The sequence below is a fragment of the Pseudoalteromonas sp. H103 genome, from assembly GCF_001469205.1.
GTDB lineage: Bacteria > Pseudomonadota > Gammaproteobacteria > Enterobacterales > Alteromonadaceae > Pseudoalteromonas > Pseudoalteromonas carrageenovora.
The window spans coordinates 1-115343 of sequence record NZ_LOFG01000001.1 but is presented as its reverse complement, the minus strand read 5'-3'; the positions used below and the strand labels follow the sequence as shown (position 1 = coordinate 115343).

Sequence of the window (115343 nt, the reverse complement as noted above, 5' to 3'; positions counted from 1 at the left end):
ACTTTTCTTCGCCATAGGTTTTAATTACGTGAGTAATGTCTTCAAGCTCAGCTTCAGCCAGCCACTGCGCTGCACTTCGACCACTTGTTGGGTCCATGCGCATATCCAGCGGACCATCTTTCATAAAGCTAAAACCGCGTTCTGCATCATCAAGCTGTGGCGACGACACACCAATATCAAGCAAAATGCCATCTACTTTACCTAACAGATCGTTTTGCTCTGCTACGTCGTATAGATTTGAAAAACGGGTGTGTGCAATTGCAAAACGAGAGTCGTCTGCAAATTTTTCAGCTGATTTAATAGCTTGTGGATCTTGATCTATCGCTTGTAAGCGACCTTCATCACCAAGGCGTGCTAAAATTTGTCCAGAGTGGCCGCCACGTCCAAAAGTACCATCCATGTATATACCGTCTGGCTTAATTGCAAGGGCATCGATGGTTTCGTCCATAAGTACGGATACGTGTTCAAATTGCGCTGTCATTAGCTATTGTTTGCCTTTTTTTGTGCCGTTAGAGTGTGAAATTATCTAAATCTTGGTTAGGTTCAAAATCACCAAGCCTCTCAAGCTCAGTGTCTTGCTGCATTTGCTCGTGCCAACGCGCCTCGTCCCAAATTTCAAATTTATTCATCAAACCAACCAGCATTATTTTTTTGCCAAGTGATGCATGCGACCGCAATGACGGCGCTAGCAAAATTCGACCATTTTTATCAAGTTGATACTCTGTGGCGTTACCAAGCAACATACGCTGCATGCGACGAGCGCGAGGATTCATATTAGAGATTTTGGCTAAACGGCTTTCTATTTCAAGCCACTCAGCAAGCGGATACAACCATAAGCACGGCTCATTTAATGCGACGGTACATATAACCGTTCCCTGATCTTCAGATAGCAGAGTGTCTCGGTACTTGGTAGGTACCGCAAAACGTCCTTTATCGTCCAAACTCAGTGAACTCGCGCCACGAAACATGAAAAGCCTACTTTTAAATTGTTTAATCGACTTTCGATTAATTTGATCCAGTTAGATCCACTAAAAACCACTTTTTACCACAGTGCTCCAGTTTAGGGCTTGACAAGCTCATTTGTCAAGTAAGCTGACCAGCTTTAACGACTCTCAAGGCTAATAAAAATAAGGGTTCAAGCAAAGCGGTTGAATTAAGTGGGAAAAAGTGGAATTAAAGGATAAAAATTATTTTCCATGTATCTGATAACTTTTTGTTTACACTCTTTGCTTACTGAATAACCAATGAATAATTACAAAAAATTAATCCTTTATTATTAGTATGTAAAATTTACTCAATAGAGCAGAAATTGTTACTTCATTCTATTAAACAGCTGATTCAATCCATAGATGAAAATAAAAATAAAAACATATAATTCAGTCAGTTAAAATAATTTAAAGGGTTGGTTTAATCGTTGCATTAGTAAAACTACCAGTTAAATTTTTTTATTTTATTTATTAAGGATTGATTATGGCTACTGCAACAAATACTAAAGCGAACACTGAGACAAATATTAAACCTGAAATTAAGCAAACTGAGAGCGAAGCACCATTTACAGATAAAGCAACCTCTGTAGCACATGATGCGGTAGACGCACTTTCTAGCAAAGCATCAGTAGCTGAATCAAGCGTACGAAAAGGCGCTTCAAGCTCAGCGGAAGCACTAAGTGAAAAACAACTTATTGCTCGAGAAAAACTTTCTGAATGTACTACCAAAACACGTGCATTTGCTTCAGAAAACCCATTAGCAACTGCCGGGATCGCATTTGCAGCCGGTATGCTACTTACTTCATTATTACGTCGTAAGTAATTGACAATGAACAGCTCACAAACAGCAGCAGCCCGCAAGGATGAGGCTGCTCAAAACCAAACCACTGACGAGCAAAGCCAAAAGGACGATTGGCAGGATCATATAGCAAAAATCATTGAATACTCTAAGCAACTCAAGGAGGATTATCACACTCAAGGAAAGATCACCCACCAACTTGCAAAAGCTGAGTGGAGATTATCGCTTAGATCAATGGCTTTGATCACTATATTTCTAGGTTGTTTTGCCAGTGGTTTGATTTTGTTATGGGCTGGTTTGTTAGGGGCACTTGGCTATGGTATGTACGACTTGTTTGGCTCAGTGTGGTTAAGTATTGCAACAGCTGCCTTGGCGCAGGTTATTTGCCTAGTCTGGCTTTGGAAAAACACAGTATATTTAAGTAATAAAATTGGCTTTAGTAAAACAATTAAAAGCTTAAAGCAACTGTTTAACTTATAAGGAAATTACAATGCTAGTTAACTATTTAATTAAAGCACCCAATGATAACGTTGATGCTCTTTCAAAGCAGATGGATATGCGCGATGAACTAAAACGTCAGCATCACGCAGCCTTCAAGTATCGTATTAAACGGTTTGCCGCCACTAAGGTAGGACTAACATCAGCCTTTATGGCGGGAGTTACCGTACAAGCGGGCAAGAGCGATACAAGTTTCGTAAGGAAATATGGTTGGCTTGCAAAGCTATTAGCATAAAGTAATTATTTGACCCCTTCCCTGTTATGGGCCCTTTTATAGTTGATTTGTGGCCCTTTGGGCACTACTTGCGTTGGGTTTATCATAGCGTGGCTAAAATAGTAGTGGCGTTTAATATGATAAAAATCAGTTGTTTTATCGATGCCTTCAAATTGATAAAGCTCTCGCAGGTACTCTCGTATTAAGGGATAACTTTCAATTGTGCGCAAGTTACATTTAAAGTGCCCTACATAAACACTGTCAAAACGTATTAAAGTGGTAAATAAACGCCAATCTGCTTCGGTCAATTTACGACCCGTTAAATAACGATTAGTACTTAAAATCTCCTCAACTTTATCCAGCGCAATAAATAGCGCATCAAATGATTCTTCATAGGCTGCTTGAGTTGTTGCAAACCCCGTTTTATACACGCCATTATTTATATTTGGATATACGAGTGCATTTATTTCATCTATTGAAGTACGTAGTTCCTTTGGATAATAATCATCAAAATTACCTGTAATCTCATTAAAGGCGCTATTGAACATACGGATAATATCAGCCGACTCGTTACTCACTATTTTATTTTGCTGTTTATCCCAAAGAACCGGAACTGTTACCCGCCCTGTATAACTGGAATTATTTTTTGTATAAATTTGATGTAAGTATTCACTGTCAAATAAATCATCACCTGTGCTGTGATTGTTTTTATCAAAACTCCAACCATTATTTAACATATCGGGACTAACAACCGATACAGAAATAATATCTTCAAGCTGTTTTAGTACTCTAAAAATTAGCGCTCTGTGAGCCCATGGACATGCGAGTGATACATATAAATGGTAACGATTTGACTGTGCTTTAAAGCCGCCTTCACCTGTTGCGCCTGCATTACCATCGCTCGTTACCCAGTTACGAAGTTGCGCATCTTCACGTTTAAACTTTCCGTTACTTGAATCGGTGTCGTACCACTTATCTTGCCACTGGCCATCTACTAATAAACCCATAGGTTTCTCCTTAAATTTTGCCAAATTCGCCATTTTGAAAATCACTAACAGCTTGTTTAATTTCATCTTGCGTGGTCATTACAAACGGCCCCATATGCGCTATTGGCTGATTTAATGGCTGCCCAGCAAGTATTAATACACCAGCGCCCTCTTTTGATTTTAGGCTTATATCGCTATTGGGCTCTAAAGTAATCAGCTTTCCTGTAGTAAAACTTTGCCCATCACTCGTGCTTATTGAACCACTATGCACATAAATCATCACTTTTTGTTGTGCTAATGGCGCTAACTGAATACTTTTTTCAGTGGGTATATGTACATCAGCTAACGCAGCACTGGCCGCTAAGCTTTGTAAACCGGCCTTTAATAATTGATCTGCAAATTGCCAATTTCCTGCAAGCGCTTTTAGCGTAACACCTTGATCATTTGTAAAGCTTGGCACAGGGTTTTTAGTGGTGTCTTGATAGCGTGGTTCACGCATTTTTTCATCGCTTGGCATGTTGATCCATATTTGAAATCCATGTAAGCCATCTATCTCATCGGCTAAAGGCATTTCACTGTGCATTACACCTTTACCTGTACTCATCCATTGAACATCACCGGCTCTTATGGCTTCTTTATTTCCCATTTGATCTTGGTGTTCAAACCCACCTTTTAAAATATAGGTAAATGTTTCAATACCTCTATGCGGGTGCGCTGGAAACCCGCCCATGTAATCGCTTTTATCATCAGATTTAAGTTCATCAATCATTAAAAAAGGATCTAAATATTTGCCATCAAATCCTGGTATTCGACGAATATTTACACCGTCCCCATCTTGAGTTGCGTAAGCGGTCAATACTTTAGATATTTTCATTTTAAGTCCACGATAAACACTATTAGGATGGGTTTATTAAAGCATTCAATAAACAAAACAACTATGTCTTTAAATAGAGTAAAACATTCTATTTTTTAGAATTAAAACCTAGTAACTTGCTGATATATATATTCGGTACAAATAATTACCCGCTTTAAAAATACCTACTTAGTTATTAAGCACTTATATTTTAACGATTATTTAATACAACCCTATATTTTATATGGTTATTTTTAGCTTTTGTGTCTACAATCATTTTTTAGGAAATTGAGTTTAAGGAAAACCTATTTTTACTTCATCGCTTAAAAGTCAGCTTTACAGGTTACTAATCTTACTTAGCATCCCCGGGGCAGCTGTCACTGTGTTTACGCTTTGGTTTGAGCGTGATGCTGCCATTGAAAAAAGTGAAGAAAGAATAGTTAGCATAGCTAAGCAATTAACCCTGCATCAAAAAAATATGGTAGATGATGTTAAACGTCTAACTGTATTTTTAGCAAACAAAGCCGCAACTACCGAAAAGTTACCAACAACCTGCCCCGATTACTTTTTTGAAATTAAAGCCCTTTACAGCAATATTGCAAATATAGGCATTGTTAACGCCGAAGGTGAGCTGCAATGTGTAACAAATGGCCGCAGTAATAACATTAATATTAGTGATAGGGCTTACTTTCAAAATACGATTAGTAATAGAGACTTTTCTGTTGGGTATTTTCAATACGATAGAAGTATTCAAGCTCAAAGTGTTAACTTTGCATATCCGATAATTGATACTAATAATAAATTGAAAGGGACTTTAGTTACTGTAATTGCATTGAACTGGTGGAATATTGCATTAAATGAAGCTGAGTTACCTGATAACGCTAAAGCCGTTATTGCCGACCCTAATGGGTTAATCCTTGCTAATTATCCAAGCCGCCCTAACAAATTAGGTAAAAAAATAACAGACACAGACTTACTCCATGATAAGAGCTCTTTTACTGTGTTTAAAAATACTGATGGAGAAAACCAAGTTTTTCATCGCTCTGTTATTTATAAAGACGCGCATAATAATAATTTAGATATATATATAGCGGTATCTGTAGAAGATTTTATAAACGAAGTTAATGCTAGCTTTTTAAAAACTATATTTGTTTTTTTAGCAGCGATTGCATTGCTTGTACTACTTGCTAGGCGCCTTATTAAAGCCAGTATATTTAACCCCATTGACAATTTATCAAATGCAACCGATGAACTAGCAAATGGCACAATGCCAAAATACATCAAAAAGCCAAATAGCCCTGAACTGCGCGCTCTTTATAATCGTTTTGAAGTAATGGCCCAAACTCGCCTCTCAGCAGAAGCTAAATTAGAAAATAAACACAACGAATTAATGAGTTTATTAAACGCTCTACCCGATACCTATATGCGTATAAATGCATTTGGAGATGTTCTTTATATTGGAGGGCACATTAGCTCACTGCTTACGGTAAATTCTGAAACGGCGTTAAATTTGGTTAATGTATTACCAAAAGAAAATGCGCAATTGTTGTTATCACACTTAGATAATGCAGATAGCTCACAAGCAATTGAGTTTAAATTAAGGGTGAGTACCACCGAGCACTTTTTTGAAGCTCGTATAAATGCTCTTGAAAATAATAATGAGTTTATAGTCGTTTTAAGAGATATTAGTCAAAAAAGAATTAACGAAAAAGCACTTCATTTAGCCTCTCTTGTGTATAGCAATAGTAGCGAAGGCATGGCTATCACCGACCCTAACGGCATTATTTATGATGTTAACCCTGCATTTTGTAAAACCACTCAATACAGTAAAGAAGAAGTAATAGGCAAAACTAGCCATATTTTATCATCGGGTAAGCACCCAAAAGAGTTTTATCAACTAATGTGGGCAGAGCTTAGAAGTACAGGTCGTTGGCAAGGCGAAATAATAAACCGTAAAAAGAACGGCGATATTTATACTGAGTGGCTAAAAATAGATACCGTTTACGACGATAAAAAAATACCCACTCGTCGCGTTGCTATTTTTACTGATCTAACAGATAAGAAACAAGCAGATGAAACTATTTGGCGACGAACTCATTTTGATCATCTAACCGACCTGCCTAATCGATTAGAGCTAAAAGAGCGTTTAAACCAGCGCTTTAACGCTATTCAAAATGAAGATAATAACCTCGTTGTTATGCTGCTAGATATAGATCGCTTTAAAGATATTAACGACACGCTAGGCCATCACTATGGTGATAACCTGCTTAAATTGGTTTCTCAACGTATTGTGCACTCAGCCAAAAATGCCGAGTTTGTAGCTCGCATTGGTGGTGATGAATTTGTAATTGTTTTTAATCATATAAAAAGCACTCGCCATATAAACCAAATAGCGAGCAATATATTACAAAGCCTTTCATCAGGCCTTATGCTTGAAAACGAAGAAATATTTATAAGTGCAAGCATGGGAATAGCGTGTGCCCCTAGTGACGGGCAAAGCACCGAACAGCTTTTAAAAGCCGCTGACCAAGCTATGTATAAAGCTAAAAGCAATGGCCGTAATGGGTTTGAATTTTTCTCTGCCGATATGCGTATTCGTGCACAAGCCCGTATGCAATTATTAAAAGATTTACGAAGTGCAATAGAGCTTCATCAGTTTGAGTTATTTTATCAGCCTATCGTTGCCCTAAATGATTTACATATACACAAAGCCGAAGGATTAATACGCTGGCATCATCCTGTAAATGGTTTGGTATCTCCTGATTCTTTTATTCCATTAGCTGAAGAAACAAGGCAAATAAATGTATTAGGCCAATTTGTATTTGCTCAGGCTATACAAACACTAACAGAGATAAAAGCAGCAAGCGGTCAGCAATTTCAAATTAGCGTTAACGTATCTCCAGTACAACTATCTACTGCCGATAGTGGAATAGATGATTGGTGCGATATGTTGGCTGCTGCACAACTACCCGCATCGTCTATTGTTGCAGAAATTACAGAAGGCTTAATGGTCAACCCTGAAGCGCTTACACAGAGTCGTTTAAAAAGGTTGGTTCAATCGGGTATGGAACTCGCTCTTGATGACTTCGGCACAGGCTATTCATCGCTTGCATACCTTCAAGAAATGGATACGGATTACCTAAAAATAGATAAACGTTTTGTAGATAACATTAAAGCAGATAGCCAAGAGCTGGCTTTATGCGAAGCAATTATCGTAATGGCGCATCAGCTTGGCCTTAAAGTAATTGCAGAAGGAATTGAAACACCTCTACAAATGGAGCTTTTATTAAAAGCGGGTTGTGACTATGGACAAGGTTATTTATTTGCTAAACCTATGCCTAAAAAAGAGTTTATGACACTGCTGAGCAGCAATAAAGTTGTTATTTCTAATAATAAATGAGCTATTACGCAATAAATATGTGCGGTGTGCGGTCAAGTTATTCAATCGATAAAAGTAGTAACAGGATTTGAATATGGCAAAAGCAACACTAGAACAATGGAGAATGTTTAAAGCCGTTGTTGAACACGGTGGATTTGCAGGAGCAAGTGCAGCCGTGCATAAAAGCCAATCGACGGTGCATCATGCAGTACAAAAGCTAGAGGCTGCACTGCAAATAAAGCTACTTGAAGTGAAAGGCCGAAAAGCATTTTTAACCGACAGCGGTAAACTTATTTTACGCCGTGCAGAATTTTTAATAGAAGAAGCCGGTAAAATAGAGTCGGTTGCCAGCACGTTAAGCGAAGGCGTAGAAAGCACATTAAAAATAGCGGTTGACGAAGTATTCCCTAATTCCACTTTATACCAAGCATTGGTTAAAATAAGCGAGCTTTATCCTCTTTTAAAAATAGAGCTAGTACAAAGTGTATTAACGGGGGCTAATGAGCTTTTAAGCAACGGTATTGTTGATTTAGCTATTTCGTCGATTCCTATATATGGCATTAGCTGTAGTATGCTGTGTGATGTGGAGTTTATTGCTGTTGCCCATAAAGATCATCCATTGCATCAGCAAACAGAGCAGCTCAATTTTCGCGATTTAAAACTCCACCGGCAAATAGTAGTGCGCGACTCTGCAACACAAACCAGCCATAACGAAGGCTGGCTAGGTGCAGATATGCGATGGACTGTGAGTCACTTACAAAACTCTATTGATATGGTAAGCCAAAATTTAGGCTATGCGTGGCTGCCAAAATCTAAAATAAGCGCTTTAATCGAAAACCAGACCTTAATAGCACTTAACTTAGAGCAAGGTACTACCCGCGCTTTAAACCTATATTTAATGTGCAACGATACAGATAGACTCGGGCCAGCAGCGCAAGAGTTTAAAGAACAGATCATTGCACTTACTACCTAAACTATTAACCTAAGCTTTGGTTAATTAACTAGTTTTATTAAGCCGTTACTCGTTTTCTACATCGAGGTGATCTGCTACGTAGGCACCTCTTTTACCACGTTTTTTAGGCGGACCTATTGTACTGTCTTTACCAGTTTGTTGCTCTGTTGCAGCATTAATTACAGCGCCTAAAGTAATTATGTACGCACTGATATACAACCACATTAGCATGATAACCACACCACCGAGCGATCCATACGTTTCGTTATAACTAGAAAAACGTGATACGTAAAACGAAAAACCAATAGAGGCTAATATCCATAATATAGTAGCAATAGACGATCCTAGCGTGATCCATCGCCATTTAGCGGGTTTACGGTGCGGCGCATAACGGTACAAAAGAACTAACGCAAAGTTAAAAGTAAACGCAAGTAGTGGCCACGATATAAGCTTAATAAGTAAATCTATACTTTCTTTTAATCCCACTAAATTAAGTACTATAGGTAAAATACCAATAATAAGTAGCGCAAAAATGGCGACTACAATAGCGCCAACAGAAAATAAAAAACGCACTATTTGCGCCTGAAAAAATGATCGCTTCTCGTATTCTCTATAACTAATATTACACGCTGTAATAAGCGCCTGACTGCCCTTTGAGCTACTCCAAATAGTGAGAATTAAAGTACCTATTGCACTTAAGCTGAGGCTTGCATTAGATGTTTGGGCAAGGCTTGATACCTGCGATAAAATAAGGTCACTAGTACTTTGTGGAAGTAAGGTAACAATTTTACTTAAGTGATCACTAATATCTGTGGGCGATGAAAAATAAGCATACACCGACACTGTTGCCGCAATAGCCGGAAAAATAGCAAGTAAGGCATAAAACGCCACACCAGCGGCCACTATTGATAAGTTATCTTCACTCATTTGCTTAAAAATACGCTTCGTTATATCCCACCATCCTCGCATTGGAATATGAACTGGTTGCTCTGCTTGCTGCCCACGTGTTGATTTATTCATACTAAAATCCTTAATTTTTATAACCTATACACAGCAATATGTTTGCCAATACTTAAACATCAGCAGATACATGGTTTGATAATTAATTTGGTACTAAACTTGCTCTGTTAATAGTAATCAATATTCAAGGAAGGTACGCATGCTCAGTCAGTTAAACCTGCTAACAAGCCTAAATAACGAAGCTGCAAATACATTAGTCACTAAATCAAATATATTTAGTTGGCAGTATTTTTACGATCAAAGCGTGCAATTACTACATACTACAGCGCAAATATTGCCCACTCTTTTATTAGGATTCATATTACTCGCAATAAGTTATTTTATTGCCTCACCACTTTCTAAAATACTCATAAAACCCATTGATTACATGACCGATAGCAAATTAGTTCACTTAGTTGTTAGGCGCGGCATAAGTATTTTAATTTTATTATTAGGCGTGTATTTATTTTTACGACTTGCAGGGCTAACTGAGTTTGCGGTTGCCATAATGAGTGGCACCGGACTTATTGGTTTAATATTGGGTTTTGCTTTTAGAGATATAGCTGAAAATTTTATAGCGAGTTTATTATTAAGTGTACAACGCCCTTTTAAAATAGACGACGTAATTGAAGTTGATGGACGTTTAGGGGTTGTTAAAAAAGTAACGGCAAGAGCTACAACGCTTGTTGATTACGATGGAAACCATATACAAATCCCTAATGCGACAGTTTACAAAAATATTATTAAAAACCTGACGGCTAACCCAAAAATGCGTGGTAAAGTCGAAATAGGTATTGGTTATGATAACGATATTCGCAGCGCCCAAACTCTCGCACTTAAAATTATCACTCAGCAAGGTGCTGTACTTAGCGACCCACCAGCTCAGGTACTTATTAAAAACTTAGGGGCTTCTACTATTAATTTCAACCTGTTTTTTTGGGTTAATAGTGAGCAACATAGCCCATTGAAAGTGGCCTCTCAGATAATGCGTGAGCTAGTAAATGAGTTCACAAAACAAAATATCGGCATGCCTGATGATGCACGAGAAAGAATTTTATTAAATGGCGCTTCACAAAGTAACGACGTTGATAAAAACCTTACCCAGCCGCTACCCGCGCATAAAAATAACAGTGAAACCTTAGAACAAAATGAAACACTTGACGATGTAAGTAGCGATACAGATGAAATACGTGAGCAAGCAGAACACTCCAGAGATCCAGAGCAAGGTAAAAACATTATTTAAGCCAGACTATGTATACTTTTAAGGTTTAAAAACCTCGACCCTAAAGGCTATTTAATCGCGGCGCTGCCATTACTGCCTAACGGTACTGGTAGAGGCGAATGTTCAACCCCAAACGCTCCCTCTTATAACAAACGTCATTTGTATATAAATAGTAAACAAAAGCACAAAAACACCACGCGTTAGATTTTTAATGCATTTATTCTAATTTACACCTTCAATTTAAATAATATAGCCAAACATCTAATAACTTTTGTTATATCCATAGTAAAAGTTATAACAACATATAACCTCTTGATAATATTTAATAAAACTCTCCCACACACTTCAAAAACGTGCTTAGTACAAACATGACCCATAGAGAGTTATGCATAAAGTTATATTAATAAAAAACATCTAAAACCCTAATAAAACCAACAGCATCAATAACTTATTAACACTATATTGCTTGGCATTATTAATGCAATAACAATAATCTAACAACATTAGAGCTTAACCATGCACTTACATAATAAAACTCGCCAAGAAAAAGATTTACTCGGTAATACCGACGCCCCTACTGATGCTTTAGATGGGATGCAAATACAACAAGCTATCAATAAACCCGAAATGCAATTTGCTGCCCTCGAACCGTGCTCAAAATAGCCCATAAAGAAGAGCTATTGAGCGAAATTACCGATTGAAAATCAACAATATTAAAAACTTAAACAACCCAAAAATTAAATAACTCCCATTCATAATTGGAAATAAAAATGACTAATACAACAAGTATGAAAAATAATGAGCCTAAAAAAATATCGCTCTGGCTAAAAATACTTATAGGTATGATAGCGGGTATTTTTGCTGGCATGCTTTTAGGCAGTAATGCTGAATATATAAAACCCATTGGCCAGCTATTTATTAGTGCGATTAAAATGTTAATTGTACCGCTTATATTTTGCTCACTAATTGTGGGCGTTACCTCAATGAAAGACACCACAAAAATGGGCCGTATTGGTATTAAATCAATCGTATTTTATTTAGCAACAACCGCTGTTGCTATTTCAATTGGCCTAGGCCTCGGTATCTTTTTTGAGCCAGGTGCAGGCTTAAATATGGTTGCCACAACAGTTGCCGATGCTAAACCAAGTACTAGCTTAATGAATACTATTGTAGGTCTAGTGCCAAAAAATCCAGTGGGATCGTTAGCATCAGGTAATATTTTACAAATTATTGTATTTGCACTGAGCTTAGGTATTGCTTTGAACCTCATTGGTGAAAAAGGCGAACCAGCAGCTAAAGTATTTGAAAGCCTAGCAGACGCTATGTACAAACTAACAGAGCTGGTAATGCGACTTGCGCCATATGGTGTATTTGCATTAATGGCATGGGTATCAGGTAAGTATGGATTAGACGTACTATTACCACTTATTAAAGTGATTGGTTTAGTTTACCTAGGCTGCATAATTCACATTTTAGTCTTGGGTGGTGGCTTTGTTGGCTTGCTAGGCAAACTTAACCCACAGCGTTTTTATAAAGGGATTATTGAAGCGCAAGTTATTGCTTTTACAACCACAAGTAGCTCAGGAACCTTACCTGCAAGTATAAAATGCGCTACCCAAAACCTAGGTGTATCTCGCACTGTTTCAAGCTTTGTTTTACCCGTAGGCGCAACAATCAACATGGATGGCACCGCGCTATATCAAGGTGTATTAGCATTATTTATTGCTCAAGCCTTTGGTGTTGACCTTTCTACTACCGATTACCTCACAATTATTGCTACAGCCACACTTGCTTCTGTAGGTACAGCCGGTGTACCTGGCGCAGGCTTAATTATGTTGTCATTGGTATTAACCACTGTTGGTTTACCCCTTGAAGGTATTGCAATTGTTGCAGGTATTGACCGTATTTTAGATATGGCACGCACCACAATTAATGTAACGGGTGATTTAATGGTGACTTTATTAATTGGTAAAAGCGAAGGTGAGCTTGATATCGCTGTTTACAACAAAGAAAGCACTGCTCCACAAACAGCTAAACAATAAACCCTGTTTAATTACCAATTTTATAGAGAATAAAAATGACGGCTAAATTTATATATTTACCAATTGCATTAAGCGTAATGGCGCTAGTTAAACCAGCTCATGCAGATGTAACTATTGAAGGTTTAAATGGCTTAGAAGCAGTTAAATTATTTGGTGATATGCGTATGCGCTTTGAACGCACTGATGGCGATACAATTGATACAACTAGCCGCGCCAGATTACGTGCACGTTTTGGTATTAAATATGCGGCAACAGAAAACTGGTCTGCGCAAATGCGATTTAGAACCACCTCTAGCCAGCACGATTCAACTCATCAAACATTTGGCATAACAAATACAACCGACAACGACGACTTTGGCTTAGACAGAGCCTTTATGAAGTACACGGGCATTAATAATACTCGTGTATATATTGGTAAAGCCGCCGCAGTTTATATGCATTCATCTGAATTACTATTTCGTGATGATATTGCCCTTGAAGGTGTGCAAGCTAATTGGACAAACAATACATTTAGCGTAAACGCAGGGCATATAATTCTTGAAGAAAACGTAGATAATGGCGAAGGTAAACGCGATGCTAGCTGGCAGCAACTGCAAGGTGTTTATGCAGCGCAGTTTAATGATATAAAATTTAAAGCGGGTATTGGTGGTATTTTTGTAAGTGCCTCAGACACCGCTTACGCAAGTGCTGAGTCAGGGCTTGATGACGACCAAGCTGGTAATGTGATGACTTACAATGCCGATTTAAGAATGGGGCCATTTCGCTTAGCTGCCGACTACTATACAAGTGAAGCACAAAGTGACAATACCGCTTACACTGTACACGCCCGCTATCAAATCAATAAAGAGTTTGGTGTGCGCTTTTATATATTACACACAGAAGCTTATGCATTACCTATGAATGGTGCGTTTACACAAACTAATACACCGGGTTCGTATACTAATATTAAAGGCACGCGTGTTCAGCTCGATTATAAAATAGCTGATAACTTAAATGCCGATTTAAGATGGTACAGCGTAGATAACCTTAATAAAGATATTGCGACCAACAACGAAGACCGCGACAGGCTACAAGTAAATTTGAATATGAAATTTTAATATATTTTTAACAAAGCGATTTAATTTTTTAATTTAAATCGCTTTTATTTCAATAAAAATTAATCTATTAATTTTTTAAAACCATTAAAAAATCACTATAAACATGTCCAGTTAATCACTCAGCTAGCTATTTTATCTACTAATAAATATCCACTTCATAAATTTATTTAATAACAGCAAAAAAATATCTATAAGTACCTAATTTCTATAAAATGAAAATAGGGATTATAGTCCACCTGCATAAATATTTAGTCTATTAAAACTAGGGAAGGGGTTTAACTAATTGGTTTCACTTTTTAAAACACATTACTTTGCATTTACCATACTACTTATTACTTTTTTAGGTTGTAGTGTATCGATATGCCACGCTGAAGATTACCTACAACCCGCTGCAGAGCCGCAAACTAAGCAAATAGTTATTGGTGGCGACTACAACTACCCGCCCTATGAGTTTATTGATAGCAAAGGGAAGTATACAGGTTACAATGTTGAGTTGAGCCGTGAAATTGCTGCCGTAATGGGCTTAAATATCAAAATAAAATTAGATACGTGGGAAAATACCCGCGCTTTATTTGATCAAGGTGAAATAGATATTTTACAAGGAATGGCTGCCACACCAGAGCGCACCGATCTTTATAACTTTAGCCCTCACACCTATGTAAATCACTCTATATTTGCACGAGACGATAGTCCTAAAATAACTAACTACACAGAGCTTGAAGGCTATCGCGTTATTGTACAAGCCAACGGCTCAGCGTTTGATATGCTAAACGAAGCTAAATTAAATATTGTATTAATTCCGGTTGAAACCCATGCCGATGCACTGCGTTTGCTCGCTTCAGGTAGATACGACTTTGCAGTGGTATCTAACTTACCGGGTTTATATTTAAGCCAAAAGTTAGGGCTTTCTAACATTAAAGCGATCTCTAGCCTAGAACGAAACCGCTTATATGGCTATGCAACCAAAACAGCCGATAAAGCCCTGCTCTCGCAATTTACCCAAGGCTTAGCTATTTTAAAAAATACCGGCCGACAGCAAGAAATATATGATAAATGGTTTGGCCCGTTAGAGGTCTCTATTTGGTCAAAAGCTGGCATAGCGGCGGGTTTATTTGTAGTCGTGCTGTTATTTATAAGTACCGTTGTACTTATTTGGAATAAAGCACTGCGTAAAAAAGTAGAAAGCCGTACTAAAGAGCTTCAAGCACAACAACTACAACTGCTTCATGCAGATAAAATGGCATCTTTAGGTGTACTTGTTTCTGGCGTTGCGCATGAAATAAATAACCCGTGCAGTATATTAACGCTTAACTTTCCGTTTGTTAAAGAAGCCTTTGAACAAGCTATAGAGATCCTCGATGAGCATCAAGTAGAACACGGCGACTTTTTAATCGCAGGTGTTAGCTATAACCGCCTTAAACATATGCTCCCAGAAACACTCGACGACATGCACGTTGCAAGCAATAAAGTTAAAGGCATTGTTGAGGATTTAAAGAGTTTTGCTGTAAAAGGCGAAACTGCCCATCAAAAAAATGAACGCCTTGATTTAAACGAATTAACAAAGCGCTCTTTACGTCTTGTTAATAATCAACTTAAAAACTCAACCAGCAACGTAGAAGTTAATCTTGCTAATAAACTACCTACATTTTATGGCTCGGGTAGTAGAATAGAGCAAGTGATAGTTAACCTAATTTTAAATGCCTGCCAAGCACTTGAAAATAAAAGCCAAAAAATCACCATTACCACTTATTTTCATTCCAAATACGACAGTGTAGTGCTTACAGTAGAAGATCAGGGTATTGGGATCAACGCCAAAGACTTAAGAAAGTTAACCGACCCATTTTATACAACTAAACGCCAATCAGGTGGAACAGGCTTAGGGCTATCTGTATCTGCTGGGATCGTACGTGATCATCAGGGGCAAATAACCTTTAAATCAACCCTTGGCGAAGGCACAAAAGCAAAACTCTCACTACCACTAATACAAAAAGAGAATGAGTTATGAACACAAACTTATATCCCGGGTTTCAAGTTTTAATTTGTGACGATGACACAAGTTTTTTGCGCAGCATTTCTTTTGCTATTGAGCGTTATTGTGGCATTAATAATGTTGTTCAATGTAGCGATAGCACAGATGTAATGAGCCATTTAGCATCGGGCAATATACGTGTTGTATTGCTTGATTTAAACATGCCACATATAAGCGGCGATGAACTACTTCCAAAAATAATAGAGCTATACCCGTATATTTCTGTAGTAATTATTAGCGGTATTAACCAGGTTGAGTCGGCGGTGCAATGCATTAAGCTTGGCGCATACGACTACCACGTGAAAACCGAAGAGCCAGAAAGACTTAGCAACAGCATAATGCAGGTTATTCGTTACCAAGAGCTAAATTTAGAAAACCAAGCTATGCGCGGTTATATGCTTGAGAATCAAAGCGCCTTGCACCCTGCTTTTGCTAAAATTATTAGTGTTAATCATCAGATGCATTCGGCATTTAATTACATAGAATCTATTTCAAATAGCCAACAGCCTATTTTAATTACAGGCGAAAGCGGAGTCGGCAAAGAACTCATAGCCAGAGCCATACATGAAACGAGCAGTTGTAGTGGCGAACTCGTGTGTGTAAATGTAGCAGGCCTTGATGACAACTTATTTTCAGATACATTATTTGGACATAAAAAAGGCGCTTTTACTGGCGCCGATCAAGCCCGCAAAGGCATGATTGAGAAAGCCTCTGGCGGTATATTATTTTTAGATGAAATTGGCGATTTGAGCCTTGCCTCGCAAGTAAAACTTTTACGCTTATTACAAGAAGGTGAGTACTATCCGGTTGGCAGCGATACCCCAAAAAGAATAAATGCCCGTATTATTGCTGCAACCCATCAAGACTTACACAGCAAAAAAGAAGATGGCCAATTTAGAAACGACTTGTACTATCGTTTAAAAATTCATCATGTAAATATTCCACCGCTTAGAGAACGAAAAGAAGACATCGCACTGCTACTTGAGCACTTTTTAACACTCGCCGCTGATGAGTTTGATAAAGAGCTAGCATCAATTCCTGCAGGTTTACTTGTTTTGCTAGAAAACTACAGCTTTCCCGGAAATATTAGAGAACTGCGCGCAATGGCGTTTGATGCAATGAGCACGCATCAATCAGGGGAGCTTTCAATGAAGGCATTTAAAGGCATTATCGACTCAATGCCTGATGTAAACATACATGCTCAACCAGAAAAGCCTTTATTTGAAGCCTCGAGCACCTTGCCCACTCTAAAAAAAGCGGCAGATCTACTCGTTAAAGAAGCCATGAAGCGAGCAAACTCAAACCAGTCGTTAGCAGCGCAATTACTAGGGATATCTCAACCTGCATTAAGTAAACGTTTGAAAAACATGCAGTAATACCAATATGCTTATATATGAGGTCTATTTAACGTTAAGAAAATTACGCTAGAACTAGGCAGAAATTTTTGTATCTAGTTATTCTAAATAAAAAATTTTTAACGACGTTATAGTGCAATTTAATTCGTTAAATTGATCAAAGATTTATGCAGGTTGGTATAACTTCAATGCAAAATTTAAACACAAAAAAGCCCGCAGCGTTAACTGCGGGCTTTTTATTGAATGAGTGAGTCAGCCTATAAGCCGGGTTTTGTCCTTTCCGAAGAAAGTGATAATCATTCGTCTAGGCCATAAATCGCTCTATGGCTCAAGCAACCTACCCGGTTCCAACGTGGGCCACGCCATAAGGAACCCTATTTGGTCTTGCTCCGAGTGGAGTTTACCTTGCAACCGACTATTACTAGCGGCCCGGTGCGCTCTTACCGCACCCTTTCACCCTTACCAACCGAGGTTGGCGGTCTTCTCTCTGCTGCACTTGTCGTGGGCTCACGCCCCCCAGCCGTTAGCTGGCACTCTGCCCTGTGGAGCCCGGACTTTCCTCCCCCTGATCATTTTCGTCACAGGCAGCGATCATCTTGGCTGACTCGGCGCGCAGTATACATGACGCTCAAGCCAAGCGCAGTAATATTTACTCTTTTTCTTCAATAATTGTTTTGTATAGTGCATTTTTTTTCATCCCAAAGAACTCAGCCACTACACCACAGGCTTTTTTCATTGGCATTTCGCTCTCAAGAAGTGCCAGCATTTTGCGCGCTTCAGGCGGTATATCGTCTACTAACTTTGGTTTACCCGGCAACATTAATACAATTTCGCCGCGTTGCTTAGTAGGATCATCTGTTAAAAACTGCTTTAACTCGCTTACACTACCATTAAAAAAGGTTTCAAAGGTTTTGGTAAGCTCTTTAGCAAACACCACTTGTTGCTCATCGCCAAGTGCTTGCGCCAAATCATCTAGGCTTGCCATAATACGGTGCGTACTTTCGTACATTATGCTGGTTATGCCCGAATTAACTGCTTCGATAAAAAAATCTTGCCTTGCTTTACTTTTAGCAGGTGTAAAACCAATAAATTGAAAGCGATCTGTGGGTAATCCAGAGCAACATACCGCAGTAATTGCTGCACACGCACCGGGAACAGGTGTTACATGTGCACCTTGTTCGCGACATAAATTTACAACCGCATAACCTGGATCGCTAATAAGCGGTGTACCAGCGTCTGATACTAACGCAATATTTAAACCTTGATTAAGCTGATCAATAATTTGCTGGGCTTTTTGTTTCTCATTGTGGTCATGTAATGCGAACGTTTTAGCCTTAATACCAAAGTGGCTAAGTAGCTTGCCTGTGTGGCGAGTGTCTTCAGCAGCTATTAAGTCAACCTGCGATAATGTCGCGATGGCACGGTGACTTAAGTCGTCATAATTGCCAATTGGGGTGGCAACAATGTAAAGAGTGCCAATTTTCTGTGAATTCTCCTCATTTAACATTGAGGTCTCCTGCGTCAGTCAGTAATATAAGCAAATCGCGTTAACGTATTGGGAAATCATTTGTGCGACTTAAACTAGTTAGTCTATTAATTATATTGTCAGGGTTATCGGCGTGTAGCACAACCGAAAAACCAACTAAAAACAGCGATAACGTAAGTAACCGCGCTAATGCACTGCAAAATCAAGCAACCAGTGCGCAATCTATCTATCAATTAGCACAAAACCGCCAAGGTGCCGATAAAATACAATTACTTTACAGTGCCCGTGATGCGGCCATTAGTGAACAAAATTGGCCTTTATTAGAGCAAATTGGTAGTGACCTTGAATTAACAGCAAGCGTTGATCAAATTCAAAATCGCCTTTATATTGCTTTTGCACAAAAACAACAAAACAAAAATGATAAAGCACTCGTTATTTTGCAATCGTTAGACGGGCAACTTACACAGCCTGAGCATTTTGCGTGGCATCAGTTTTTAACTGCCAGTATTTATACATCACAAAACTTTCCAAAACGAGCTGCCCCATACTTTTTTAGAGCCTCTGAAACGGCAACAAAAAACAACATCGAAATTCCTCAACTCAATCAAGACCTGTGGGATAACTTAATAAAGCTTTCTTCTTATGCGCTTGAGCGCTTTAATCGTGGCTCTGTTATTCAACAAGGCTGGATTAACTTAGCTTTATATCATCAGGTTTATGCTAACAGTACCGTAGAACTTGATCAGGCAATTAATAATTGGCGAAGGCGCTATGTTGGGCACCCAGCATTTACTATTTTGCCAGAGCAAGATGAATCTCTTGCACAGCTTGCACCTATTAATATTGAGCGCTTAGTAGTTTTATTTCCGCAATCAGGCCCTAACGAAAGATTAGGAGATGCATTAAAAGCAGGCGCGTTAGCTGCACTTGATACACAAAACATTAATGAAACGATTTTTATCGATGAAAATTTAAGTACACAAGAAATTGCCGCACAGCTTGAGCAAATAAAACCAGACTTTGTCGTTGGCCCACTGCTAAAAGCCAACATAGACAAGCTTGCTAATGCAAAAACGCTAATAGATACACCCACTTTGCATTTAAATACATTTGATGGTGAACGAATTTCGCTACAACATTATTACTTTGCTTTAAACCCTGAACATGAAGTGCAGCAAGCTTTAGAACACTTTTTAGCTAAGGGCTATCAAAAACCAATGCTACTTGCGCCAAATAATGCAAATGGCCAACGCTTAGTCGATTACTTTAACTTGCAGTGGCAACGCTATAGCGAGACAAAGCCGCAAATTGGCTTTTATAACGACAAAAAAGATATGCCAAATACAATTACAAGCCTATTGGAAGTCGATAAGTCTAAACAGCGTATTACAGCGATTAAAGCATTATTTAAGCAAGAAGTAGAAAACGAAACGCGTTCTCGTAGTGACATTGACGTTATTTACATTTTGGGCGATGCAATAGAAACACGCCTAATTAAGCCTTACCTAGATGTGAATGTAAGCACCTTTGCAGAGCGTATTCCATTATACGCCAGCTCAAAAAGCCACAGTAAGCAAATTGATCGTACAGATAAAGGCGATTTAGATGGCCTATACTTTACGGAGTTACCGTGGATGCTCGACTCACAAATTAAGCAGCATAACCTTCGCGAGCAATACAATGCTCTTTGGCCTGAGCAAGTAGATATCAGCCAACGCTTGTTTGCAATGGCTTACGATGCAGTATCTATATTGCACGACATTAGACAACTAAGTGTTATGCCTGGTAATCAATATAGCGGCTTAAGCGGTAAGTTATCGGTAAATACCAGCGGCCATATTGAACGCACTCTTGACTGGGCGCAGTACATTAATCGACGTATCAAAACTGTGCAGTTAAAAACGCAGCGTCCTGTGCCATTATTTATGCAATCGGCAAGTGGAATACAAACTATCAATTAACGTTATTAAGGGGGCGGCATGTCGTGGTTTAAAGAGCTGTGGCAAAATAGTCGCGAAAAAGGCCAGTATTACGAGCTGCTAGCGCAAAAATATTTAGTTACTCAGGGGTTAACCCCTATTGAGCGTAATTATTACTGCCCCTTTGGTGAACTAGATGTCATTATGAAAGAAGGTGATACGCTTGTATTTATTGAAGTTAAATTTAGGAAAAATAATGCTCGCGGTGGTGCTAATTACGCACTAAGCCCTCAAAAACAAGCACGATTAAAACGCAGTATTTATCATTACTTAGCCGCTAAAAATTTAACTAATCAAGCGCTAAGAATTGATTATGTAGCCATAACCGGTGAGTCATCCCCGAATATAAATTGGCTTAAAAACGTATTTTAAAGCTGGCTCAAAGCAAGCTTAGATTGAATATAAAGATTAGGTATAAATTGTTGGTATTCTATGCAAGATACAATTAAAGAAATTTTTACAGAAAGTATCCAAGTACAAATAGCCGCAGGTGAAGTTTTACCTAGCGCACTCGAATCAGCTGCATTCACAATTGCACAAAGCCTGATCAACGGTAATAAACTCATTTGTTGTGGCACTGCAAATTGCCACATGCTTGCCCAACACATGGCCGGCGTATTAGTAAATCATTATGAAACAGAGCGTCCTTGCCTACCCGCTATTGCCTTATCGCAAGAGAACATTAACTTAGGGCAAAGTACGCAAGTAGACGACCATGATACGTTTGCACGTCAAGTACGTGCTTTTGCTCAGCAAGGTGATTTACTACTCGCTTTGGCTATTAACGGCAACGAAAAACATGTTATTTCTGCTGTTGAAGCCGCACTAACTAAAGATATGAAGGTCATAGTTATGGTTGGCGACGATGGCGGCGAACTCGTGGGTTTACTTGGTCCTAACGACGTAGAAATTAGAACACCTTCTAAGCGCCCAAGTCGCATTATTGAATCTCACCTAGTTAACTTACACTGTTTAAGCGAACTGGTTGATTTAACGCTTTTCCCTCAGGATGAAAATTATGTTTAAACGCTCTCTTATTGTCTTAGGTACTGTGGTATTACTGCAAGGTTGCGCAGCCGCTGTTGTTGCAGGTACAGCCAGTGCAGTAACTGCAGCGAATGATCGCCGTACCATAGGCTCTCAAATTGATGACAATAATATTGAAATAAAAGCCAGCATTGCACTTAGTGAAGTAGAAAGAATCGAAAAATTTGCGAATGTAGACGCTGTAAGCGTCAATGGCATTGTTTTACTTGTAGGCCAAGTAGCAAACGAAGAAATGAAAAACGAAGCTCAGCGCACCATAGAGAGCGTTGCAGGCATTCGTAAAATACACAATCAAATTCGTATTGGTTCAAATATTGGTATTACTACGCAAACACATGACTCTTGGCTTACTTCTAAAGTAAAAGCCCAGTTACTAACAGCAAAAGACATCAGCAGCAATAACATTAAAGTAGTGACTGAAAACGCTGAAGTATTTTTAATGGGTTTAGTGTCTGACTCTGAATCTACCCAGGCTGTAAATATTGCCCGTAATGTATCAGGTGTAGAGCGTGTAATTAAAGTGTTTGAATACTTGTAAACATAAAATACAGATATAAAAAAACCGCTTAAAAGCGGTTTTTTTGTATTTACGTATTATTTTACAACACGTAAATGTGAGCCTTTTTTCTTCTGAGGCTTTTCTGCCGGAGTTTCATCGATTACTTCATCTGATGAATCAACACTTTCAAGCTCTGGTACAAATTCGTCTTCGTCCTCTAAAAACTCATCTGTAGTAAAGACTGTTCCTTCGCCATTTTCACGCGCATATATTGCAAGTACAGCACCTATTGGTACGTAAACTTGCATTGGTTGGCCACCAAAGCGCGCATCGAAGCTAAGTTGGTTTTTGTCTAACGAAAACTGAGTAACTGCAGAAGGACTTATGTTTAAAACAATTTGTCCATCTTGTACAAATTGCGTTGGCACTTGTACAGCAGGGTAATCAGCGTCTACCACTAAATGTGGCGTACAGTCGTTATCAACAATCCAATCAAAAAAAGCACGTAATAAATAAGGACGATTAGGCGTCATTATAAACGGATCTCACGCTCAGCTTCAGTTAAAGAGGCTTGGAATGACTCACGTTCAAATAAACGGATCATATATTCTTTAAGCTCTTTAGAACCTGCACCATTAAGTTCAATACCAAACTCAGGTAAACGCCATAATAGTGGTGCTAAGTAACAATCTACTAAGCTAAACTCTTCACTCATAAAATAAGGTGCTTCGCTAAAAATAGGTGCTATTGCAAGCAATGCTTCTGTTAACTCTTTACGAGCTTGCGCAGCATCTGATGCATTATTGCTGATTTTGTCAGCTAGGCTGTACCAATCAGTATCAATACGGTGCATCATTAAACGGCTACGACCACGCATTACCGGGTAAACAGGCATTAGTGGAGGATGAGGAAAACGTTCATCAAGGTATTCCATGATGATGTTTGCCTGGTATAAACCAAGCTCACGGTCAATCAGTGTTGGCACTGTACCGTAAGGGTTAATTTCGTGAAGTGCCTCTGGCAGGTTATCCTTTTCAGCCAAATGAATATCTACACTTACACCCTTTTCCGCAAGTACAATACGTACTTGGTGGCTATACATACAGTTAGCACCAGAAAAAAGGGTCATTACAGGGCGCTTATTGGCAGCTACGGCCATGCCTATACCTCCATTAAATAACTAAAACAGCAATAGGGGCTTAAGCCCCTATTGCAAAATTACCTTGTAAAATGCTCAAATTAATGAACATCTCTCCAGTATTCTTTCTTAAGCATAAATGCCAAGATAAATAGGATAATTAAAAATCCAATTACCTTAATACCTAACGCTTCTGATTCAAGGCGTGTAGGCTCACCTACATACTCAAGGAAGTTCGTTAAATCACGAACTGCATCATCATATTCGCCTTCACTCATTTCACCCGTACCGTCTGTTTCAGTACCTGTGATGTGAACAGTTGTTACACCATCTACAGTTACTTCTTCAGTGATAGCTGTAGGTAAACCTTGAAGTTCTTGTAGAACATGTGGCATACCTACTGATGGAAATAACGTATTATTTACGCCAAATGGGCGAGATTCATCTTTGTAAAATGATTTTAAATAGGTGTAAATCCAATCACTGCCACGCACACGCGCAACATTTGTTAGATCCGGCGGAGCCGCACCAAACCATTTCGCAGCATCTTCTTTGCCAATCGCGTTTTTGATATGGCTACCTACTTTAGAACCATCAAAAATCAATTGCTCTTGACCAACTTCAGTTGGAATACCAATATCACGGAAAGTACGTTCATAACGTTGGTACTGCATTTGGTGACAACCAAGACAGTAGTTCATGAACAACTTTGCACCGCGCTGCAAAGAAGGCTGATCAGATATATCGTTATTCGCTTCCATTAAAGGAACCGACCCACTTGCCGCCATAACCATGTTAGGCAACAAGTTAACTGATAAAGCAAATAAACCGATAATTAGCTTTTTCATCATTTCGTTAACCTCTCAGGCAATGGCTTAGTTTTTTCATTCTTACTGTATACAAATAACAGTACGAAGAACATAAAGTAAGTCACAGTACAGATTTGAGAAATTATCGTTTTCATATCAGTTTGTGGAGTTGCACCCACCCAGCCTAAAAGAACGAAAGTTACAACAAAACCTGCAATGTTCCATTTGTGGAAACCACAACGGTAACGAACCGATTTAACACGACCACGGTCAATCCATGGTAATAATGCTAATACCACAATTGATGCACCCATTGCTGCAACACCGATAAGCTTATCAGGGATTGCACGTAAGATTGCATAGAATGGCGTAAAGTACCAAACCGGGAAAATATGCTCTGGTGTTTTAAGTGGATTCGCCGCTTCGAAGTTTGGCGCTTCTAGGAAGAAACCATTCATCGCAGGCATAAAGAATACAACCCAACAGAACAAGATTAAGAAACCAACCACACCCACAATATCTTTTACTGTGTAGTACGGGTGGAACGGTATCGCATCAACAATGTCTTTTTTGTCAGTGTAATACTCATGGAATTTAAATTTAGGCTTATCTTCTTCTGCAACAGAGCCTTTCTTACGTTTAATTTCAATGCCTTCAGGGTTGTTTGAACCCACTTCGTGCAGAGCAACAATGTGTAAAAATACTAAGATTACAATAACCAATGGTAGTGCAATAACGTGTAATGCAAAGAAGCGGTTAAGCGTTGCACCCGATATTACGTAGTCACCACGGATCCAAAGTGTTAAGTCATCACCAATAACCGGAATAGCCCCGAATAATGAAATGATTACCTGTGCACCCCAAAATGACATTTGACCCCATGGTAATAAGTAACCCATGAATGCTTCAGCCATTAGCGCTAAGAAAATAAACATACCAAACAACCACAATAGCTCACGTGGTTTTTGATAAGAACCGTAGATCATGCCACGGAACATATGCATATATACAACGATGAAGAACGCTGAGGCACCTGTTGAGTGCAAGTAACGTAATAACCAGCCGTATTCTACATCACGCATGATGTACTCTACTGAAGCAAATGCGCCTTCAGAAGACGGAACAAAGTTCATCGTTAACCAAATACCCGTTAGGATTTGGTTTACTAGTACTAACATGGCTAAAGAGCCAAAAAAGTACCAGAAGTTAAAGTTTTTAGGTGCTGGATACTGTGCAATATGCATGTTCCAAACACGTGTCATTGGGATACGATCGTCGATCCAACTAACAATTTTACCAAACATTAGGCTACCCCTTTTTCTTCGCCCACTAAAATAGTGGTCTCATCAAGAAAAGTATAAGGTGGTATTTCTAAGTTCAATGGTGCAGGAACCGATTGAAATACTCGGCCAGCCATATCAAATTTAGAACCGTGACATGGACAGTAAAAACCATCATCAGTCCCTTCAACTTTTTCACCAAAGTTACCTTTGAAAAAGCCTGGAGAACAACCTAAATGCGTACAAATACCAACAGCGACAAAAATCTCTGGGCGTAATGAACGGTAATCATTTGTTGATGATTCTAATTGTTGTGGCTCTTGCGATTGCGGATCACGAAGTTGACCTTCATGTTCTTTCATCTGCTCAAGCATTTTAGGGGTCCGTGATACAACCCATACAGGTTTACCACGCCACTCGACACGTATTAATTGTCCTGGCTCAAGTTTGCTGATATCTACTTCTACAGGCGCACCCGCAGATTTAGCTCGCTCACTTGGATTCCAAGACGCAATAAAAGGAACAGCAGCCCCAGCCGCACCAACACCACCTACAACAGAGGTAGCTATGGTTAAAAAGCGACGTCGGCCATTGTCTACAGGCGCATTGCTCATCCACTTATCTCCACTATGATTCTCAACACTTGCTATATTGAGAACATCAGTTACAGCAGGTTAATTATTCGAAATTTTTAAAATAGAAGCGATCATAATTAAAACCCTTGATTAAAACAAGGTTATTCACAGCCCCATGCTCGAATAAACCTGACTTGATCAAACATTTGATTAAGTTAGCTCGAGAATAAAGCCGAACGACTATAATAGCGCTTCTGTAAAAACAATATACTGACCAAGATCAACACCACTAAGAGGAAACAGTAAAAACTGCACATAGTGTGGTTAAACTCACTCATTTTACTTGCCAGCCAATTGTAGCAAAAAATTCCACCAATTAACTGATGGATTTAAACTAATTACGATAATTATTTAACTTTTTTGCAGCTATCTGGGTATTTTTTAACTTTCGTACATTTAATACGCGTGTTTATATAAATATGATCAGTGCTTAGGTCGCGAAGAAGCGGGGTTTGAGAGGTAAGTATTTAAAATTTAGTTGTTAATTTGTAAGTAATAATCACTAATTTTTGATAACAAAAAACCCAGCATAAGCTGGGTTTTTGAATTCTTGATAACGTATAGATTAACGTTTTGAGAACTGTGGACGCTTACGCGCTTTCTTAAGACCCACTTTCTTACGTTCAACTTTACGTGCATCACGTGTAACAAAACCTGCTTTACGAAGTTGTGGACGTAATGACTCGTCAAACTCCATAAGTGCACGAGTGATACCGTGACGGATAGCACCAGCTTGACCAGTTGTACCACCACCGGCAACGGTGATGTGAAGGTCAAATTTTTCAGTCATGTCTACAAGCTCAAGAGCTTGACGAACAACCATGCGTGCTGTTTCGCGACCAAAGTACTCTTCTAAAGAGCGCTTGTTGATTACGATGTTACCAGTGCCTGGGCGTAAGAATACGCGAGCACTTGAACTTTTACGACGACCTGTACCGTAGTATTGATTTGCCATGATAGTGCTCCTTAAATGTCTAGAACCTGAGGCTGTTGTGCAGCATGATTGTGCTCAGTACCTGCGTAAACTTTAAGTTTACGGTACATAGCGCGGCCTAAAGGACCACGTGGCAACATGCCTTTTACAGCTTTCTCGATGATCATTTCAGGCTTTGCAGCTTGAAGTTTATCAAAAGTAGTAGACTTAAGACCACCTGGGAAACCAGAGTGAGCGTAGTACACTTTATCTTTGAATTTGTTACCAGTTACAGTAACTTTTTCAGCGTTGATAACGATGATGTAATCACCAGTATCTACGTGTGGAGTGTATTCAGCTTTGTGCTTACCGCGTAGGCGATGAGCGATTTCAGTAGCGATGCGACCTAAAGTTTTACCTTCAGCGTCAACTACGTACCAGTCACGTTTTACTGTTTCTGGTTTAGCAACAAACGTTTTCATTTATAAAAATCCAATGTTTTTCAATTAAAACCACAGGCAGTTAATATTAACTACCGCTCTAAGTATGCTATAACCCCTTCGAGTTTTAGACTTTTGCGCCGCTCACAAGTGGCTAAACTATATGAGGACATAGAACGCAACGTGGCAGACGCGGGAGTATACCAGCACTTAAATCACATTGCTACCGAGCGCTTGTTTTTTCCGCAAGAAATTTAATAAAATTAGAAAACTTATATAAAGGTATAAACCTTAGGCTAAATGCTCTTTTGCTAAATACTCTAAAGATTGCATTTCTTGCAGGCGGCTTATACAACGTTTAAATTCAAAATTTAAATTACCTTGGGTATAAAGCTCCGTGATAGGTTTTTCAGCAGATATAATTAATGTGACATGGCGCTCATAAAATTCATCAACTAACGCAATAAAACGTCTCGCTGCATCGTCATTAGTTTGACCAAGCTGTTTAACATTAGAAATTATTACAGTGTTAAACAAGCGACTAATTTCCATATAGTCTACTTGGCTACGTGCAGTTTCGCATAACTCGCTAAATTCAAACATAGCTACACATTTAGCCACTTTACGAGTGTTAATTAAACGCCCTTCAATTTCGATTGGCTCATCATGCTTTCCGGCTTCTGGCGATAACTTGTCGAAATATTCAAATAAGTTTTTATCAGCTTGTTCATCTAATGGGCTATGGAATATTTCAGCCTGCTCAAGGGTACGTAATCTATAATCAATCCCAGAATCTACATTGACTATTTCTGTGTTTGCTTTTACCAGCTCAATAGCCGGTACAAAACGTGCGCGCTGTAAGCCATTTCGGTATAAGTCATCAGGGATAATGTTTGAAGTAGCCACAAGTACAATGTTGCGAGCAAACAATGCCTGCATTAAGCCACCAAGTAACATGGCGTCGGTAATATCTTGAACAAAAAACTCATCAAAACAAATTATGTCGGTCTCGGCTTTAAAAATATCAGCAACTTTTTCAAGCGGATTGGCTGTGTTATTTAATTTTTTAAGCTCATCGTGAACACGATGCATAAAACGATGAAAATGCACTCGCATTTTACGGGTGCCAGGCAATGCCTCATAAAATGTATCAACTAAATAGGTTTTACCACGACCTACACCACCCCAAAAATACAAACCTTTAATAGGCTCTGGTTCGTGACTATTAAATAACTTAGCAAAAAAGCCCGATTTTTTAGGTTTTGCTTGGGTTAGGTCATCGTATAAACGCTGTAAATGACGTACTGCATTTTCTTGTGCTGAGTCATGTACAAAGTCATCACGCTTGAGGTCTTGCTGGTATGTTTGCCAAGGAGTCATATCTATTTACATTTAAAACGCAGTTTAATTTGTAAAGCATATTAACACGCATCATCAGTCGGGGTATATTACACTTAGTATGATTTGTAATTGAATCAGGCATTCATTAGTTATTTTCCCAAAGGGGTAGAATTATGGGCACAGTTATGTGGGTAGGTTTAGTTGTTATTACTGCTGTAGTAGCGTTTTTTATTGGTGCATTTGTTACTAAAAAGCAATTTAAGCAAGATGAATTAAAAGAGCAGGCTGAACAAGCAGAGAACGCACTTGAGCAATATCGCCAAGATGTAGCCGATCATTTAGCGAACACAGGCAAGCTCGTCAATAAAATGAAAGAAAACTACGATCAGCTTCTTAGTCACGTGGAAGAAACCAACCAACTATTATTAGAAGATAGAAATAAAGCCCCTGCGGAACCGTTTTTCTCTAAAGAAACAACAGAACAATTGCAGGCTTCTTTAAAAGAACGCCAGTGCGATCGCTCAAATGCACAAGCACAACCAGCCGATTATGTATCTGGAGAGTCAGGTTTATTTGCTGGACAGAATAAAGTTTCAGAACATTCTAAAGCATCTTGATGAACTTTTTTTTGACCCCATAGTCTTTAGATATAACAGCTTTGTTGTTTTATTACTGACAAACTAAAAAAGGCTGCTTGTGCAGCCTTTTTTAATTTTTGCTTTTCCTAAGTGGAGTAAACCCTGACTATGAAAATGAAATTATCACTTATCAGCGCAGCTATTCTTTCTACTAGCCTGTTATTAAGCCCGGTCGCCTCATATGCAAAATTACCGGTAGCAGTAAATGGTCAACAATTACCAACACTCGCACCAATGCTTGAGCAAATTACCCCAGGTGTAGTTAGTATCCAAGTTTCTGGTTCGAAAGAAGTACGCCGCCGCGCCGATCCACTTGAGTACTTTTTTGGCAACCCTCAACCTCGTAGCCAAAAACGCCAATTTAGTGGTTTAGGCTCAGGTGTTATTATTGATGCTGATGAAGGTTATGTAGTAACCAATAATCATGTTATTCAAGACGCTGAAAAAATGGTTGTTACACTCGAAGATGGACGCGAATACGAAGCTACAAAAATTGGTAGCGATACTGAGTCTGACATTGCGTTACTACAAATTGAGGCTGACGACCTAGTTGAAGTTAAGCTGGCTAATTCAGATAGCTTGCGCGTTGGCGATTTTGCTGTGGCAATTGGTAATCCATTTGGTTTGAGCCATACAGTAACATCAGGAATTGTAAGTGCACTGGGCCGCAGTGGTTTAAATATAGAAGGTTATGAAGACTTTATCCAAACGGATGCGGCTATTAACCAGGGTAATTCTGGTGGCGCATTAGTTAATTTAAATGGTGAGTTGATTGGTATTAATACCGCAATTTTAGGTGCATCAGGCGGTAATGTAGGTATTGGCTTTGCTATACCATCAAACATGATGAAAAACTTAGTTGATCAAATTATTGAACATGGCGAAGTACGCCGAGGTTCACTGGGTATTTCTGGCCGCCCATTAGATGCAGGACTAGCAAAAGCCCAGCAACTTGATGTGAAGCAAGGTGCTTATGTAATGCAAGTAATGGATGATACCGCAGCAAGTAAAGCAGGCATTAAAGCTGGTGACGTAATTACTAGTATTAATGGCAGCGACATAAGTGGTTTTCATGAGCTACGTAGTAAAATTGCAACCTTAGGTGAAGGCCGTGAAGTTAAACTAGGCATTTACCGCGACGGTAAAGTTAAAACAGTAGAAGTGACACTTGATGGTGCATCAGGCGTTACCGCTACAGGCGAAGAGCTTCATCCTGCTTTTCAAGGTGCAGAGCTTGAAAACGTGCAAAAAAATAGTAATAAGGGTGTTGAAGTAACCTCTGTTGATCCGCGCTCACCTTCGGCTCGTGTAGGCCTAGAAGAAGGAGATGTGATCATGCAGGTGAACCGTCAACGCGTAGAAACGATTCGCGATATGAATAAAATCATCGAGAGTACGCAAGGCAATATTGTCCTGGGCGTAAAACGCGGCCGAGAGTCGATATTTATACTCATTCAATAATTAATCGCAGTATAAATGTAATAAAAGTAACAGTGGCACTTGCCGCTGTTATTTTTTTTATGCCATCATAAAGAGATTGCTCACAAATAATAAGAAACTCGTGCTGAAACTACTAAAATTTGTTCTTCCCCCGTTGTTTGCAGGCTTAGGTATTGCTTTTCTAGTGGTTTTCTTTAGCCCAAATATGAGAGCAGCCCTATTACCTAATGTACCAATCCCAAGTGCGATGAGCTCAAGCCATTTAAGCTTTTCGGATGCAGTAAAACGAGCTGCGCCATCTGTAGTGACTATTTTCTCAGAAAGCATTTCTAAAGAGCCACGCTATAAACGACAAAATACCGTACAAGAGTTGGGATCTGGCGTTATTATGGCGCAAGACGGCTATATATTAACTAACTATCACGTTATTAATAATGCAGACCAGATCATGGTTATTCTTACCGACGGTAGGCGATTTTTTGACGTGCAGTTAATCGGTTTTGATACTATTACTGATTTAGCGCTATTGAAAATAAATGCAGATCACTTACCTGTAATCCCTGTTAACGACGACTACTCATCAAGTGTTGGAGATGTCGTGCTTGCAATTGGTAACCCTCTTAACTTAGGGCAAACCATCACACAAGGTATTATTAGTGCAACGGGTAAACAAAAAATTACCGACAGCCCTTATAACAACTTACTGCAAATGGATGCAGCTATAAATGTTGGTAACTCAGGTGGGGCGTTGGTGAACTCAAATGGTGACTTAGTGGGTATCACTTCGGCGCAGTTTAAAACCCGTGAAAACCTTAATATTCAAGGAATATTTTTTGCAGTTCCCTACTCGCTCGCAAAAGAAGTGATGGGAAAACTAATACGCCATGGCCGCGTTGTACGTGGCTATTTAGGCTTTGAGGGCACCGCAGTTGATAGTACAGGCAAAGAAGTAAACGACAGCCTTACCGAGGTTGCAGGAATGCGTATTACTAACTTAGACCCATTAGGTCCGGCGTGGCAAGCTGGCATTGAAGAGCAAGATATTGTTATTAAAATTGCAGGGCTGTCTGTGGCTAATCCACAAAAAGTACTCGAAAGAATAGGTAATACAGAGCCAGGTAAAGAAATTGAATTTGAACTTTATCGTAACGGTAAAATAGAAAAGATTATGGTAACGGTTGCCGAGCTTGAAACTAAACTTTAAAAAAAGGCCGGATAGCTTTATGGCTTATCCGGCCTTTTTTATATTTGGTTAATACCAACCTGCAAATTTAACCTTGGACGGCCAACTGACCCTAATAGTTAATTAAGCAAATTAGTATTACTTAACTACTTCTACGTTTAATATTTGCACCTAGCGCACTTAGCTTATCTTCAATACGTTGATAACCTCTATCAACGTGGTAAATACGATCTACAACCGTTTCACCTTGAGCAACTATACCCGTTAAAATTAGGCTCGCTGAGGCGCGTAAATCAGTCGCCATTACTTGCGCACCCGTTAAACTTTCGGTATCACCACAAATAGCAGTATGACCTTCTAAACGAATATTAGCGCCCATACGTTGTAGCTCAGGTACATGCATAAAACGGTTTTCAAAAATGGTTTCAGTAATAGTTGCACTACCATTAGCCACTACGTTTAAAGCAGTAAACTGTGCTTGCATATCAGTAGGAAAACCCGGATGCGGCATCGTTTTAATATTTACAGCTTTAAGCTCACGCTTACGCATATCTAAATATATGCTACCTTCTTTTACTTCAACGAGTGCATTAGCAGCACGCAGTTTTTCAATAACTGGCTCAAGTGAATGAAAGTCTGTATTTTTACAAAGCACTTCACCGCCAGCCATTGCTGCAGCAACTAAAAACGTTCCAGTTTCAATACGATCAGGTAAAATACTGTGCTCACAACCAGCTAATCGCTCAACACCTTCAACTTCAATGCGGCTAGTACCAGCACCACTAATTTTAGCTCCCATTGCGATTAAGCAATTTGCTAAGTCAGTAATTTCAGGCTCACGAGCAGCATTGTCTAAAATTGTTTTACCATCAGCTAAGGCGGCCGCCATTAATAGGTTCTCGGTAGCGCCTACACTCACCATTTCCATAAAAATTTCGGCGCCTTTTAAGCGGCCATCAACCTTGGCATTAATGTAACCATTTTCAACGTTGATTATAGCGCCCATGCGCTCTAAACCCTGAATATGTATATCTACTGGGCGAGCACCAATAGCACAGCCGCCAGGTAAAGACACTTGTGCCTCACCAAAACGAGCGACTAAAGGGCCGAGCGTTAAAACAGATGCACGCATTTGTTTTACTAACTCATACGGAGCAAGGGTTTTATTAACGCTAGAACCGTCGATTATTAGCGTATCGCCCTGCCAATTAACCTCTGCACCCAATGTTTGTAATAATGCTTCTGTTGTTACTATGTCACGAAGGCGAGGCACATTAGTAAATGTACTTACACCGTCAGCAAGTAGTGAAGCAAATAAAATAGGCAATGCAGCGTTTTTAGCGCCAGAAATAGTAACTTCACCCGCAAGTGAAGTGCCACCTTGAATTACAAATTGATCCATTAGGAGGCCTTAACTATTGAGGTAAAATAAATTTTTGTTCACGTTTCCACTCGGTAGGAGTAAAAGCACGAATTGATACAGCGTGAATTGTGCCATCAGAAATAGTATTCATTAATGGGCCATAAACTAGCTGTTGCTTTTTAACTCGGCTTAAACCGTCAAAGCATTCACCTACGGCAATCACTTCATAATGGCTACCATTGGCTTTTACATGTACTTCAGATAATTGAAGTTCGTCGCGTAATAATGTTTCGACTTGGCTAGTTTCCATAACTCTCACTCAAATAGGGTTGTAACTTGACCCAATTGCATTAAATTTTGCAATTGCTCAGGTGGATTTTGCAATTCAAGGCGGATACCTTGTTGCTTAAATTCTGCAAAAGAGTGAATTAACCAAGCTAAGCCCGCTGTGTCAACCCTAGATACCTCACTAAGGTCAAAATAGGTGGTTTTATGCTTAGTTAATAACTTATCGTTCAGAAGCTGTTCATTGCCAATTGAATTTCGAGTAAGTTCTCCACTTACCCGAAAGTGCTGTTCATCAACTTGGCTTATTGCCAATTTAGTCATTTGAATTGTTGCCTCTAAACTGAACTGGCAGTTGGCTCTTTTGCTCTAAAAGGTTACTTACGTTATCAATACCTTGCTGGCGTAAAATACCTTGTAATTCGCTTTGTTTAGCATCTAGTAAGCTTATACCTTCAGCAATCATGTCATATGCACGCCACTCACCGCTGCGATCTTCGCGTACTTTAAAATCAATTTTAATATCCGGTTTACCGTCTTCGGTGATTTTGGTTTTTACAACAACCACGTCTTTGCCTTTAAACGGCTGCTCTGCACCAAATTCTACATGCTGATCGGTATATTGAGTAAATACACCCGCGTAAGTTGCAACTAAGTACTCTCTGAATACGCTAATAAAGCGTTGAATTTCTTTAATTGCTTTAGCTTTTTCTGCTTCGTCTGTAATTGCACGTACTTTAGATACTTCACTACCTAATACACGAAGCGCTGCGTACTTGTAATCAATGTAAGGCATAAGCTCTTCTTCAACAATAACGCGAAGATGCTCTTTGTCTTTACTAATAAGCGGCTGATCTTTTTTGATACGCTCAAATGTATACTCAGATACTTGGCGTACCATTTTATTAGGATCATTTAATTTAACTTCTGCTGCACTAACGCTCTGCGTTAATGTTATTGCGCCTATGGCTACAATCGCTAAAAACTTTTTCAACATAATAATTACTCACTACCTTGGTTGAATAAAAACTGCCCAATTAACTCTTCAAGTACTATGGCAGACTTGGTATCAGTCATTGAGTCACCATCACCTAACGCTTTGCTTTCTACGCCAAATAAATCATCTATGGCTTCGTCTTGTTTATTCTCTGTGACTGTTTCGCCTAAACAGCGCTGCTCTGCCGAGCTTGGAGCTATAACAGGGTGAATACCTAAGTACTGCTCACCTAAAATACCCGATGTTAAAATTGAGATAGAGCTCGTATCTGAAAAACGGCATAAGTACTGCGCATCTATTGTCATATTCACTACAGGTAAAAATTCTTGCGGGTGAACATAAATAGACTCAACGCGACCAATCACTACACCACCCACTTTTACTGGGGCGCGCGCTTTAAGTGAGCCTATGTTTTCAAATTTAGCATTTAGCGTATATGTTTCGCCTGAGCCACTAATGCCGGAGTTGGCTACTTTCAATGCCAGCATCGCAAACGCTAAAATGCCTAACGCTACAAAAAAACCAACTAAAATTTCTAATTTCCGTGAATTCATTATCTATACCCTATTAGCTGGTAAACATTACCGCTGTCAAAATAAAGTCAAAACCTAAAACTGCCAATGAAGAATGAACAACCGTTTCGGTGGTTGCCTTACTAATACCTTCAGAGGTTGGCACACAGTCATACCCTTTATAAAGGGCAATCCAAGTTACTACAATTGCAAACACAAAGCTTTTAATTAAGCCATTTAGTATGTCTTGCTGAAACGATACTTGCGACTGCATGATTGACCAAAAACTACCTGTATCAACACCTAACCAATCAACCCCCACTAAATGAGCACCGATGATTGCTACAGCTGAAAATATTAATGCAAGTAAAGGCATACTAATAAAGCCAGCCCAAAAGCGCGGCGCTATTATGCGTTTTAGCGGATCGATTGCCATCATTTCAAGTGATGACAGTTGCTCTGTGGCTTTCATTAAGCCGATTTCGGCAGTGAGCGCACTCCCTGCTCGCCCTGCAAATAATAGCGCAGTAACAACAGGCCCTAGCTCTCGTAATAAGCTCAATGCCACTAAGGGACCAAGGCTATCTTCCGCGCCATAGCCAACTAAAACTGTATACCCTTGTAGCGCTAAAACCATGCCTATAAATAAGCCAGATACCATTATGATAAGCAATGATTGCGAGCCCACCATGTATAGTTGGCGTACAAGTAAAGGGGTACCTTTTTTAAAATTAGGAACATGTGCAAGCGCACTAAACAGCATGTGTGCTGAACGGCCAAGCGCAGCAAAACGCCCTAGCGTTTTTCGCCCTAGCCTTTGAAATAAATCCAACATTATGCTTTTTCTCCAAGTAACTCTTCGGCATACGTTTGCGCAGGAAAGTGAAATGGTACAGGCCCATCCGACAAACCATTTAAAAACTGCTGCACTAATGGAGATTCATGATTGCGCATTTCATCGGGAGTGCCTGTGCCTATTACGCCTTGATCAGCAATAATAATGACGTGATCGGCAATACTCATAACCTCTGTAACATCGTGAGTTACAATTAATGAAGATAAACCAAGTACTTCATTTAAAGACTTTATTAGCTTAACCAATACCCCCATAGAAATAGGGTCCTGTCCTGCAAATGGTTCATCATACATAATGAGTTCGGGGTCCAGAGCAATAGAGCGCGCTAATGCGGCACGTCTTGCCATACCACCTGATAACTCAGAGGGCATTAAGTCTTTAGCACCACGCAAACCAACCGCTTGAAGCTTCATTAAGACTATTAATCGAATAATATCTTCGCTTAAATCTGTATGCTCCCTAATTGGAAATGCAATATTGTCAAATACCGACATGTCGGTAAATAAAGCACCACTTTGAAAAAGCATGCTCATTTTTGTTCGTGCCGCATACAGCTCTTTACGCGACATATTTGGAATGCTGCCACCTTCAAATAAAATATCGCCTGAGTCAGGCTTAAGCTGACCGCCGATTAAACGCAGCATGGTGGTTTTGCCAATTCCGCTTGGCCCCATAATGGCAGTGATTTTACCTTTAGGTACGCTGAAACTCATATTTTTATATATGGTTCTATCGCCACGCGAAAAGCTCACATCCTTGACTTCTACTATTGATTGCGACAAGTCGCTCTCCATAACAATGTTCACTAGTGATCCTATTTTAAGGGTTTTTTATCAAAGATGGAAAAAACAATTCGTAAGATTTTGTAATACACCTATAAAAAGTGTTCTAAGGCTGAGGGATTTTCCCTTAACGCATGCTTAAGTTTCTAAATATAAACTAAAAGCACTGGGCCCATTAGAGCAGACCTGACTCTTTTATTTATACTTTCATGTTGGCTTTTGTTACTATTCGCGCCATCTCTATTTTGAATAACTGGCTTATCACAATGGTTACCTCGTTTGTTATTTTGATTCTTGGTTTTGCAGCTCTAGTTTGGAGTGCAGACAGGTTTGTTTATGGGGCAGCAGCCCTTGCTAAAAACTTTGGCGTTCCCACGCTTATTGTTGGTTTAACCGTTGTAGCTATGGGTTCATCAGCGCCTGAAATGATGGTTTCGGCCTCAGCAGCTTTAGCTAATAAAACCGATACAGCTGTTGGTAATGCTGTGGGTTCAAACATTACAAACATTTTACTTGTGTTAGGTATTACCGCCCTTTTTCGCCCTCTTGCAGTATCTTCAAGTACATTAAAACGCGAAATGCCATTAGTGATGCTCGTATCATTGGCTACTTGGTATGTGTTTTCAGATAACTACTTTTCGTTTGGTGAAGGCATAGCACTTTTAATTGGCTTTATCGTTTTTATTGGTGGGCTGATTATTGTTTCTATGCGCGCAAAAAATGAAGATGATCCGTTTGTGTCAGAAGCATGCGATGAAGTACCTAATGACGTTCCAACAAAAAAAGCTGTATTTTGGCTAGTTATTGGCATGATTTTACTTCCTGTTAGTTCACATTTTTTAGTGGGCTCGGCGGTTGATATTGCAAAATACTTTGGCTTGAGCGATTTAGTCATCGGCTTAACTATTATTGCCATAGGTACGAGCTTACCTGAGCTTGCAGCCTCTATTGCAGGTGTATTAAAAAATGAAGACGACCTTGCTCTTGGTAATATTGTGGGCTCAAACATATTTAATATTTTAGCCGTATTACCACTAGCCGGTATTATTAACCCTTCAGTAATTGATCCATCATTAGTGAGTCGAGATGTATTAATAATGATAGGTGCAACACTTGCTCTTATTATTATGTCGTTGAACTTTAGAGGTTCTCAGCGTATCAATAGAGTAGAAGGCGGCTTATTGCTATTAGCATTTTTAGGCTACCAAGGTTATATTTTCAGTCAAATAGGGTAAACATGGCGCAGTTAAACTTTATTGAACAAGGCCTTCGCGTTCTTGATATAGAACGCCAAGCATTGAGTGATATTTCTCAATATGTTGATGAAAACTTTCATCATGCATGTCAATTAATGTACGACTGCCAGGGCCGTATTATTGTCATTGGTATGGGAAAATCAGGCCATATAGGCAATAAAATAGCCGCCACACTTGCAAGTACGGGTAGCCCAGCCTTTTTTGTTCACCCAGGTGAAGCGAGCCATGGCGACTTAGGCATGATCACAAAAAATGATGTGGTTATGCTTATTTCAAACTCTGGTGAAACCAGCGAAGTTTTAAATATCATCCCAGTCTTAAAAAGACTTGGTGCAAAAATGATAGCCATGACGGGTAATATGCAATCAACCATGGCAACACTTGCTAATGTACATGTGTGCATAAAAGTAGAAAAAGAAGCCTGCTCATTAGGTCTTGCGCCAACAGCAAGTACCACAGCCACTTTAGCTATGGGAGATGCTATGGCTGTAGCACTTTTAGAGGCTAGAGGTTTTACCGCAGATGACTTTGCTCTATCGCACCCAGGGGGCAGCCTAGGTAAGCGTTTACTACTAACGCTAAAGGACGTAATGCACAGCGGTGAAAACACACCTAGTATTAATATTTCACAAACTATAAAAGATGCGTTAATTGAAATGTCAGCCAAAGGATTAGGCATGACAGCGATAGTTAATGACAACAAAGAGCTCGCGGGATTATTTACCGATGGCGATTTACGCCGTATTTTAGAGCAACGTATTGATATTCACACCACTTTAATCAGTGTGGTAATGACTAAGTCATGTACAACAGCTACCCAAGATATACTTGCAGCTGAAGCGCTCAATATAATGGAAAACAAACGTATAAATGGGTTAATTGTGGTTAATGAAAAAAACCAACCAATTGGCGCACTAAACATGCAAGACCTATTAAAAGCAGGAGTGTTATAAATGCAATTTGAAGATCTCTATCAACCGCTAAGTGCTGATGCAAAAGCGCGCGCTAAAAAAGTAAAGCTACTTATATGCGATATTGATGGTGTTTTTTCTGATGGGCGAATTTACCTTGGCAACCAAGGCGAAGAGCTAAAAGCGTTTAACACCAAAGATGGCTTTGGCATAAAAGCATTAATAAATAGTGGCTTTGAAGTAGCCGTTATTACTGGGCGTCACTCTCAAATAGTGCAAACCCGTATGAGCAGTTTAACAGTGCAACATATTTATCAAGGTCAAGAAGACAAGCTAATTGCTTACCAAGAGCTAAAAAACAAGCTCAACCTAAGCGATGACCAAATTGCCTATATTGGCGATGATGGCCCCGATATGCCAGTAATGGAGCAAGTTGGTTTTGCCGTTGCTGTAAGCGATGCTCACCCACTTATTAAACGCTTATCGCACTACGTTACCCAAATGCCAGGTGGTTTTGGGGCAGTAAGAGAGCTTACCGATTTACTCATGCTTGAAAATGGTAAGGCACTTACCACACAAGGCACTAGTTCATGAATGCGGCGCGCATAATACTTAGCATTTTATTCATTACCTGTATGGTTTGGCTTTGGTACCCTTATTTTACCCAAACAAATACAGCTCCTCAGGCAGAACCTGAAGTGATTGCTAAGCCTGATTACATCGCCATAGAACTTAAGCAAACAGCTTATGATGAACAGGGTAAAATTAGCCACAAAGTAACAGCGGCTAAAATGGAGCTATACCAGCAGCTAGGTTTTACATTTTTTGAAAAGCCTATATTTACTTTATATAACGAAAAGCAAACGTGGCAAATAAACGCTGACGAAGCAACATTATACGAAGACAAACAGTTGATATTAGAAGGTAATGTAGTTGCCAAAAACTTAACCGATAACGCCATGATAGACAAAATCAACGCTGATAATATTCAGGTTGATATAGAACTATTAACAATGCGCTCGGAGCAACCTGTTGTCATCACTGGACCCAATTTAAAAATCACCGGTAAAGGCCTTGAAGCCGACTTAAAAACTGAAGTGATTAAACTAATTAACCATACGCGAACCATATACTATGACCAATAAAATTTCTAAAATACTTATAATTCCAACTCTTCTACTTGCTTTTAATGGCTATGCAGCAGAACAAGAAGCTTCTCCTTCTGCCAATCAAATTTCAATTAGCGCTGACAAACAAGAAGGCCAGTTAAAAGCTAATGTAGGGATTTTTGAAAAAAACGTAGAGATTATTCACGGTAATCGTCGTATTACAGCTGACCGATTAGAAGTACACAAACGCGAAGATTTAGGTGATAACAAGCAATTACTAATAGCAACAGGTAGCCCAGCTTATTTTGAAGAAAAACAAGCTGACGGCACAGTAATGAGCGCCAGTGCAAACGAAGTACGCTACGATGTTGCTAAGCGATTTTTAACGCTAGTTGGCGATGCTGAGGTCGCTCAAGCGGGGCAAAAAATCAATGCAAAAAGTATTACATACGACATGCAACAGCAATTAATTAGCGCCGAAAAAGATGAAAACTCTACCGATCGCGTTCACACTATTTTAGTGCCTGTTGAGCCTAAAAAAGTAAAAAAAAGTGACAAAGGCCAGCCATGAGTACATTAAAAGCAGAGCTATTAGCAAAAAGCTATAAAGGCCGTGAAGTAGTAAAAAATGTTGGCCTAGAAGTCAAAGCTGGCAGTATTGTTGGATTGCTTGGGCCTAACGGCGCAGGTAAAACCACTACGTTTTATATGATAGTGGGCCTTGTACCGAGTGATAAAGGCAAAATTTCTATTGATGAGAACGATATTACTCTTTTACCTATGCATAGTCGTGCTAGATTAGGCATAGGCTACTTACCACAAGAGTCATCAATTTTTAGAAAACTTACCGTTTATCAAAATTTAATGGCTATTTTAGAAACGCGTAAAGAGCTTAACAAAAAAGCAAGAGAAGATACGCTTAACAACTTGTTAGATGAATTTAGTATTCAACATATTCGAGACAGCCAAGGTATGGCTTTATCGGGTGGTGAGCGACGCCGCGTAGAAATTGCACGCGCACTAGCTGCTAATCCTAAATTTATATTGCTCGACGAACCCTTTGCAGGTGTAGACCCTATATCGGTGTTAGATATAAAGAAAATAATAGAACATCTTAAAAATCGTGGGATTGGTGTATTAATTACCGATCATAACGTAAGAGAAACCCTTGATGTTTGTGAAAAAGCCTACATTGTTTCTCATGGAGAGTTAATCGCTTCTGGTACACCAGAGCACGTATTAAATGACAAAACGGTACGCGATGTTTATTTAGGCGAGCAATTTAGGCTGTAACATTTACGCCATGTCTTTAAGCATCTGCTAGTATTAATTATAACAACATAAAAGGATTGTTAGAGATACATGAGGCAATCATTACAGCTGCGCATGGGCCAGCAACTTACAATGACTCCACAACTGCAACAAGCAATTCGTTTGTTGCAACTCAGTACATTGGATCTCCAGCAAGAAATACAAGAAGCGCTTGATAGCAATCCGCTTCTAGAAGTAGATGAACAAGATTACACGGAAGAATCAGCTGGCAAAAACGAGCAAAAAGCAGATAACGATGAATTAACCGTAAGTGCTAATGCCGACGAAAAACCAAGCGAGTACGAGCAAGACAGTGGTGAAGCACTTACTAAAGACACCGTAAGTGACGAAATGGCTATGGATGTAAGCTGGGATGAGTACATGAGCGCAGCTCCTGCTTCATCATCAGGCCCTATGCCAGAAGATGAGTCTATTTATCAAGGTGCTTCAACCGAAACTCTTCACGAATACCTAATGTGGCAATTACAGCTCACGCCGTTTAGCCCTACTGATGAAGCAATTGCAATAGCGATTGTTGAAGCAGTCGATGACTCAGGTATATTAACGCTAAGCTGTGAAGATATTTTAGAAAGCTTTAATCAAGAGAACGACGACGAAGGCGAAGTTGAACTTGATGAAATAGAAGCCGTTTTAAAACGTATTCAGTTGTTTGATCCGGTGGGTATAGCAGCTCGTAGCTTACAAGAGTGTTTGTGTATTCAGCTAAATCAGTTTGATAAAGATACGCCTTTTATCAATGAAACAAAGATGATTTTAACCGATCATATTGACCTATTAGCGGCTCGCGACTATCGTACATTAATGAAGAAAACTAAGCTCAAAGAAGACGAGCTTAAAGAAGTAATGACGTTAATTCACACTCTAAACCCTAAGCCAGCAGATACTATTGTAAGGGAAGAATCAGAGTATGTGATCCCCGATGTATCAGTTAAAAAAATAAAAGGCCGTTGGGTAGTTGAGCTAAACCCAGATAGCATGCCTAAGATACGTGTTAATAGCCAATATGCAGCTATGTCACGAACAGTTAAATCTAGTGGTGACAGTCAATTTATTCGCTCTCATTTACAAGAAGCTAAATGGTTTATAAAGAGCCTAGAGAGTAGAAACGACACACTACTAAAAGTAACTAATTGTATTGTTAAGCAACAACAGGGCTTTTTTGAACACGGTCCAGAAGCCATGAAACCTATGGTTTTAAACGATGTTGCTGAAATGGTAGAAATGCACGAGTCGACTATTTCGCGTGTAACTACTCAAAAGTATATGCACACGCCACGTGGTATATTTGAGCTTAAATACTTTTTCTCAAGCCACGTAAGCACCGAAAATGGTGGTGAGTGTTCATCTACAGCAATACGTGCTTTGATTAAAAAACTGATTGCCGCAGAAAACTCAGCAAAACCATTGAGTGATAGTAAAATTGCGGATATATTGGCTGAGCAAGGAATTAAAGTAGCTAGACGCACAATCGCAAAATACCGCGAATCTCTGGCTATTCCACCGTCTAATCAACGAAAGAGTTTGATATAAGACGCAAAACAAAGAGGAAAACGCTTATGCAACTAAACTTAACTGGTCGTCATGTAGATGTTACTGATTCATTAAGAGACTACGTAAATAATAAATTTGCAAAGCTAGAAAGGCATTCTGATCATATAAACAATGTTCATGTCATTCTCGATGTAGAAAAACTTAACCAAAAAGCTGAAGCTACAATCCATGTAAGTGGTGCAGAGTTATTTGCATCTACCGAACATCAAGACATGTATGCTGCCATAGACTCGTTGATTGACAAGCTCGATCGTCAAGTTATTAAACACAAAGAGAAGCTTGCTCGACATTAATATGATGAAATTAAGCTCACTTATATGCCAGGACTGCAGCAAAGCTGCGGTCCTTTTTAATAGCAAAAAAAGAATTTTAGAGTTTATTAGCGAACTCGCTCATGAAAAGCTTCCTTATCTTTCTCAGCAAGATATTTTGTGTGCTCTAATGAATAGAGAGAAGCTTGGTAGCACAGGCATAGGCCGTGGTATTGCAATTCCTCATGGAAGAATGAGTGGCGCAGAAGAGCCATTAGCAATAGTGCTTGTAAGCGAGACAGCCGTAAATTTTGATGCGATTGATAACCGCCCTGTTGATATATTTGTTGCACTCATCGTACCAGATGGTGATAACCAACAGCACCTAAAGACTCTCGCAACCATAGCTGATAAACTAAATGACAAAGAATTTTGTAAACAGTTACGCTGTGCAAAATCCGATGCTGAGCTTTACCAAGTTATTGTTAATCAATCGTAGTTTAAAAGGGTGATAAATGGAGTTAATTATCATAAGTGGCCGCTCTGGTTCTGGGAAGTCGGTTGCTTTACGCGTTGTAGAAGATTTAGGTTATTATTGCGTAGATAACATTCCAGTAAACCTACTGCCTTCTTTAGTGCGAAGCGTATCGGATACCTACGATAAAATTGCTGTAAGCATAGATGTGCGTAACATCCCTAAAGAGCAAGATGAGTTTAACGATATTCTTGAATACCTCCCGGGCTTTGCAAATCCCACTTTATTTTATTTAGATAGTGACGATCAAACTCTGATCAAACGCTTTTCTGAAACACGCCGATTACACCCGCTTTCTATTGACTCGTTACCACTTGATTTAGCGATAAAAAAAGAAAAACAACTGCTAGATGTATTAGTAACCCGCGCAGATTTTATGCTCGATACAACCGACTTAAGTGTTCATCAGTTAGCTGAGTCTATTCGTGAAAAAATTCTCGGTAAAAAAGATAAGCAACTTATTGTAACCTTTGAATCGTTTGGCTTTAAACACGGTATTCCTAAAGAAGCTGACTACGTATTTGATGCTCGATTTTTGCCAAATCCGCATTGGGAGCCAGAGCTTAAGCCTTTAAATGGTTTAGACCAACCTGTTAAAGATTACTTAGCGAGTCACAGCATAGTACAAAAATTCACTTGGCAAATTCAAACATTTGTACAAACATGGCTACCACACCTAGAGCGTAATAATCGTAGTTACTTAACGATTGCCATTGGCTGTACGGGCGGGCAACACCGTTCGGTGTATTTAGCACAAACAATTGGTGAGAGCTTTGCGATGACACACCCTAACGTAAAAATTAGACACCGCGAACAAGAAAAATAATACAGCCGAATAATCACCAGTTCAGCTTACATAGAGTAACTTATGCATTGTGAAGACACTTTTTTAATAAAAAACAAACTTGGCTTACACGCCAGAGCTGCCACTGTACTTGCGCAATTAGCCGTGCAGTTTGATGCCACAATTACACTGTTTCAAGATGATAAAGAAGCAGCTGGCGATAGCGTACTTGCATTAATGCTACTAGAAAGCAGCCAAGGTAAAGAAGTTAAAGTAGTGTGTGAAGGCCCCGATTCTGAGCAAGCCTTACATGCTGTTGGACAACTAATAGCACAACGATTTAATGAACAAGAATAATTAGGCTTAACTTTTAGTAATAAAAAATTTTACCCGGTTAAGCTTATAAATAAGGTTAGTGCGTCTGTACACTCACCACCTCCCCTAAAGTAATATAAAAATTTATAAAGGACGCCAATGCCTGAAGCTTTTGAACAAGATTATCCACTACAACAATTAAAACAGGTGACCAAGTCACTCAATAGTGGTCAATTTGTTCAAGTTAGGCGCATGCTTGCAAAAACAGCTCCTTGTGACACCGCTCTTTTACTAGAATCATCACCTCACAAAATCCGTCGCTTACTTTGGCAATTAGTTGACCCTGACGTACAGGGTGACGTTCTTGAAGAACTCTCTGAAGATGTACGTTTAGGCATTATTGCTCAAATGGAGCCTGAACACATTGCCGCCGCTACTGAAGACATGGGGCATGATGATTTAGGTGAAGTTCTACGAAGCCTACCTGACACCGTCTATAAAGACGTTGTTAGCGCAATGGATATTCAAGACAGAGAGCGGGCAACTCAAGCCCTATCATATCAAGAGCGCTCTGCTGGCGCGTTAATGAACACCGATACGGTAACCATTCGCCCTGATGTTACTCTTGATGTAGTGCTTCGTTATATTAGACTTAGAGGCGAGCTACCTGAAGGCACTGATGACTTATATGTAGTTGATAAGCATAACTGTTTTTTAGGTGCATTATCACTCAGCACCTTACTCACTAACCCACCAGAAAAAATCGTTCTTGATTTAATGGACGAAGATTGTGAATCTATTCCAATCTCTATGGATGAAAGTGAAGTTGCACAACTTTTTGAGCGTCATAACTGGATATCTGCACCGGTAGTTGATGATAACGCACACCTTTTAGGCCGTGTAACCATTGATGACATTGTTGATGTAATACGCGAAGACGCTGAGCATAGCCTTTTGAGCTTAGCGGGTCTTGATGACGAAGAAGATACCTTTGCACCCGTTTTAAAAAGCTCAAAAAAACGCTCAGTTTGGTTAGGTGTAAACTTATTAACCGCTCTTGCAGCAGCCTTTGTAGCAAGCTTTTTCGAAGGTACTTTAGATGTATTGCCTATTTTGGCGGTGCTAAACGGTATTGTGCCTTCTATGGGGGGCGTTGCTGGCAGTCAATCTTTAACACTCGTTATTCGAGGTATTGCTGTAGGTCATATAAATCAAACAAACCAACGCTTCTTAATGATGAAAGAGCTTGCCATTGGCGCGTTAAACGGTATTTTGTGGTCTCTTTTAATTGCTGGTGTAATAGCACTTTGGCAGTGGGATTTTATGCTTGGTGGCGTACTCGCTTTTGCTATGTTTATGAACTTAGTCGTCGCGGGTGTGGCTGGTGCAAGTATTCCTATTATATTGAAAAAAATGAATATTGACCCTGCATTAGCAGGCAGTGTTGTGCTCACGACCGTAACAGATATTGTTGGTATATTTGCCTTTTTAGGTACTGCTACCTGGTTGCTGGTATAAATTTAAACCGTTTTATAAAAGTGATTTAAATAAGTATTCTCATGGCAGCTAGTAATAAAAGCAAACCTAAAAAATCACTCAAACATAAAGGGCTTTCAACACTAAAGAGTGTGTTGGTGTATGGTTTTATATTTTCCATAATTTATACGGCTATCAATTGGTGGCGACAACCTGTGATGCCAGCTAATCCGCAATTGCAGTTAATAGACTACCAAGACAAGTCCATAAACCTAAGTAAAATTAGCCAAAGCAAACCAACGCTTATTTATTTTTGGGGTACTTGGTGCCCTATTTGTAGTATTACCTCTGAAGCTATAAACGAGCTTGCAACTGACAATAATTACTCGGTAGTGACCATTGCGATAAAGTCGGGTTCGGATCAAGATCTTCATAGCTACCTCAATGAAAAAAGCTACACCTTTACAACAATAAACGATCAAAATGGTGAGATATTTGCCGATTGGCAAGGACAAGTAACGCCTTCCTACATTATTTTAAAAGATAGCAAAATGACGCAAGGGCTTACAGGCATCCAGCCTTTATGGTCGCTTAAATTACGCTTATGGTTATCTGACGCTTTTTAGTAAAAACTCTTTATTGCCCATGCTAATTTGACAATAAAGAGCTTATAAATTTTATGCTTGCGTGGCTATTACCTTGCTCGCTGACGATTACCGCCCACTTTGGGTTTTGTATTCGCCTTTTTAAATTGGCTAAAACCGGTATGGCGCGTTAAAGCTGGACGACCTTTTCCGCCTTTACCTGCTTTTTCATCTCGGCCTTCTTCTGGCACTAAGCAATTAGGACCTTTACCTATTAAATTAGCTTTACCCATTTTACGCAATGCTTCACGGATCATAGGCCAGCCTGATGCATCATGATAGCGCAAAATCGCTTTATGTAATCGACGTTGGCGAGCCCCTTTAGGAACAGGCACCACCTCAGCGTTATTTTTGATGTTACGAAGCGAGTTCATTTCAGTGTGATAGATAGTCGTCGCATTTGCCATTGGTGAAGGGTAAAAGTTTTGCACTTGGTCTAGCTTAAAGTCATTCGTTTTAAGCCATAAAGCCATATTTACCATGTCTTCGTCTTTTGTCCCTGGGTGAGCAGATATAAAGTACGGAATTAAATACTGTTTTTTACCAGCTTCTTTTGAGTACTTATCAAATAATTCTTTAAATTGATCGTACGCGCCCATGCCCGGCTTCATCATTTTAGATAAAGGGCCGTCTTCAGTGTGCTCAGGTGCAATTTTTAAATAACCGCCAACATGATGCGTTACTAATTCTTTAACGTATCGAGGATCGCGTACAGCTAAGTCGTAACGTACGCCCGAAGCGATTAAAATTTTCTTAATGCCTTTTACTTCACGGGCTTTTTTATACAAATCGATTGTTGGTGTGTGGTCAGTATCCATGTGTTTACAAATATCGGGATAAACACACGATAAACGACGACACGTACTCTCTGCTTTTTTACTCGTGCATCGAAGTTTATACATGTTAGCCGTAGGCCCACCTAAATCAGAGATAACCCCAGTAAAGCCTGGTACTTTATCTCTAATTTGTTCAATTTCTTCAATTATTGATTCTTGTGAGCGACTTTGAATAATTCGCCCTTCGTGCTCTGTAATTGAGCAGAACGAACAACCACCAAAACAGCCACGCATAATATTAACCGATGTTTTAATCATGTCGTAAGCAGGTATTTTAGCATCACCATAACTTGGGTGCGGAATACGTTGATACGGCAAACCAAATACATCATCCATTTCATGCGTTTCAAGCGGATAAGCTGGCGGGTTTACCCAAATTGAGCGATCACCGTGGCGCTGAAAAAGCGCACGGGCACAACCTGGGTTTGTTTCTTGATGCAAAATACGTGATGCATGAGCATATAGAGGTTTATTAACACTTACTTGCTCAAATGCAGGGAGTTTTACGTATGTTTTTTCCCACGGTTTAGGACGAGCAGGTTGAATAGTTATAGGCTTTGCAGCTTCAGCTTTTAAATCAATACCTGCTTGTTTAAACTCTGACTTACTACAGCCAACATCATCAGCCCCATATGGATTAGGAATCGGATCTATTTTACCTATTTTATCGATTGCGGTTGAATCACTACCACGCCAACCAGGTAAAGGCTCTTTACGAATAACGGCTGTACCGCGAATATCTTGAATTGTATCCATTGTTTCACCTGCAGCAATCCTGTGAGCAACTTCAACTAATGGGCGTTCAGCATTTCCGTAAATAAGTATGTCTGCTTTGGCATCAAATAAAATACTACGACGTACTTTTTCTTGCCAATAATCGTAATGAGCAATACGGCGTAAGCTTGCTTCAATACCACCAATAACAATAGGCACACCTTTGTAGGCTTCTCGTAGGCGCTGAGAGTAAATCATTACAGCTCGGTCTGGGCGTTTGCCACCAACATTTCCTGGGGTGTAGGCATCATCATGGCGCATACGTTTTTCAGCCGTATAACGGTTGATCATCGAGTCCATATTACCGGCAGTTACACCAAAAAATAAATTGGGTTTACCTAGCCCCATAAAGGCATCTTTTGAATTCCAGTCTGGTTGAGCAATAATACCGACCCTAAAGCCTTGTGCTTCAAGTACTCGGCCAATTACAGCCATACCAAAACTAGGGTGATCGACATACGCATCGCCACTGATGATTATTACGTCACAGCTGTCCCAGCCAAGTGCATCCATTTCTTCGCGTGATGTTGGTAAAAATGGTGCAGTGCCGTAACACTCTGCCCAGTATTTTGGGTAAGAGAATAAGGCGCGCTTAGCTTTGAGTGTGCTCATAAATGTGGCCGTAGAATAACAAAAGGCGCGAATTATACCTTATAGCATTGTGTATTTATACAACATTACAAGTATCAGCGCCTTTAACTATAAATTATTAATTTAATTAAATTTTATTATTTCGTTTATTAATAAACTCAACAAGCTCGTGCTCTGGCATAGGTTTAGCGTACATAAAACCCTGTACCTCATCACAACCTAAATCCTTTAAAAATTGAGCTTGTTGCTGTGTTTCGACGCCTTCAGCAATTGTTTTTAAACCTAACTTTGCACCTAATGAAATAACTAACGACGCTATAGCACCAGTGTCTTTATCAGGTAAGTCTTTAATAAATGCCCTGTCTATTTTAAGTCTATCCAATGGTAAGCTTTGTATATAACTTAATGATGAAAAGCCAGTGCCAAAATCATCAATAGCGACTTCTATCCCCAGCTCTTTTAGCTCTCTTAATGTATTTACAACAGTATCAAGTTCATCCATTACTACGCTTTCAGTTACTTCTAACTCAATATTTTTAGGTTTAACACCATACTTTTCTAAAGTCGCTTTTACATTTTGAGCGTAACCTTTAACTTTAAACTGAGGTACAGATACATTCACAGCAATGCCTATTTCTTCACCCATTTTTTCAAGGCGCTTTTGCTGTTGGCAAGCTTGCTCAAGCACCCACTGGCCTATATCTACAATTAAGCCTGCATCCTCAGCTAAAGGAACAAATACAGCTGGTGATATGTAGGTTCCGTTTTCACCAGGCCATCTAAGTAATGCTTCACAGCCTATTAATGATAAGTCATCTAGTGCTAATTGTGGCTGATACCATACCTCTAATTTATTACGTGAAAAATCATGTCGTAATTGTCTAATAATTCCTAAGCGCCAAGCCATTTTGTCCTGCATTTCGATGGTGTAATATACCCCCTCCTTATGCTTTATTTTTTTAGCTTGGTTTAGGGCTATATAAGCCACCTTTAAAGTATCAATGCCAGTACTTTGAAAATCTTGTTGTTCACATAAGGCTATTCTAAAGTCGATAGGTAATACGTTATCTTCGGCATTAAATGGTTTACTTAAGTATTCATTTAACGCTTTTAAATCAAATTCATCTCGCCTAACAAGAAAGCCAAAAACATCAGCACCAATACGCGATAACTCTTTCGCTTTTGGGTAGTTTTCTTTTAAGCGCTGCACAATACCTATTAAAAGCTTATTACCTACTTCTTGGCCAAGCCCGTTGTTAATATCAGAAAAATTCACAACATCAATTAATACAAAAACATAGTCATTTACTAGTGGCTTTTGAAAGCGTGCTACACGTTCTATAAAGTTAGTGCGGTTAGAAATTCCTGTAAGTACATCTTTATAAGCCGCATCTCTTAGCTTCACAAAAAGCCGAACGTTATCAAGCGCAACACTTACGTTAGTTAAAAATATCTCAGCAAACTGAAGCTGTTCGCTTTTAGGTGGGTTATCGCATTCAATATATAAAGCCGCTTTTCTGTGTTTACTTTTTAGCAGAAAAGTCGCTGTGGATTCAGAATATTTATGTTCAGATAAATTAAAGCATTGCTCTACTTGCGAAAGTAGCTCAGGACCTACTGAGCTGAGCTTTTCACCAAAGTAGCTTTGATAAGGACCCGTGCCACCCAATACTTGAATAAAATCATCGCCATCAAGCATGCTACACACCAACCCTCGCGGCTCACACTGTAAAATAATGCTCATGTGCTGAACAATTTCTTTACATAGCTGCTTTATATCCGTCAGCCCCAAAATAGATTTAGACGCAGAAACAATGGTATTCATTGCATAGCTTTGATACTCAAGCTTGCACACTTGCTCGTACGAACGAATAGCAGTGATTAAAGAAGTGACTAGCTTTGAGCGCGTGAGTTCTGTTTTAGTTTTGTAGTCATTTATATCGTACTCACGTATTACTTTTTCTTCAGGAGTATTGCCCGCTTGCCCTGTTCTTAAAATAATCCTGACGTGCTGATTATTAAGCTCCTCACGTACTTTTTTTACAACTTGTAAGCCTGCATCGTCGGTTTCCATTATAACGTCTAAAAATATTACACAAATGCTATCGTTATTTGCCAATACTTCTATAGCTTCAGCCCCTGAGTAAGCATCATGAAACCTCAGGCCTGCACCATTGTATTCTAATCCTGATAGAGCAAGTTTTGTTACTGAGTGAATTTCTGGTTCGTCATCAACAATTAAAATGTCCCAAAACTTAGACTGCTCAACTACTTCTTCATCTTCATAGTCTTGTTCTAAAAATAAAAAATCATTTTGCTCTGACGACATCAGCACTCCTACGTAACAACAAAAAATTATTTTGGTTTATATCCTAATTCATACTATAGTCGATTAATAAAAAGTTGTTGTATTTCAACTCAAAAAACTCATTAAGGTGTGCTTATTAAACCATTAAAAATGCTTATACAAGGCGTGCTATTGTTGTCATTAGTATTGGTACTTATTGGCCTTACACTTCCACAGCACTATAGCGTGATCAAAACAGTAGAGATAAATGCAGCTCAGGAAGTAGTAAAACCACTGATTACCGATTTTAGCCAATGGTATAAATGGTCTCCTTGGGAGAAAGTAGACTCGAGTATTGAGTTTAATGTAGGCGAACCATCCTCTGGTGTTGGTGCCCATCAGTCATGGCAAGGTCAATGGGGCTATGGCGAAATGACCATTACCTCTGTAAGTCATAACAAAGTAAATTTTAATATTTTATTAAACGCTGAGCACATAATTACAGGTACTTTTACGTTTATAGAACAAAATAATATTGTTACTTTAACCTGCGCCATTCAGGGCCAAACCACAGCCCCTTTAATATCTGGCTACACTGCCATTTTAAGCGAATATGTACTTAGCAATACAGTTTCTTTGGGGTTAAACAACCTTCAAACCATTGCTCAGCTTAGTGATCCACAAAGGGTAGAACAAAGCCATGACAGTCAAAACAGCCCAAGCGAGAATTAATCTTGCCAACATCATAGAGTCCTTACTTGGTTATCCCATAACTAAGGTAGGCTCCAATGGTGTGCTTTCTTCAAGTGATGATAATTATGGCCCTAAAGGGGATATAAAACCGCTTTATCATATAAACAGCGATAACTCGATTTTAGCGCGGGCACAAAAACGTAAAGATTTACTACTTATAAAGCAGCAGCAAAATATAGAAACAATTTTAGCTAAAGCAATGGGGTTTTGCCCTGATGTGGCAAGTAATAAGCAGCCAGATGCCGATTGGATCGAGCACTTTATAGCGCTTTGCGAAGACACCTCTAACGAATCAATGCAAACGCTTTGGGCTAAAATTTTAACGGGCGAAACCTTAAATCCCGGCACATTTTCAATAAAAAGCTTACAAACCTTAAAGCACATGACCCAACGAGAGGCAGACGCACTACAAAAGTGTGTATCACTTTGTGCATACAATGAAAAAGACGACAGCCACTTTATTTTACTTGGGTTCTATAAAAAACCATCGCTGTTCGATTTACTGCGTAAAGGGAATAAAGTGTCGCTAAATTTAGGAAAAACCGGCATTAGCTTTCCTGAAATTTTAACGCTTATGGATCTTAATTTGCTCTACAGAAAAGAGATTGAATCGGCTGTTTTAAAGTCAGGACAAGAACTAACGTTCTCATTTTTATCGCAAAAAGTGACATTAAAAGCTAAAAGTAGTGACTTGGTATTGAGCTATTACAAATTTACTCAAACAGGTGATGAGCTATCAAAGTTGATTAATTACCCTATCAACAAGGTGTATAAGCAATTGATAAATAAAGCACTAGATGGGGAGTTTGATTTAACGTGGCATGTTAATAAATCACATGCCACGTAGTAAGCTCACTAATTAAAAGTGAACTTGAATACCAGCAAATGGGCCTGAGGCATCAATATCAGTTGTAATATCATCAACATCATCAAGTTCTAATATCATAGAACGGTAACCGGCTTTAATAGCTACATCTACCGCCAGGTTATCAATTAACTCCCACGCAACGCCTACTTGGTAATCTTGTACTTTACTATCGTCGATAGCCAAAAAGCTACCTTCAAAAAATACACTTAAACCCGTAAATGGTAAGCCAGCTTCAGCACGACCATAAGCAAGTGGAACAAAGCCCGAAAAATCTTTAGTTTCAGTAAAGTTAGTACCGCCTTCTTGAGTTGTACCATTTACCACAATATCACCATCAAACTGCTTAGCATTTAAACCTAAGTCGATTGATACTAAATCGTTGTCAAAAATTTCGTAGTAAAAAATGTAATCGATATGTGTTAAATCACTAACGGTATTTACCGTAGTACCTACCACATAATCAGAACCATTAAAGCTAAAGGTATCTGAAAGCACAGCTGAACCATTAAGTTCAAGTTCTGTATACTTTAGCTTAATATTTGGAACTAGTGGCACTGGGTGCTCAAGAGCTGCGTAGTAACTTACAAATGTTTCATCTTCAAAATCAAAATCTTGAGATGCATTATTTTTGTAAGAAAACTGTCCGTCATTATCAGTTTTCCAACCATCAACACCTACATATAAACCTAATAGAGTGTCTGCTTGGGCTGCAGGTGCTAAACATGCCATTGAAAGGGCAGCTGCTAAACAATACTTTTTCATTTTTTATCCTTGAGCTAGTAGTTCGCTAAGTTCGATTAAAGCCGCATTGGCTCTAGAAATATAATTTGCCATAACTAAAGAGTGGTTAGCTACGTAGCCAAAACCATTCCCGTTTAAAATTATTGGGCTCCACACGGTTTCTTGAGTTGCCTCAAGCTCACGTATAATTTGTTGTAAGCTAACACGTGCATTTTTCTTTTCAAGTACATCAGCAAAGTCATACTCTACCGCCTGTAAAAAGTGTAAAAGTGCCCATGTAGCACCACGTGACTCGTAAAATACATCATCAATTTCCCACCACGATGTTCTTACTTGTTGCTGAAGTGGAGTGTAAGTCGCCTGCTTATTTGAAGAGTTACCGGCTAAATCGGTATTTACTTTGTCTTGCCCTACGCTTGCACTCAAACGTTGGCTTAAACTACCTAAACGCTTTTCAGCTTCTTTAAGCCAACTACGTAGGTTATCTGCGCGCGCATAAAACTGGCTATCACGCTCATGTTGATTCGCAATCTGCGCACGATATACAAGTAGGTAATCAATTCCTTTTTGGTATTCACCTTCAGCACTCGGCCACGCCCATGCTTCAGAACTAATATTAAATTGTGGCTGCGCCTTTTTAAGTGCTTCATGCTCGGTTGATTGCGACTGAGAACGGCTAAAGTCTTTACGCATAGAAAGCGCTAAATCTCGCACCATTTCAAGTGCGCCATATTCCCACGCTGGCATATCATCCATAATTACACTTGGCGGCATCACATCATTTGATAAATAACCACCTGGTTTTTCAAGTAAAGTGCTCGCTACTGTTATTAATGTAGATGTGGTTGTGTAGCCAGTCACCATAGTTTCACTTTTAAGGGCTGCTTGCTCTTTAGCATTGCTAACTACATTAAAACGTGCAGGCTCGGTACTCCAATAAACTGCAATGGCGTAAAATATGATAAGCAGTACAACAAGTGCACCTACTATTTTTCCTTTATGTTGCGACATTTATCCTCCTAGTGATGAGCGTGATGTTTAGATGGCTTTGACTGCGCAGCTTGCGCCTCAAGAGATACCACTTGAGCATTAGTAAACAAGCGGTTACCGTCATTAAAATATAGCGTGAGTTTACGTTCTTGCCCTACTTTTAATGGCTCTTGTGGATCAAATACCATTAAATGATAGCCACCAGGCTGAAAGCTTACGCTCTCATGGGCTTTAATTGTCACCGATTCAACCTGTTGCATTTTCATCATGCCATTAACATGTGAATGTTCGTGTATTTCTACTCGCTCCAAACCTTCAAGTGTTGCCTTGGTTAATGTTGCCGGCGTTCCACTGTGATTAATTATTGTTAAGTAACCAACGCTTGAGCTGCTTGCTGGTAAAAACTCTCTAACCTGTACGTTGGTGACTTCAAGTTCGGCCACATCAGCGTCATGTTCATGCCCTGCGTGCGCCGCCAATGATGACGAAAAAAAACTAAATACTAATGCAGAAGCCATCGAAAAACACAGTTTCGTCATCATTCTAATCCTTGTGAAAACATTAAATTACACGCTAAATTTAACATAGTTAACTTGTAATAGTCAGTTAAATTAAGGATTAAGAAGCCACTTTTTTGTTATCAGCAACAAGCCAACACAGCACGGCAACAAATAATAACGGCCATGCAATCATTAATGATCCAAATAAAAGTGCTAAAACGGTTCCTACTAATGCCACTATCCCCGCACCCACTAAGCCCATTGTTACTAAGGCAACCACAGCTACAACAGCAACTATTGCAGCTAAAGCGCCCACTAACTCAAGCCCAGCCCAGCTAATGTCGGCAATCCATAACGGCAATTGCCAAGAATCAACATGTATAAACGCTATAAAATCGGTAAACAATAATAAATAGATAAGTACACATACTGCCAAAGCTTTCATGGTCTTACCCCTTAATATGCTTTATCTTCAAGGCAGCAATGCGCAATAAAGTAACCCAGCGCTACAGCAAACGGAAAACTCAAAAATAATAAAATAGTAACTAAACGAGTTGCCCATACCGGAAAATCTAACCTATGCGCTAAGCCGCTACACACACCAGATATTTTTTTGTTTAACGTATCTTTATACCAACCACGTTGGCGATTAAAACTATTCATAATATTCCCCCTAAGCCGTGTGTTTTAAATCAGTTTTTAAGCTAGCTTTCAGCTGAGCTAGTTCAGCGTCAATTTTTTCGTTTTTAACAAGTGCCTCTATTTGCGTGGCTGTTGTATTTGCTGTATCGGTTAACTCATATGCTTCAACTTGTGCTTCAATGCTTTCTACTCTTTGCTCTACTTGCTCAAACCTAGAGAGTGTGTTTGCTACTTTTTCGCTTTGCAAAGTAGTGCTTATTTTTTCTCTAGCAATGGCAACATCGTGGCGCTTAATTAATTGCGCTTGCTTAGTTTTAGCCTGCGCCATTTTTTGTTGAAGTCGTTCGCAATCAGCTGTAATTTTTATAATCGACTCTTTTAACGTTTCAAGCGCAGCTTGCTTACTGGCAATAACATCTATTACACGCTGTTTTTCGATGAGAGCCGACTTTGCAAAATCGTCACGGCCCTTCTCAATAGCTAACTCTGCTTTGGTTTGCCAATTTTTCAGTTCAGTATTTTTATTTTCGATTTGACGTTTAAGTACTTTTTCCTCACAAAGTAAAGAAGCTGCCGTGCTTCGGCACTCATTAAGCGCATCTTGCATCTCTGTAAGCATTAGGTTTAATAGTTTTTCTGGGTCTTGTGCTTTATCAAGCATGGCAACAATATTTGATTGAATTACATCGTTTACGCGGTTAAATATGCTCATTGTATTCTCCTGTTGATTTTTAATTAATTACAGCAAGAAGATTCCAATAGTTGTGCCAACTTCACCAAACTTCATATAAACTATTAAATTTCAATTGGTTAAACATTAAAGTTTAAATTATTTAGTGACTTCAAGCTGAACAACTTTAAGTGTAATTAGCCAATAAATTAGTGTTTTGACTAATATTTAGGATCAAAAAAGCCACTCGAAAGTGGCTTAATAAGTATGGTATGGCTTAGGTTTACTCTGGCACAAAACTCAGCGCTTTATCCATTACCGATAAATCAGCTTGTTTGCCGTGACCATTCTCAGATAAGTGACGTCTAAAACCTCGCGCGCCTGGTTGCCCCTGAAAAATCCCCAACATATGGCGTGCAACATGCCAAAAGTTAGCACCTTCAGACATTTCCCCTTCAATGTAGTCATACATAGAGCGAACTACATCATGACGTGATTGCGTATTGGCAACCTCGCCATAAATTTTTTCATCGACTTCATTTAGCATAAATGGATTGCTATACGCTTCGCGACCAATCATTACGCCATCTATACGCTGTAAATGCTCAAGGCTTTGCTCAATTGTTTTTACACCGCCATTAATGCTTAAATCAAGCTGTGGGTAGTCTTTTTTCAATTGATAAACACGCGGGTAATCAAGAGGTGGAACTTCACGGTTTTCTTTAGGGCTTAAGCCATTGAGCCATGCTTTACGAGCGTGAATAATGAAATCATCACAACCTACTTTATGAGATGCTTCAATTAACGCACATAAAAACTCATACGAGTCTTGCTCATCAATACCAATACGCGTTTTTACAGTCACAGGAATATTTACTTCACTTTTCATAGCAGAAACACACTCTGCAACAAGCTCAGGCTCTGCCATTAAACATGCACCAAACCGACCGTTTTGTACTCGGTCTGATGGACAACCCACATTTAAGTTTATTTCGTCATAACCACGCTCACCAGCAAGCTTTGCACATTGAGCAAGTGCTTTAGGATCAGAGCCTCCTAACTGCAGTGCAACAGAGCCTTCGTGCTTATTAAAATGCAGGTAATCACCACGGCCAAACAAAATAGCCCCTGTGGTAATCATTTCTGTATACAAAACCGTGTGCTTAGTCATTTTACGATGAAAAGTACGACAATGACGATCAGTCCAATCAAGCATTGGGGCTACAGAAAAGCGTCTGTTCAAAGTTCGTTTATCCAAAGTATATTCATCCAAAGTAAAACCCTAACGGGCGTAAAAAGCGAGGTTCAGTAAAGGCGCAGCATTCTACACAAAAGCCTAATAAGCATCAATGCTAAGAAAATACCTGTAAGCCAAAGTAGTGCGCTATACCATTTAAAATATTAGTTACGGCAACAGAGCTTAAAATAAGCCCCATTATTCTACTTATAATACTTGCGCCACTATCGCCTATTAATTTATGCACTTGCGTTGCAAGGAGTAATAAAACCAGCACAACAGCTAATACAGCGAGCATCATCGAAGATGTTAATAATTGTTCAACCCACGTATATTCTTCATTACGAGTCATTAAAACGGCGCCTAACATGGCTCCTGGGCTTGCTATAGAGGGGATCGCAAGCGGAAAAATAGCTGTTTCCATACTATCGCGCACACTTTTTATTTCGGTTTCAGGCTTACTTTCGCCAAATATCATCGACAGGGCAAAAATAAGTAATACAATACCTCCTGCTATTTGAAAAGCAGAAAGCGGAATTTCAATTGCGTTTAACAGCTGCTCTCCAGCTAATACAAAAAACATTAATACTAATGCCGATACACCTACCGCTTTAAATATTACTTTTCGCTTAAACTTATCGTCTTCTCCGCGGGTTACTGCGATAAATACGGGTACAGTGCCTATAGGGTCTATTACAGCAAAAAAGAAAATAAATATCGCTAATAATTCATGCATTACTGGGTTTCCTAGATAAAAAGCGTTTAATAAAAACACTGCAAGTACAACACAGTATGTTAGTATATCATGGTAGCGTAAGGATAAGAGTAATGATGAATATAGAATCACTTGTAAGCAAAGCAAAACAAGTTTGTGATAACCGTGGTGCGCGTTTTACGCCAATCCGCGAAAAAGTATTTCGCCTGTTAGCCAGCGCTCAAGGCGGCGTAGGTGCTTACGATTTACTAGAGCAATTAAAAGTAACAGAAACAGGTGCTAAGCCTGCAACAATTTACCGTGCTCTAGACTTTTTAGCTGAGCTTGGCTTTATTCATAAAATTGAAAGCACAAATGCATTTATGCTGTGTCATCATTTTGATCATATTCACCCTGTACAGTTATTAATTTGCGATACTTGCGGCTTTGTTAAAGAGCTGCACTCTAGTATTATTTCGCATGAGCTAAACAACTTAGCTGCCGAAAGCGGCTTTGTTGTATCAGGCCAAACTATAGAAGCACATGGTAAATGTGAGTCTTGCAGAGTATCGTAACCCCCAAAGTTATCCTTAGTGGCTATACTCATACTATATAGCCACTTCAAAGCACCAATTTAAGAGTAACCACTATGAATGTAGAGTTCATCAATCCCTTTTTATCTTCTTTGATCAATGTGTTAAGCACAATGGCGCAAACTCAATTAAAACCTGGTAAACCTCGTATTAAGACCGATGAGATAGCGTGTGGCGATGTATCAGGCCTCATAGGCATGGTTGGTCCACAAACTCGTGGGTCATTTTCAATTACATTCGATGAAGAGCTTGCATTAACTATTATGGAACGCATGCTAGGTGAGCGTCCAGATTCTATAGACGAAGAAGTTACCGATATGGTGGGTGAAATAACCAATATGGTAACCGGTGGCGCTAAAAACTTATTAGGCGAAAAAGGCTTCGACTTTGATATGGCAACCCCTATTGTTGTATCTGGTAAAGGTCATACTATTACTCATAAAAGCCAAGGTAAAAAAATTATTATGCCATTTAGCAGTGATGCTGGTAACGCCAATATTGAAGTTAGCTTCGACAAACTATGAGTTGGCAGCAAAAGCAAATCACATTAAAACCTCGCTCTAGAGGTTTTCATTTAATTGACGATGAGATACGCGCTCAATTAAATGAGCTTGCTAATTATAAAGTAGGTTTGCTGCATTTATTTATTCAGCATACCTCAGCTAGCCTTACCATAAACGAAAACGCCGATCCTACTGTACGTATGGATATGGAAAGTCATTTCAATAAGTTTGTACCTGAGCGTCAGCCATACTACCGCCACGATTACGAAGGCGACGACGATATGCCTGCTCACATAAAAACCAGCACACTAGGCTGTGAGTTAAGTATTCCTATTTCAAATGGATATTTCGCATTAGGCACTTGGCAAGGTATTTATTTAGGCGAGCACCGTGATGCTGGCGGCGCAAGGCGTATTATAGCAACCATTCAGGGGGAGATGTTTTAGCAAACATTTTTAATGTTTAAAACGCCCCCCCTACTTCACTCCACCTATACAACTTCAAAGTTAATCCCTTTTTTTGTAGGCGCAGAGCTTGCTCTGCGCGAGAAGCGGTAGCTTCTAACAACCAAAACTTCAATACCGAATTACATTTAGAATGAGTTGATAAGAGAGATTTTAAATTATTTTTTATTTATGATTTTTAATATAGAAAAACTTTGAAAGGATATAAAAATATTGGAGCGGTACACGAGGCTCGAACTCGTGACCTCGACCTTGGCAAGGTCGCGCTCTACCAACTGAGCTAGTACCGCATTACTTAATTACTATCACTGCAATTTCTTTTGGTTAGAAATTGGAGCGGTACACGAGGCTCGAACTCGTGACCTCGACCTTGGCAAGGTCGCGCTCTACCAACTGAGCTAGTACCGCATTTTCACTTCTTCAGTTATTTTACGCTTAAGCGCGACAGGTCGCGTTCAACATTCTAGCAACTGAGCTAGTACCGCATTACTTAATTACTATCACTGCAATTTCTTTTGGTTAGAAATTGGAGCGGTACACGAGGCTCGAACTCGTGACCTCGACCTTGGCAAGGTCGCGCTCTACCAACTGAGCTAGTACCGCACTTTCTGATGGTAATTTAATCACTTAAACACACCAACCCCGCGTGGGTTATCGTCTTAAGCGGGGCAGGATTCTACAATAATACGGGGTGTTTGCAAGTGTTTTTTACAAATTAAAGAATTTTTCTCTATAGACCTTTAATTCCATAATAGAATCTTTAATGTCATCAAGCGCAAGGTGTGACCCTTTTTTATTCACTTGTGCTAAAACTTCAGGCTTCCAACGACGGGCTAATTCTTTAATAGTACTTACATCTAAGTTACGGTAATGAAAAAAGTCCTCAAGCTCACGCATGTACTTATTCATAAAGCGTCTGTCTTGGCCTATCGAGTTACCGCACATTGGCGATGCACCCGCTGGCACCCACTGCTTTAAAAAGTCTAGTGTTTGCTCTACAGCGTACGCTTCATCAAAAGTACTCGCTTTACAGCGCGCTGTTAATCCTGATTTACCATGTTGTGTAGTACACCACTCATCCATACCATTAAGTAATTCATCGCTTTGATGAATTGCAATAGTTGGCCCTTCGGCTAATATATTCAAGTCGGCGTCAGTGACAACAGTCGCAATTTCAAGTATTTTGTCGCTCGCAGGTTCAAGTCCGGTCATTTCCAGATCGAGCCAAATTAAATTTGATTTATTAATAGTCATAATTACCTTAAACGGTGCTTTTCTTTAGATCCAACGCATTTCGATATATCATATTAGCATCAACCGTCGAGCTAAAGCTTTTTTTATACCAATTCGGTTAATTAAGTAATCTATTTTGAGGTAGTAAAACATTGTCGATAGTAAGGCAAAAATTTCGTTATTTAGTTGTTCTAAATAAGAAATTTTTAACGTAGCTAGCATCAGATTTAGCCACTCAAAATGGTTAAGTATTATTACTAATTAGAATTATGATCAAACCCGACATTTAAACAAGGTTATAGGCCAAAAGTGGCAAAACAGAAAAAATTAAGTAAAGGCCAATCGCGTCAGATCAAGGCCAATCATCAAAAGCGCATTAACAGCGCAGGCTCAAAACCGGCTAAAAAAGGTGCCCAAGAATGGCAAACCGATAATTTAGGCCAAGTAGAGAGCGCAATTGTGATCAGTCGCTTTGGTCAACACGCCGATGTAGAAACACAAAATGGCGACGTATTGCGCTGTAATATTCGTCGTACGGTTTCTAATTTAGTGTGTGGCGATGAAGTTTTATTTCGCCGTGCAAAAGTAAGCGAAGGCGATTTAGCTGGTGTTATAGAAGCAACGCAAGAGCGTCGCTCACAGCTTACTCGCCCCGATTTTTACGATGGCGTAAAAGTAATTGCAGCAAATATAGATCAAATATTAATGGTGTCGGCAGTATTGCCTGAGTTTACACCAAGTATTATTGACCGTTATTTAATAGCCTGTGAAGACATGGGTATTGAACCCATTTTAGTGCTGAATAAAATCGATTTAATCGACGAAGCAGGTCTAAGCGAAATACAAAAGATACTTGATATTTATCGTAGTCTTGGCTATCAAGTTTTACTTGTAAGTAATATTACCGGCGAAGGTATTGAGCAATTAAAAGACGTACTCGTTGGTAAAAATAATATTTTTGTTGGCCAAAGTGGTGTTGGTAAATCAACCCTCGTTAATACAGTATTGCCCAATGCTGAAATATTAACTAAAGAAGTATCTGAAAACAGTGGCCTTGGCCAGCATACAACGACAGTTTCGCGCTTACATCACTTACCTAGCGGTGGTAATTTGATTGACTCACCGGGTATTCGTGAATTTGGTTTATGGCACTTAGATGTTGAACGTGTAACCTGGTGCTTTAAAGAATTTAGAGAGTTTATAGGCGGGTGTCGTTTTAGAGATTGTAAACATTTGAACGATCCGGGCTGTATTATTAAACAAGCGGTAGCCGATGGCGATATTTCGCAATTACGCTTTGATAGTTACCACAGAATTTTAGAAACAATGGCCGATGGCCGTGCTGGGGCCCGTGCGCCTCGCGTATAAAATTAGGAAACAACCTGTGAATTTAGATAAATTTAAAATCGCAATGCAATACGCAATGCCAAAACATTTTATTTCACGCGTAGTAGGTAAATTAGCAGCAGCTAAAGCTGGCGCTCTCACTACAACATTAATAAAGCTTTTTATTAAGCAATATAAAATTGATATGAGCGAGGCTGAGTATTCAGACCCTGCGCATTACAAAACATTTAATGAGTTTTTTACTCGCCCATTAAAAGAGGGCGTACGCCCAATGGCACAGGGCGACAATGTTATTACTCACCCTGTAGATGGCGCAATTAGCCAGCTAGGTGATATTGTTGACGGACAGCTAATACAAGCAAAAGGCCACGACTATAGCTTACAAGCGCTGTTAGGTGGCTCTGAGGACGATACCACGCCATTTTTAGGCGGTAAGTTTGCAACTATTTATCTAGCGCCAAAAGACTACCATCGCATTCATATGCCTATTGATGGCACATTAAGCAAAATGATTTACGTACCTGGCGATTTATTTTCGGTAAATCCGCTGACTGCGCAAAACGTGCCTAATTTATTTGCGCGTAACGAACGGGTTGTTGCTATTTTTGAAACCGAAATTGGTCCACTGGCTATGGTACTTGTAGGCGCAACAATTGTTGCCAGTATTGAAACCATTTGGGCAGGTACCGTTACTCCACCAGCAGGTAGCGATGTATTTAGCTGGAACTACCCAACTAAAGGCGAAAACGCGATTACCCTTAAAAAAGGTGAAGAAATGGGTCGCTTTAAATTAGGCTCAACCGTAGTACTCGCTTGGGGCGCCGATAAAGCAGATATTTTAGACGATCAGCTACCTGAAACAGTAACTCGCCTTAATACAGCGTTTGCAACAATTAAAGGAAGTGAAGAGCTGTAAGTTGTTAGTTGTTAGTTGTTAGTTGTTAGTTAAAGATTAGAAAGCACCGCGTTTATTACAAACGCGGTGCTTTTTTATTGGCAGACATAGGGCTTGCTCACGTTAAAAGCGCAGCTTACAATGGCTTAACCCCGAGTTTAGCCCCGCGAATTACCTCTTACTTTATTTACCGCACTCTTTACAGTTTAAATCTTTAACTACTTTAAAATGTTGCTGCTTTAAACTCAGCGCATCGAAGGTAATAAACACACTTCCCTCAACGTGCCCTAATAATATATTAAGCGTAAGTTGTGCCTGCATAGAACCAATAACACCCAATAAAGGGCTTATTACACCCGCATTACTACAATTTACCACAGGCGCAGAGTCACTTTTTGTAAAAACGCAGCCATAACACGGGCTATTATTTTGCCTAAAATCAAACCCCATTAACTGCCCTTTCGTTGCCAGTGCTGCACCTGCAATTAACGGTGTTTTATTGGCAATACAATAGCGATTAACACTATAGCGTGTGGCAAAATTATCTGAGCAATCAAGTACTACATCGATATTGTTTAAAAGCTCAGCTGCATTGTTATCATCAAGCTTCTTATTGTGCGTCACTATGTGTATTTGATTATTAAGGCTTGTTAATACTTTGCCTGCAGCTGTTACTTTGCTTTGCCCTAAGTGATTGACTTTATAAAGCACTTGGCGCTGCAAGTTAGAAAGCTCAACAGCATCATCATCTATTAATATAAGCGTACCAATACCCGCTGCCGCTAAATACAAAAGTGCGGGACTACCTAACCCGCCCGCACCGACTACAGCAACGGTTGCAGCTTTTAATACCAACTGCCCTTCTAGCCCCACTTCTTTTAATAATAAATGACGACTATAACGCAGGGTTTCTTTATCGCTGAGCTTATCCATTGGGCTGGTTTACAACACTTTGTAGCGCACTAATCGCAGCAATATAATCATCCGATTCACTAATGGCTCTTACTACCGCAACACTCCCTACTCCTGTATCGGCAACCTCGCTTGCGCGGGTTAAATCTATTCCGCCAATAGCAACCGTTGGATAGCTTTGCATTAATGGCACAAACTTTTTAAGTTTATCGAGCCCTTGTATTTGCCCTGTCATATCTTTGGTCGTGGTTGGGTAAATAGCGCCAAATGCCATATAACTTGGTCGGTAGTTGTGCGCACGGAGCATTTCGTAAAAGCCATGAGTCGAAAGCCCAAGCCTTAAACCCGCGTCTTTAATGGCGGCTAAATTAGCAATTTCTAAATCTTCTTGGCCTAAATGCACGCCATAAGCACCGTGCTTTATAGCTAACTGCCAGTAGTCATTTATAAATACGTGAGCGCTGTACTTTTTCCCCAGTTCAACTGCCTGTTTTATGAGTTCATCAAGCTCAATATCAGTTTTATTTTTAACGCGCAGCTGCACTGTTTTAATGCCTTGTTCTAAGCATTTAGTTAACCAGTCAATACTACTAACCACAGCATATAAGCCGAGTATTTTACTCTCACAGGGCGCAAAATCCGCAGCCATATTAAATTCAAGCGGCACATCAAAATCAAGCTCATCACCAAGCCAACTACCTGGCTCAATCACTTGTGGAAAATCATCTAAATTTGTAGGAAAAGCAGTATGCGCAACCGGGCCGATTCCTTCACCGTATCTAACTGACTGCTTTAAGCCTTGGTTTATATAAGCTTTAGCTAAAATAAAGGCATCTTTTAATGGATAGTCTTTTGCTAAACACGCGGCAATAACCGAAGCCATGCTGCAACCTGTACCATGGCTATGGGGGCTTTGAATTTTTTTATTACCAAGCCAATACTCTTCACCCTTTTGCGTAAAATTGTTGATACAGTAATCAATACAATAACCGCTTGGGTAATCCCAATGCCCACCTTTAATAACAACCGCTTTTGCACCCCAACTTAATAACTTATTTGCTGCATCTTTAACGGCGCTTGGGCCAATCAAATACACACCTGTAAGTAATTGAGTTTCGTGCGTGTTAGGTGTAATCACATCCACCAGCGGCATTAAGCATTCTTTAATCGCACTTACGGTATCTTCTTCTGTTAATACATCACCACTTGAGGCAATAGCAACGGGGTCGTAAACAATCACAGGAGGGACTGGCCATTTAGCTTTGTAATGCGCTATATGCTCGCTTATTAATTGAATTTGCTGCACATTTGCTAACATTCCAATTTTAATTACTTTGGCTTTCATATCACTTTCAAGCGCCAGTAATTGCGACTCAATAATATCGGTAGATACCGCGTTAATAGCCTCTACACCTAAGCTATTTTGCGCCGTAAGCGCGGTAATTGCAGTACAACCATGCACGCCAAAACTTTGCATTGCTTTTATATCGGCCTGAATACCTGCACCACCGCCAGAGTCAGAGCCGGCAATTGTCCACACTAGATTATTCATACTCTTTATTTCCTTACTGCTGATGCCAAAACGGCATGCCCATTGTAGGGGTTGAGGGGGCTGCTAAGTCTTTTTCAGGCATTGCTTTGGCATTATATGCAAAGCGCCCAGCCTCCACTGCGGCTTTAAATGCGCGGCTCATCGTAATTGGGCAACCCGCCCCTGCGATCGCTGAATTTAATAATACCGCATCATACCCTAATTCGAGTGCTTGGCAGGCATGTGAAGGTAAACCAAGCCCCGCATCAACAATCAGTGTTGTGTTTGGTAAGCGTTCGCGAATTGTTTTTAAATTATAGCTATTTAAAAGCCCTTTCCCGGTGCCTATAGGCGCGCCCCATGGCATAAGCACTTCACAGCCTAGCTCATTTAAACGCTGGCAAAGTACCAAGTCATCGGTGCAGTAAGGTAGTACTTTAAAGCCATCATTAATTAATATTTTTGTTGCCTCTAACAGCGCAAATGGGTCGGGCTGTAAGTTGTAGTCATCACCTATTAGTTCAAGCTTAATCCAATCGGTAGCAAATACTTCACGGCACATTTTAGCAAGCGTAACGGCTTCTTTTACACTGTGGCACCCTGCTGTATTAGGCAGTATTTTAAGGCCGGTATTTTTAATTAATTGCCAAAAATCATCCCCCGCTGCCGCGCTTTGCTGCCGCCTGAGCGACACGGTTACAATTTCAGCCCCAGAGGCAACTATCGATTGGGTCATAGTATCGGGCGACGGATACAGCGCTGAGCCGATTAATAAACGACTATTTATTTGCTCTCCATAAATAGTTAAACAGTCTTTAGTTTGCATGAGCTTTATCCGCCTTGAATTGGTGACAGCAACTCAACACTGTCGCCTTCATTAAGTACATAGTTACCGTGCTGACTTTGTGGAATAAATTCACTATTAACAGCCACAGCAAAAGGCGCAACTGCACCAAAACTTTGAAGTACCTCAACGAGCGTTTTGCGATCAACATTAAGTAGCTCGCCATTAATTGTTATATTCATTTATTACTCACCCTATTTTTGAAACTGCATCGGCCACCAAAGCCGGCGCTAACATATAACCGTGGCGGTACAAGCCATTAATGCTAATTACATTTCCCTTTTTTAAAACCACAGGGCGGTTATCGCTAAATGCCGGGCGTAAGCCGGTTTGAATATTAAGTAATCGAGCCTCAGCAAACCCACTGTGCACAGTGTAAGCAGCCGAGAGTAATTCAAGCGTTGAGCGCACAGTTGCTGGGCCGCCGTCACCAGACTCTATTTCGGTTGCACCAATTACATATTCATTATTAGGCTTCGGCGCTATGTAAATTGGGTATCGCGGGTGCATTAAACGCACCGGTCTAGTTAAATTAACCTCTGGTGCCTGTAATCTTGCGACTTCTCCGCGCACCCCTCTGAGTGGTTTATCGGCTTTAGCACCAAGCCCTCGGCAATCAATAATATAGTCAAAGGCGCGGTTATTAATTTCACCGTTTTTAATACTTACTCGCTGATTAAAAACAAACTTAACTTTACGTTTATTGAGCATGCTAAAACTTGCTTTGTAAAAGGCTTGGTTATCTATTTGCCCTTCGCAAGGTAAAAAGACACCTTGGTTAAACCGGTTTGCAAGCTCTGGCTCTAACTTCGCTATTTGCTGAGCGTTTAATGCCTGAGCACAGTGCCCTGCTATTGGCTTTATTCGCTGAGTAAAGCTTTGAAGGTCGCCTTTATCTTGCTGATGCGCAACAACTAGCGTGCCTTGCTGCTGAAAAAATACGTCACCTTCAAGTTCGCTTATTATTTCTGGCCAGCGCTTTAGTGAGTTAAGCCCCATAATGGCTAAATCAGCTTCACACAATACCGACTCAGCAAGCGGGGCAAGCATTGCCGCAGCCACTTTACCGGCGCTATTTTGGGTGTGCTCATCACTTGCTTCAAACACCGTTACATGGTGCGACTTACTTAGCTCAAGAGCAGCTAAGCGCCCTGCTAAACCAAAACCCACCACAGCAATGTTATAAAACATAAAATCTCCTATTAGCCGCGCTCTGCAAATAACTGGCTACGAGCAATAAGGCGCTTACTTTATTGCTCGTAGCCCAAGCCCTATATGGCTTATATCGCTTTGTGGTAAATTTCAGAGCCTGTTTGTTTAAACTCCTCTGATTTAGCTTTCATTTGCGCTTCTACATCAACCATTTTGATCTCTATGGTTTCACCTGCATTATTAGGGTCAATGCCACGCACTTCTAAGTCTTTAGCGTAATCACGCACTTCTTGGCTAATTTTCATTGAACAAAACTTAGGGCCACACATAGAGCAAAAATGCGCAACTTTACCTGACTCTTGCGGAAGGGTTTCATCATGGTATTCGCGGGCACGCTCTGGGTCTAAACCAATGTTAAATTGGTCGTGCCACCTAAATTCAAAACGTGCTTTTGATAAGGCATTATCGCGCTCTTGCGCGCCCGGGTGCCCTTTTGCTAAATCGGCGGCATGCGCTGCAATTTTGTAGGTAATTAAGCCTTCTTTAACATCTTCTTTGTTAGGCAAGCCTAAATGCTCTTTTGGTGTTACATAACAAAGCATTGCACAGCCGTACCACGCTATTTGAGCAGCGCCTATACCCGATGTTATATGGTCGTACCCTGGTGCTATATCGGTCGTTAATGGGCCTAATGTATAAAATGGTGCTTCATCGCAATGTTTTAATTGCTCATCCATATTGGCTTTAATCATGTGCATTGGCACATGCCCTGGGCCTTCTATAAATACTTGTACGTCGTGCTTCCATGCAATTTTAGTCAGCTCACCTAAGGTGCGTAACTCACTAAATTGCGCCTCATCGTTGGCATCAGCAATAGAGCCTGGGCGAAGGCCATCACCGAGTGAAAAACACACATCGTACTGCTTTAAAATTTCGCAAATATCTTCAAAGTGGGTGTATAAAAAGTTTTCTTTATGGTGCGCTAAACACCACTTAGCCATAATTGAACCACCGCGCGATACAATACCGGTAACACGTTTTGCCGTCATTGGCACATAACGCAGCAATACACCGGCATGAATAGTAAAGTAATCAACGCCCTGCTCGGCTTGCTCTATAAGCGTATCGCGGAAAATTTCCCACGTTAAGTCCTCAGCCACACCGTTTACTTTTTCAAGCGCTTGATAAATCGGTACTGTACCAATGGGCACTGGTGAGTTGCGTACTACCCACTCACGCGTTTCATGGATATAACGCCCGGTCGATAAATCCATTACGGTGTCGGCGCCCCAACGGGTAGACCACACCATTTTTTCTACTTCTTCTTCGATTGATGAACTTACCGATGAATTACCAATATTGGCGTTAACTTTTACTAAAAAATTACGCCCCACTATCATTGGCTCAGTTTCTGGATGATTAATGTTGTTAGGTAAAATAGCGCGGCCTCGTGCAATTTCGTCACGTACAAATTCTGGGGTAATAAATTCAGGAATGCTCGCACCAAACGACTCGCCTTTATGCTGCGCTGCTAATAACTCTTCACGAATTTGCGCACGCCCCATGTTTTCACGTACTGCCACGTATTCCATTTCAGGGGTGATGATGCCTTGGCGAGCATAATGCATTTGCGTTACGTTTTTGCCCGCTTTACCACGGCGAATTTTTGGTAAATGATCAAAACGAATATGATCAAGGCCGTCATCGGCCATACGTTGCTGAGCAAATTGCGAAGTGACCGAGTCGAGCATTTCGGTATCATCTCGGTTTTGTATCCATTGCTCACGAAATTTAGGCAAGCCTTTGCGTACATCTAATTCAAAATTAGGATCGGTATAAGGGCCCGATGTATCGTAAACTCGCAGTGGCTCATTAGGCTCATACACAGGGTTTTCGTCGGTGCCGCCGATAAAGGTGTCGCTTAGTGTTATTTCGCGCATACCTACACGCACGCCCGGCTGGCTGCCTTGTACATATACTTTGTGCGAACTTGGAAACGGCTGGCCCGTTAAGTTATAAATATATTCAGACGCGGCTGCGCGCGTTTCTCGACGTGTTGATTTATTTGTAGTGTTTGACATGACTTACCTCATTGCTAAAGGATTGTCTTGTCAGATATTCCATAAGGAATAGAGAAAGATCGTAAAGCAGCTGTAATGCTACTTTGCGGCCTAATAATATGACATTTTGTTGTGCGCATAAAAAAAGACGCACAAGCGTCCCATTTTAGGCAGCTTGTTCCCTACGCAGGTATTAACCTGATCAGGTTCACGGATCCCGCTTTCGCGATCTCAGCCTAAGTTAAGCTTAGGCACTCCGACAAGTATTGATATATAAAATTTGTTCGTTGATTTGACAAATAATTTGTCTAATCTGCGCTGAGTGTACGCCAGTTAAAAATTGCCTGCAAGGGGCTAATTTTTAAAAACTCAAAAATTATTTTGGAATAAACACAAACGTTTGCTCGCCTTGCATCACCAATTGTTGGTTTTGCATTTTAAGCTCTGCGCCTTGTTTTAAAGCCTCTAGTAGCTGCTGCTCAAACTCGTCAAGCTCTTCACCACACGACTTTCGTGTCATACCTAACTTACTTACAGTTAAACTACTTTTTTCAAGCTCGCCTTCGCCAAAAAACTTATTACAACCAGCAAAACCGTTCACTTGTAGTGCTTCTATAAAACTCATGGAGGCGTTATAAGACGCCGGAATAGCTAAACCATCAACCTTTGATAATTGCCATTGTGTGTATTTTAGCTGCTCAGTGGTAACTGTCCCTGTTGATGCGCAACCAACACATAAACCGATTACAAGCATCGGTATTGCTGCTAATTTCATGTTACTACTAACTAATTGTCTAATTAGTGTCATAGTAACAATTTTTATGCTATTTATCCGTTAAAAATGCATGTTTTAAATGTAAATTTTTGTTCTATGATAGTTTAAAAGTTAAACAGCTTAATTTAGATCTCGGTTTTAAATAGGTTATCTATTTCAGGCGGTAAAAATGGTCGGCCTTTTTCGTTAACCGAAGTACCAGTTACAAGCGCGTTAAGCATTACTTTTTCATCACGCTTGCGCACCACTGTTTGCTTAAACGCAAATTTTAAACGACTAATGCGTACTGGCTCTACAGCCACGTAAAACTCATCACTCGGTATTAAAGAGTGTTTGTAATCCATTTCGCTACGTATCACTACAAGGTTAATTTTATCTTTTGCCAATTGAGCAAAATCAACACCTTTAGCGTATAAAAACTCGTGGCGCGCGTGCTCTAAATAATTAAAGTAAACACTGTTATTTACAATACCCTGTAAGTCACATTCATAATCACGCACTTTAAAGTCAACTTTAAAGGTCATATTAGTAATCCTAATTATTTAACGTATAATTGCCGCGTTTATAGCACATGTGTTGAAATAATTGCTACCATAGAAGTCCCTAAAATGGAGTTAAGTAACCCAATGAACTTACGTTTGTCTTTAATTACTGCCGCACTTTTACCGCTAATCAGTGCACCACTTGTAGCTCACGCTGATGACAGCGACCTTGAAAGAATCGTTGTAACTGGCGACTTTCAACGTGAAAGCATTCAAACGCTAAGCGCCAGTGCAAGCCTATTCAGCGAGTCTGAAATTAACCAGCGTGGCGCAAGTTACTTAGACGAAATGTTAGGTAGCACTGCAAACGTAAACTTTACTTCAGGTGCTTCTCGCGGTCGTTATATTCAAATTCGTGGTGTGGGACTTCGCTCACAATTTGTAGATCCAATTAACCCATCTGTGGGTTTAGTTATTGACGGCATTAACTACTCAGGCCTTGGTGGTAGCTCATTATTATTTGATATTGACCAAGTAGAAATTTACCGCGGCCCGCAAGGCACTCGTTTTGGTGCAGATGGTATGGCCGGCATGATCCAAATGGAATCAGCACAAGCCACCGCCGATCCTAGTTTAAAATTACAAGTGGGTATGGGCACATACAACTCACGCGAAGCAGGTCTTGCAGCAAGTACAGGCTTAACTGATGATACAAGCGCACGCGTAAGCTACTTTCGTAGAAAATCAGACGGCTATGTAGATAACCTATATTTAAACGACGAAACTCAACAACAAGATGAGCAAGTAGCCCGCTTTAAATTAAACAGCCAACTTACTGAGCATTTAAACACTGAGTTAAACCTACATTACATTGATATAAACAACGGTTACGATGCGTTCACGCTCGATAACAGCCGTAATAGTGTAGCAGACGAGCCAGGCCAAGATAATCAACAAAGCTACGCCATTGGGATTAATAATACCTACACAGGTTTTGACGCCTTTGACGTAAATTTAAACCTATCAGCCATTGATACAGAGCTACTTTACAGCTTTGATGAAGACTGGGTATGTAACGATCCGAGCGAGCCACAATTATGTGCTGCAGGCTTACATCCAGATGGATACAGCTATGAAGACGCTTACTATCGCGATCGTGATGATAGAGCAGCTGAATTACAGCTCAGTGGAAAATTAAAAAATTGGGTCTTGGGGGCATATTACCAAGTGCGTGATGTAGACCTTGATCGTCAACGTAGAAAATTTTCTGAATACCAAACCTTTAATTCTCGATATGAAGTAAGTAATGCTGCGATTTATGGCCAAGTAGCGACATCGATTGGTCCAAAAACCACATTAATTACTGGTTTACGTGTAGAGCAATACCAAGGTGACTACACCGATAGTAATGGCTTTATAGAAGATACTGACGACGTAATGGTCGGTGGTAAAATTGCGCTAGAATATCAGGTAATTGACCGCACCATGATCTACGCAAGCATTACCCGTGGCTACAAAGCTGGCGGTATTAACTCAGAAGCGCTTGCTAAAGCCAAAGATGAAGGCTTAAACCTAAGCGCTGATTTTCTCCAGCAGCACACCAGTTTCGATCCTGAATATTTATGGAGCGGCGAATTCGGCGTTAAAGGCTCATCGCTTGATGACAAATTTACACTTCGCTTAGCCACATTTTACATGCATCGTGACAACATGCAGTTAAAAGGATGGTTAATAGAAGATCAACAATTTACCAGCTATGTTGATAACGCAAGTTCTGGCAGCAACTACGGACTAGAAGTTGAGGGAAGCTACCAACTAACCGATAACCTGTTTTTAACAGGTAGTGCTGGTTACTTAAATACAGAAATAGACGATTTTGTTGCTAGATCTAATATCTATCAAGCCCCTTTAAATCAAGACGGTCGTGAGCAAGCACAGTCACCTAAATACCAGTATGCGTTTACTGCTCGTTACAACTTTACAAATGAGCTTTACGGTATGATTGGGGTAGAAGGTAAAGACGATTACTACTTCTCAGATAGTCATAACTCACAGGCGCCAAACAGCAATTTAGTTAACCTAAGTTTTGGCTACGAAGCCGATATGTGGGCAGTACGCGCATGGGCCCGTAACGTATTTGACCAAACAGTACCAACACGCGGCTTTGAGTTTGGTAACGATCCACTTGATGGTTACGAAACACATACCTACGTACAGTTAGGCGAACCTCGCGTAGCGGGTGTAACGTTTACGCTAGAGCTTTAAAATTAAGTTGTCAGTTGTCAGTTGTCAGTTGTCAGTTGTCAGTTGTCAGTTGTCAGTTGTCAGTTGTCAGGTAAAGATTAGAAAACACCGCGTTTAATTAAAGCGCGGTGTTTTTTTATCTGAAAACCAATAACTTTTCTAAGCCCTATCTACATCAAACGCGATTACGTCTTTAATTTTATCTTTATCCGTTGCAAGCATTACTAGCCTATCTATTCCCATTGCAACGCCTGCACACTTTGGCAGTCCGTGCTCAAGTGCGGCTATTAAACGCTTATCCATAGGCACGTGGTTTAAGCCATTCTCTGCGCGATAAGCGTTATCTTCATCAAAGCGTTTTGCCTGCTCTTTAGCATTAGTTAACTCATTAAAGCCGTTCGCTAATTCAATATTTTTATAATAAAGCTCAAAGCGCCCTGCTACTCGGTTATCGTGTTCACAAATTTGCGCCAATGCCGCTTGGGTTGCCGGAAAGTGATATACAAAACACGGTTTAGTTTGCCCAATGGTTGGCTCTACTTTCATACAAAATAACAGCTGCAATAAGGTGTCTTTATTTGTTTCGTTATTGGCTATATCAGCAAAGCCGTGTTCGCTGGCAAGTGCTTGTAATTGCGTAAGCGTAGCAGTTAATGGGTCAAGCGCTAACACTTGCTCAAACGCTTGTTGGTAAGTCAGTCGCTCAGCAGGCGTTACATGTAAAATAAGCTGCATTAGCTCATCCATTTCATCCATAAGTGCAAACTCATCAAACCCAGGGCGGTACCATTCAAGCATAGTAAACTCAGGGTTATGGTGGCTACCGGCTTCCTCGTTTCTAAAGGCCTTACAAAGCTGAAATATTGGCCCTGAGCCTGCTGCTAATAAACGTTTCATTGCAAATTCAGGCGATGTTTGCAAATAAAGCGGCAAGCCACCCGCGTGGCCTGGGCCTACAAAAGTAGTACTAAAACTTGCTAAATGCACATCGGTTACGCTTGCACCGCTTAAGCTAGGTGTTTCTACTTCCATTACATTACGCGTATAAAAAAACTCACGAATAGTACGTAATATTGCCGCGCGCCGTTTAAGTGTTTCTATGCTTGCGCTTGGGGCCCAAAGTGTTGCTGACATATTTTCTCCAAAAAAAATCCCAGCTTAAGCTGGGATTTTATAAACAATGTTAAAGCTTACTTAACACGGCCTACGTATTCACCGCTACGAGTGTCTACTTTAATAACTTCGCCAATTTGTACGAATAATGGAACACGTACTACTGCACCTGTTGTAAGCGTTGCAGGTTTACCACCTGTGCCCGCTGTATCACCTTTAAGGCCTGGATCAGTTTCAGTGATCTCAAGCTCAACAAAGTTAGGTGGAGTAACCGCAATTGGGCTGCCGTTCCATAATGTAATTGTACATACATCGTTTTCAACTAACCATTTAACAGCATCGCCTAGTGCTTTTTCGTCAGCAGCAATTTGCTCAAATGTTTCGTTGTTCATGAAATGCCAAAACTCACCGTCTGTGTATAGGTACGCTAAGTCGGTATCCATTACATCGGCGCCTTCAACTGATTCACCCGATTTAAAGGTTTTTTCAAGCACCTTACCAGAGATAAGTTTACGGATACGAACACGGTTAAACGCTTGGCCTTTACCAGGTTTTACCATTTCATTTTCTAAGATACTGCAAGGTTCGCCGTCCATCATAATTTTTAGGCCGCCCTTGAACTCGTTGGTGCTATAATTCGCCATCGTTTCCTCTATTTATATTTTTTCGAGTAATCTACGTGCCAATGATACAAAGAAATGAAGCAAATTTGCATAAAAACTGGCAAAAAGAATTAGCAAATGTAGTTACCTGCCCAAAAACCTTGCTTGAAATGGTCGGTTTATCGAGCCAAGCCCATGAAAACGACCTAAAAGCTCGCAGTTTATTCGCGGTGCGCGTGCCAGTCCCTTTTATAAAAAAAATACGCAAAGGTGATGCAAACGATCCCTTATTGCTACAAGTTATGCCGCGCCACCAAGAATTTTTGACTAAATCCGGTTTTAATAAAGACCCACTACTTGAGCAAGAGAACTCCCAACCAGGGCTTTTACATAAGTATAAATCGCGTGTTTTAATTATGTTTAAAACTGGCTGTGCGGTAAATTGCCGCTACTGCTTTAGGCGCCACTTTCCGTATCAAGAGAACCAACTCAATAAAAGAAGCCTCCTTGATGCACTGAGTTATATAAAATCAGATACCAACATAAACGAAGTGATTTTAAGTGGTGGCGACCCACTTATGGCCAAAGACGATGCCATTAGCTGGTTTTTAGATGAGCTTGAGCAATTACCACAAATTAAACGTATGCGAATACATAGCCGTTTACCTGTCGTTATACCTGCGCGTATTACCGATGAGCTATGCGCGAGGCTAAAGCAATCACCGCTAAAAATTGTATTTATTAACCATATAAATCACGCCAACGAAATAGACGACGAGTTTAAAGCAGCCATGCAAAAGCTTAAGCAAGCAGGTGTTATGCTATTAAACCAAGCGGTTATTTTAAAAGATGTGAACGATACCGTTGATGCGCAGATAAATTTAAGCGAGGCGTTATTTGATGCCGACGTATTACCCTATTATTTGTATTTGCTAGATAAAGTTGAAGGCGCAAGCCACTTTGATATTAACGAAGAGCAAGCAATAAAAATAATGGCAGAGCTATTAAAAGCCCTGCCCGGATTTTTAGTGCCAAAATTAGTAAAAGAAATAGGTGGTCAAAAAAGCAAAACACCTATCGACCTTAAGTTAGGGCGTGTTAACCTTTGATGGTTGAATTTGCAGCAGTATGTTTGGCTTTTAGACAAGGCTGAGCCTGTGTAGTGTGGTTATTCCCCATAAATAGGCGATAACGCAGCATAAATGCCAAACATGCGCTGCCCTTCGGGTTCTTCCTAGGGGCGATGAACTCTTTGTTGCCTACATGGATGTAGGTAAGGGGCGTGAGCAGGACGCGGAAGCTTTACTCGGTTTTTACTTAGCCCACTAGGTTTCAAACCTCGCGCCGCGATTTAATCGCCCCTAGATTGAACAAATTTCAATCCGCAAAGTTCAACACGCCCTAGTTTAAACGTACACGTTTATATTATTGCCAAGCGTTGCAGTGACCGACTGAGCCGGTGATTGCGCGCTTGTTGATTGTGCTGCACCTTCTATAAGTGCAAGTGCTGTTGCGCCATCAGCTAACTGCTGCTTTTTAGATAAAGCTGCTGTATAAACTTCACCACCTTGGCCAGAGCTAGACATAGCGGGTAGGTTTCCACCTGATATATTCATGTTATAAGCCTTAATCAACCTGACATTTTAATGTAATCCAAGTACTATATCGGCAATGCAGTACATAGCTTTAGGAAATCCATGGATTCTATAATTGAACAACTCAACGCTAACTTAAAAATTGTTTATCGCCAAGCACTTGATGCCGACAAAAAACTAGATGAGCTACAGCAACAAGGTCATGGTAAATTTAAAGCCTTGTTCCCAGCTGATGCCGGGTTTAGTTTTGAAGCTAAACGCTTCAAGCCATACGTACTTGATGTAGCAGCCGATGTAGAAAGTTTAAGCACTGACGGTTTTAATGAAGAAAAGCTTAAAACAACAGTACTTAAATTACAGCAGTTACTTACGCTGTTAGCAACGTTTAAGTAAAGCGTAAAACAAATGCCGCAATTTAGCGGCATTTTGTTTAATCTAAATTTGGTAATATTTGCTCGCCAAACCACTCTGTAATTAAGCGTTTCTCATAATAAAATGACTCATCGCGACCCATTTTAATTTTATCCATAAAGCCCATATCTTTAAGCTCTACATCGTTTGCTTCGCTTATTACGCTACCCTCTTTATCGGTTAGCGAGTAATTAAGCTTTAAGCGCGGAAAGTAAATTGGTTTTACTACACGTATTTCATCCATACCGCCGTAGCGTACATCGCCAGCTAAGTCGATATCGGTTATTTCTACGCTTAGCTTATATTCTTTTGGAAGTTGCTCGGCCAATTTAGAAAGATGCTTTTCAAACTGTGTAGCAATTTGTTTATGGTAAGACGATTTTGCTTGATTAGATGCGCGCACATCGCGGTAATCTTTAAAATCTTGCCATTTAACAACAGATTCTCCAGCATTCGCAAATGCAGGTAATGCGATACACATTGCCATAGCGATTGTTTTAACTGAATTCATAACATTCTCCCAAGGGGCTGTACTAATTATTTAGACAAAGCCCAGTAATATAACTAATAATTTTAGCAGTGATTGATTAACTATAACTTAATGCGATATTTAACATGTTACTAAAACTATTTTATATGTAATTAAAGTAATTCACTCTAACTATATGACCCCCTTTGAATAATAAAAGTTACAGATAAAGCATGTAAATCATCATAATTTATGGTGAAATTAACTTAATTGATAAAGGTATCCACGGAGCATTCATGACAATTTTAGTAACAGGCGGCGCAGGCTACATTGGCTCTCACACCGTTTTAGAACTTTTAGAGCAAGGCAGCGACGTAATTGTTGTTGATAATTTAAGTAACTCATCAAAAGAGTCACTACAGCGCGTTAAAACAATTACAGGTAAAGAGGCAACCTTTTATCAAGGTGATATTCTTGATAAAGCGTTTTTAGACTCAATATTTGCCAAGCACACTATAGATAGCGTTATTCATTTTGCCGGTTTAAAGTCAGTTGGCGAGTCGGTAGCTAAACCTGTTGAATACTACCAAAACAACGTACAAGGTACGCTAACGCTTGTAGATGCAATGCGTGATGCTGGCGTGTTTAAATTAGTATTTAGCTCATCAGCTACCGTTTACGGCGACCCTGCAAGCTTACCGATTAAAGAAGACTTCCCTGTGGGTGGCACAACAAACCCATACGGTACGTCAAAACTAATGGTTGAAATGATGCTACAAGATATCGCTAAATCAGATGAGCGCTTTGCGTTTGCTATTTTGCGTTACTTTAATCCTGTTGGCGCACATGAATCGGGCTTGATTGGCGAAGACCCTAACGGTATTCCTAATAACTTACTGCCATTTATTGCTCAAGTTGCAGTAGGTAAATTAAAGCAACTCGCTGTATTTGGTGATGACTACGACACAGTTGATGGCACGGGCGTGCGCGACTACATTCACGTGGTAGATTTAGCTATTGGCCATTTAAAAGCCCTTGATAAAATTGCTAGTAATACAGGTGCACTTGTATATAACCTTGGCACAGGAAATGGCTACTCTGTACTGCAAATGGTTAATGCATTTATTAAAGCAAGCAACCAAGAAGTGCCTTATCAAGTATCACCCCGCCGCCCTGGCGATATTGCTGCATGTTACGCCGCACCTGAAAAAGCCCTTAATGAGCTTGGTTGGGAAGCAGAACGCGCAATTGATGCCATGATGGAAGATACATGGCGCTGGCAGTCAAATAACCCAAATGGTTATAAAGGCTAGTAACCTTCACGCCTACAGTACCTTATGAATGTATTGTAGGCGCCTGGCTTTTTCGTGCAAAAAGCAAAACTCTAATCTTTAATACATTACGCGCCTTGCGCGTTGCGCCAACAAGTTGTGCGCCTACGAGTTAATCAAACCACAATGTTAAACTTTGCCAGTAGACGTAGATCTTGCTCACGCGAAAAGCGAAGATTTTAATTACTTACATCTACTATCTACTATCTAACAATAAATATTTTTATGTCTGCGCCCATTGCCTTAACAGGTTATGGTACACACCTGTTAATTGAATAATTTCTGGGCTGTCTTCTACTTTACTGCGCAAGCTTTGAATCGACATATCTAAATCAAATAATAATCCGCGTTTTTCATCGCTGTTTACCATGCTTTGCAGCCAAAAGAACGAGGCTAACCTACGCCCGCGAGTTACAGGCATAACGCGGTGCAAACTCGTCGATGGATAAAGTACCATGCTACCTGCGGGTAGTTTTACACTGTGAGAGCCGTAGGTATCTTCAACAACGAGTTCGCCGCCATCGTAATCTTCGGGTTCATTAAAAAATAGAGTCATAGATACATCAGTACGAATTTTTACAGGCGTGCCAGGTACTTGTCTAATTGCGTTATCTACATGCACACCAAACGATTGTCCACCTTGATAGCAATTAAATAACGGCGGAAAAATTTTTGCTGGCAGCGCTGCCGACATAAATAAATTACTGCGCGCTAATGCCCCCATAATAATTTCACCCAGCTCTTGTGCTTCTGGGCTATTTTCAGGCAGTTGTAAGTTATTTTTTGCTTTGGTTGACTGATGCCCCGCAGTAATACTGCCATCGGCCCACTGCGCCGCTAATAATTTATCGCGGCAATAAGCCACCTCTTCTTTAGTTAGTAGCTCTGGAATTTTAACTAGCATGCGCGCCCTCTCACATTTTTATTAAATAACTAAGGGCAGGTAATAGGCCTGCCCTTATATTTACTTATACTTTTTAATTTATTTTAAAATTAAAAAGAGTAGCTAGCTGTTAGGCTAAACTTACGACCATTACCCGGTACGTAGTGTCCGCCACCTAGCTGATCAACATAGTCTTTGTCGCCAAGGTTTTCACCATTTAGTTGTAAACTAAGATCCTTAGATACGTCGTAAGCAACCATTAAATCAAAAATAGTGTAACCCGGTGCGCGTGAGCGAGTTGATGATGTACTATTGTAACGCTCACCTACATATTGAGCGCCTAAACCAAACGATAATTTATCCGACATATCGTAAGTAGTCCAAACACTTGCGCTATTTTTAGGCGTTCGTGCAAGCTCGTTACCAATCTGTGAAGCATCGTCGCCTAATGCTTTAGTTACTTCGCTATCTTGGTAAGTGTATGAAGCAATTACAGTCCACTCTTTAGTAATTAAACCTGTTGCTGAAAGCTCTAAACCTTGTACGCGTTGCTCACCGCCAAGTAGCTCATCTGACGTGCTATCTGCAAATGGGTCATCAGTACGTGCATTGGTTTTTTCAGTGCGGAAAAGCGCTGCATTAGTTTGCAAACGGCCATCCACTAGGCTCCATTTTGTACCTAACTCGTAGCTGCGGCTTTCTTCAGGATCTAAATCTGCTGCATTTGAGCGTGTAGATACAGTAAGCCCTTCAGCTGATGGGTTAAATGAGTTGCCTGCACCTACGTAAATGCTACCGTTATCGGCTGGTTTGTACACTACCGCTGCGTTCCAGCTAAATAAATCATCACTTGTAGAAATTAGCGCACTTGGGTCATCGTAGTCATTGTGGTAATCGGTTGTAAAGCTATCAAAGCGAATCCCACCGGTTACTTCCCACTGCTTGTTAAGTGTTACTGTATCAAATGCGTAAATTGCTTGGTTTTTAGCTTTTGCTTCAATGCTTGTACCATCACGGCCATATACACCTGTAAATTCAATTGTTGCATCAGGGTTGTATAAGTCGTTACGTATTTCGTCTTCAATTAGGTTATCTGGCGTAGTTGCTACAAGTGCATGACGAGTAAATGTTTCGTTAGCTAGTTCAACACCTACTACTACATCGTGAGTAAAGCCTGCAAACTCGTAATTACCAATTAAATCAACCTGTATTGCTGCAAGTGAGTTTTGTGTATCACGTGTTTTTTCATCAGCAAAAGTGATGTCTGTATCGGTAGTAATTGAGAAATAACGCGGTGCCGTGGTTACTGACTCACGTTTAACTTCACCTAAACGTCCTTGCACACGTAGCATCGTGTTTTGAGAAAAATCATACTCGTAACGTGCAGTTGTTGAGTAGGCTTCAATGTCTTCGTAATCACGGTAAATGTTACCGTAAAAGTTATCGTAATCTACTGGAGAAGGACCACGCGCGCTATCTGCAAGCTCAGCAACTGGCGTGTCGCTGTATACCCATGCAATACCGTAATCTGGTAAGTTATCTTGGCGTTGGTATTCTAAATTTAAATCAAAGCGGCTATTAGTACCTAAGCCTGTTGCAAAGGCTACAGCGACTGCATTTGTTTCGTTTTCAACGTAATCACGCCCTGCAACATCACCTTTATCTGTTAGTAAATTAATGCGTAAAGCGCTGGTTTCGTTTACTTGAATATTAGTATCGAAACGACCACGGTAATCGTTTTCTGTACCTAAACGAAGTGATACATCGTTAAAGCTATCAAGCTTTGCTTTTTTGCTTTCTAGGTTAACACTACCACCGGTTGCACCACGGCCCGAAACCGCTGAGCCTGGGCCTTTTGCCACTTCAACCGCTTCAATGTTGTAAATATCACGCGTGTAGCCTGCTACATCACGAATGCCATCTACAAAAATGTCGTTAGTTGCGCTAAAGCCACGAATAGACATGCTATCGCCAGTCGGTGCGCCGCCTTCACCAGCGGCTAAAGAAATACCCGATACGTTACGTAAAGCATCACGTAGGCTATCTACGTTTCTGTCTTTCATTACTGCTTGGTTAATTACCGTTACAGTTTTTGCAGTATCTAAAAGTGGCTGAGTGTATTTGTACGATGTTGATTTTTCTACAACATAGCTAGACTCAGTTTTAGTCTCTGCTTTAGTTACCGACAGCTCTTGTACGTCTTGTGCACTTGCCCAAGTTGAAAGAGTGGCAGTGACTACCGCTGCAATTGGCTTTACGTAGGCATTTCCTTTATTCGATGGCTTACTCATGTTTACTCCGTGGTTGTTTTTTTTACCTTTAAGTAAGCAAAAAGTGTCTGACTCAAAGGTGCTATGTGTGATTTCGGGCAAAATCCTACCACCAAGATAAAATAATGTAAACGATAATTGTTATCAGTTGTGTTGTTATGTGAATTCCTATATTGTATACATACTCAAAATTTAACAAGTAATGCCAATACATTTTATTAAATAAGCTATTTTGAGGCTGAAAAACCATTTAGCTAAGGCTAGCTGCGCTAGGCACTCCTCTTAAAGTGATTAAATTTATTGTGAATTGGTATATTTGCTTGTTGTCGTAACTTTCAGGATTGTTGTTAAGTAATGCGAAGCTTAATTAAACCAATATTTGCGGTAGTTGCACTGTGTAGCACCATGGCTGTAAAAGCCGATACCGTTAGCGAATTAGAACAACTCGTTGATAAATGGCTAAAAATAGAGAGCCAAACTAGTGAATTAAATACACATTGGCTTGAACAAAAAAGCAGTATGGAGCAAACCCTAACGCTTTTAAATGCTGAGCAAGAGCAACTTAGTACTCTTAATAAAAACCGCGAAAAAAATTCAAGCGATCTTAGCAAAAAGCGCGAACAGCTCGTTACTCAGCAAGGCGAGCTTGAAAAAGATCAACAAAATTTAAACAGCCAATTAAAACAAATCAGCCAGCAGTTACTTTCGTTGCAAGTACAGCTGCCGCCTCCGCTACTAAACAGCTGGAAAAATGCAGGCGATTTAGCCGACCCACAACTAAGCACCACTGATAAATTACAAACAGCGCTAAAGATGCTGACCTTACTAAATGAATTTCAGCAACGTATTTCAATTCACGAAATGGCAATTAAGCACCCCGACGGCCAAGAAGTATGGGTTAAACAGCTATATTTAGGCGCCGCACAAGCATGGTTTGTTAGTGAAGATTTAAGTTATGTAGGTATTGGCTTTCCTAGTGACTTAGGTTGGCAGTGGGAGTTTGATAACAGTATTAACGCAGAGCAAGTGGCGCTAGGTATTGCAGTGCAACAAAAAAAGCGCGCTGCTGATTGGGTAACGCTTCCAATGCTAAGTTATAAAAATAACGCACAGCAAGGAGCTAAATAATGACTTTTTGCCAAAAAATTAAAGCATTTAGCGCCATTCTTTTACTTACTAGCTGCAATTTAGCGTTAGCAGCAACGAGTGAGCAAGCCAAACAAAGCGTGCTAAACGATATTAAAACCGCACAACGCAGCTTAAGTAGTACGCAAAAAAGTATTGCCAAAGAACAAGCGAGCCTAGCAAAGCAAATATTTACCAAGCAGCAGTCACTAAGTAAATTACGCGAACAAGCCGCTGTTAACCGCCGTTTAGCTGACGAAAACACTTTAAGCCTTAACCAGTTACAAACCCGGTTAGACTCCTGGCAGCAGCAACAGCAGTACCAATTAAACTTGCTTAGCCGATTTGTTCGCCAAAATAGCAATAAAGCTTTGAATAACGAGCAAACAAGTAATAATCAAAACGAATTATTAAGCCAAGTAGTCTCCTTTATTAATGACCAAGAGCAAGCGCTTTACCCTCGCTTTAAAAAACAAGCGGTGGTACTTAACAATGGCGAGCTTACTCAAGCTAATACACTGCAAGTAGGCCCTGTTGCCTGGTTTAGTACGCAAACACCTAAGCTAATGGGTTTATTAAATTTAGACGATGAATCAAACGTATTAAAAGTAGCATTGGTACAATCAAGCAGTGACGATAACCCGCTTGATAACACCCTAAAGCAAAACGGTGTAGGCGAAACATTACTTAGCTTTGATCCGAGCTTAACGCATTTAGTAACCAGCCAAGCTCAGCAAGAAAGCCCCTTAGAACACCTAGAAAAAGGCGGTTTATGGGCTATTCCTATTATTTTATTTGCCTGTTTTGCGTTAACTATTGCACTAATTAAAGCGGCTCAACTATTGCGTTTAAGCAAAATTAAAATGCACTCGCAAATGCAGTTACAAACGCTCTTTAAAAGTAAAAATAGCAGCGAGTTTGCAGGCATGCAGCAGCAATTGTTTAACCTAACGCTGCAAAGCGAAAAAGGCCAAGTGCGAGACGATCAATTGTTTAACCAGCTAATACACGATAAACACAAGCTTGATAACTTTATAGGCGCTATAGCTGTAACAGCAGCCGTAGCCCCCCTATTAGGTTTATTAGGTACTGTAAGCGGCATGATCGAAACCTTTAAAATGATGACCTTATTTGGATCGGGCGATCCGGAGGTTGTATCGGGCGGTATTGCACAAGCACTTATTACTACCGAGTTAGGTTTAGTTGTTGCTATACCGGCACTAGTTTTAAATGCACTGCTATCGCGCAAAGCAAAAGCGTATTACAGCCAGCTCGAAGGTTTTGCATTACAACTAAGCCAGCTAGAACAAGGAGAAAATAATGTTTGAGCAAATAGTTAGCAACCCTATTTGTTGGTGTATTTTGTTATTAGCTTTAGTTGTCTACCAACTGACTTTTCATGATTTATTGCACCTTAAGCAGTATCAGGCAAACCGAAACGGCTACTGGCAAGAAGTTAGTTCTATATTAACCGCAGCGCTTCCTTTATTAGGCTTGCTGGGCACAATTGTTGGTTTACTTGATACCTTTAAAGTCATGGCGCTTGGTCATAACGAACTAATGAGCGATGCCATAGGCGATGCACTATTAACCACTCAGCTTGGCCTTGTGTGCGCCATACCTGCGTGGTTAATGCAGGCTTATTTAGCCTACTCGCAACGTAATCCTAAATTACATGCATTAGTAAACAATTAGGGTAAAGCCATGCAGTCACGTTTAAAGCACAAGCTAGAACAAGAAGCTGAGCAGCATATTGATATGTCGCCACTGCTTGATGTTGTATTTATATTGCTTATATTTTTTATAGTTACCACTGTATTTGTTCGTGAAAGCGGCGTTGAGGTAGATAAACCTCAAGCTGTATCGGCCAGTCGTCTTGAGCAACAAGTTATATTTTTAGCAATAACCGACTCTCAACAAGTATTTTTTGATGGCAGCCAAATTGGCGTAGCAGGTGTACGCACAAGTGTAGAGCAAATGCTAAAGCAGCAGCAACGCCCTGTGGTTATTCAAGCAGATAAAACAGTACCTACAGAGCTATTAGTGCAAGTAATTGACGAAGCAAAACTTGCCGGCGCCTCGCAAGTTAATTTAGCGACCAAGCAATAATATGCACACGTTTAGCTCAACTAATAAAACAAAAAATAACCGCCATCCGCTTTTTGCGTTTGGCCTTAGTTTAATAGTGCTTAGCGCAGCATTGTTATTGTTGTGGTTAGGGCAAATGGCTGAGCACCACATGCAAGACAAAGTAGTTGTGCGCGAAATAGCGATGGTTGCCCTACCTCCACCACCACCGCCTTCAATATCGCAGCAGCAAAGTAGCGAGCCAATGCAAAGCTTAAAAGTGCAAGGTGCAGGCGCATCAATACAAGCAGTAGACGTTAAAATTAAAAGCAATTTAAGCATTGTAAAACCCGATACGCCAAGCGTAAAAGTTAACGCGCCACAATGGCAATCAATGAGTGTAAATTGGGATGCCTTTAGCTTAAACCAGCTCGATGGCCTGCCAACTCTACTTACCCCTGTTAAGGCCGTTTTACCAAAAAGTTTAACTCGCCAAGGTGTCGATGTATTTACGGTAAAGCTTGATGTATTTATAGACGAAAGCGGTAGAGTAAGCTTAATAGAGGTTGTACAAAACCCTTACCCTGAGCTTAAACCCGCCATTGATAAAATTATAAAGCAAAGCCGTTTTAGCGCACCAAAAAAAGAAGGCGAAACAGTACGAGCTCGCTTTATTTGGCCAATAGAATTTAAACCTTAAGCACCAACAAAATGAAAAATATGAACGCAATTAAACTGCCTAAATTACTTACTCGCACCCTTTATACTACTGTTATGTGCTCTTTGCCTTTATTAGGTATTACTAATGCATATGCAAGCCAAGTAAGTGCACCGCTTAAAGTCACGCTATCGCCTAGCGATCCTACTTGGCAGTTAGCTATAAATAATAAACTGTTAGGCCCAACCGAGGTGCTAATTGAGCCTACAGAGCGTGGCTTTGCTCGCCAAGTACAGCCATTACTACAAGAAGGTAAATACCAAGAGGTAGCAGCCCTTTTTAAAAGCCGTGATATAAACAACGATAGCACAGCACTTAACTTATTACGCGCGCAGGTTTTGCTCACTTTAAAAGAGTTTAATAGCGCAGAGGCGGCCTACTTAGCGTGCTTAAAAAGCACTCCCGATTTAGTAAAGGCTCACCAAGGTTTAAGCCTTTTATACATGCAGCAGGCAAATTACACTAAAGCGCAAACTCACTTGGTGCATAGTATTGAACTTGGCCAAGCTGACGCACAAAGCTATGCGCAACTTGCTTATATTCATGTGCAACATAGTCAACCTTGGAGTGCCGTGGCCGCATACCGCCAAGCACTTATGCTTGAACCCGAAACAGCGCAGTATCAACAAGGGCTATTGTTTGCCTTAATTGAGTCGGGTGATTTAAGCCAAGCAAATGCATTATTAAAAGAGTTATTAAATAAAACACCTGATAACGCAGAACTTTGGTTGCAGCGTGCGCAAATTGCCCTGCAGCTTGAGCATAATAAACAGGCGCTTTCGGCCATTGAGGTAGCTTTAAAACTTAACCCAAAAGATACCAGTAACCAATTACTAGCTGCACAATTACATTTAAGTGAAGGCAGCAGTAAGCGCGCTGTTTCGCTTTTAAAACAAGGTTTAAAGCATGCCACTAAAGCGCAGCAAACCGACGTAATTAATACCACAATGCAAACTCTTGGCTGGCTTGTATCGCAGCAGCAGTGGGATTTAGCAAAAGAGCTAATACGTAGCGCAAAAAGGTTAACAAAGCGCTTATCAAATGAAGAACAAGCACAGTTTTCGGTATACAGTGCCCAGCTAGCTATGCAGCAAGGTAACAGTAAACGTGCGGTTAAAAGTTTAAATAATGCACTTAAAATAAACCCTAACTTGGGTGATGCTCTACTAAGCCTTGCCAGTATTTATCGCGATAAAAACCAGCTTACTCAAGCCAAGCTAATGTACGTACGCGCTCAAGCGCTGCCAAAGTATCAGCTTTCGGCTTGGCTTGGTTTATCACAAATAGCGATTGATTCAAAAAATTACCCAGAGGCGCTTAAGCACCTTAAAAAGGCGTATCAGGCAAACCCACAACGCCAAGATTTAATAACCAATATTCGCGCGCTGGAAAACATAGTTCGCCAAGAGGGTTAAGTATAAAAACGCAGTTTTTAAAATCGCTTAATAATTAGAAGCTGCGCTTCTCGCGTGAGCAAGCTCAACGCCTACAATGTAATATTAAAAAGGTGCTACCAATTTTGCATTTCGACAATGCGCGACTGTGTTCGCGCATATTCAAAACTTAATTTTTTACCTTCATAAAGCGTTTCTATCTGCGCCTGTGCATTAATTACTAACAGCTTGTGGCAATCGTAAAACTCATCAACCAATGCAATAAAACGCCGTGCTTCGTCATCTAAATAGTGCTCATCAAGCGTTTGTTTTTCTCGTTGGTAGCTATCTTCAATCCCATGCACTATTACCTTACCCGTAGCCCCTACCCCCATTTTAGGCACATTTGCTATATACAAAACATCAAACTGTTTGGCTAAAAACATATAATCGTGAGCGCTTCTAGGGCCAGAGCAGAGCGCCATAAAATCAATCATCAGCGCATTATTCGCTTTAAATAAATACGGCAAAGGGCGCGAGTGCACCTGTAAGCTTTGATTTTTAGTCGCTTGAGGGTACTGCTTAGTAAACAGTTTATTAAACTCATCATTGGGTAAATTAATAAAATAATGGCGGTTGCTTTTACCGTATCTAAAGCGGTGATCTTCCTGCCCGGCCACACTCACTATGTGGCAGTGGCTGTTAATTAAATCGATTGTAGGTAAAAATCGTGCGCGCTGCAGGCCGTTATAATAAAGCTGCGTAGGCTCTACATTAGAGGTTGCCACCAGCACGACACCATAATCAAACAAGGCGTTAAATAACCTAGCCATAATCATTGCATCGCCAATGTCGCTAACAAAAAACTCATCAAAGCACAGAACTTTTATATTTTTAGCCCACTGCTTGGCAATCAGCGTAAGCGGATTTTTTTGCCCTTGTAGCTGGGCAAGTTGGCTATGTACTTGCGCCATAAAATGATGAAAATGCAGCCTTTGTTTTTGTGTGGACGGTAGATTTTTATAAAATAAATCCATTAGCATAGATTTACCGCGCCCTACCGGCCCGTGTAAATAAACCCCTTTAATTAAAGGTGCTTTTTGCCACCAAGTTGTATTAACTTGCAGTTGTATAGCCAAGTTATTTAACGCGTTAACCGCATTTTGCTGGGCACTGTCAACACACAGTTCTCCCGCCTCTATCTTTGCTGTATAAAGGCTTAATATTTGTGGGCTGTGTACTGTCATGGTATTTCACTATCAGCTATAATCGCGCCCATTGTAGCCGACTAAAAATGTGAACAAAAATGAAATTCCCTTGCCGCTTAGATAAATTTGTTAGCCATTTAGCAGAACTTCCTCGCTCAAAAGCACGCGCTGCAATTAAGCGCCAGGCTGCAACTGTAAATGGCGAAGTAGTTACTGCATTCGACTTTCAAGTAAAGCAACAAGACGAAATAATGTTTGAAGGTGAACAACTCGTATTTTTAGGTAAACGTTACTACATGTTAAATAAGCCCGTGGGTTACGTATGCGCAAATAGTGATGAATTACACAGAACGGTTTTTGACTTACTTGATGAGCCTAATATGGCCGACTTTCATGTGGCAGGCCGACTTGATATAGACACCACAGGTTTAGTTATTATTACCAACGATGGTGATTGGTCTCATAAAATCACTTCACCAAAAAATAATAAATTTAAAACCTACCTAGTAGAAACTCAAGAACCGATTACCAACGAGTCGCTTGAGCAATTGCGAGTAGGCGTTCAACTGCATAACGAAAAAGACTTAACACGCCCAGCAAAAGCAGAAAGGCTCGCTAACTTTGGGCTACGTTTATCTATTTGTGAAGGTAAGTACCATCAAGTAAAACGCATGTTAGCCGCTGTAGACAACAAAGTGGTAGAGCTACACCGTGAGCAAATTGCCGGTATTAAACTAGATGAAAACCTAGCCAGTGGTGAGTATCGCCAGTTAACTGTCGAAGAAGTTAAACTTTAAAGCGGTCAGCGGTCAGCGGTCAGCGGTCAGCGGTCAGCGGTCAGCGGTCAGCGGTCAGCGGTCAGCGGTCAGCGGTCGATTTTGGTCCAGTAATTAAACCAGTCAATTGATGTCTGTTAGCTGATATCTAATAACTGATATCTAATAACTGACAACTGACAGCTTTAAATAGATCTCCCTTACGATTTAATTTGCACCAAATCGTAATCAGCCATGCCAGGGACAATTGCTTGTAGGCGTGACTCGGTTACATCTAGTGCATTTAAGCATTCACAATATTCTGAGGCTTTAAGCTCTAACTGATGCGCTTTTTTTTGTAGTGATTTATCAATCTCTTTTGAGATAATATCCATCCGCTGCCCCATATCGTTAATACGATCTTCTATATTACCTTCGCGCGATTTAAAGGCATCACCTAGTGATACTAAAATAGCACCTAGCGATCCATGTACTGCGGAGTGAATTTGTTGGCTTATCTCTTTAGTGAAAAAGTCATCTATTTGAGAAAGAGATTGAGGGGCAATAAAAAAGAAGTCATCTCCGCGCTTAAATTTATCCATTAATGCGCGTTCTACGTACTGAAGTTGTGTTTTAAGTACCTCTGGCTCTTTATCAGACATACCCTCAACTACATGCTCAATAGCACTTAAACCTAAGTTAACACCATCTGTAGCAAGATTTACTAATTCGGGAACTGTGTGGCGAATACCATTACTAAATTGCTCGAGTACTTTACTTTCGTCATCGCTTAAATCAACCCAATAACCACGTATAAACAGCTGATTATTATTGTTAATTTGAACACGAGTTTGGCCTTTATCAAGTATACGAATTACATCATCAGTAATAATTAAACCATGACGAAGCTCAACATCACATTGGGCCTGAGCAAATGCAGTGCTGCTTGAAAGTGCTATCGACAACGCCAATATCGAACGAGATAGAAACGCCATAAACACCTCAAAAAGACTAAAATGGAAGGCGGGTAGGTTAACAAAAAACCAACTTTATGCAAGTAAAAGTAAAGTTATCAGTTATCAGTTATCAGTTATCAGTTATCAGTTATCAGTTATCAGTTATCAGTTATCAGTTATCAGTTATCAGTTATCAGTTATCAGTTATCAGGACATAGTAAAACACCGAGTATGCGTATACTCGGTGCTTTACTTTGTAATTTTCAAAAAGTTGAGTTTCTAAACTTTATATTAAATTGGTGAACCTGGTGGAATTGGTAAAGCTTTAAAATTGCTTGGCCATTCGCCTTTAATTAAAAACAACTTAATTTGCTCTGCTAAAAATTGCTTAAACGCGCTTTCACCAGTACTTGTGTGGCTCAGCATTGAGTTTTGATTAAAATCTTCGCCAAGCTTAACTAAATAATAGCGAACCTGTGCTTGTACCTCTGGGCTTACATTATTGCTAGCAACTAAATCAGCAAATGCTTTAGCCGTTAAGTACTGAGTACGCTGAGTAATTTTACCCGCCATAGTATTAGGTGATGAAACATTAAATATTTGCTTATATAAATGCTCTAGCATGTTATCTAAGCTATAAAAATCGTTACTGCGTGCTTGTTGCTGCGCTAACCGGTTTAAGCGTTGCGGATTTAATAAAAGCGATAAACTATGCTCTACGGCAACTTCAGGTAGTGCCATAGCATCAAGAGTTAAACCCGTACGCCCTATTATGCTTTCGCGCGATTTAGACTCGCCATATGCCTTTGGTGGAATAAGTGAAAGTACCGATTCTGGTAGTAATAAATTGGCAGGCTTAAGCGTCGCTAAAATAGCGTTAACGGCTTCTTGCTGCTGCTCTTTTGAAACAACTTGCGCGCCTTTTACGGGGACATCACCTCGTAGTTCGTACTCATAGTTTACGCCTGAAATTAACTTAACTGCAGCCTCTACTTGAAAGCGGTGAAATAAATAAAGCGGCACTAGTTTTTCTTCTAATTGCGAAAGTGCATCACCCGTTTTAATGTTATTTATTCCAAACTGCGAAAGCGCTTTTTTACGAACGTCGAGCACTCTTAATAGCTCTTGTGATGGATTGGTACCGTTATCCCATAAATGGGCAGTTGGGTGTGCACCACCTTTAGCACGAGCGTCGCTATCTGATATAAACTCAAGGCCTTTAGCTTTATTCTCTTTTAATATTGCTGCAAGCTCAGCGCTTTCGTCTTGATTGGTAAAGTCGCTGTAGCCATATTTAATTACTTGGGTATCCCATGCGCCCATGCCTTTTGCGTAGCCGCGCGTTACATCAAGCTTACCTTGTTCATTAAAACTAAGTAGTGGGTGTGGGTAGTCCATAACAGAGGCTCTATCACCTACTGATGCTGCAAAGTTATGAGAAATCCCTAACGTGTGGCCAATTTCGTGTGCACTTAATTGGCGAATACGGTCAAGCGCCATAGCCTGTAAATTTTTAGCGACCTCATTACCTTTTAAATAGGGGGCGGCCAGTGCTTCGGCTATTAATATATCTTGGCGTACACGCAGCGAACCAAGTGTTACATGTCCTTTTAATATTTCACCTGTACGAGGGTCTATTACAGAGCTTCCGTATGACCAACCACGTGTAGCGCGGTGTACCCACTGAATTACGTTATAACGAATATCCATAGGGTCTGCATTACTTGGTAATACTTTTACTACAAATGCGTTTTTGTACCCTGCAGCACTAAATGCATCATTCCACCATTTACCACCTTCTAATAAAGCGCTTTTAACTGGCTCAGGAACCCCTGGATCTAGGTAGTAAATAATAGGCTCTACGGGTTCACTAATAGGTAGGCTTGGATCTTTTTTAGCTAGGCGATGGCGCGGTATATAGCGCACAAACATAGACTCGCCAAGCGGGGCTGCGTAATCTTTATGCTCAATACTCCAAAAGCCAGATTGCGGGTTAAACTTGCGCGGCGTGTAGTTATCGTCTGGTAATTTAATTAGTGAATGATGCATATGCACCGTAAGTGCGTATGGGTCGGCACTTACTTGGCGAACAAACTCACCCGGCTTTGTGCCCTTAAAGGTGAGTACCGCTTCAAGCTCGGTGTTTTTTAAAAATGCTTTTGAACGCTTCATGTAAACGGCGCTACGCGATTCATCAAGGCTAAAGTTACCTTGTTTACGCGCAGCAAGCTTTCGGCTTACACCGTGTACATCACTTAATAAATAAGACGTGTAGTCAATCAGTGCGGTGGAATTATCTTGTGCAACCACTTTAAAGCCTGCGAGTATACTTGATGCAAACGCCTCTTTAATACTTTGCTGCTCAGCTTTATTACTAGTATTAGCACGGTAGTAAGTATTTACAGCGCGCAGCATTACTTTATCGCCAAAACGTTCAAACTGTACAAGGTGAGTATTTCCAAGTTGGCCTCTATCTAGGCCAATATCGTTCGAACCAATCCCGTATGGCAAGCTTTGCTGAAGTAAAAATTGTTGTTCAAACTTATCTACTTTTAAATAAACTTTGCCGTTTTGGGTATCGTAAAAAAACGAATAGTAGCCCGGAAAGTGATTCATTTGCGTAGTAAATTCATCAATTGACTTAATTGCTGCGTGCGCTTGAGTTATGATAGAGCACAGCACAGTAAAGAATATGTAACTTATTAGTGGTATTTTTTTCATAATCTTATCTTTGTTATTGGCGTTTTAAGTATGATTAGGTGGTCCCATTATAGGGCGCTATTTAAACAATACAGTTATTTAAGACGAAATTCAGCGCACTTAGTTAATCTCTCTCACATTTATGATTAATTAGTACACGTTATCAGGAAAATAAAATGCGTAGACTCCCTCCAGTATTATTAGAAGACGGTTGCCCAAGAGAACTTTTGTCGTTAATTAGAACCATTTTAGCGGCATGTAAAGAAATTTCGTTTCGTGTTGGCCAAGGTGCACTTTCAGGCGTGTTAGGCTCAACCCTTGATGAAAACATTCAAGGTGAAACTCAAAAAAAGCTCGATGTGTTATCTAATCAGCTGTTAAAAGATATTTTACTGGAATCAGGCACAGTTAAAGCAATTGCCTCTGAAGAAGAAGATTACACTGTTGCCGGTAATCAAGACGCTAAATACATTGTTGCATTTGACCCACTTGATGGCTCATCAAACACCGATATAAACTCGCTGGTTGGTACTATATTTTCGATTATGGAAGCGCCTGAAGGCTCAGACGCTGCAGATCAAAGCATATTTATGCAGCCTGGCCACAAGCAAGTTGCAGCTGGCTATGTACTCTACGGCCCATCAACTATGCTTGCCCTTACAACAGGTAAAGGCACACGTATGTTTACCCTTGATAAAACCCAAGGTAGTTTTTTACTAACAGAAGACTTTGCCACTATACCTGCCGATACCAACGAATTTGCCATTAATACCTCAAACCAGCGCCATTGGCAGAGCGCTATGCAAAACTACATAAATGATTTGTTAGAAGGCGATACAGGCCCGCGCGCTAAAAACTTTAATATGCGCTGGATTGCAGCCATGGTGGGCGACGTGCACCGTGTACTTAGCCGTGGTGGTTTATTTACTTACCCTACAGATACTAAAGATCCAAATAAACCAAATAAATTACGCTTACTTTACGAAGCAAACCCAATGGCTATGCTTGTAGAGCAAGCCGGTGGAATAGCCTCAACAGGTACCGAGCGCATTATGGATATACAACCAGATGCCATCCACCAGCGTGTAGCGGTTATTTTAGGTTCTAAAAACGAAGTAGAAACGTGCTTGGGATATCACAAGTAAACACGTTGTCAGTTGTCAGTTGTCAGTTGTCAGTTGTCAGTTGTCAGTTGTCAGTTGTCAGTTGTCAGTTGTCAGTTGTCAGTTGTCAGTTGTCAGTTGTCAGTTGTCAAAAAATACTAAGCCACATTTAATTTAAATGCGGCTTTTTTATTTATTCGTTACATATAATCGCAGTAGATTCGCATCTAAAAATGAGAGTCAGCCTAAATATCTAGTCCTTCAATAATGCCAGTAATTGTTCGAGCTTTTTGTGGCTAAGCTCTCCCATTTGCTCGCTATTGCTTAGCGCATAAATCACGCCTTCAAACTCGGCGCAATTTAAATCATCTCGCGATTCAATCACATTTGCCCACAGCTCCAAATCGTCAATATCAATTTCTTTATTTAAACAACGCGTAAGTACGTCAATTAGTATAGGTTTTGTGAGTGTGTACAGATAGGTTTGATTGTTCGAAGAGCTTGAAACAATCACACTAATGGCGCTATCTCTTTGCTCGCCAAATGTAATAAATTCAGCCAATGCTTTTTGTATATTCATAATATTTGTTATTCTTGCTGCTCTACTGTTGATAAGACCTAAAATGACTCAAATAAACTGCAGCCAATGTAATACAACGCTTAACTGTAATGTAAATGATATAACCGCGTGTTGGTGTAACCAGTTACCCGCTATTTTACCGCTAGATGGCAGTGCAACAAGTTGTTTATGCACTCGCTGTACACTTAAAAAAATGAACGTTTATTTAGAAAATATTTTTACTCTGCCAATTAAAGCTCAAATTGATTTTGCTAAAAAGTTTAGGGGTAATGACAATTTAATAGAAGGGCTTGATTACACCATGCAAAATGGCTACATGGTATTCAGTAAATGGTTTTTTTTAAAACGCGGTACTTGCTGTAAAAATGGTTGTAAAAATTGCCCATATGGCTATAAAAAATAAAAAGAGCCGATTAATTCAAACGACCCTTTTATAAAGGCGTGCATTGCATCTACAGCAATTTAATACTACCCGTTGCAATGGGCAGTGAATCACTTGCTCCCCATTCGCTCCACGAACCGTCGTAAACACTTAAATTGCTATATCCACATTCTACCGCAAGTAGTGCTAACACACAGGCCGTAATGCCTGAGCCACAACTAAATTGGAGTTGCTGAGTATCTCCGGCTACTTCATTAAATTTAGCCTTGAGTTCATCAATAGGTTTAGGCTCACCTTCATTTAATAAATCGGTGAACGCCAATGAGCAACTATTAGGAATATGACCGCTTCGCATTCCCTTTCTAGGCTCGGGGTCTTCACCCGTAAAGCGCTTATAGGCACGTGCATCTAACATTAACGTACTTGTATCATCTATACTGTGAAGCACTTGCTGCTGTTCAATAAAATAACCCGGCGTTAAATTAGCAACAAAATTACCTTTATTTGTTGGAATACGATAAGCGCTTTGGGTGCTGTAACCGCATTTAAGCCATTTTTTTAAGCCACCGCTGAGCACTTTGACATTATCAAAGCCCATAGCCTTTAGCATCCACCACGCTCTAGCAGCACTAAATAAATCATCTTGTTCATAAACAACTATAAACGAATCATCATTTACACCTGCTTTTTGCATTACTTGAGTAAACTGCTCACTGCTGCATAGGGTGTTAGGTATAGCACTAGTAGTGTCTGCAAGCTCGGTTTTAATATCAAAACGCTGTGCACCTGGCAGTACTTTATCTACTTTATAAGTCCCTAAAACACCGGGGCGCAACATGCCTGCATCAAAAATAATTAATGCAGGATCATCAAGTTGTTCATTTAACTGCTGGCAGGTAATTAAGTTTTTCATTGTTACTCATTAGTGGAGGTGTATTTTGCAAACTCATCTTTACCAGTAAAGCGAGCTTCAATTGCTGCAATATGTTCTTGTTCTTTGTGTTTCCAAACGCCAGCTACACTATAAACATGTTTCAAGTAACTAAAAAACTTATCTCGTAACAGCATATTAGGCTGCCAACCTTGCATCACTTCAGCTATATTATTTTCAAGCATTTCGCTTGTTTCTGCATGCTTTACTAAGCCTTCGATGTTATAACAAGCTTGGCCTAACGTAAGTACTCGCTTATTGAGTAAAAGCGCTTCTAAACCTACGGTTGAGTTAATTGTTACTACAGCCTGTGCGCACTCAATTAAGTCGCACGTTTTATTGCCGTTAGCAAAAACAGCAATCGGATCTTTTTCATAAAGTGACTCATAATGCTTATGCCATGAAGGGTGCTCTTTAAACACCACTTTTAAAGTAGGATCATTTAACTTTTTCACAGCCTCAACAACTTCATTATAAAACATTTCCATGGAGTCTATCCAAGGAGAGAAACTTGCTAGCTGGGTGTCATGAGGGACTTGAAATGGCGCAAAAATAAAGCGCTCAGGTAGCTGCGTAGACTCAAAGTCACAACGTTTTTTATGATTAGCACGTGGGATTAATTCAGGGGCTGAAAAAGCCAGTTTTTGTTCTGGATCAAAATTTAAATAAAACTGCGGATCACGGCTTAGCGATGCATTAAAGTTAATGCCTTTAGGATCAAGGCTAGTCGTGCCCGGCAGTAATCCGTTTTCATAGTAAAACTGTTTTATACCTAATGATTTAGCAGCCATAACCACAGTTGTATTAGGTAGCTTGTTACCATTCCATATTACTAGGTACTCAGGCTTTACTTCGTTGAATAAAGCCAAATATTTTGCATAGCGTAGGCGTTCAAAAAAAATGAGCCCAAAGCTATAAATTGTAACAAGCAGAGGATTGTTCCATATAGGGTTTCTAGCTTTTTTACGCTTTAGCTGAGACTTTACTACTTTAGTAAAATCCACTTCAAATGCCTTGCCTAAATAGTTAATAGCTGAGAGTTTAGGTGTTCCCATTACATGTAATTGGCAATCCATCGACAATTTTTTGATTACTGATTTATAGTACTTCGCATGTACATTTTTGCGGGATATAAATAGATAAGCCATACAAGCCGTGCGCGCCAATTTTTGTTTTTATAAAGTGATATTAAGTGGACAATGTTACAATAGCAAGGTTCACTCAATCATGTGAATATTTTGCTGATTTTAAATAGGTTATATCTTTATAATTTCACCGCGTAAAGGGGCCATTCGAGAAAGAATCTCATTTTGTAAATTATGGTTTATATTTTGCTCATTCATAGCATTTATTAGTAAATCGACTACATGATTAAAGTCTTTCTCTGTAATATGCATACCCGTATGAATTGCCACCATAGAGTCGCCATCGTATTCACATGGGCCTTCTACTAACATACACATATGCGTAATAAACCCTTGCCTAAAATGCGCTATATTACTGTGCTCAAAGTAGTGTATAACTTGCTTGTCATTACCTATTTGATAAATAAAGCTGTCAACTATTCGAGCCAAACCGGCTTTGCCATCTAACTTTTGATAAAGCGATAGCTGCGTAGAGCTTGTACACCCGTTTAGTAAAATTATACATATAAAAAAAATAGCGACGCTTTTCATTACCAATACCCTGTAACCGATAAATACCAGCCCGTTTGATCGTCCGCACCAGCAATACTACCTAAATCAAGGTATGCCGCTGTCACACTCACATGTTTATTGGGCATCCAGGCTACAAACAGATCTTTCCAGTCTTGTTCGCCTAAATTAAGGTTATTATTTTTTTGGCGATACTCAATACCTACAGCTACTTCACGGCTAAAAAATAGTGCGGTGCTGCCTTCAAATAACACTTTACCGCTTCCATTTGACCCACCGTAACCAAGTAAACCAAGTTGATTAGCTTCGCTATAGCGTGTGGTTACATTCCAAAACCAGTTATAGCCCGCAATAGCGCCTAAATGTAATTTACTTGCCGCTAAGTAATAATCGGTTCCGCTAGTGTCTTGTGCACCTACAAGTGTTGCTACTGAGCCATCATCAAGCGATTTATGCTGTATACCTAAGCTTAATTGTGGCCAATCGCTGTAAACTATATCACCGTATAAACGAATTTTAGCACCCGTGATAGATTGCTCTATTTCGGTATCAAGCGCGGGTACATCAAATCGTTGCTGAGCATAGCTAAGCTCTATTCTATTAAATAAATTAAGTTGTGCACCGCACACATCGAGTGTGTAATCAGTTACATCTGCACGGCTACAAAAACCATTTACCGAAAACTCATCTTCGCTTGCGTAACCGGCTAGTTGTGCCCACGGAACAATACCACCGCCGCCACTGCCTTCAATTTGAGAAACACCCGGTGTGGCTAATAGCTTTCCATTACTCGCGAGGCTAGAAAAACTAGTCGCTAAAAGCAATCCTGCCAATAAACACTTAATTCTTTTCATAATATTCCTTTAGCCACTCTTCTAATAGGTCTGCTTTTAAAGGTCTACTTAGGTAATAACCTTGCGCATGATCACATTTCATTTCTTTAAGTAGATTTAATGAGTCTAAAGTTTCTACGCCCTCAGCTACCACCGAAAACCCCAGTTGATGACCTAGCGTAATTGATGACTGCACTATAAATTGATCTTTTTGAGATTCATCTAGTTTTAAAATAAAGCACTTATCTAATTTTAGCTCATCAATAGGTAACATTTTTAATCGCCCAAGCGATGTTTGCCCCACACCATAATCATCAAGCGATATTTTTACGCCAACCTCTTTTAAATTTTGTAGCGCTTTTATGCCTTTTTCTTCATTTTCGATCATATCGCGTTCGGTCAGCTCAATTGTGATCAAACTAGGCGCTACGTTATGCTTTTTAAGAGTGCGCACCAGCGCTGAATGAAAACCCGGAAATGCAATATCTTGTGCAGATACGTTAATAGCCGCTTGTAAATTAATGCCTTTATTTTGCCAATCGGCAACTTGAGAAACCACGGTATTAACCACCCAAGCTGTTAGTTCAACAATAAGCCCCGACTGCTCGGCTAAATCAATAAATAACTCGGGGTTTACCCAGCTGCCATCTTTACGCTGCCAGCGTATAAGTGACTCCACTTTATCTATTTTTTGGGTAACCATATGTAATTTAGGCTGATAGGTCATAAACAGCTGCCCATCGTCATCACTTATAGCCTGCTTTAGTTCATCAAGCATAATTAAACGCTCTAAGTGCGCTTCGTCTTCACCATTTTTGTAATAATGTATATTTTCTTGATTATTAGCCGCGCTTTCTACTGCAATAAGTACACGGCGCATTAAATCGTCACTTGCCATCCCTTGTGCAGGGTACTGCACAATTCCTGCGCTAAAACGTAAGCTAATTTTTAGCTTTTGAATGGTATAACAAGCCTGCAATTGAGCCATTAAACCTACAATGCCACTTTTTTGATCCCGTGCTGCACCAGTGGGAAATACGGTTAAAAACTCATCCCCACCAATACGGGCATGAAAACCACCTAACTCATCTGAAAACTCGCTTATTCTACACGCCACGGCTTTTAAGCAATCATCACCAATACGTGGGCCTAGTTTATCGTTAATATGGCGCAGGCCTTTTATATCAATGGCAACTAACGTGTATTCGGCTTTGGCATCAAGCTCATCATCAAGTACTTCAAGCATAGCCGAGCGATTATAAAAACCGGTAAGAGAATCATGGCGAGCCTGAAAGCTAATTTGTTGCTCACGCTCATTTATATCGTTACCCATGCTATCGAATGCGGCAACTAAGGTGGCTATTTCTGTACTTTGCTTTTTGCCTTTAAACTCAAAGCTATAATTACCTTGCGCAAATTGCTTAGCTATTACAGCAAGCTGAGATAACGGTGTGGTTAAATTATTTGCAAATAAACTACTGGTTATTACCCCAATAAACATTGTTAAAATAGCTAAAATAATCAGTGTAAAAAGCAGTTTTTCGAAGTCTGTATAGCTTTGTGTTAAGTCGGCACTGAGCAAAATAATAACAGGGTGGCTCGCTAAAGACGCCAGTTCTATATCTAAATTACGGTACACCAAATACTCGCCAAAAAAGCGCGTTGTAGTAACAGTATTAAAATAAGAAACAGGTTCAAATGGGGTTGGCCGCTCTGCCAAAGAGCTAATAACAATATCGTCGGCACTGCCAATAAAGCTCACGTCCATGCCGGTTAAACTTTTTAGTTCATTAGCCACACCGTCATCTATTTTAAAACCTACAAGACTATACGCTACCGTACGCGGTGCTCTAACAGGCAGTAAAATAACCTGGTAAAGCGCATTGTTAAGAACCACAAAGCTCGACTCTTCAGGTGCACTTAATAGCTCTTCCATTAGTGGTTGTAAATTATGTGCAAAAGCATCTTCGTTAGTATTAGCCGAAATTAACTTGCCCGACAAATCGAGCAGTAACATTAGCTCGGCATCAATACGCTGGCTATGGTTAAACAACACACTACTTATAGTGCCCGCATCGCGTGTAGCAACCGCTTGTTTAAAGCCAAAGTCGGAAGTAAGCACCTTTGCAGCCGTTAGCAGTAAGCTTTCTTTAGATTTTAGATATTGCTTATAAACACTTTGTGCAACATTAATATCTTGATTTACTTTTTCTTCTTGAAACTTACTTGTAGACCACCAAAAACTGAGCAAACTGACCAAAGTGGTTAATAACACTAAGCCTACACATAAAATGGTTATACGGTTTCGTAAACTATTAGTCATTACCGGCCTTAAATTTACTCCCAAACGTATTTCGAGGAGCGGGGGATGAAGTATTTACAGTGACTAGCAACTGCTTTTGAGAGTTAATTGTTATAATTTTTTTATTCTCCAGCGGTGCTGTTTGAAGAGGATGCCATACACTCACTTGCGCAGGTAAAGTGTCTAAAGTAAGGCTAATCAGCCCTTTTTTATCGCTTTTATATACACTTTCGCTGCTAGCAACATAAATATAGCCCACCATGGAGTCGTGAATATTACAGCCTAAAACAACAACACCTTGTTGATCAAACTTAATTGGCTCTTTTGGTTGGCCAGAATATAACCTTAGCTGAAAAGGCTTAGCTTGTGAAAAAGAATATACATGATGGCGAATATTATCGCTGTTAGGAAAGTTAACCTGCTGGCCTTGTTGTACTACTAATAACTCAGGTAAAAACTGTTTATGAACCTGATCCATTACTGCAAGGGGTAATGTTTTTGGTGCTGAATGAGTGCTTGCATTAATTATCTCAACAACGGCGCCCGATAGTTTTTGGCCGTGCTGATCTTCTAATACTAAGTTTATGTTTGCACTTGAGGCAAACTGACTGTAAAACAAACCTATAGCTAAAAAATAACTATGTTTTGCATATTTTTGCAATGCCCACTTAAACATAACAACACCCAAACATTAATGTTAGGTTAAGTTAATTAGAGACGAGCACTAATTGCAAGAATTATAGCCCAGTAACTAAAAATAAAAACTGGGCTAACTCGTTATTACATACTTTAGTATTGTTATTTTACAATAAGTCCGTAATCGGCATCTAAAATATCAATCACTTCTTGGCGAGGATCTTCAGGTATTACAATATCTTTACCTACAATTTTACTTGCTATGCCTACATAAGTATTCGAGACTTCAAGCATAACAGCCTCTGGTAAAATGTAATCTTTAGCGAGTTGCTCGCGCTCGTCCATACGATCTTTGTTTAATAACACGTCACTTTCTGGCACGTTAGAAATTAATAACTGACGAAATCCCTCTTTAGAGTTTTCAACTATTTTGCCATCGCGGTAAGCCGCTTCATCCCATATGCGCGAAGAGTCAGGTGTACCTACTTCGTCAATATAAATAAGTTGTTGTGTACCGTTTAAGTCCTCTACATAGCCAAACTCAAATTTTGTATCAACAAAAATTTGATCAAGCTTTGCCAGCTCATCACTAATTAACTTAAAGCCCTCAACCAATAGCTTTTCGTATTTAGTAACGTCATTAGCCGATTTAAAATTAAATACATCTAAATTATCAGTGATATTAGCACGGGTAATATTCACATCATCAACAGGTGGAATATCGGTAACACCTTCAATAATGCCTTTGGTTGAAGGAGTAATAAGTACATCATCAAGCTTTTGGTTAGCTTTTAAACCCTCTGGTAAATCTATACCGCAAAAATTACGTGTGCCTTTTGCATAGTCGCGCCACATGCTGCCAGTAATATATTGGCGTGCAATGGCTTCTACTTTAACGGTACTTGCTTTGCGTACAATCCATACATAGGGATGCGGAATATCAACAATGTGATTCCCTGCAAGGCCTGCTTTATCGAATAACTTAAACCAATGAGATGCAACTGAATTAAGTGCTATACCTTTACCCGGCACGCCGTTTAAACCATTTTCGCCTTGCCAAATACAATCAAAAGCAGAAATACGGTCTGAAATAACCATAATTGCTAACTCAGTACCTTGAGGCACCTTGTAGCCTTTATCTTTAATGAGTCGAGCGCTGTCTTCGTCTGTTAGCCAATAAACCGAACGAACTTTACCGCTGTGTACTTCACCTTTAGTGCGAATGGGTAAATCATCGTTTACGTCTAAAACTTTATAGCTAGTCATGCTATCTCCGGGGTTAGGGATGCTCAATGAGCAAAGTATGGTATGGGGTTATAAGCGCTATATAATAAATCAGCCTACCCTAAAGCTCAATCAGCACTGAAAACTAAATAACCTGAACTCTGGTTAAGAGACTCACTAACATATTGAATTATGGTGATATTTAAATTTATTTTCTCTAGCCAGAGATTTTCAATGAAAACAAAGCGAGTTTACGCGTCAACAGCTGGCCTATTGCAAGTAAGTTCAACGCAGTTAGCGCTGAAAATAGCTGCTAGAGATAGGTTTATTATCCGGAGCTGAGGTTAAATAACCACGCAATATTTATATGGCTGTAATAATGCGGTAAACTCAGCGTGCTAACCAAAGGGGTGCCGTTTGAATTACTTATCTGCTACTAAAAATAAAAAGTACTTGATGTATATTTCTCAAAATTACTCATACGCTATTTTAAGACCTTTGCAGGCGCAAATTTTAGCGCACGGAGGTGAAGTACGTTGGTTTTTAGCTGGTAGCGAGGTAAACCCTAGTTTTTTAAGCTCAGATGAACAGCAATTGCATACAATTAGTGATGTAAGAAGCTGGAAGCCAGATATAACGTATATTCCGGGTAATATTGTTCCAAGCTTTATTCCAGGTAAAAAAGTAGCAGTTTTTCATGGTTTTAATTCAGAAAAGCGTAGCTCTGAAGGAAACCGAGGTCACTTTACCATTAGAGGCTGCTACGATTTATATTGTACACAAGGCCCTAACACCACTGAGCGCTTTAAAGAACTTGCTCTGCAGCATGGTTTTTTTAAAGTAACCGAGACAGGTTGGCCCACCTTAGACCCTTTATTTAGCGACTCACAAAGTAATCCATATAGCAGTAACGACCCAAGGCCTACACTACTTATTTGCTCTACTTTTTCACGAAAGCTTTCACTGGCCCCAAAATTATTTGAGCAGATAAAGCGCTTTAGTGACCAAGGTAAATGGCGTATTTTAATGCAGTTCCATCCAAAAATGCCAAGCGAATGGGTTAATAAATACAAAGCATTAAGTAATGAAAACTTAACCTTTATAGAAACAGACAACGTGTTACCCTTGCTCAAAGCTGCTGATGTAATGCTGTGTGATACATCATCAATACTACTGATGTTTTTACTCCTTAGAAAACCAGTGGTCACTTTTTGCAATCAAAAACCGATGCCTCACTTACTTGATGTAACACAAGCCGATGAAGTAGAAGCCGCCATAGAGCATGCATTAACAAAACCTAAAAACTTAATGCAACATATTGAAAGCTACTGCCAAGAGCTTCACCCGTACACCGACGGCCAATCAAGCCAAAGGGTGCTAAACGCAGCAAATGAGTTTTTACATAAAAACGAAAAACTAAAACCTAAACCTCTTAACCTTTTTAGAAATTTAAAAATGCGAAAAGAGTTCAACTTTTGGGGTTGGTAAAACTACACAATGATTAGTCTTAATAACGTTACCTTTAAATGGCATAAAAATGACCCTATCCCCACGCTCAACATACCTACCCTAATAATAAATAAAGGTGAGCATATTTTTTTGCATGGCCCTAGTGGCTCGGGTAAATCAACATTATTAGCACTACTGGCAGGTATTAATACCGCCACCAGCGGTGATGTTTTAATATTAAGTCAAAATTTAAATACACAAAGCAACACCAAACGAGATACCTTTAGAGCAGATCATATTGGTTATATTTTTCAAAACTTTAATTTGCTCCCTTATCTATCGCCAATCGAAAATGTAACGCTTGGCTGTGAATTTTCAAAAAGCCGACAACAAAAAGCATTAAAACAACAAATAGAGCCTAAACCTTCATTACAAAAAGAAGCCGTACGTTTACTAAACGCATTAGGGCTTAGTAAGCAGTACCATAATAAAGATGTAGCCACATTAAGTATTGGCCAACAGCAGCGTGTTGCAGCAGCCCGTGCATTTATAGGTAGCCCAGAGCTCATTATTGCCGATGAGCCCACTTCAGCACTTGATGCAAACAACCGCCAAAGCTTTATAAAACTGTTGTTTGAACAAGCAAAGCTCTCCAACAGTACTTTAGTGTTTGTAAGCCACGATGAAAGCTTAAAACCGCTATTTGATCGTGCTATTGATCTAATGAGCTTGCAGGAGCCACTATGATCCTTACTAAACTTGCCTACAAAAGCTTATTAAATCGTCGTGCAAGCGTATTACTCACGCTTTTTACCATCGCTATAAGTGTAATGCTGCTTTTAAGTATTGAGCGCATACGAGTTGATGCAAAAAGTAGTTTTAGCAATACTATTTCAGGCACCGATTTAATTGTGGGAGCGCGAACCGGCGATATACAATTATTGCTTTCATCAGTATTTAGAATTGGCCATACAAATAATGGCGTAAGCTGGCAAAGTTATGAGTACATTACTCATCAACGCGGCGTTAAATGGAGTATTCCTATAAGCCTTGGCGATAGCCATAAAGGCCAAGCGGTACTTGGTACAACGCTTGATTACTTTACGCATTATCAATTTGCTAAAAAACAGAACTTAACCTTTAACCAAGGGCATGCCTTTACAGCCATTAACGAAGTAGTACTAGGAAGTGATGTAGCAAACCGCTTAAATTATAAATTAGGTGACCAAATAGTTATATCTCATGGTATGGGCAATACCAGCTTTCATCACCATAAAGATAATCCTTTTAAAGTTACCGGCATTTTAAATGCCACTGGCACGCCAGTGGATAAAACCTTACACATACCACTGGCCGCAATTGACTTAATACATGGTAGCTCTGCTCATAACGAACACGATGAACACGATGAACACGATGAACACGATGAACACGATGAACACGATGAACACGATGAACACGATGAACACGAAAAGCATAATGATTTAACGGGGCACCCCAAACAAATTACCGCTTTTTTAATGGGCTTCGATTCGCCTTTATACACGCTACAAATTAGGCGCAATATAAATCAATATAAAAAAGAAGCACTGCTTGGCATTATGCCAACGGTAACGCTTAAAGAGCTGTGGCAAATGTTAGCAATAGTCGAAAAAGTATTACTGTTGTTTTCGGGTGTTGTAGTGCTGGTTAGTTTATTAGGTATGCTCACTACGCTGCTTGCTAATTTAAACCAACGACGACGCGAACTTGCTATATTGCGCTCTGTAGGTGCTCGCCCTTGGCAATTATTCACGCTAATAAGTATTGAGTCACTTTTTACCACCTTGCTCGGGTGCATTGTAGGCAGCGCGCTTTATTACTTAGTTATGCTTTTAGCCAGTAGCTATCTACAAAGCCACGCAGGCATAAGCGTAAACATAGCTATGCTCTCTTACTATGAACTCACCTTAATAGGCGTTATTATGGCTGCCGGTTTTATTATTGGTTTAATACCCGCCACCCGAGCTTACTTTTACTCACTCAGCGATGGCATGAGTATAAAAATATAATTTTTTAGGTATCCCATGACGTTTTTTAAAACAGTAGTTAATTACAGCTTATGCATTAGCTTATTATTTATAAGCTTTATTAGTAATGCCAACCCGCCAAAAGAGATTTTTTGGGAAGATTTAATTCCTAAAGGTCATGTACAAATAGATACACAAGCACAGGCCAATCATGAAGGCAGTGAGCAAAATTGGGTGCAACCCGATTTAGATGCACCAGTAGTAAAAGCGCTTGATGGACAATCAGTGAGTTTACCAGGTTTTGTAGTGCCGCTAGAGGGAGATAGCGAAGTAATCACCGAGTTTTTATTAGTGCCATACTTTGGCGCGTGCATTCACGTACCACCACCACCGCCAAACCAAATAGTACATGTAACAATTAAAGGCGGCGTACCTATCGACAGTTTATACGACGCAATAGTAGTAACAGGTATTATAAGTACACAAAGCTGGTCAGGCGAAATAGCCCAAGTAGGATATAAAATGAAAGCGGTAGGCGTAGCACCGTTTGAATTATAAGTTTAGCGGTCAGCGGTTAGCGGTTAGCGGTTAGCGGTTAGCGGTTAGCGGTTAGCGGTCGATTTTAGTCTAGCGATTAAGCCCGTCAACATTTTTGATAACGCCACAGTTTCATCTAACCAAACTGTACCTACAGGCTGTTTGATATAACCTATATCTATTCCAATATAAATTTGGGTCCGGGCTTCTGCAAGTGATGATCGAGCAATATCTAAAAACCTTACTTTTTCTTTATTACTTTCCCTAGTCATACCCTCTGCAATGTTGCTCGGTACAGATAACCCAGAACGAGTTAGTTGATCCCTAAATCCAAAATCCTTTATATAGGCAGTCTCTTTGTAAATTTGCGCACTTAATCGCGCTGAGCGTTTCCAGACATCCAAACTTTCGAAGTTCATAATTTAAGCCATTAGCTATAAGCTTTGCTTATACTAGACCTCATTTCGAAAAAGTAAAAGGCTGTAAGCATATACTAACTAGCTTACCTACGAAGCCCTACGACAGATAGCTGAAAACTAATAGCTAATAACTGATAGCTGATAGCTGATAGCTAATAGCTGATAGCTAACAACTGACTTCTAATAACTAAAAACGCCCTTAAATTTTCTCTAACACATATTCAGCGCGACTCACTTCAAACTCTTTTCCTTGCTCTACAAATAGTCCTGTTACTTCAGCATTATCAATAATCATTGCGTAACGGCTAGAGCGAGTGCCACCAAAACCGGCAGTGTCTTTATCAAGGCCTAGTGCTTTGGTAAAGCTTGCATCTCCATCTGCAAGTAATGAAATTTCTTCTGCGTTTTGCGATTCACCCCACGCTTTCATCACAAATGCATCATTTACCGATACGCAGTAAATAGCATCGACACCTTTAGCTTTTATTTTATCTGCAAGAGTAATAAATTCAGGTAAGTGCGCATTAGAACACGTTGGTGTAAAAGCGCCTGGCACTGCAAATAGCACTACCTTTTTACCATCAAACAAATCTTTATTAGTAAGTGTTTGCATACCGTCATTAGTTAACTGTGTTAGTGTCACATCTGGTAATTTTTGGCCTTGCTCAATCATGATAAATCCTTATTGGTGTTGATATAATATACGGTTACAGCATATAGCATTTACTAAACAGATGTTATAAAAAACCGTTTTCAGTAAAACATAAAGCCTATTATTTTTTGCATATCTAAAGCGCAGCACCCTCTAATTTCTTTTTGAATAAATTACTTTATCAGGGTCAGATCAAATAACTGATAACTAATAACTGATAACTAATAACTAATAACTAATAACTGATAACTAATAACTAATAACTGACAACGGATAACTGATAACTAACAACTGATAACTAACAACTGATAGCTGACAGCTGACAACCCAAAGCTACTGCCTATAAACGCTTTTTCCTTTCTTACTAACGTATTTATTGCTAACCTCGCATTAACGTTTTTACTATCATAAAATTTGCTAACGGAATAATTATGCTCAAAAAAATATCACTGTTTATAGGGATGGCAATCAGTGCAAACGCAGTTGCTAAAGGTGGTGTATCACCTTACTTGCCTTTAAACCAAGCACCTGAACTTGAGCACCAAGTACAACGGCTTTTAGCCGTAAGTAAAAACACTCATATAATGAGTAAACCTTATAAAGCGCATGATATTTACAGCGTGCTACAAACTATTAGGCACACTTACCCCGAGCTATATCAAACACTTTCGTACCAACTTAGCCCTTACATTCAAAGCGATGCCGGTGCATTTGCAAAAGTGACTATTGCTGCAGGTACAAAAGATAAAACACTCCCAAACCAACGTGGGCAAACCACTAAAACCAACTTAATTGTTGAAGGCGGCGCATACGCCAACTTTGGTCGCCATTTTGGTGTAAGTGTGGCAGGCATAGCCAACGAAGACGAAATATTGCCAACACAAAGCTTTGTTTACCTAGGTTATAAATACGCCCAATTAGATATTGGCTACCGTGAGCATTGGTATTCACCATTTGAAGACAGCGCCATGCTACTAAGTACACAAGCTAAAACAACGCCTTCTATAACACTTAGTAACGTAGAGCCAATAACTAGCTTTAATATTCGATACGACATGTTTATAAGCCAAATGACCGAGCAAAGCGGCATTTTAGATGAAGAAGAACAAAACGCTACTGAACGTACATACGGTAAAGGTAAACCGTATTTATACGGTTTGCATGTTAGCTTTGCTGCAACCGATAACTTAACTATAGGCCTAAGCCGCTTAATGCAATTTGGTGGCGGCCCACGTAGCGTAACGTTAAAAGACTTTGCAGAAGGCTTTTTTACTCCTGGTAGTAAAGATAATGTAGGTCGCAAAGACGCAAACGAAATAGGTGGTAATTACGAACTGGGCGATCAGTTAGGTTCTATTACCTTTGAATACAACAACAGTATTTATTCAATGCCGTATGAGTTGTATGGTGAGGTCGCACTTGAAGATACATTAGGCGGCTCGCGAAATAACGCCTACAGCTTTGGTTTATACTTACCTTTTATAGCTAACAACCACAGCTTGAGATTTGAGCATAGTAACTTACAACAAAGTTGGTATGGCAACCGACTTTACCTTGATGGTAACCGTAATTCAGGTAATGTTATTGGCCATTGGCTAGGTGATGAACACGATTACACCGACTACACACCAGCTAAATCAATGAGCGTAAATTGGCATTGGCAATTAAGCTCCATAGAAACACTTAATACCACTATTCGCACGCTGGAAAATAAGCGCGATGGTTACAAAACTAGTTACGAGCTGCAAACAGCGTATACACGTAAATTAAGTAAACCAATAATGGGTGCAAAAAGCTGGGGAGCTGAGCTTTATCAAGGAAAGGATGTGTTCGGAGAAACGTTTGCTCGCTTAGGTGTTTTTGCTAGCTTTTAAAACGTATAAACAATACAGCACTATGCTAATAAAATTGTAATTTATTAAAAAGTCTTCTAAGTATATGTTTACTTAGAAGACTCAAAAACTTTTACTTTTTAATCACTACCAAATAAATCTCGTGTGTACACTTTATCTGCAATGTCACTTAGCTCTTCAACCATACGGTTAGAAACCACAACATCAGATATTTGCTTAAACTCGTTTAGGTCTTTTATTACACGCGAATGATAAAACTCGTTTTCTTCAAGTACTGGTTCAAAAACAACAACCTCAATACCTTTAGCTTTTATGCGTTTCATAATGCCTTGAATAGCAGACGCTCTAAAGTTATCTGAGCCAGTTTTCATTACTAAGCGATACACACCTACTATTTTAGGGCTGCGTTTAATAATTGAGTCAGCAATAAAGTCTTTACGAGTAGTATTTGCATCTACAATAGCGCCAATAATATTATTTGGCACATCTTGGTAATTTGCACGTAGTTGCTTGGTATCTTTTGGTAAACAGTAGCCTCCGTAACCAAACGACGGATTATTATAATGACTCCCAATGCGAGGGTCTAAACCTACGCCTTGTATAATTTGCTTGCTGTTTAACCCATGCGCCTCTGCGTAGCTATCAAGCTCGTTAAAGTAAGCCACTCGCATAGCTAAGTAAGTGTTAGAAAATAACTTAATTGCTTCAGCTTCTGTTGAGTCAGTAAATAGCACTTCAACATCTTGCTTAATAGCGCCTTGTTTAAGTAAATTAGCAAATACAGTAGCGCGCTCACTTTGCTCACCAACCACAATGCGTGACGGATGTAAGTTATCGTAAAGGGCTTTACCTTCACGTAAAAATTCTGGCGAAAATATTAAGTTTTCAGCATTAAGCTGCTGTTTAATATCGGCTGTAAAGCCTACAGGAATAGTCGATTTTATTACCATAACTGCATTAGGGTTATGCGCCATTGCATCTTTAATTACCGCTTCAACCGAGCTGGTATTAAAGTAGTTATTTTCTACATCGTAATCGGTAGGGGTCGCTATAATTACATAATCTGCATTTTTATAAGCCGCTACTTTATCGGTAGTTGCTGTAAAATTTAGGTCACTGCGCGTTAAAAACTCACTAATTTCGGTATCAACAATCGGTGATTTTTTATCGTTTAAAAGTGCAATTTTTTGCTCATCAATATCCAGTGCAACAACTTCATTGTGCTGCGATAAAAGCATAGCGTTTGAAAGGCCTACATAGCCAGTACCAACTACGGCGATTTTCATATTATTCCTTTAGGTATAAAAGTTTTTTATTATTTTACCAGAGCTAGGCGCTAAAACGAATAAACAATAAATTTAATTAAAATAGCTATAAGTAAAAAGCCCACACTTAAAAAAGTATGGGCTTTTTTGTTATAAGTTAACTACATTGCCTTTAACGGTTTGCTCGTCATCTTGAGCAATTTGAGTCATAAAAGCAGTAAAGTCTTTACCTAATTTTTCATCACGCATTGAGTATTCAACAATAGCCTTTAAGTAGCCAAGTTTATCGCCACAATCGTGTGAGCGACCACTCATATGAAACGCTTCAACGGTTTCTTGTGTCATTAACGCATCAATAGAGTCCGTTAATTGTATTTCGCCACCAGCACCAACTGGTGTTCTAGCTAATAATGGCCAAATATTTTTACTTAATACATAACGGCCAACTACCGCAAGGTTTGAAGGTGCTGCGTCTGCATCTGGTTTTTCAACCATAGTTTTAATTGCAGCACTATTGCCAGGTGTTAATTGCACGCCATTAATATCAGCAATACCGTATTTACTTACGTCTTCCTGTGCTACTGGCTCAAGCATAATTTGGCTAGCTTTGGTTTCGTTAAAACGCTTGATCATAGCTGCTAAGTTTTCAGTTTTTTGATCAGCCGTATAAGCATCAAGTATTACATCTGGTAGTAATACAATAAAATTGTCATCGCCAACAATAGGTTTTGCACATAAAATAGCATGCCCTAAGCCTTTGGCTTCGCCTTGGCGAACGCTCATAACTGTTACATCAGCCGGGCAAATAGAACGAACTTCTTCAAGCAGCGCACGCTTAACACGCTTTTCAAGCGTAGCTTCAAGCTCGTAGCTTGTGTCAAAGTGGTTTTCAATCGCGTTTTTAGAGCTATGCGTTACAAGCACTATGTCTTTAATACCCGCAGCTACACACTCACTAACAATGTATTGAATAAGTGGCTTATCAACAATTGGTAGCATTTCTTTAGGAATAGCTTTAGTCATTGGTAACATACGTGTTCCAAGGCCCGCAACAGGGATAACAGCTTTCATATTTAGTCCTTTATTTTAAAATAATAATTTATAGTTTGATCTTAACTTACCAACACTAAAGTAGATATAACCTGAATATAACTAATAACGTGTTTTATTAAATAATAAATAAGCCCAAGGCTATCACCCGTAGGCGTGAAGCTTGCTCACGCAATAAGCAAAGCTTACATTTTTATAACACAGCGCCAGCAAGCAAGACGCCTACAAGTAAATTTAACACCAAGCCGCCCGTAGCCCGCTGCCCATTGCCCGCTGCTCGTCGCCCAAAGCTATCACCCGTAGGCGTGAAGCTTGCTCGCGCAATAAGCGAAGCTTACATTTTTATAACACAGCGCCGCTCGTAGCCCGTCGCCCATCGCCCAAAGCCACCACCCGTAAGCGTGAAGCTTGCTCGCGCAATAAGCGAAGCTTACATTTTTAAACCAACGCGCCAGCAAGCAAGACGCCTACAAGTAAATTTAACACCGAGCCGCTCGTTGCCCGTCGCTCGTCGTCCGTCGCTCGCTGCCTATCACCCGCTGCCCCTCGCCCATCGCTATCTCTCGTAGGCGTGAAGCTTGCTCGCGCAATAAGCAAAGCTTACATTTTTAAACCAATGAGCCTGCAAGCAAGACGCCTACAAGTAATTTAACACCGCGCCGCTCTCAGCCTATCGCCCAAAGCCACCACCCGTAGGCGTGAAGCTTGCTCGCGCAATAAGCAAAGCTTACATTTTTAAACCAACGCGCCAGCAAGCAAGACGCCTACAAGTAAATTTAACACCGAGCCGCTCGTTGCCCGTCGCTCGTCGCCCATCACCCGCTGCTCGTTACTACCTAACATTTCTACTTGTAATAACCTACAAGCTCCTCAACAAAGCTTTCAACTTGCGATTTAGGTAATTCGTTTATGCCTGCAGCAGCGGCACGGCCTCCGCCTGTCGCAAATTTACTACAAATATCAACGGCACCTTGCTTATTGTTAAGCGGCGCTCTTACACTTACTAAGTAACTACCTTTATTATTAAAGGTAAATACGGCATGTGCTTTATTTGGCGATTGGTTAGCTAAATCATTACCTAACACACCACTTACTCGGCGGGCCCAGGCTGCATCTTCTAACAAAATAACCTTGGCTGTATCACAATCATGTACAACCTGTGCATTAGCAGCTTTTTCCATATCGGCTTTGTAGGCTAGCTCAAGGGTATAATAAACCGAGTTTTTATCGTTTATTGCATCAAATGGAGATTTATACTGTAAAAGCAGTTCGTATAACTCTTCAGGTGCAAAGTGCAAATCGGCCACTTCACTGCCGTAGCCGTTATAATTTATGTATGTACCAAATGCTTTTAATTGTGATTTTTGTAAATCAGATAAATTTAGTTTGTCAGCTTCGCTATCTGCCTTTGCAAACAAATTATCGCCGTAGGCAGCAGTAATAGCCCATAAGTGAAATTGCTTATCAATTAAATCGCTTACAATTAAGCTTGTGCACATATTTGCATCTAAATCGATATGAGCAAATAAATTAGCATGAGCAGGTATGTCTCCCGCTTTATGATGATCTACATACATCACACGAGCTCCCGCACTCAACGCTTCATGCAGCTCCGACATGTTTTTTTCCATTGAAATATCTAATACCCGAATACAATCACCCTCTTGCGGAGTGATTTTTTTCATTAATTGAATATCTCTTTTCACACCGGTAACCTTTACAGTATCAGTAGGGTTAGCCAGTTGAAGCTGTAATAGAGCGATAATGCCATCCGCATCACCGTTAAAAATATCGTATTTCATAATGTTCTCAAATATCCAAATATAAAAAATTTATCATAGACCGTGCTCTACCCGCAGCTTTACGCCCATCGCCCAAAGCTACCACCCGTAGGCGTGAAGCTTGCTCGCGCAATAAGCAAAGCTTACATTTTTAAACCAACGCGCCAGCAAGCAAGACGCCTACAAGTAAATTTAACACCGAGCCGCCCTTAGCCCGTCGCCCTCAGCCCATCGCCCGCTGCTCTCAGCCTATCGCCCAAAGCCAACACCCGTAGGCGTGAAGCTTGCTCGCGCAATAAGCAAAGCTTACATTTTTAAACCAATGAACCTGCAAGCAAGACGCCTACAAGTAAATTTAACACCGAGCCGCCCGTCGCTCGTAGCCCGCTGCCCATCGCCCAAAACCACCACCCGTAGGCGTGAAGCTTGCTCGCGCAATAAGCGAAGCTTACATTTTTAAACCAACGCGCCAGCAAGCAAGACGCCTACAAGTAATTTAACACCGCGCCGCTCTTAGTCCGTAGCCCGTCGCTCTCAGCCCTTCGCCCTTCGCCCTCAGCAGCCACCTTCCCTAACTCTTAACTTCAATAATCTTATTTTTTATTAAATAATTAATAATTTGCTCTGCACTTTGTTCGATAGTTTGCTCAGCTGTTTTTACGTGTATTTCTGGGTGCTCAGGCACATCAAATGATGAACTAATCCCTGTAAAATTTGGGATCTCACCGGCACGTGCTTTTTTGTATAACCCTTTAGGGTCACGGCTTTCGCATACAGCTAAAGGTGTATCAATAAATACCTCTACAAACTCGCCTTTATTAACAATACTACGTGCTTGAGCGCGGTCAGATGCAAAAGGTGATATAAACGCCGTTGATACAATTAAACCCGCATCAACAAATAACTTTGCAACTTCGCTAATGCGACGAATATTTTCAATGCGATCTTCGTCACTAAAGGTCAGCCCTTTATTTAAGCCCATACGAACATTGTCGCCATCAAGCAAATAAGTATGGCAACCAAGTGAAAATAACTTTGCCTCTACTGCATTTGCCACAGTAGATTTACCCGATCCACTTAACCCCGTATACCAAAGCAGTAGCGGCTTATGGCCTTTATGTTGTTGTTTTTGCTCTCGCGACACAGTTTGAGCGTGCCATACAATGTTTTCGTCTTGGCTCATTAAAGCACCTTTTTATTATTAAACACCAAACTCCCTCGTAGGCGTGAAGCTTGCTCGCGCAATAAGCAAAGCTTACATTTTTAAACCAACGCGCCAGCAAGCAAGAC

At 40.0% G+C, this 115343-nt stretch carries 119 protein-coding genes, 3 tRNA genes, 1 other RNA gene and 1 riboswitch (1 of these 124 running past the window's edge); of the genes, 56 read left to right on the top strand and 67 right to left on the bottom strand.

The window, feature by feature from the left end; translation table 11 throughout:
- On the bottom strand, window positions 1–481 hold the 5' portion of the coding sequence (gene rsmH / locus ATS74_RS00610) for a 16S rRNA (cytosine(1402)-N(4))-methyltransferase RsmH (RefSeq protein ID WP_058547013.1). It extends 458 nt beyond the left edge of the window; only the first 481 of its 939 coding nucleotides appear in the window; it begins with the start codon at window positions 479–481; its stop codon lies off the left edge, out of view.
- Window positions 482–509: 28 nt separating this feature from the next.
- Window positions 510–968, bottom strand: a complete 459-nt coding sequence (mraZ, locus tag ATS74_RS00605; RefSeq protein ID WP_058547012.1) for a division/cell wall cluster transcriptional repressor MraZ — start codon at window positions 966–968, stop codon at window positions 510–512.
- 502 nt (window positions 969–1470) lie between these two features.
- On the opposite strand from mraZ, the gene ATS74_RS00600 reads away from it, so the two are divergent.
- Genes ATS74_RS00600 through ATS74_RS00590 form a run of 3 tightly spaced genes read left to right on the top strand, consistent with a single transcriptional unit; the run spans window position 1471 to window position 2518 of the window.
- Window positions 1471–1809, top strand: coding sequence for a DUF883 C-terminal domain-containing protein (locus ATS74_RS00600; protein ID WP_082660542.1), 339 nt, complete (start codon window positions 1471–1473; stop codon window positions 1807–1809).
- Between the two features lie 6 nt (window positions 1810–1815).
- The gene (locus ATS74_RS00595; RefSeq protein ID WP_058547011.1) at window positions 1816–2265 is read left to right on the top strand and encodes a hypothetical protein; all 450 of its coding nucleotides are present in this window, start codon (window positions 1816–1818) and stop codon (window positions 2263–2265) included.
- Between the two features lie 10 nt (window positions 2266–2275).
- Complete coding sequence (locus ATS74_RS00590) at window positions 2276–2518, top strand: hypothetical protein (RefSeq protein ID WP_058547010.1); 243 nt, start codon at window positions 2276–2278, stop codon at window positions 2516–2518.
- Between the two features lie 5 nt (window positions 2519–2523).
- Here the strand turns inward: ATS74_RS00590 and ATS74_RS00585 are convergent, their stop codons facing one another.
- Window positions 2524–3504, bottom strand: coding sequence for a glutathione S-transferase family protein (locus ATS74_RS00585; protein WP_058547009.1), 981 nt, complete (start codon window positions 3502–3504; stop codon window positions 2524–2526).
- A gap of 10 nt (window positions 3505–3514) precedes the next feature.
- The gene (locus tag ATS74_RS00580; protein ID WP_058547008.1) at window positions 3515–4357 is read right to left on the bottom strand and encodes a pirin family protein; all 843 of its coding nucleotides are present in this window, start codon (window positions 4355–4357) and stop codon (window positions 3515–3517) included.
- Between the two features lie 340 nt (window positions 4358–4697).
- Between ATS74_RS00580 and ATS74_RS00575 the strand changes: the two genes are divergently transcribed.
- Window positions 4698–7736, top strand: coding sequence for a bifunctional diguanylate cyclase/phosphodiesterase (locus ATS74_RS00575; RefSeq protein ID WP_058547007.1), 3039 nt, complete (start codon window positions 4698–4700; stop codon window positions 7734–7736).
- A 73-nt stretch (window positions 7737–7809) separates the two neighbouring features.
- A complete protein-coding gene (locus tag ATS74_RS00570) occupies window positions 7810–8688 on the top strand; it encodes a LysR family transcriptional regulator (RefSeq protein WP_058547006.1) in 879 nt (292 codons plus the stop codon).
- A 45-nt stretch (window positions 8689–8733) separates the two neighbouring features.
- Here the strand turns inward: ATS74_RS00570 and ATS74_RS00565 are convergent, their stop codons facing one another.
- On the bottom strand, window positions 8734–9687 hold the full coding sequence (locus ATS74_RS00565; RefSeq protein ID WP_058547005.1) for a YihY/virulence factor BrkB family protein: 954 nt from the start codon (window positions 9685–9687) through the stop codon (window positions 8734–8736).
- Between the two features lie 139 nt (window positions 9688–9826).
- Between ATS74_RS00565 and ATS74_RS00560 the strand changes: the two genes are divergently transcribed.
- The 6 genes from ATS74_RS00560 (at window position 9827) to ATS74_RS00540 (ending at window position 17432) form a co-directional block, all read left to right on the top strand.
- Window positions 9827–10909, top strand: a complete 1083-nt coding sequence (locus ATS74_RS00560) for a mechanosensitive ion channel family protein (RefSeq protein WP_058547004.1) — start codon at window positions 9827–9829, stop codon at window positions 10907–10909.
- A 495-nt stretch (window positions 10910–11404) separates the two neighbouring features.
- Window positions 11405–11551, top strand: a complete 147-nt coding sequence (locus ATS74_RS19940; RefSeq protein WP_161936772.1) for a hypothetical protein — start codon at window positions 11405–11407, stop codon at window positions 11549–11551.
- Window positions 11552–11658: 107 nt separating this feature from the next.
- Window positions 11659–12930 carry a dicarboxylate/amino acid:cation symporter gene (locus tag ATS74_RS00555; protein ID WP_058547003.1) on the top strand — a complete coding sequence of 424 codons (1272 nt, stop codon included), beginning with the start codon at window positions 11659–11661 and terminating at the stop codon, window positions 12928–12930.
- A gap of 35 nt (window positions 12931–12965) precedes the next feature.
- Window positions 12966–14027 carry a putative porin gene (locus ATS74_RS00550; RefSeq protein ID WP_058547002.1) on the top strand — a complete coding sequence of 354 codons (1062 nt, stop codon included), beginning with the start codon at window positions 12966–12968 and terminating at the stop codon, window positions 14025–14027.
- A gap of 283 nt (window positions 14028–14310) precedes the next feature.
- Window positions 14311–16032, top strand: coding sequence for a transporter substrate-binding domain-containing protein (locus tag ATS74_RS00545; RefSeq protein ID WP_058547001.1), 1722 nt, complete (start codon window positions 14311–14313; stop codon window positions 16030–16032).
- A complete protein-coding gene (locus ATS74_RS00540; protein WP_058547000.1) occupies window positions 16029–17432 on the top strand; it encodes a sigma-54-dependent transcriptional regulator in 1404 nt (467 codons plus the stop codon). The genes ATS74_RS00545 and ATS74_RS00540 overlap by 4 nt, the downstream gene beginning before the upstream one ends.
- 223 nt (window positions 17433–17655) lie before the next feature.
- Here ATS74_RS00540 and rnpB read toward each other — a convergent pair.
- Together rnpB and rsmI are read right to left on the bottom strand one after the other, a co-directional pair.
- Window positions 17656–18019: RNase P RNA component class A (rnpB, locus tag ATS74_RS03285), an RNA gene on the bottom strand.
- 41 nt (window positions 18020–18060) lie between these two features.
- A complete protein-coding gene (gene rsmI / locus ATS74_RS00535; protein WP_058546999.1) occupies window positions 18061–18918 on the bottom strand; it encodes a 16S rRNA (cytidine(1402)-2'-O)-methyltransferase in 858 nt (285 codons plus the stop codon).
- Window positions 18919–18980: 62 nt separating this feature from the next.
- Here rsmI and ATS74_RS00530 point away from each other — a divergent pair, with 62 nt between their 5' ends.
- From ATS74_RS00530 to dolP, 4 genes are read left to right on the top strand one after another with little or no spacing between them, the layout of a single operon-like run.
- Window positions 18981–20858: a penicillin-binding protein activator gene (locus tag ATS74_RS00530; protein ID WP_058546998.1), complete on the top strand. Its 1878-nt coding sequence runs from the start codon at window positions 18981–18983 to the stop codon at window positions 20856–20858.
- 18 nt (window positions 20859–20876) lie between these two features.
- A complete protein-coding gene (locus tag ATS74_RS00525) occupies window positions 20877–21248 on the top strand; it encodes a YraN family protein (protein WP_058546997.1) in 372 nt (123 codons plus the stop codon).
- A 60-nt stretch (window positions 21249–21308) separates the two neighbouring features.
- Entirely contained in the window at window positions 21309–21902 is a 594-nt protein-coding gene (locus ATS74_RS00520; protein WP_058546996.1) for an SIS domain-containing protein, read from the top strand.
- A complete protein-coding gene (gene dolP / locus ATS74_RS00515; RefSeq protein WP_058547505.1) occupies window positions 21895–22461 on the top strand; it encodes a division/outer membrane stress-associated lipid-binding lipoprotein in 567 nt (188 codons plus the stop codon). The genes ATS74_RS00520 and dolP overlap by 8 nt, the downstream gene beginning before the upstream one ends.
- A 56-nt stretch (window positions 22462–22517) precedes the next feature.
- Here the strand turns inward: dolP and ATS74_RS00510 are convergent, their stop codons facing one another.
- From ATS74_RS00510 to zapE (ATS74_RS00475), 8 genes are all read right to left on the bottom strand, one after another.
- Window positions 22518–22955 (bottom strand): ClpXP protease specificity-enhancing factor, encoded by a 438-nt coding sequence (locus ATS74_RS00510; RefSeq protein ID WP_058546995.1) that lies wholly within the window; start codon window positions 22953–22955, stop codon window positions 22518–22520.
- Complete coding sequence (gene sspA, locus ATS74_RS00505; protein WP_058546994.1) at window positions 22955–23581, bottom strand: stringent starvation protein SspA; 627 nt, start codon at window positions 23579–23581, stop codon at window positions 22955–22957. Before sspA ends, ATS74_RS00510 begins: the two co-directional genes overlap by 1 nt.
- An 80-nt stretch (window positions 23582–23661) precedes the next feature.
- The gene (locus ATS74_RS00500) at window positions 23662–24411 is read right to left on the bottom strand and encodes a cytochrome c1 (RefSeq protein WP_058546993.1); all 750 of its coding nucleotides are present in this window, start codon (window positions 24409–24411) and stop codon (window positions 23662–23664) included.
- Window positions 24408–25673: a cytochrome b gene (locus ATS74_RS00495; protein ID WP_058546992.1), complete on the bottom strand. Its 1266-nt coding sequence runs from the start codon at window positions 25671–25673 to the stop codon at window positions 24408–24410. The genes ATS74_RS00500 and ATS74_RS00495 overlap by 4 nt, the downstream gene beginning before the upstream one ends.
- Window positions 25673–26263, bottom strand: a complete 591-nt coding sequence (gene petA, locus ATS74_RS00490) for a ubiquinol-cytochrome c reductase iron-sulfur subunit (RefSeq protein WP_058546991.1) — start codon at window positions 26261–26263, stop codon at window positions 25673–25675. Before petA ends, ATS74_RS00495 begins: the two co-directional genes overlap by 1 nt.
- Before the next feature lie 586 nt (window positions 26264–26849).
- The gene (gene rpsI / locus ATS74_RS00485) at window positions 26850–27242 is read right to left on the bottom strand and encodes a 30S ribosomal protein S9 (RefSeq protein WP_024600778.1); all 393 of its coding nucleotides are present in this window, start codon (window positions 27240–27242) and stop codon (window positions 26850–26852) included.
- Window positions 27243–27250: 8 nt separating this feature from the next.
- Window positions 27251–27679: a 50S ribosomal protein L13 gene (gene rplM / locus ATS74_RS00480; RefSeq protein ID WP_002957960.1), complete on the bottom strand. Its 429-nt coding sequence runs from the start codon at window positions 27677–27679 to the stop codon at window positions 27251–27253.
- Between the two features lie 249 nt (window positions 27680–27928).
- Window positions 27929–29017, bottom strand: coding sequence for a cell division protein ZapE (gene zapE, locus ATS74_RS00475; protein WP_058546990.1), 1089 nt, complete (start codon window positions 29015–29017; stop codon window positions 27929–27931).
- 134 nt (window positions 29018–29151) lie between these two features.
- Here zapE (ATS74_RS00475) and ATS74_RS00470 point away from each other — a divergent pair, with 134 nt between their 5' ends.
- From ATS74_RS00470 to ATS74_RS00460, 3 genes are all read left to right on the top strand, one after another.
- The gene (locus tag ATS74_RS00470) at window positions 29152–29595 is read left to right on the top strand and encodes a YhcB family protein (RefSeq protein ID WP_058546989.1); all 444 of its coding nucleotides are present in this window, start codon (window positions 29152–29154) and stop codon (window positions 29593–29595) included.
- Between the two features lie 129 nt (window positions 29596–29724).
- Window positions 29725–31077: a Do family serine endopeptidase gene (locus ATS74_RS00465; RefSeq protein ID WP_058546988.1), complete on the top strand. Its 1353-nt coding sequence runs from the start codon at window positions 29725–29727 to the stop codon at window positions 31075–31077.
- Window positions 31078–31177: 100 nt separating this feature from the next.
- Window positions 31178–32260, top strand: coding sequence for a trypsin-like peptidase domain-containing protein (locus tag ATS74_RS00460; protein WP_058546987.1), 1083 nt, complete (start codon window positions 31178–31180; stop codon window positions 32258–32260).
- Window positions 32261–32381: 121 nt separating this feature from the next.
- Here ATS74_RS00460 and murA read toward each other — a convergent pair whose 3' ends face one another.
- The 7 genes from murA to ATS74_RS00425 are packed head-to-tail and all read right to left on the bottom strand — an operon-like array spanning window position 32382 to window position 37046.
- The gene (gene murA, locus ATS74_RS00455; RefSeq protein ID WP_058546986.1) at window positions 32382–33641 is read right to left on the bottom strand and encodes a UDP-N-acetylglucosamine 1-carboxyvinyltransferase; all 1260 of its coding nucleotides are present in this window, start codon (window positions 33639–33641) and stop codon (window positions 32382–32384) included.
- Window positions 33642–33654: 13 nt separating this feature from the next.
- Window positions 33655–33912 (bottom strand): BolA family protein, encoded by a 258-nt coding sequence (locus tag ATS74_RS00450; RefSeq protein ID WP_058546985.1) that lies wholly within the window; start codon window positions 33910–33912, stop codon window positions 33655–33657.
- Window positions 33913–33917: 5 nt separating this feature from the next.
- Window positions 33918–34211, bottom strand: a complete 294-nt coding sequence (locus tag ATS74_RS00445) for an STAS domain-containing protein (RefSeq protein WP_058546984.1) — start codon at window positions 34209–34211, stop codon at window positions 33918–33920.
- A complete protein-coding gene (locus ATS74_RS00440; protein WP_058546983.1) occupies window positions 34204–34884 on the bottom strand; it encodes an MlaC/ttg2D family ABC transporter substrate-binding protein in 681 nt (226 codons plus the stop codon). Before ATS74_RS00440 ends, ATS74_RS00445 begins: the two co-directional genes overlap by 8 nt.
- Before the next feature lie 5 nt (window positions 34885–34889).
- A complete protein-coding gene (gene mlaD / locus ATS74_RS00435) occupies window positions 34890–35438 on the bottom strand; it encodes an outer membrane lipid asymmetry maintenance protein MlaD (protein ID WP_058546982.1) in 549 nt (182 codons plus the stop codon).
- A gap of 13 nt (window positions 35439–35451) precedes the next feature.
- A complete protein-coding gene (mlaE, locus tag ATS74_RS00430) occupies window positions 35452–36231 on the bottom strand; it encodes a lipid asymmetry maintenance ABC transporter permease subunit MlaE (RefSeq protein ID WP_058546981.1) in 780 nt (259 codons plus the stop codon).
- A complete protein-coding gene (locus ATS74_RS00425; protein WP_058547504.1) occupies window positions 36231–37046 on the bottom strand; it encodes an ATP-binding cassette domain-containing protein in 816 nt (271 codons plus the stop codon). Before ATS74_RS00425 ends, mlaE begins: the two co-directional genes overlap by 1 nt.
- Window positions 37047–37300: 254 nt before the next feature.
- Between ATS74_RS00425 and ATS74_RS00420 the strand changes: the two genes are divergently transcribed.
- The 13 genes from ATS74_RS00420 (at window position 37301) to ATS74_RS00360 (ending at window position 47180) form a co-directional block, all read left to right on the top strand.
- Entirely contained in the window at window positions 37301–38269 is a 969-nt protein-coding gene (locus tag ATS74_RS00420; protein WP_058547503.1) for a calcium/sodium antiporter, read from the top strand.
- Window positions 38270–38271: 2 nt separating this feature from the next.
- On the top strand, window positions 38272–39243 hold the full coding sequence (locus ATS74_RS00415; RefSeq protein ID WP_058546980.1) for a KpsF/GutQ family sugar-phosphate isomerase: 972 nt from the start codon (window positions 38272–38274) through the stop codon (window positions 39241–39243).
- The gene (gene kdsC, locus ATS74_RS00410; protein WP_058546979.1) at window positions 39244–39795 is read left to right on the top strand and encodes a 3-deoxy-manno-octulosonate-8-phosphatase KdsC; all 552 of its coding nucleotides are present in this window, start codon (window positions 39244–39246) and stop codon (window positions 39793–39795) included.
- The gene (gene lptC, locus ATS74_RS00405) at window positions 39792–40346 is read left to right on the top strand and encodes an LPS export ABC transporter periplasmic protein LptC (RefSeq protein ID WP_058546978.1); all 555 of its coding nucleotides are present in this window, start codon (window positions 39792–39794) and stop codon (window positions 40344–40346) included. Before kdsC ends, lptC begins: the two co-directional genes overlap by 4 nt.
- Window positions 40336–40881 (top strand): lipopolysaccharide transport periplasmic protein LptA, encoded by a 546-nt coding sequence (gene lptA / locus ATS74_RS00400; protein WP_058546977.1) that lies wholly within the window; start codon window positions 40336–40338, stop codon window positions 40879–40881. Before lptC ends, lptA begins: the two co-directional genes overlap by 11 nt.
- Window positions 40878–41603, top strand: coding sequence for an LPS export ABC transporter ATP-binding protein (gene lptB, locus ATS74_RS00395; protein WP_058546976.1), 726 nt, complete (start codon window positions 40878–40880; stop codon window positions 41601–41603). Before lptA ends, lptB begins: the two co-directional genes overlap by 4 nt.
- A 69-nt stretch (window positions 41604–41672) precedes the next feature.
- A complete protein-coding gene (locus ATS74_RS00390) occupies window positions 41673–43172 on the top strand; it encodes an RNA polymerase factor sigma-54 (RefSeq protein ID WP_058546975.1) in 1500 nt (499 codons plus the stop codon).
- A 26-nt stretch (window positions 43173–43198) separates the two neighbouring features.
- A complete protein-coding gene (gene hpf, locus ATS74_RS00385) occupies window positions 43199–43486 on the top strand; it encodes a ribosome hibernation promoting factor (RefSeq protein ID WP_058546974.1) in 288 nt (95 codons plus the stop codon).
- A gap of 4 nt (window positions 43487–43490) precedes the next feature.
- Window positions 43491–43943, top strand: coding sequence for a PTS sugar transporter subunit IIA (locus tag ATS74_RS00380; protein WP_058547502.1), 453 nt, complete (start codon window positions 43491–43493; stop codon window positions 43941–43943).
- A 16-nt stretch (window positions 43944–43959) separates the two neighbouring features.
- Window positions 43960–44805: an RNase adapter RapZ gene (gene rapZ / locus ATS74_RS00375; protein WP_058546973.1), complete on the top strand. Its 846-nt coding sequence runs from the start codon at window positions 43960–43962 to the stop codon at window positions 44803–44805.
- Window positions 44806–44847: 42 nt separating this feature from the next.
- Complete coding sequence (locus tag ATS74_RS00370) at window positions 44848–45120, top strand: HPr family phosphocarrier protein (RefSeq protein ID WP_058546972.1); 273 nt, start codon at window positions 44848–44850, stop codon at window positions 45118–45120.
- A 117-nt stretch (window positions 45121–45237) separates the two neighbouring features.
- Window positions 45238–46596 (top strand): magnesium transporter, encoded by a 1359-nt coding sequence (mgtE, locus tag ATS74_RS00365; protein WP_058546971.1) that lies wholly within the window; start codon window positions 45238–45240, stop codon window positions 46594–46596.
- A gap of 41 nt (window positions 46597–46637) precedes the next feature.
- The gene (locus tag ATS74_RS00360; protein WP_058546970.1) at window positions 46638–47180 is read left to right on the top strand and encodes a protein disulfide oxidoreductase; all 543 of its coding nucleotides are present in this window, start codon (window positions 46638–46640) and stop codon (window positions 47178–47180) included.
- A gap of 68 nt (window positions 47181–47248) precedes the next feature.
- Here ATS74_RS00360 and ATS74_RS00355 read toward each other — a convergent pair whose 3' ends face one another.
- Both ATS74_RS00355 and ATS74_RS00350 read right to left on the bottom strand, forming a co-directional pair.
- Window positions 47249–49420 carry a YgiQ family radical SAM protein gene (locus ATS74_RS00355; protein WP_058546969.1) on the bottom strand — a complete coding sequence of 724 codons (2172 nt, stop codon included), beginning with the start codon at window positions 49418–49420 and terminating at the stop codon, window positions 47249–47251.
- Window positions 49421–49526: 106 nt separating this feature from the next.
- Complete coding sequence (locus tag ATS74_RS00350) at window positions 49527–51728, bottom strand: bifunctional diguanylate cyclase/phosphodiesterase (protein ID WP_058546968.1); 2202 nt, start codon at window positions 51726–51728, stop codon at window positions 49527–49529.
- Window positions 51729–51836: 108 nt separating this feature from the next.
- Here ATS74_RS00350 and ATS74_RS00345 point away from each other — a divergent pair, with 108 nt between their 5' ends.
- The gene (locus ATS74_RS00345) at window positions 51837–52418 is read left to right on the top strand and encodes an SRPBCC family protein (protein WP_082660541.1); all 582 of its coding nucleotides are present in this window, start codon (window positions 51837–51839) and stop codon (window positions 52416–52418) included.
- Complete coding sequence (locus ATS74_RS00340) at window positions 52387–53286, top strand: TIGR03899 family protein (RefSeq protein WP_058546967.1); 900 nt, start codon at window positions 52387–52389, stop codon at window positions 53284–53286. The genes ATS74_RS00345 and ATS74_RS00340 overlap by 32 nt, the downstream gene beginning before the upstream one ends.
- Window positions 53287–53298: 12 nt before the next feature.
- Here the strand turns inward: ATS74_RS00340 and ATS74_RS00335 are convergent, their stop codons facing one another.
- The 8 genes from ATS74_RS00335 to ATS74_RS00300 all read right to left on the bottom strand — a co-directional run bounded on the left by ATS74_RS00335 (window position 53299) and on the right by ATS74_RS00300 (window position 58823).
- Complete coding sequence (locus ATS74_RS00335; protein WP_058546966.1) at window positions 53299–54069, bottom strand: TIGR04219 family outer membrane beta-barrel protein; 771 nt, start codon at window positions 54067–54069, stop codon at window positions 53299–53301.
- Window positions 54070–54072: 3 nt separating this feature from the next.
- Window positions 54073–55059 carry a DUF2333 family protein gene (locus tag ATS74_RS00330; protein WP_058546965.1) on the bottom strand — a complete coding sequence of 329 codons (987 nt, stop codon included), beginning with the start codon at window positions 55057–55059 and terminating at the stop codon, window positions 54073–54075.
- Between the two features lie 8 nt (window positions 55060–55067).
- Window positions 55068–55577, bottom strand: a complete 510-nt coding sequence (locus ATS74_RS00325; protein WP_058546964.1) for a copper chaperone PCu(A)C — start codon at window positions 55575–55577, stop codon at window positions 55068–55070.
- A 79-nt stretch (window positions 55578–55656) separates the two neighbouring features.
- Complete coding sequence (locus tag ATS74_RS00320; protein ID WP_058546963.1) at window positions 55657–55983, bottom strand: hypothetical protein; 327 nt, start codon at window positions 55981–55983, stop codon at window positions 55657–55659.
- Between the two features lie 11 nt (window positions 55984–55994).
- On the bottom strand, window positions 55995–56201 hold the full coding sequence (locus ATS74_RS00315) for a PspC domain-containing protein (RefSeq protein WP_058546962.1): 207 nt from the start codon (window positions 56199–56201) through the stop codon (window positions 55995–55997).
- Between the two features lie 10 nt (window positions 56202–56211).
- Window positions 56212–56892, bottom strand: coding sequence for a PspA/IM30 family protein (locus ATS74_RS00310; RefSeq protein ID WP_058546961.1), 681 nt, complete (start codon window positions 56890–56892; stop codon window positions 56212–56214).
- A gap of 241 nt (window positions 56893–57133) precedes the next feature.
- A complete protein-coding gene (gene dusA / locus ATS74_RS00305) occupies window positions 57134–58066 on the bottom strand; it encodes a tRNA dihydrouridine(20/20a) synthase DusA (protein ID WP_058547500.1) in 933 nt (310 codons plus the stop codon).
- 136 nt (window positions 58067–58202) lie between these two features.
- Window positions 58203–58823: a MarC family protein gene (locus ATS74_RS00300; protein ID WP_058546960.1), complete on the bottom strand. Its 621-nt coding sequence runs from the start codon at window positions 58821–58823 to the stop codon at window positions 58203–58205.
- Window positions 58824–58918: 95 nt separating this feature from the next.
- Here ATS74_RS00300 and ATS74_RS00295 point away from each other — a divergent pair, with 95 nt between their 5' ends.
- The 3 genes from ATS74_RS00295 (at window position 58919) to ATS74_RS00285 (ending at window position 60323) form a co-directional block, all read left to right on the top strand.
- Window positions 58919–59356 (top strand): transcriptional repressor, encoded by a 438-nt coding sequence (locus ATS74_RS00295; protein ID WP_058547499.1) that lies wholly within the window; start codon window positions 58919–58921, stop codon window positions 59354–59356.
- 74 nt (window positions 59357–59430) lie between these two features.
- Window positions 59431–59898 carry a chemotaxis protein CheX gene (locus ATS74_RS00290; RefSeq protein ID WP_058546959.1) on the top strand — a complete coding sequence of 156 codons (468 nt, stop codon included), beginning with the start codon at window positions 59431–59433 and terminating at the stop codon, window positions 59896–59898.
- Window positions 59895–60323 (top strand): secondary thiamine-phosphate synthase enzyme YjbQ, encoded by a 429-nt coding sequence (locus tag ATS74_RS00285; RefSeq protein WP_058546958.1) that lies wholly within the window; start codon window positions 59895–59897, stop codon window positions 60321–60323. Before ATS74_RS00290 ends, ATS74_RS00285 begins: the two co-directional genes overlap by 4 nt.
- A 232-nt stretch (window positions 60324–60555) precedes the next feature.
- Here ATS74_RS00285 and ATS74_RS00280 read toward each other — a convergent pair.
- From ATS74_RS00280 to orn, 4 genes are all read right to left on the bottom strand, one after another.
- Window positions 60556–60631, bottom strand: a tRNA-Gly gene (locus ATS74_RS00280).
- 42 nt (window positions 60632–60673) lie between these two features.
- Window positions 60674–60749, bottom strand: a tRNA-Gly gene (locus tag ATS74_RS00275).
- Between the two features lie 119 nt (window positions 60750–60868).
- A tRNA-Gly gene (locus ATS74_RS00270) sits at window positions 60869–60944 on the bottom strand.
- A 105-nt stretch (window positions 60945–61049) separates the two neighbouring features.
- Window positions 61050–61595, bottom strand: coding sequence for an oligoribonuclease (orn, locus tag ATS74_RS00265; RefSeq protein ID WP_058546957.1), 546 nt, complete (start codon window positions 61593–61595; stop codon window positions 61050–61052).
- A gap of 288 nt (window positions 61596–61883) precedes the next feature.
- Between orn and rsgA the strand changes: the two genes are divergently transcribed.
- Together rsgA and asd are read left to right on the top strand one after the other, a co-directional pair.
- Window positions 61884–62942 carry a small ribosomal subunit biogenesis GTPase RsgA gene (rsgA, locus tag ATS74_RS00260; protein WP_058546956.1) on the top strand — a complete coding sequence of 353 codons (1059 nt, stop codon included), beginning with the start codon at window positions 61884–61886 and terminating at the stop codon, window positions 62940–62942.
- 16 nt (window positions 62943–62958) lie between these two features.
- Window positions 62959–63837: an archaetidylserine decarboxylase gene (gene asd, locus ATS74_RS00255; protein WP_201023010.1), complete on the top strand. Its 879-nt coding sequence runs from the start codon at window positions 62959–62961 to the stop codon at window positions 63835–63837.
- 162 nt (window positions 63838–63999) lie between these two features.
- Here asd and ATS74_RS00250 read toward each other — a convergent pair whose 3' ends face one another.
- The 8 genes from ATS74_RS00250 to ATS74_RS00215 form a co-directional block, all read right to left on the bottom strand.
- Window positions 64000–64749 (bottom strand): HesA/MoeB/ThiF family protein, encoded by a 750-nt coding sequence (locus ATS74_RS00250; RefSeq protein ID WP_058546955.1) that lies wholly within the window; start codon window positions 64747–64749, stop codon window positions 64000–64002.
- On the bottom strand, window positions 64742–66280 hold the full coding sequence (gene thiE / locus ATS74_RS00245) for a thiamine phosphate synthase (protein ID WP_058546954.1): 1539 nt from the start codon (window positions 66278–66280) through the stop codon (window positions 64742–64744). Before thiE ends, ATS74_RS00250 begins: the two co-directional genes overlap by 8 nt.
- Window positions 66281–66293: 13 nt before the next feature.
- Window positions 66294–67085 (bottom strand): thiazole synthase, encoded by a 792-nt coding sequence (locus ATS74_RS00240; RefSeq protein ID WP_058546953.1) that lies wholly within the window; start codon window positions 67083–67085, stop codon window positions 66294–66296.
- A gap of 5 nt (window positions 67086–67090) precedes the next feature.
- Window positions 67091–67285: a sulfur carrier protein ThiS gene (gene thiS, locus ATS74_RS00235; protein ID WP_058546952.1), complete on the bottom strand. Its 195-nt coding sequence runs from the start codon at window positions 67283–67285 to the stop codon at window positions 67091–67093.
- Between the two features lie 7 nt (window positions 67286–67292).
- A complete protein-coding gene (locus ATS74_RS00230; protein WP_058546951.1) occupies window positions 67293–68294 on the bottom strand; it encodes an FAD-dependent oxidoreductase in 1002 nt (333 codons plus the stop codon).
- 89 nt (window positions 68295–68383) lie between these two features.
- A complete protein-coding gene (thiC, locus tag ATS74_RS00225) occupies window positions 68384–70336 on the bottom strand; it encodes a phosphomethylpyrimidine synthase ThiC (RefSeq protein WP_058546950.1) in 1953 nt (650 codons plus the stop codon).
- Window positions 70337–70477: 141 nt separating this feature from the next.
- Window positions 70478–70584: riboswitch (TPP riboswitch) on the bottom strand.
- Between the two features lie 107 nt (window positions 70585–70691).
- Window positions 70692–71090 (bottom strand): META domain-containing protein, encoded by a 399-nt coding sequence (locus ATS74_RS00220; RefSeq protein WP_327078199.1) that lies wholly within the window; start codon window positions 71088–71090, stop codon window positions 70692–70694.
- 125 nt (window positions 71091–71215) lie between these two features.
- Window positions 71216–71614, bottom strand: a complete 399-nt coding sequence (locus ATS74_RS00215) for an acyl-CoA thioesterase (RefSeq protein ID WP_058546949.1) — start codon at window positions 71612–71614, stop codon at window positions 71216–71218.
- A 102-nt stretch (window positions 71615–71716) separates the two neighbouring features.
- Here ATS74_RS00215 and ATS74_RS00210 point away from each other — a divergent pair, with 102 nt between their 5' ends.
- Window positions 71717–73837 (top strand): TonB-dependent receptor, encoded by a 2121-nt coding sequence (locus tag ATS74_RS00210; protein WP_058547496.1) that lies wholly within the window; start codon window positions 71717–71719, stop codon window positions 73835–73837.
- A 138-nt stretch (window positions 73838–73975) separates the two neighbouring features.
- Here the strand turns inward: ATS74_RS00210 and epmA are convergent, their stop codons facing one another.
- The gene (gene epmA / locus ATS74_RS00205) at window positions 73976–74950 is read right to left on the bottom strand and encodes an elongation factor P--(R)-beta-lysine ligase (protein WP_058546948.1); all 975 of its coding nucleotides are present in this window, start codon (window positions 74948–74950) and stop codon (window positions 73976–73978) included.
- Window positions 74951–75006: 56 nt separating this feature from the next.
- Window positions 75007–75573: an elongation factor P gene (gene efp, locus ATS74_RS00200; protein WP_058546947.1), complete on the bottom strand. Its 567-nt coding sequence runs from the start codon at window positions 75571–75573 to the stop codon at window positions 75007–75009.
- 41 nt (window positions 75574–75614) lie between these two features.
- On the opposite strand from efp, the gene epmB reads away from it, so the two are divergent.
- Window positions 75615–76640, top strand: a complete 1026-nt coding sequence (epmB, locus tag ATS74_RS00195) for an EF-P beta-lysylation protein EpmB (protein ID WP_058546946.1) — start codon at window positions 75615–75617, stop codon at window positions 76638–76640.
- 297 nt (window positions 76641–76937) lie between these two features.
- On the opposite strand, the gene ATS74_RS00190 is transcribed toward epmB, so the two are convergent.
- Window positions 76938–77147, bottom strand: coding sequence for a hypothetical protein (locus ATS74_RS00190; RefSeq protein WP_058546945.1), 210 nt, complete (start codon window positions 77145–77147; stop codon window positions 76938–76940).
- An 81-nt stretch (window positions 77148–77228) separates the two neighbouring features.
- Here ATS74_RS00190 and ATS74_RS00185 point away from each other — a divergent pair, with 81 nt between their 5' ends.
- Window positions 77229–77519: a hypothetical protein gene (locus ATS74_RS00185; protein WP_024031487.1), complete on the top strand. Its 291-nt coding sequence runs from the start codon at window positions 77229–77231 to the stop codon at window positions 77517–77519.
- A gap of 37 nt (window positions 77520–77556) precedes the next feature.
- On the opposite strand, the gene ATS74_RS00180 is transcribed toward ATS74_RS00185, so the two are convergent.
- Window positions 77557–78048, bottom strand: coding sequence for a DUF3016 domain-containing protein (locus ATS74_RS00180; protein WP_058546944.1), 492 nt, complete (start codon window positions 78046–78048; stop codon window positions 77557–77559).
- 254 nt (window positions 78049–78302) lie between these two features.
- Between ATS74_RS00180 and galE the strand changes: the two genes are divergently transcribed.
- Window positions 78303–79319 (top strand): UDP-glucose 4-epimerase GalE, encoded by a 1017-nt coding sequence (galE, locus tag ATS74_RS00175; RefSeq protein ID WP_058546943.1) that lies wholly within the window; start codon window positions 78303–78305, stop codon window positions 79317–79319.
- Window positions 79320–79560: 241 nt separating this feature from the next.
- Here galE and ATS74_RS00170 read toward each other — a convergent pair whose 3' ends face one another.
- Window positions 79561–80241, bottom strand: a complete 681-nt coding sequence (locus ATS74_RS00170; protein ID WP_058546942.1) for a Fe2+-dependent dioxygenase — start codon at window positions 80239–80241, stop codon at window positions 79561–79563.
- Between the two features lie 89 nt (window positions 80242–80330).
- Window positions 80331–82511, bottom strand: a complete 2181-nt coding sequence (locus ATS74_RS00165; RefSeq protein WP_058546941.1) for a TonB-dependent receptor — start codon at window positions 82509–82511, stop codon at window positions 80331–80333.
- 333 nt (window positions 82512–82844) lie between these two features.
- Between ATS74_RS00165 and ATS74_RS00160 the strand changes: the two genes are divergently transcribed.
- The 6 genes from ATS74_RS00160 to ATS74_RS00135 are packed head-to-tail and all read left to right on the top strand — an operon-like array spanning window position 82845 to window position 87815.
- On the top strand, window positions 82845–83618 hold the full coding sequence (locus ATS74_RS00160) for a DUF3450 family protein (RefSeq protein WP_058546940.1): 774 nt from the start codon (window positions 82845–82847) through the stop codon (window positions 83616–83618).
- Window positions 83618–84943 carry a MotA/TolQ/ExbB proton channel family protein gene (locus tag ATS74_RS00155; RefSeq protein WP_058546939.1) on the top strand — a complete coding sequence of 442 codons (1326 nt, stop codon included), beginning with the start codon at window positions 83618–83620 and terminating at the stop codon, window positions 84941–84943. The genes ATS74_RS00160 and ATS74_RS00155 overlap by 1 nt, the downstream gene beginning before the upstream one ends.
- The gene (locus ATS74_RS00150) at window positions 84936–85310 is read left to right on the top strand and encodes a MotA/TolQ/ExbB proton channel family protein (RefSeq protein WP_058546938.1); all 375 of its coding nucleotides are present in this window, start codon (window positions 84936–84938) and stop codon (window positions 85308–85310) included. The genes ATS74_RS00155 and ATS74_RS00150 overlap by 8 nt, the downstream gene beginning before the upstream one ends.
- 9 nt (window positions 85311–85319) lie before the next feature.
- Entirely contained in the window at window positions 85320–85724 is a 405-nt protein-coding gene (locus ATS74_RS00145; RefSeq protein ID WP_058546937.1) for an ExbD/TolR family protein, read from the top strand.
- Window position 85725: 1 nt separating this feature from the next.
- Window positions 85726–86382, top strand: a complete 657-nt coding sequence (locus ATS74_RS00140) for an energy transducer TonB (RefSeq protein WP_058546936.1) — start codon at window positions 85726–85728, stop codon at window positions 86380–86382.
- A 20-nt stretch (window positions 86383–86402) separates the two neighbouring features.
- Complete coding sequence (locus tag ATS74_RS00135) at window positions 86403–87815, top strand: tetratricopeptide repeat protein (protein WP_058547495.1); 1413 nt, start codon at window positions 86403–86405, stop codon at window positions 87813–87815.
- 95 nt (window positions 87816–87910) lie between these two features.
- Here ATS74_RS00135 and zapE (ATS74_RS00130) read toward each other — a convergent pair whose 3' ends face one another.
- The gene (zapE, locus tag ATS74_RS00130; protein WP_058546935.1) at window positions 87911–89020 is read right to left on the bottom strand and encodes a cell division protein ZapE; all 1110 of its coding nucleotides are present in this window, start codon (window positions 89018–89020) and stop codon (window positions 87911–87913) included.
- A 59-nt stretch (window positions 89021–89079) separates the two neighbouring features.
- Between zapE (ATS74_RS00130) and rsuA the strand changes: the two genes are divergently transcribed.
- Window positions 89080–89778: a 16S rRNA pseudouridine(516) synthase RsuA gene (gene rsuA / locus ATS74_RS00125; RefSeq protein ID WP_058546934.1), complete on the top strand. Its 699-nt coding sequence runs from the start codon at window positions 89080–89082 to the stop codon at window positions 89776–89778.
- 179 nt (window positions 89779–89957) lie between these two features.
- On the opposite strand, the gene ATS74_RS00120 is transcribed toward rsuA, so the two are convergent.
- Complete coding sequence (locus ATS74_RS00120; protein WP_058546933.1) at window positions 89958–90731, bottom strand: YggN family protein; 774 nt, start codon at window positions 90729–90731, stop codon at window positions 89958–89960.
- A 252-nt stretch (window positions 90732–90983) separates the two neighbouring features.
- Entirely contained in the window at window positions 90984–93413 is a 2430-nt protein-coding gene (locus ATS74_RS00115; RefSeq protein WP_058546932.1) for a zinc-dependent metalloprotease, read from the bottom strand.
- Window positions 93414–93568: 155 nt separating this feature from the next.
- Here ATS74_RS00115 and ATS74_RS00110 point away from each other — a divergent pair, with 155 nt between their 5' ends.
- Window positions 93569–94537, top strand: coding sequence for a class 1 fructose-bisphosphatase (locus ATS74_RS00110; protein WP_058546931.1), 969 nt, complete (start codon window positions 93569–93571; stop codon window positions 94535–94537).
- Between the two features lie 211 nt (window positions 94538–94748).
- Here the strand turns inward: ATS74_RS00110 and ATS74_RS00105 are convergent, their stop codons facing one another.
- A complete protein-coding gene (locus ATS74_RS00105; RefSeq protein WP_058546930.1) occupies window positions 94749–95075 on the bottom strand; it encodes a hypothetical protein in 327 nt (108 codons plus the stop codon).
- A 43-nt stretch (window positions 95076–95118) separates the two neighbouring features.
- On the opposite strand from ATS74_RS00105, the gene ATS74_RS00100 reads away from it, so the two are divergent.
- On the top strand, window positions 95119–95478 hold the full coding sequence (locus ATS74_RS00100; protein WP_058546929.1) for a DUF5522 domain-containing protein: 360 nt from the start codon (window positions 95119–95121) through the stop codon (window positions 95476–95478).
- A 49-nt stretch (window positions 95479–95527) separates the two neighbouring features.
- Here the strand turns inward: ATS74_RS00100 and ATS74_RS00095 are convergent, their stop codons facing one another.
- From ATS74_RS00095 to ATS74_RS00065, 7 genes are all read right to left on the bottom strand, one after another.
- On the bottom strand, window positions 95528–96370 hold the full coding sequence (locus tag ATS74_RS00095) for a sulfurtransferase (RefSeq protein WP_058546928.1): 843 nt from the start codon (window positions 96368–96370) through the stop codon (window positions 95528–95530).
- A 2-nt stretch (window positions 96371–96372) separates the two neighbouring features.
- Entirely contained in the window at window positions 96373–97464 is a 1092-nt protein-coding gene (locus ATS74_RS00090) for a capsular polysaccharide export protein, LipB/KpsS family (protein WP_235591980.1), read from the bottom strand.
- A gap of 180 nt (window positions 97465–97644) precedes the next feature.
- Entirely contained in the window at window positions 97645–98064 is a 420-nt protein-coding gene (locus tag ATS74_RS00085; RefSeq protein ID WP_058546926.1) for a group I truncated hemoglobin, read from the bottom strand.
- The gene (locus ATS74_RS00080) at window positions 98064–98897 is read right to left on the bottom strand and encodes a DUF3034 family protein (protein ID WP_058546925.1); all 834 of its coding nucleotides are present in this window, start codon (window positions 98895–98897) and stop codon (window positions 98064–98066) included. The genes ATS74_RS00085 and ATS74_RS00080 overlap by 1 nt, the downstream gene beginning before the upstream one ends.
- Window positions 98884–101199, bottom strand: coding sequence for a bifunctional diguanylate cyclase/phosphodiesterase (locus ATS74_RS00075; protein ID WP_058546924.1), 2316 nt, complete (start codon window positions 101197–101199; stop codon window positions 98884–98886). The genes ATS74_RS00080 and ATS74_RS00075 overlap by 14 nt, the downstream gene beginning before the upstream one ends.
- Complete coding sequence (locus tag ATS74_RS00070) at window positions 101192–101854, bottom strand: methylamine utilization protein (RefSeq protein ID WP_058546923.1); 663 nt, start codon at window positions 101852–101854, stop codon at window positions 101192–101194. Before ATS74_RS00070 ends, ATS74_RS00075 begins: the two co-directional genes overlap by 8 nt.
- Window positions 101855–101976: 122 nt before the next feature.
- The gene (locus ATS74_RS00065; RefSeq protein ID WP_058546922.1) at window positions 101977–103080 is read right to left on the bottom strand and encodes a phosphoribosylaminoimidazolesuccinocarboxamide synthase; all 1104 of its coding nucleotides are present in this window, start codon (window positions 103078–103080) and stop codon (window positions 101977–101979) included.
- Window positions 103081–103455: 375 nt separating this feature from the next.
- Between ATS74_RS00065 and ATS74_RS00060 the strand changes: the two genes are divergently transcribed.
- The 4 genes from ATS74_RS00060 to ATS74_RS00045 are packed head-to-tail and all read left to right on the top strand — an operon-like array spanning window position 103456 to window position 107054.
- Window positions 103456–104526, top strand: a complete 1071-nt coding sequence (locus ATS74_RS00060; protein ID WP_082660540.1) for a CDP-glycerol glycerophosphotransferase family protein — start codon at window positions 103456–103458, stop codon at window positions 104524–104526.
- Between the two features lie 9 nt (window positions 104527–104535).
- Window positions 104536–105234: an ABC transporter ATP-binding protein gene (locus tag ATS74_RS00055; RefSeq protein WP_058546921.1), complete on the top strand. Its 699-nt coding sequence runs from the start codon at window positions 104536–104538 to the stop codon at window positions 105232–105234.
- Window positions 105231–106538: an ABC transporter permease gene (locus ATS74_RS00050; RefSeq protein WP_058546920.1), complete on the top strand. Its 1308-nt coding sequence runs from the start codon at window positions 105231–105233 to the stop codon at window positions 106536–106538. The genes ATS74_RS00055 and ATS74_RS00050 overlap by 4 nt, the downstream gene beginning before the upstream one ends.
- Before the next feature lie 15 nt (window positions 106539–106553).
- Entirely contained in the window at window positions 106554–107054 is a 501-nt protein-coding gene (locus ATS74_RS00045; RefSeq protein WP_058546919.1) for a DUF3299 domain-containing protein, read from the top strand.
- Between the two features lie 44 nt (window positions 107055–107098).
- On the opposite strand, the gene ATS74_RS00040 is transcribed toward ATS74_RS00045, so the two are convergent.
- Both ATS74_RS00040 and ATS74_RS00035 read right to left on the bottom strand, forming a co-directional pair.
- Entirely contained in the window at window positions 107099–107452 is a 354-nt protein-coding gene (locus tag ATS74_RS00040; RefSeq protein WP_058546918.1) for a four helix bundle protein, read from the bottom strand.
- 199 nt (window positions 107453–107651) lie between these two features.
- Window positions 107652–108125, bottom strand: a complete 474-nt coding sequence (locus tag ATS74_RS00035; protein ID WP_058546917.1) for a peroxiredoxin — start codon at window positions 108123–108125, stop codon at window positions 107652–107654.
- 410 nt (window positions 108126–108535) lie between these two features.
- Between ATS74_RS00035 and ATS74_RS00030 the strand changes: the two genes are divergently transcribed.
- Window positions 108536–109978, top strand: coding sequence for a capsule assembly Wzi family protein (locus tag ATS74_RS00030; protein WP_058546916.1), 1443 nt, complete (start codon window positions 108536–108538; stop codon window positions 109976–109978).
- 98 nt (window positions 109979–110076) lie between these two features.
- Here ATS74_RS00030 and ATS74_RS00025 read toward each other — a convergent pair whose 3' ends face one another.
- From ATS74_RS00025 to cysC, 4 genes are all read right to left on the bottom strand, one after another.
- On the bottom strand, window positions 110077–111243 hold the full coding sequence (locus tag ATS74_RS00025; RefSeq protein ID WP_058546915.1) for a nucleotide sugar dehydrogenase: 1167 nt from the start codon (window positions 111241–111243) through the stop codon (window positions 110077–110079).
- 129 nt (window positions 111244–111372) lie between these two features.
- Entirely contained in the window at window positions 111373–112293 is a 921-nt protein-coding gene (gene galU / locus ATS74_RS00020) for a UTP--glucose-1-phosphate uridylyltransferase GalU (RefSeq protein ID WP_058546914.1), read from the bottom strand.
- An 824-nt stretch (window positions 112294–113117) separates the two neighbouring features.
- Window positions 113118–114074, bottom strand: a complete 957-nt coding sequence (locus ATS74_RS00015) for a DHHA1 domain-containing protein (RefSeq protein WP_058546913.1) — start codon at window positions 114072–114074, stop codon at window positions 113118–113120.
- 550 nt (window positions 114075–114624) lie between these two features.
- Window positions 114625–115236 carry an adenylyl-sulfate kinase gene (cysC, locus tag ATS74_RS00005; protein ID WP_058546911.1) on the bottom strand — a complete coding sequence of 204 codons (612 nt, stop codon included), beginning with the start codon at window positions 115234–115236 and terminating at the stop codon, window positions 114625–114627.
- Window positions 115237–115343 lie beyond the last annotated feature (107 nt).

Coding starts and splice junctions, on each gene's coding strand:
- mraZ (WP_058547012.1), bottom strand. CDS start 968: ATGTTTCGTGGCGCGAGTTCACTGAGTTTGGACGATAAAGGACGTTTT.
- ATS74_RS00600 (WP_082660542.1), top strand. CDS start 1,471: ATGGCTACTGCAACAAATACTAAAGCGAACACTGAGACAAATATTAAA.
- ATS74_RS00595 (WP_058547011.1), top strand. CDS start 1,816: ATGAACAGCTCACAAACAGCAGCAGCCCGCAAGGATGAGGCTGCTCAA.
- ATS74_RS00590 (WP_058547010.1), top strand. CDS start 2,276: ATGCTAGTTAACTATTTAATTAAAGCACCCAATGATAACGTTGATGCT.
- ATS74_RS00585 (WP_058547009.1), bottom strand. CDS start 3,504: ATGGGTTTATTAGTAGATGGCCAGTGGCAAGATAAGTGGTACGACACC.
- ATS74_RS00580 (WP_058547008.1), bottom strand. CDS start 4,357: ATGAAAATATCTAAAGTATTGACCGCTTACGCAACTCAAGATGGGGAC.
- ATS74_RS00570 (WP_058547006.1), top strand. CDS start 7,810: ATGGCAAAAGCAACACTAGAACAATGGAGAATGTTTAAAGCCGTTGTT.
- ATS74_RS00565 (WP_058547005.1), bottom strand. CDS start 9,687: ATGAATAAATCAACACGTGGGCAGCAAGCAGAGCAACCAGTTCATATT.
- ATS74_RS00560 (WP_058547004.1), top strand. CDS start 9,827: ATGCTCAGTCAGTTAAACCTGCTAACAAGCCTAAATAACGAAGCTGCA.
- ATS74_RS19940 (WP_161936772.1), top strand. CDS start 11,405: ATGCACTTACATAATAAAACTCGCCAAGAAAAAGATTTACTCGGTAAT.
- ATS74_RS00555 (WP_058547003.1), top strand. CDS start 11,659: ATGACTAATACAACAAGTATGAAAAATAATGAGCCTAAAAAAATATCG.
- ATS74_RS00550 (WP_058547002.1), top strand. CDS start 12,966: ATGACGGCTAAATTTATATATTTACCAATTGCATTAAGCGTAATGGCG.
- ATS74_RS00540 (WP_058547000.1), top strand. CDS start 16,029: ATGAACACAAACTTATATCCCGGGTTTCAAGTTTTAATTTGTGACGAT.
- rsmI (WP_058546999.1), bottom strand. CDS start 18,918: ATGTTAAATGAGGAGAATTCACAGAAAATTGGCACTCTTTACATTGTT.
- ATS74_RS00525 (WP_058546997.1), top strand. CDS start 20,877: ATGTCGTGGTTTAAAGAGCTGTGGCAAAATAGTCGCGAAAAAGGCCAG.
- ATS74_RS00520 (WP_058546996.1), top strand. CDS start 21,309: ATGCAAGATACAATTAAAGAAATTTTTACAGAAAGTATCCAAGTACAA.
- dolP (WP_058547505.1), top strand. CDS start 21,895: ATGTTTAAACGCTCTCTTATTGTCTTAGGTACTGTGGTATTACTGCAA.
- ATS74_RS00510 (WP_058546995.1), bottom strand. CDS start 22,955: ATGACGCCTAATCGTCCTTATTTATTACGTGCTTTTTTTGATTGGATT.
- sspA (WP_058546994.1), bottom strand. CDS start 23,581: ATGGCCGTAGCTGCCAATAAGCGCCCTGTAATGACCCTTTTTTCTGGT.
- ATS74_RS00500 (WP_058546993.1), bottom strand. CDS start 24,411: ATGATGAAAAAGCTAATTATCGGTTTATTTGCTTTATCAGTTAACTTG.
- ATS74_RS00495 (WP_058546992.1), bottom strand. CDS start 25,673: ATGTTTGGTAAAATTGTTAGTTGGATCGACGATCGTATCCCAATGACA.
- petA (WP_058546991.1), bottom strand. CDS start 26,263: ATGAGCAATGCGCCTGTAGACAATGGCCGACGTCGCTTTTTAACCATA.
- rplM (WP_002957960.1), bottom strand. CDS start 27,679: ATGAAAACGTTTGTTGCTAAACCAGAAACAGTAAAACGTGACTGGTAC.
- zapE (WP_058546990.1), bottom strand. CDS start 29,017: ATGACTCCTTGGCAAACATACCAGCAAGACCTCAAGCGTGATGACTTT.
- ATS74_RS00470 (WP_058546989.1), top strand. CDS start 29,152: ATGGGCACAGTTATGTGGGTAGGTTTAGTTGTTATTACTGCTGTAGTA.
- ATS74_RS00465 (WP_058546988.1), top strand. CDS start 29,725: ATGAAAATGAAATTATCACTTATCAGCGCAGCTATTCTTTCTACTAGC.
- murA (WP_058546986.1), bottom strand. CDS start 33,641: ATGGATCAATTTGTAATTCAAGGTGGCACTTCACTTGCGGGTGAAGTT.
- ATS74_RS00450 (WP_058546985.1), bottom strand. CDS start 33,912: ATGGAAACTAGCCAAGTCGAAACATTATTACGCGACGAACTTCAATTA.
- ATS74_RS00445 (WP_058546984.1), bottom strand. CDS start 34,211: ATGACTAAATTGGCAATAAGCCAAGTTGATGAACAGCACTTTCGGGTA.
- ATS74_RS00440 (WP_058546983.1), bottom strand. CDS start 34,884: ATGTTGAAAAAGTTTTTAGCGATTGTAGCCATAGGCGCAATAACATTA.
- mlaD (WP_058546982.1), bottom strand. CDS start 35,438: ATGAATTCACGGAAATTAGAAATTTTAGTTGGTTTTTTTGTAGCGTTA.
- mlaE (WP_058546981.1), bottom strand. CDS start 36,231: ATGTTGGATTTATTTCAAAGGCTAGGGCGAAAAACGCTAGGGCGTTTT.
- ATS74_RS00425 (WP_058547504.1), bottom strand. CDS start 37,046: ATGGAGAGCGACTTGTCGCAATCAATAGTAGAAGTCAAGGATGTGAGC.
- ATS74_RS00420 (WP_058547503.1), top strand. CDS start 37,301: ATGGTTACCTCGTTTGTTATTTTGATTCTTGGTTTTGCAGCTCTAGTT.
- ATS74_RS00415 (WP_058546980.1), top strand. CDS start 38,272: ATGGCGCAGTTAAACTTTATTGAACAAGGCCTTCGCGTTCTTGATATA.
- kdsC (WP_058546979.1), top strand. CDS start 39,244: ATGCAATTTGAAGATCTCTATCAACCGCTAAGTGCTGATGCAAAAGCG.
- lptC (WP_058546978.1), top strand. CDS start 39,792: ATGAATGCGGCGCGCATAATACTTAGCATTTTATTCATTACCTGTATG.
- lptA (WP_058546977.1), top strand. CDS start 40,336: ATGACCAATAAAATTTCTAAAATACTTATAATTCCAACTCTTCTACTT.
- lptB (WP_058546976.1), top strand. CDS start 40,878: ATGAGTACATTAAAAGCAGAGCTATTAGCAAAAAGCTATAAAGGCCGT.
- ATS74_RS00390 (WP_058546975.1), top strand. CDS start 41,673: ATGAGGCAATCATTACAGCTGCGCATGGGCCAGCAACTTACAATGACT.
- hpf (WP_058546974.1), top strand. CDS start 43,199: ATGCAACTAAACTTAACTGGTCGTCATGTAGATGTTACTGATTCATTA.
- ATS74_RS00380 (WP_058547502.1), top strand. CDS start 43,491: ATGAAATTAAGCTCACTTATATGCCAGGACTGCAGCAAAGCTGCGGTC.
- rapZ (WP_058546973.1), top strand. CDS start 43,960: ATGGAGTTAATTATCATAAGTGGCCGCTCTGGTTCTGGGAAGTCGGTT.
- ATS74_RS00370 (WP_058546972.1), top strand. CDS start 44,848: ATGCATTGTGAAGACACTTTTTTAATAAAAAACAAACTTGGCTTACAC.
- mgtE (WP_058546971.1), top strand. CDS start 45,238: ATGCCTGAAGCTTTTGAACAAGATTATCCACTACAACAATTAAAACAG.
- ATS74_RS00360 (WP_058546970.1), top strand. CDS start 46,638: ATGGCAGCTAGTAATAAAAGCAAACCTAAAAAATCACTCAAACATAAA.
- ATS74_RS00355 (WP_058546969.1), bottom strand. CDS start 49,420: ATGAGCACACTCAAAGCTAAGCGCGCCTTATTCTCTTACCCAAAATAC.
- ATS74_RS00350 (WP_058546968.1), bottom strand. CDS start 51,728: ATGTCGTCAGAGCAAAATGATTTTTTATTTTTAGAACAAGACTATGAA.
- ATS74_RS00340 (WP_058546967.1), top strand. CDS start 52,387: ATGACAGTCAAAACAGCCCAAGCGAGAATTAATCTTGCCAACATCATA.
- ATS74_RS00335 (WP_058546966.1), bottom strand. CDS start 54,069: ATGAAAAAGTATTGTTTAGCAGCTGCCCTTTCAATGGCATGTTTAGCA.
- ATS74_RS00330 (WP_058546965.1), bottom strand. CDS start 55,059: ATGTCGCAACATAAAGGAAAAATAGTAGGTGCACTTGTTGTACTGCTT.
- ATS74_RS00325 (WP_058546964.1), bottom strand. CDS start 55,577: ATGACGAAACTGTGTTTTTCGATGGCTTCTGCATTAGTATTTAGTTTT.
- ATS74_RS00320 (WP_058546963.1), bottom strand. CDS start 55,983: ATGAAAGCTTTGGCAGTATGTGTACTTATCTATTTATTATTGTTTACC.
- ATS74_RS00315 (WP_058546962.1), bottom strand. CDS start 56,201: ATGAATAGTTTTAATCGCCAACGTGGTTGGTATAAAGATACGTTAAAC.
- ATS74_RS00310 (WP_058546961.1), bottom strand. CDS start 56,892: ATGAGCATATTTAACCGCGTAAACGATGTAATTCAATCAAATATTGTT.
- dusA (WP_058547500.1), bottom strand. CDS start 58,066: ATGCTTGATTGGACTGATCGTCATTGTCGTACTTTTCATCGTAAAATG.
- ATS74_RS00300 (WP_058546960.1), bottom strand. CDS start 58,823: ATGCATGAATTATTAGCGATATTTATTTTCTTTTTTGCTGTAATAGAC.
- ATS74_RS00295 (WP_058547499.1), top strand. CDS start 58,919: ATGAATATAGAATCACTTGTAAGCAAAGCAAAACAAGTTTGTGATAAC.
- ATS74_RS00290 (WP_058546959.1), top strand. CDS start 59,431: ATGAATGTAGAGTTCATCAATCCCTTTTTATCTTCTTTGATCAATGTG.
- ATS74_RS00285 (WP_058546958.1), top strand. CDS start 59,895: ATGAGTTGGCAGCAAAAGCAAATCACATTAAAACCTCGCTCTAGAGGT.
- orn (WP_058546957.1), bottom strand. CDS start 61,595: ATGACTATTAATAAATCAAATTTAATTTGGCTCGATCTGGAAATGACC.
- ATS74_RS00250 (WP_058546955.1), bottom strand. CDS start 64,749: ATGGATAAGCTCAGCGATAAAGAAACCCTGCGTTATAGTCGTCATTTA.
- thiE (WP_058546954.1), bottom strand. CDS start 66,280: ATGAATAATCTAGTGTGGACAATTGCCGGCTCTGACTCTGGCGGTGGT.
- ATS74_RS00240 (WP_058546953.1), bottom strand. CDS start 67,085: ATGCAAACTAAAGACTGTTTAACTATTTATGGAGAGCAAATAAATAGT.
- thiS (WP_058546952.1), bottom strand. CDS start 67,285: ATGAATATAACAATTAATGGCGAGCTACTTAATGTTGATCGCAAAACG.
- ATS74_RS00230 (WP_058546951.1), bottom strand. CDS start 68,294: ATGTTTTATAACATTGCTGTGGTGGGTTTTGGTTTAGCAGGGCGCTTA.
- thiC (WP_058546950.1), bottom strand. CDS start 70,336: ATGTCAAACACTACAAATAAATCAACACGTCGAGAAACGCGCGCAGCC.
- ATS74_RS00220 (WP_327078199.1), bottom strand. CDS start 71,090: ATGAAATTAGCAGCAATACCGATGCTTGTAATCGGTTTATGTGTTGGT.
- ATS74_RS00215 (WP_058546949.1), bottom strand. CDS start 71,614: ATGACCTTTAAAGTTGACTTTAAAGTGCGTGATTATGAATGTGACTTA.
- ATS74_RS00210 (WP_058547496.1), top strand. CDS start 71,717: ATGAACTTACGTTTGTCTTTAATTACTGCCGCACTTTTACCGCTAATC.
- epmA (WP_058546948.1), bottom strand. CDS start 74,950: ATGTCAGCAACACTTTGGGCCCCAAGCGCAAGCATAGAAACACTTAAA.
- efp (WP_058546947.1), bottom strand. CDS start 75,573: ATGGCGAATTATAGCACCAACGAGTTCAAGGGCGGCCTAAAAATTATG.
- epmB (WP_058546946.1), top strand. CDS start 75,615: ATGATACAAAGAAATGAAGCAAATTTGCATAAAAACTGGCAAAAAGAA.
- ATS74_RS00190 (WP_058546945.1), bottom strand. CDS start 77,147: ATGAATATATCAGGTGGAAACCTACCCGCTATGTCTAGCTCTGGCCAA.
- ATS74_RS00185 (WP_024031487.1), top strand. CDS start 77,229: ATGGATTCTATAATTGAACAACTCAACGCTAACTTAAAAATTGTTTAT.
- ATS74_RS00180 (WP_058546944.1), bottom strand. CDS start 78,048: ATGAATTCAGTTAAAACAATCGCTATGGCAATGTGTATCGCATTACCT.
- galE (WP_058546943.1), top strand. CDS start 78,303: ATGACAATTTTAGTAACAGGCGGCGCAGGCTACATTGGCTCTCACACC.
- ATS74_RS00170 (WP_058546942.1), bottom strand. CDS start 80,241: ATGCTAGTTAAAATTCCAGAGCTACTAACTAAAGAAGAGGTGGCTTAT.
- ATS74_RS00165 (WP_058546941.1), bottom strand. CDS start 82,511: ATGAGTAAGCCATCGAATAAAGGAAATGCCTACGTAAAGCCAATTGCA.
- ATS74_RS00160 (WP_058546940.1), top strand. CDS start 82,845: ATGCGAAGCTTAATTAAACCAATATTTGCGGTAGTTGCACTGTGTAGC.
- ATS74_RS00155 (WP_058546939.1), top strand. CDS start 83,618: ATGACTTTTTGCCAAAAAATTAAAGCATTTAGCGCCATTCTTTTACTT.
- ATS74_RS00150 (WP_058546938.1), top strand. CDS start 84,936: ATGTTTGAGCAAATAGTTAGCAACCCTATTTGTTGGTGTATTTTGTTA.
- ATS74_RS00145 (WP_058546937.1), top strand. CDS start 85,320: ATGCAGTCACGTTTAAAGCACAAGCTAGAACAAGAAGCTGAGCAGCAT.
- ATS74_RS00140 (WP_058546936.1), top strand. CDS start 85,726: ATGCACACGTTTAGCTCAACTAATAAAACAAAAAATAACCGCCATCCG.
- ATS74_RS00135 (WP_058547495.1), top strand. CDS start 86,403: ATGAACGCAATTAAACTGCCTAAATTACTTACTCGCACCCTTTATACT.
- zapE (WP_058546935.1), bottom strand. CDS start 89,020: ATGACAGTACACAGCCCACAAATATTAAGCCTTTATACAGCAAAGATA.
- rsuA (WP_058546934.1), top strand. CDS start 89,080: ATGAAATTCCCTTGCCGCTTAGATAAATTTGTTAGCCATTTAGCAGAA.
- ATS74_RS00120 (WP_058546933.1), bottom strand. CDS start 90,731: ATGGCGTTTCTATCTCGTTCGATATTGGCGTTGTCGATAGCACTTTCA.
- ATS74_RS00115 (WP_058546932.1), bottom strand. CDS start 93,413: ATGAAAAAAATACCACTAATAAGTTACATATTCTTTACTGTGCTGTGC.
- ATS74_RS00110 (WP_058546931.1), top strand. CDS start 93,569: ATGCGTAGACTCCCTCCAGTATTATTAGAAGACGGTTGCCCAAGAGAA.
- ATS74_RS00105 (WP_058546930.1), bottom strand. CDS start 95,075: ATGAATATACAAAAAGCATTGGCTGAATTTATTACATTTGGCGAGCAA.
- ATS74_RS00100 (WP_058546929.1), top strand. CDS start 95,119: ATGACTCAAATAAACTGCAGCCAATGTAATACAACGCTTAACTGTAAT.
- ATS74_RS00095 (WP_058546928.1), bottom strand. CDS start 96,370: ATGAAAAACTTAATTACCTGCCAGCAGTTAAATGAACAACTTGATGAT.
- ATS74_RS00090 (WP_235591980.1), bottom strand. CDS start 97,464: ATGGATTGCCAATTACATGTAATGGGAACACCTAAACTCTCAGCTATT.
- ATS74_RS00085 (WP_058546926.1), bottom strand. CDS start 98,064: ATGAAAAGCGTCGCTATTTTTTTTATATGTATAATTTTACTAAACGGG.
- ATS74_RS00080 (WP_058546925.1), bottom strand. CDS start 98,897: ATGAAAAGAATTAAGTGTTTATTGGCAGGATTGCTTTTAGCGACTAGT.
- ATS74_RS00075 (WP_058546924.1), bottom strand. CDS start 101,199: ATGACTAATAGTTTACGAAACCGTATAACCATTTTATGTGTAGGCTTA.
- ATS74_RS00070 (WP_058546923.1), bottom strand. CDS start 101,854: ATGTTTAAGTGGGCATTGCAAAAATATGCAAAACATAGTTATTTTTTA.
- ATS74_RS00065 (WP_058546922.1), bottom strand. CDS start 103,080: ATGACTAGCTATAAAGTTTTAGACGTAAACGATGATTTACCCATTCGC.
- ATS74_RS00055 (WP_058546921.1), top strand. CDS start 104,536: ATGATTAGTCTTAATAACGTTACCTTTAAATGGCATAAAAATGACCCT.
- ATS74_RS00050 (WP_058546920.1), top strand. CDS start 105,231: ATGATCCTTACTAAACTTGCCTACAAAAGCTTATTAAATCGTCGTGCA.
- ATS74_RS00045 (WP_058546919.1), top strand. CDS start 106,554: ATGACGTTTTTTAAAACAGTAGTTAATTACAGCTTATGCATTAGCTTA.
- ATS74_RS00040 (WP_058546918.1), bottom strand. CDS start 107,452: ATGAACTTCGAAAGTTTGGATGTCTGGAAACGCTCAGCGCGATTAAGT.
- ATS74_RS00035 (WP_058546917.1), bottom strand. CDS start 108,125: ATGATTGAGCAAGGCCAAAAATTACCAGATGTGACACTAACACAGTTA.
- ATS74_RS00030 (WP_058546916.1), top strand. CDS start 108,536: ATGCTCAAAAAAATATCACTGTTTATAGGGATGGCAATCAGTGCAAAC.
- ATS74_RS00025 (WP_058546915.1), bottom strand. CDS start 111,243: ATGAAAATCGCCGTAGTTGGTACTGGCTATGTAGGCCTTTCAAACGCT.
- galU (WP_058546914.1), bottom strand. CDS start 112,293: ATGAAAGCTGTTATCCCTGTTGCGGGCCTTGGAACACGTATGTTACCA.
- ATS74_RS00015 (WP_058546913.1), bottom strand. CDS start 114,074: ATGAAATACGATATTTTTAACGGTGATGCGGATGGCATTATCGCTCTA.
- cysC (WP_058546911.1), bottom strand. CDS start 115,236: ATGAGCCAAGACGAAAACATTGTATGGCACGCTCAAACTGTGTCGCGA.